The sequence below is a fragment of the Pseudomonas sp. PB103 genome (assembly GCF_009764635.1).
Classification (GTDB): domain Bacteria; phylum Pseudomonadota; class Gammaproteobacteria; order Pseudomonadales; family Pseudomonadaceae; genus Aquipseudomonas.
This window is the reverse complement of sequence record NZ_RWIL01000036.1, coordinates 1-115,343: the sequence shown is the minus strand read 5'-3', so window position 1 is coordinate 115,343 and position 115,343 is coordinate 1. Positions and strand designations below refer to the sequence as shown.

The following is a 115,343-nucleotide window of genomic DNA, read 5'->3' as shown; positions in this document are numbered from 1 at the left end:
GGCCCAACCACCGGCGGCGGGATCTCGCCCGCGACCAAACCGACCTTGTTGATCAGTTGTGCGGCGCTGATGTTCCAGTTCAGCAGCTCGTGCAGCATGACCCGGCCAACCGCGACGAAGTTGCCGACCAAGGCAAAACTCGCCGCCAGCAATCGCACCGGTACCCAATCAAAGGCATGGCGCAATTGCGCGGCGCGCTCAACCAGTGCCGGGTTCTTGCCGTGCTCCTCGGCCAGCGCCAGCAAGCGATAGGCCAATGCGGCCACCGGACCGAGCAGGAAATACCAGAAAATCACTGCGAAGAAGCTTTGATAGGCCTCCCACAACAAATGCCCCTGCACGCGATCAAGCAATTGCTCGCCGCTGTCGGCGCAAATATTCAGATCGCGCTTGGCCACATGGGCCGCCGCCTGCAGATCCTCTCGACGCCAGGCATCACGAAACGGGCCGAGGCCGCCGAGCAGATCGCCGCGCCCCAGACTGTAAATCACCACCAGCAAATGCACCGGCAACGCCAACAGGCCATAAGCTACCGGCTCCAGCACCACCAGCAACAGCGCCAACAATGCCACCGGCAACAGCACCAGAATCGTCAGCACCAGCCAGGGTTGTTTCGCCAACTGCTGACTGCTTTCGAGTTTGTTCAGTTCGCGGATCCATCCGCCATCGCGTTGAAGCCGATGGCGCAGGGCCGAGAACTTCTCGATCCAGACCGCCAGCAGTAACACCAGAAAACTCATTGTCCTTCCTCTTGTGCCAGGGCTGCGCGGTAACGCGCCCAGTCGAATGCCGGGCCAGGATCGGTCTTACGCCCGGGTGCTATGTCGCTGTGCCCACAAATGCGGGCGCCGGTGATGGCCGGAAATGCTGCTTGCAACTGCTGGGTCAGCGTCGTCAACGCCTGATACTGCGCGTCGGTGAACGGTAGATCATCGGTGCCTTCGAGCTCGATGCCCACGGAAAAATCGTTACAGGTTTCGCGGCCGTCGAAAATCGACACCCCCGCATGCCACGCCCGCTCAAGACAGGAGACAAACTGGGTGACCTTGCCGTCACGTTCGATCAGAAAGTGCGCGGAGACGCGCAAGTCGGCGATCCCGGCAAAGTAGGGATGTTCGGTGACATCCAGACGGTTCTGAAAAAATTCCTGCACCTTGCCCGTGGCGAACTGCGCCGGTGGCAGGCTGATGTTGTGGATGACCAACAGGGAGACTTCGCCCGCAGGGCGCTCATTGAAGTTGGGCGATGGGCAGACCTGCACCCCGTGACACCACCCGCTAGCGGGATCCAACTGCATACCGATTCCTTCAACGCCGACTGTGTTGGCGCCCAGTATGCCGTGATCGGCCCCCGGCGCGCGATCACTTGGCGCGATTGAGTCGCCGCAGATTACCCAGCACCGACTCCAGCGCCCGGTCGAACAGCAAGGTATCGTCCAGCGCGCGCACTGCGCCGCGACGAAATTCCAGGGCGAGCCCGGTGCGACTGCGCTCGCGCACTTTCATCCCGGTGCGATCGACAAAGACGTATTTGCCCGTGGCCTCGATGATGGCAGCCAGTTTGCAGCGCAAGCTGTGTTCATCGTCTTCCTGAAACGCCACCCAACTGCCAAGGCGCAACTGATCGACCTGGCGCAGACCCGCGTCGTCATGGGACAAACGGACCGAGGTCAGCTCCAGCGAGCCCTCGTCGGCGGCCTGCAAAACGATCTGCTGCGACACCTCGACCATCATCGCGGCCTGATCAGTCTCGGCAGAACGCTCCAGCACCCGCACATGCAGGGCTTCGAGTTCGCTGAAAAATTCGCTGGTCGCGAACGGATCGAACGCCGAACTGCTCAGGCCATCGCGCAGTGACTTGAGCAACCCCGGCACCAACGCCAGCAGGCGCAGGCTCGACTCGGCGTGGTCATGGCGCTGCACACTCCAGATCAGTTGTTCCATGGTCTGCACATCGGCCTGCCACTCGGCGGACTGATCGCCATGTTTGAGGCAGGTCAGCAGCAGCACCTTGCTCCAGGCATTCTGGACGAAGGTCACCACTGCTGGCGGCAGGACTTTACCCAGCAAGGCCTGATTCAACGCCTGCTCGACCCGGCGCCGGGCCAACTCGGTTTTTGCGCGTCCCTCTTCGGCATCGCGCAAACGCTGCTCAAGCAATTCACTGCGGCGGCGTTCATCGCTGGTGAAGGCGAGGAAGTCGGCGAGCAACTCGGAAAAAATCGCCGGATCATCGACAAAATCGGTCAACAGGCGCTGCACCACTTGTTCGATGCGCACATACAAACTGTCGCGCGCCTCACTGTCGCAATCGCCCCAGCCCATGGCCGCGTCGGCAATTTCGTTGAGCAGGCGCCGCGCCGGATGACTGCTGCGGCTGAAGAAGCTTTTGTCGAGCACCGCGACCTTGAGCATCGGAATCTGCAAACGGGCGATCAGCGCCTTCAGCGAATCCGGCACGTTGCGATCGTCGAGAATGCAATCGAAGACCATGGCGATCAGGTTGATCACGTCTTCGTCTGCCCCGCCGACAATCCGCGACTTGCCGCTTCTGACGCTGACCCGCGTCAGCAGTTGTTCCAGCTGATTGCGCAGATCGAAGTCATCCTGCGCGGCGAGTGCGGGCACGTATTGCTGCAAATGCGAAAGCAGACGCAGCAAATCGCGCGTGGTGATCGGTTGGGTGGCGCCGCTTGGCTCCAGCGTCGGAGCAACGCTGCCGCGCACGTGTAATAGCAACTCCTGCAGCGCAGCGAAGACCTCCTGCACGCTTTCATCAGCGGGCGTCGGCTCGTGACTTTCTTCGCTGTAGACGCTGGCAGCCGCACGATCAATGGCGCGCCGCGTCGGTGCTGGCTTCAACGCCGGAAGCACACCGGTGGCGAGCAGGAGCTGGTTGGCCTCCGCGTAAAGCTGTTCGGTGTCGGCGAGCACATAGCGCTCGAACAACTTGAGCAGGATCAGCTTGACCTTGATCTCCACGCCCAGATTGCGCCCGGCCTGCAAGAAGTACTCGCAGAGCATCGCCGGGCCGAGCGGGTTGTGCTGATCGTCGAGGGTATTGCCGAGCAAGGCGTTGAGCCGCGTGGTCAATTGATCGAGCGCGAAGCCGTCCCGCTTGAGCACACGACCGACCATGGTCTCGACCGCCACGCTGCGCTCCATGTCATCGGTGCGTGGCGCCGACTCTTCGAACATCAGCGTGCGCGGCAGCGCGTTGTGCGTGGAGTCGTATTGGGTGAGGCTGACGAAGGCCTCGAAAAACAGCTCGAGAAAGCCCCGCTCGATATTTTTGCGCTTGAGGCGCAGGTCGCGCATGGCCTCGAAAAAGATGTTCTGCTCAACATCGTTCCGCGCCCGATCAGCCATTTCAAACAGCGTGTCGTCGGCGTTATCGAACAGCTCCTGTAATCCATGGCGCAGCTGCTGCGCGGCCTTGTCGCGAACCTGAAGCAGAATCACAGGCAGGCGGGCGAGCGGCGAATGATTCGCCTGATCGGTAGCGGCCTTGTGCAAAGGCACTACTTTCCCGTCGTTGTGCATCCAAGCCTCCTGAAACGGTGATTCTTCTTGGCAGAAACATCGAGTGCGTTGCGGCAACACGATTCCCTGTGTAGGAGTGAGCCTGCTCGCGCTCGCGTCCTGTCTGTCAGCGCAGTAGCGGTGGAACGAGCTTTATTGCAATCAGCCTCGCGCCTCTCGGCGTCATTCGGCAGGTCCAGCCTTTACGTCAAAGCTATGACGTCAAATGCAAGGCGGATTATCTTGCAAAAGATGTCCCCGACGCTATAGCCGTCAGGGTTTCCCCTAGGCGCCGACACCTTGCACAGACCACGCTCACACGCTGTTTACTCAAAGAAATTCGACCGGATGCAGTCAAGCACGCGAGTTCTCGCCTTGGGTTGGCCGATGCCATGCCCCTATAATCGAACCACTTTGTTTGTGGAGCCCGTTATGCCGAATCTACGTCTCGCCGATTTGACCGCCGAAATCGAAGCCAACGTGCGCCGTGCGTTACTCGAAGACGTCGGCAGCGGCGACATCACCGCGCAACTGATCCCGGCCGAACGCCTGGCCAAAGCCACCATCATCACTCGTGACGAAGCCGTCATCTGCGGCACCGCGTGGGTCGATGCGGTGTTCCGTCAGCTCGATCCGCGCGTCGCGGTGCATTGGCAAGTGGTCGATGGCGAGCGGGTCAAACCCAATCAGCCGCTGTTTCATCTGGAAGGCCCGGCGCGCTCGCTGCTGACCGGTGAGCGCAGTGCGCTGAACTTCCTGCAACTGCTGTCAGGTGTGGCCACGCGCGCGCAGTACCTCGCAGACTTCGTCGGCGCTACTGACGTCAAGCTGCTCGATACCCGTAAAACCCTGCCGGGCCTGCGCCTTGCGCAGAAATACGCAGTAACCTGCGGCGGCTGCCACAACCACCGCATCGGTCTGTACGACGCCTTCCTGATCAAGGAAAACCACATCGCAGCCAGCGGCGGCATTCCGCAAGCCATTGCCGCCGCGCACAAGATCGCACCGGGCAAACCGGTGGAAATCGAAGTGGAAAGCCTGGAAGAACTGAAGGAAGCGCTGGCGGCCGGCGCCGACATCATCATGCTCGACGAACTGAGCCTGGATGACATGCGCGAAGCCGTGCGTCTGAACGGCGGCAAGGCGAAACTGGAAGCGAGCGGTGGCATCAACGAAAGCACGCTGCTGCCGATCGCCGAAACCGGGGTGGACTACATCTCGATCGGCGCAATGACCAAGGATGTCAAAGCGGTCGACCTGTCGATGCGTCTCAGCCTTTAAACAGCAGCGACAAGATGCGAGCTACAAGCTACAAGCCAAAGCGCTTTTGCTTTGACTTGTAGCTTGAAACTTGTAGCTCCTAGCTGCTCTTAGACGACAAGATTGTTCATTTCGCAGTACTCGTCCCACTCGACGCCCAGCACTTCGGCCGCCTCTTTGTGCAGCACGAGGCGCTGCGCCTCGAACTCCTCCGGCGTGCTCGTGTACTTGAGCGTCAGCTCCCACGGCTGCAGGCCCTGAGCTTCGGCTTCGTCTTCGAAGGCCCACTGGATCTGATCTTTTTGATCATCAGGACTCAGGTCCTTGATCTCGTCCTTCAGGTCCGGTACGTCCAGAATGTACTTTTCCAGCGCTTGTTCGTGACGTTGCTCTTGAGTTAGTTCGGTCATGGCGTTCTCGTTGATCGTAAGAATGGAGGATGGATCTGGATCATCAAGGATCTCTCTGACGCGGATTTTTCCGGCCTTCGGAACCATTCGGGATCATCTGAAAACTGCTAAGCGATGCTCATGCAGGCACCGAATATAGGACGTTTGCATGACGAATTACACGGCTCTTTACATCTCTCGCACAAAAATTTGACCTGCGGAACATAAATACACTTTTCCAGTCATAGCGATGTGCCAGTTCGGCACTCATCTTCGCTGTTCACAAGGAAAACCAGTGATGCGCAGCTTTTCAAAAATCTCTTCTGTTGTGTCCGCTACCACGCTGTTTGCCGTTTTGGCGCTTCCCGCCAGCGCGATGGCGGTTGAGCTGAGCTCCAGCAGCCCGTCCTACGGCGACAAGGTTTCGCTGATTCACAACGATTACGGCAAAGACGTGGTGATCAGAAGCGATATCAGCATCGATGAACTGAAAAAAATGCGCGACACGATCAGCGAGCAATCGCGCCAGATCGAAGACCTCAAACGCAGCGGCGGTTCGAGCTCAAGCTCCAGCAGCAGGGACATCGATGACCTGAAGAACAAGATCAAGGAACAGGATCGTGAGCTGGACACGCTCGGTCGTCAGGTCGAAGACCTCAAGCGCAATAGCGGTTCGAGCTCAAGCTCGAGCAGCAGCGAGATTTCCAATCTGAAACAGAAGGTCAACGATCAGGACCGGGCCATGGATCAGCTCAAACGTACCGTCGAGGACCTGAGCCGCAAGGTGAAGTAAGAGAAGTGGTGCCCGAGACAGGAATCGAACCTGCGACCTTCGCGTTACGAGTGCGCTGCTCTACCGGCTGAGCTACACGGGCGGTGGGCTAAACCTAGCACCGGTCGTGTGCTGCGGCAAATTTGTGGGTTGCCTGATGGTTATCTCTTGAAACTCCCATTTGTGGCGAGGGGATTTATCCCCGTTCGGCAGCGCAGCGGCCGTGAATCCAACACCTCGGTGTTTCAGGCAGTCCGCAGTGTCTGGTTTTACGACTGCTGCGCAGCCGAACGGGGATAAATCCCCTCGCCACAATTGCTTTATGCCAGACAAAAAAAATGCCCCGCCGTTTTCACGGCGGAGCATTTTCATTGCGCTAAAGCCTTGGGGTAATTAAACGCCCGAAGCCTTTGCAGCTGCCACGTCTTTGATGGACAGCTTGATACGGCCGCGGTTGTCCACGTCCAGTACCAGCACTTCCACTTCCTGGCCTTCTTTCAGGATGTCGGTCACTTTCTCTACGCGAGCGTCGCTCAGCATCGAGATGTGCACCAGACCGTCCTTGCCCGGCAGAATGTTGACGAATGCGCCGAAGTCGACGATGCGCTCAACCTTGCCCACGTAGATCTTGCCGATCTCGGCTTCAGCGGTGATACCCAGAACGCGCTGACGTGCAGCTTCAGCGGCTTCCTTGGTTTCGCCGAAGATCTTGATCGAACCGTCGTCTTCGATGTCGATCGAAGCCTTGGTTTCTTCGCAGATCGCACGGATGGTCGCGCCACCTTTACCGATAACGTCACGGATTTTGTCGGTGTCGATTTTCATCGCGATCATGGTCGGAGCGTTGGCCGACAGTTCGGTACGCGACTGGCCGATGATCTGGTTCATCTGACCGAGGATGTTCAGGCGCGCTTCCAGGGCTTGGCCCAGAGCGATCTCCATGATTTCTTCGGTGATGCCTTTGATCTTGATGTCCATCTGCAGCGCAGTAACGCCTTTAGCGGTACCGGCTACTTTGAAGTCCATGTCGCCCAGGTGGTCTTCGTCACCAAGGATGTCGGTCAGGACGGCGAATTTCTCGCCTTCTTTAACCAGACCCATGGCGATACCGGCAACCGGCGCCTTCATCGGCACGCCAGCGTCCATCAGGGCCAGGGAAGCGCCGCAAACGGAAGCCATCGAGCTCGAACCGTTGGATTCGGTGATTTCCGAAACCACACGGATGGTGTACGGGAACACGTCAGCGGCTGGCAGCATGGCCGAAACCGAACGACGGGCCAGACGGCCGTGACCGATTTCACGACGACCAGCGCCACCCATGCGACCACACTCGCCCACCGAGAACGGAGGGAAGTTGTAGTGCAGCATGAACGGGTCTTTTTTCTCGCCTTCCAGAGTGTCCAGCAGCTGTGCGTCACGGGCGGTGCCCAGAGTCGCGACTACCAGAGCCTGGGTTTCACCACGGGTGAACAGCGCCGAACCGTGAGTCTTCGGCAGAACGCCGACTTCGATGTTCAGCGGACGTACGGTTTTGGTGTCGCGACCGTCGATACGTGGCTTGCCGTTTACGATGTTTTCGCGAACGGTGCGGTATTCGATTTCGCCGAAAGCAGCTTTGACTTCGCTGGACGTAGGCTGGCCTTCTTCACCGGACAGCTTGGCAACCACCTGATCCTTCAGCTCACCCAGGCGAGCGTAACGGTCGGCCTTGATGGTGATGGTGTAAGCCTGGGAGATCGCGTCGCCGAACTCGGCACGGATAGCGCCCAGCAGTTCGGTGGCTTCTGGTGCAGGAGCCCAGTTCCAGGTTGGCTTGGCAGCTTCAGCGGCCAGTTCTTTGACGGCGTTGATCACCACCTGGAACTCGTCGTGAGCAAACAGTACCGCGCCCAGCATCTGGTCTTCGGTCAGCTCTTTAGCTTCCGATTCAACCATCAGGACGGCGTCGGAAGTACCGGCAACGACCATGTCCAGGCTCGAAGCAGCTTGCTGCTCGTAAGTCGGGTTCAGCAGGTAACCGGTGCTTTCGTGGAAAGCAACGCGAGCAGCGCCGATCGGGCCGTCAAACGGGATGCCCGAGATAGCCAGGGCAGCCGAGGTACCGATCATCGCAGCGATGTCCGGATCGGTCTTCTTGCTGGTGGAAACGACGGTGCAGACAACCTGCACTTCGTTCATGAAGCCTTCTGGGAACAGCGGACGGATCGGACGGTCGATCAGTCGGGAAGTCAGGGTTTCTTTTTCGGAAGGACGGCCTTCACGCTTGAAGAAACCGCCAGGGATCTTACCGGCAGCGTAAGTCTTTTCCTGGTAGTGAACCGACAGAGGGAAGAAGCCCTTGCCTGGATCGGCTTGTTTTGCACCGACTACAGTCACCAACACGCTGACGTCGTCGTCAACGGTGACCAATACTGCGCCGGAGGCCTGACGGGCGATACGGCCAGTCTCGAGGGTAACGGTCGATTGACCGAACTGGAATTTTTTGATTACCGGGTTCACGGTGTCCTACCTTCTTTGTGGCTCTTGGGGGAACTGGTTTCTTGCGAATTCTTGGGCAATGTCGGGAATCGGCCCAACGCCTGTCCAGGGTAAAACGTGTATCCAGATAAAACTTGAGGCTGGGAGCCTGCAAGCCGCCGGCGGTAAACCGCAGACGTCCGACAGACAACCAACCTCATAGCGCAATCGCTGATTAGCGACGCAGACCCAGGCGACCGATCAGAGTCTGATAACGACCCAGATCCTTGCCTTTCAGGTAGTCCAGCAGCTTGCGACGCTGGTTTACCATGCGGATCAGACCACGACGGGAGTGGTGATCTTTACCGTTGGCCTTGAAGTGACCTTGCAGCTTGTTGATGTTGTGGGTCAGCAGTGCAACTTGCACTTCTGGCGAACCAGTGTCACCAACAGCTTGCTGGTAGTCAGCAACGATTTGAGCTTTTTCTTGAACGTCGAGAGCCATGAGGCAATCCTTTTATCAGGAAACTGTTTCAGGGAAACAGCTTCAACAGGCCAGGGACAAATCCCTGTATCTATAAATGAGTCGTGACCGTGCCTGTTAACAGCCACACTCGCCGACCTGCTGTGACACAGGCCGGTTCCGGTCATTCTGACCGAATCAAACGACGTGGCGCGATGCGCCCGTCTTCGCTCACTTCACCGATACCGATGAAGCGACCATTGTGATCCTGTACCCGCACCATGCCGAACTTCGGAGCATCCGGGGCACGTACCGGCTGGCCGTTGAGCCAGTAGAACGCGCTCGCTTCGGAGAAGTGCAGCAACGGCCAATCCTGCAGGCCGCTGTCCGATGGCATCAGGAAGCGATCCACCGCTTCGTTGCCGCCTTCGGCATGTACCGCTTCAAGCTCTTCGAGGGTCACGGTCTGCGCCAGGGTGAAAGGCCCGGCCTGGGTACGGCGCAATTCAGCGACGTACGCACCACAACCGAGTTGCTCACCGATATCCTCCACCAGGGTGCGAATATAGGTGCCTTTGCTGCAATCCACCGCAAGGCGCGCAGTATCACCTTCGAAGGCCAGTAATTCCAAGCGCGCAATAGTAACAGAACGCGGTTCACGCTCCACTACTTCGCCTGCACGAGCCAACTTGTACAGCGGCTGGCCATCACGCTTGAGTGCCGAGTACATCGGCGGTATCTGACTGATTTGCCCACGAAATTTCGGCAATGCCGCTTCGACATCGGCGCGACCAACGGTCACCGGGCGCTCCTGCAAAACCTCACCTTCGGCATCCGCCGTGGTGGTGGTCTTGCCCAGTTGCGCGAGGGTTTCATAAGCCTTGTCGGAATCGAGCAGGTATTGCGAGAACTTGGTCGCCTCGCCAAAGCACAGCGGCAAGACGCCAGTGGCCAGCGGATCGAGGCTGCCGGTGTGACCGGCCTTCTCGGCGTTGAGCAACCAGCGAACCTTCTGCAACGCGGCGTTGGAGGTGAACCCCAGCGGCTTGTCGAGCAGGATGATGCCGCTGACGTTACGACGGATACGTTTGACCTGAGCCACCGAATTACTCCTTGGTGTCTTCAGGTTCAGCAGCGACCGGATGCTGATTGTCTTCAGCCACCGCACGCTCGATCAGCGCCGACAAATGCGCACCACGAACGACGGATTCGTCGTAGTGGAAGTGCAGTTGCGGCACGCTGCGCAGCTTCATTTCGCGGGCCAGTTGCATACGCAGGAAACCTGCGGCGGAATTGAGCACCTTGATGCTTTGCGCGATGTCTTCAGCGTTGTCCTGCCCCATCACGGTGATGAAAATCTTTGCGTGACCGACGTCACGGCTGACTTCCACAGCGGTAATGGTGACCAGACCCACACGTGGATCTTTGACTTCACGACGGATCAGTTGGGCCAGCTCGCGCTGCATCTGATCGCCGATACGTTGGGTACGGCTGTATTCTTTTGCCATGATTTTGTTACCTGTTACTGCCAGGCGGTGAAACCCGCCAGGTCTGAAAGCGGCAAACGCCCGGCCTGACAAAAGCCAGACCGGGCGTTGCGTTTAGAGTCCGGGTGATGCGCCACACCCTTGAGTGCGGCCGACCATCACGGCTCCTGAAGTGCGCGAGTTAGAGGCTGCGAGCAACCTGAACCTTCTCGAAGACTTCGATCTTGTCGCCGACTTTAACGTCGTTGTAGCTCTTCACGCCGATACCGCATTCCATGCCGGCACGTACTTCGGAAGCGTCATCCTTGAAGCGGCGCAGGGATTCCAGCTCGCCTTCGAAGATAACGATGTCTTCACGCAGTACACGGATCGGACGGTTACGGTGCACAACACCTTCGATCACCATGCAACCAGCGATCGCGCCAAACTTCGGCGAACGGAACACGTCACGCACTTCGGCGATACCCAGGATGTTCTCGCGAACATCGCTGCCGAGCATGCCGGTCAGGGCTTTCTTGACGTCTTCGATGATGTCGTAGATCACGTTGTAGTAACGCATGTCCAGACCTTCCTGCTCGACGATCTTGCGTGCGCCAGCATCGGCACGCACGTTGAAGCCGAACAGTACAGCGTTGGAAGCCAGTGCCAGGTTAGCGTCGGACTCGGTGATACCACCGACACCGCCGCCGACTACGCGCACTTGTACTTCGTCGTTGCCCAGGCCATTCAAGGCACCGTTCAACGCTTCCAGCGAACCACGGACGTCGGATTTGAGGACGATGTTGAGCGTCTTCTTCTCGGCCTGACCCATGTTTTCGAAGATGTTTTCCAGCTTGCCAGCGTGAGCGCGAGCCAGTTTGACTTCGCGGAACTTGCCTTGACGGAACAGAGCCACTTCACGGGCTTTCTTCTCGTCAGCAACTACGCTCATCTCGTCGCCAGCGTCCGGGGTACCGTCCAGGCCGAGGATCTCGACAGGGATGGATGGACCGGCTTCTTTGATTGGCTTGCCGTTCTCGTCGAGCATGGCGCGAACACGACCATAGTTCGAACCGACCAGGACCATGTCGCCTTGGCGCAGGGTACCGTCTTGAACCAGAACGGTTGCAACCGGGCCACGACCTTTGTCGAGACGCGATTCAACTACAACGCCACGGCCAGGAGCCGATGGAGTTGCTTTCAGTTCGAGAACTTCAGCTTGCAGCAGAACGGCTTCAAGCAGCTCGTCCACGCCAGTACCGACTTTCGCCGAAACCGGTACGAACGGCGTATCACCGCCCCACTCTTCAGACGTCACGCCGTGAACCGACAGTTCGCTACGGATGCGATCGAGATCGGCGCCCGGCTTGTCGATTTTGTTCACTGCAACAACCAATGGCACGCCAGCCGCTACCGCGTGCTGAACAGCTTCAATGGTCTGCGGCATCACGCCGTCGTCCGCTGCAACTACCAGGATCACGATGTCAGTCGCCTTGGCACCACGAGCACGCATTGCGGTAAACGCGGCGTGACCCGGGGTGTCGAGGAAGGTGACCATGCCGCGTTCGGTTTCAACGTGGTATGCACCGATGTGCTGGGTGATACCACCGGCTTCGCCAGCAGCAACTTTGGCACGACGGATGTAGTCGAGCAGGGACGTTTTACCGTGGTCAACGTGACCCATTACGGTCACGACTGGTGCACGGGAGAACGACTCGCCTTCAAACTTCAGGGACTCGGCCAGGGAATCTTCCAGGGCGGTGTCGCTGACCAGGGTCACTTTGTGGCCCAGTTCTTCGGCTACCAGTTGAGCAGTTTCCTGATCAAGCACCTGGTTGATGGTCGCTGGGGTACCCAGTTTGAACATGAACTTGATGATTTCAGCTGCCTTGACCGACATCTGATTGGCGAGATCGCCAACAGTGATGGTCTCGCCGATCTGCACATCACGCACGACAGGGCCGGTTGGGCTCTGGAAACCGTGGGCGTTGCGCTTCTTCAGCTTGGCCTTGCCGCGACCACCACGACGGAAGCCATCGCTTTCTTCGTCGGTAGTGCGTGGTGCCACACGTGGCGCCGGCGCTTTTTCTTTGACCGAGGCGCGATGCGGAGCGTTTTTGCGCTCGCCATCACCACCGCCGCTGCGACGATTGTTATCGTCGGCACGTGGCTTGTCCGGACGGCGCTGTTCGTTCTGCTTGTTGCGAACGTCAGCAGACGGAGCTGGAGCAGCGGCAGCGACCGGTGCGCTTTCGCGTACTGGTTCTGCAGCGGCAACCGGCGCCGCAACGGCAGCGCTGTTAGCGTTCTGCGCAGCAGCAGGCTGATTACGCGCTTCTACTTCGGCGCGTTGCTTGGCTTCTTCTTCAGCCTTCTGACGGGCAGCATTTTCTACTGCGCGACGCTCATCCAGTTCACGCTTGCGCTCGGCTTCGATTTCTTCCGGGCTGCGCTGTACGAAAACTTTCTTTTTGCGGACTTCAACGCTGATGCTCTTGCTGCCAGCAACACGCAGGGTGCTGGTGGTTTTACGCTGCAGCGTGATCTTGCGTGGTTCTTCCACTTTCGCCTTGTGGCTGCTTTTCAAGTGAGTCAGCAGGGACTGCTTCTCACTGTCAGTCACATTTTCTTCGGCGGCGGTGTGCGGCAGACCTGCCTCACGCATCTGCTGCAACAGGCGCTCTACCGGTGTTTTGACCTCATCGGCCAGTTGTTTCACCGTGACTTGCGTCATGCACTTCTCTCCTCAGGCCGCGCCTAATTACTCGAACCAGTGGGCTCGGGCGGCCATGATCAACTTGCCGGCACGATCATCGTCAATGCCGTCGATGTCGAGCAGGTCGTCAATAGACTGCTCGGCCAGGTCTTCGCGGGTAATTACGCCGCGCACCGCCAGTTCCATCGCCAAATCCTTGTCCATACCCTCAAGCGAGAGCAGGTCTTCGGCCGGATGGGCGTCTGCCAGCTTTTCCTCAGTAGCGATGGCTTTGGTCAACAAACGATCCTTGGCACGAGCGCGAAGCTCGTTGACGGTATCTTCGTCAAAGCCGTCGATGTTGAGCATTTCTTCCAACGGTACGTAGGCAATCTCTTCCAGGCTGGTGAAGCCTTCATCTACCAGCACCTGTGCCAGGTCTTCGTCGACTTCCAGCTCGTCGATGAAGTTGCGCAGGATGTCGCCGGTTTCTGCTTGCTGCTTAGCCTGGATGTCCGATTCGGTCATCACGTTCAGGGTCCAGCCAGTCAACTGGCTAGCCAGACGCACGTTCTGACCACCGCGACCGATGGCCTGAGCCAGATTGTCTGCGCCAACGGCGATGTCCATTGCATGGGCATCTTCGTCAACGATAATTGCCGCAACCTCGGCCGGGGACATGGCGTTGATTACGAACTGAGCCGGGTTGTCGTCCCAAAGAACGATATCAACACGCTCACCGCCCAACTCACCCGACACTGCCTGGACGCGCGAACCGCGCATACCGATGCAAGCACCTTGTGGGTCAATGCGTTTGTCCTTGGAGCGGACGGCGATCTTGGCGCGCGAACCCGGATCGCGGGACGCAGCCATGACTTCGATCAGGCCTTCAGCAATTTCCGGCACTTCGATGCGGAACAGCTCGATCAGCATTTCCGGCGCGGTACGCGACAGGATCAGCTGCGGGCCGCGGTTCTCGGTGCGGATTTCCTTGAGCAGCGCACGCAAACGCACGCCAACACGGAAAGTTTCGCGAGAAATGATGTCTTCACGGGCCAGCAACGCTTCAGCGTTGTTACCCAGATCGACGATCACGTTGTCGCGGGTGACCTTTTTCACGGTGCCGGAGATGATTTCTCCAAGGCGCTCGCGATAAGCGTCGACCACTTGTGCGCGCTCGGCTTCACGTACTTTTTGCACAATGACTTGCTTGGCAGTCTGTGCAGCAATGCGGCCGAACTCGATGGATTCGATCTTTTCTTCAACGACGTCGCCAACGTTGGCACCCGGATGCGTTTCGGCAACCTTGCTCGGCCAGGTTTCGATGGCCGGATCGTCGAGATCATTCTCTTCGACGACCGTCCAGCGACGGAAAGTTTCGTATGCCCCGGTGTGGCGGTTAATTTCCACACGCAGGTCAACTTCGTCTTCAAAACGCTTTTTGGTAGCAGTGGCCAAAGCCAGCTCCAGCGCTTCAAAAATTACGCTTGCCGGTACGCCCTTTTCATTGGATACCGACTCAACAACCAGCAGTACTTCTTTGCTCATCGTACGCCTCGCCTTTCGCAAGCCATTGGATCCGCGGGATCCGCGTCTCAGTCAAAACTGGGAATAATGTTGGCCTTGTCGATCATATCGATCGGCAACAGGAACTCATGGTCGTCTACCTGCACCACGACATCCTGTTCTTCTACACCGCGCAGAAGGCCCTGAAAGTTGCGTCGACCTTCGAAAGGCGAGCGCAGCTTGATCTTCACTTGTTCACCGACAAACTGGGCGAACTGCTCAATAGTGAACAGTGGGCGCTCCATGCCAGGCGAGGAAACTTCAAGGGTGTATTCAACGGTGATTGGATCTTCAACATCCAGGACACCACTGATCTGACGGCTGACAATGGCGCAATCGTCCACCAGCACGCCACCCTCTTTATCGATATAAACGCGCAACATCGAGTGACGACCCTGAGCCGAAAACTCGATACCCCAGCATTCATAGCCCAGGGCCACGACCACCGGGGCCAGCAAGGCCTGCAACTCTTCTAGCTTGCTCGACACCTGAACCCCCTAGTGCATGATATGTGCATGCTTTGCAAAATAAAAAAATGGGCGAAACGCCCATCCTTGAAACGCCGTCGAACAGCGGCGTTGAAAGTGTCCAGCTAACAAAAAGCCCCTTAAAAGGGGCTCCTTAAACTGGTTGCGGGGGCCGGATTTGAACCGACGACCTTCGGGTTATGAGCCCGACGAGCTACCAGACTGCTCCACCCCGCGACAAAGCTGGGGCGGAAGTATACGACCGATCCCTTATAGGGTCAATGTAACCTTCCACCTGCAAGAAAGCCCGCAACAGCGGGCTCTCCTGACTAATTGGTACCGAGAAGGGGACTCGAACCCCTACACCCTATGGGCACAACCACCTCAAGGTTGCGTGTCTACCAATTCCACCACCTCGGCAAAACTACGTCTGTAACCCTTCTTACTTCTGCTCTTGAGCTGGAGGTACGTCAGTCGCTGGAGTAGCCGACTTTTGCTCTTGAAGCACCGGGACATCATCAGAAGCCGGTTGTTGTTGCTTAGGTACTTCCAACACTGCTGGATTTGGGAGACCTGCTTGAGTCAGCTGGTGAGCCTTCTCTTTAGCAAAGTAACCTAACCCCAAGCTGGTTATGAAGAAACCGGCGGCAAGTATAGCAGTAAACTTACTAAGAAAGGTAGAGGAACCTTGGCTTCCGAACACAGTATTTGAAGCACCTGCTCCGAAAGACGCGCCAGCGTCCGCACCCTTACCCTGCTGCAGCAAAACCAGAGCAACTACGCCCAATGCACCCAGCAGATGAAAAACGACTACGACTGTTTCCAGCATTTTTTCAGTTTCCCGCGGCGCGACAGATCGCACCGAACTCATCTGCATTCAGGGAAGCTCCACCAATGAGCCCCCCATCGATATCCGGCATGCCGAACAGTTCGACCGCATTGGCCGCCTTCACGCTGCCGCCGTATAGAAGCCGCACACCTCGTGCGACTTCAGAATTCTCTGCCGCCAGCTGCTCGCGAATGGCTTTATGCACATCCTGAGCTTGCTGCGGCGTTGCAGTCAGTCCGGTACCAATAGCCCAGACCGGCTCGTAAGCGATGACTGCCTTGGCAAAAGCACCTACACCCAGCTCCTCGATGATGCTGCCCAGCTGACGCCCGACAACCTCAAGAGTTTTTCCAGCTTCGCGCTGTTCAAGGGTTTCCCCTACACACAACACCGGAATCAAGCCACATGCCTGTGCAGCTGCGAACTTGCGATTCAGCATCCCGTCTCGCTCACCCATAATCTGGCGGCGTTCGGAGTGCCCGACAAGCACAAGGGAACAACCTGCATCCACCAACTGACTCGGTGCAATCTCACCGGTCAATGCACCTTGCATGGATTCCACCGCAGAATTCTGCGCACCGACCGAAATCGATTTACCTTTCAAGCCATCAATCACTTGATTGATATGCAAGCAAGGCGGGAATACCGCGACATCAACACCGCTTGGCAAGGCCAGATGACGAAGGCCGTTGATCAGCTCAGCGACGCTGGCGCGGGTACCGTGCATCTTCCAGTTACCAGCTACCATAGGGCGACGCATGCTGTACCTCGTCGGTCAAAGTGGGCGCAGATGTTACCCAACACAATCATGCCTTGCAAGCCGTATCAGGCAGAAACTTCAGTTACCAGTTTTGCCAGTTCTTCGGCATAGCCGCGAACCTGCGCTTCGTCCTCGCCCTCGACCATTACACGCACCAGAGGCTCTGTGCCGGACTTGCGCAAAAGAACACGACCGCGACCGGCCATTGCCTGAGTGACTCGCGCACTGGCCTCCTTGACAGCCGGATGCTCCAGCGGGCTATTGCCACCAGCAAAACGTACGTTGATCAGCACCTGAGGGCACTTGCGCAGCGCCTGACGCGATTGCGCCAAACCTTCATTGCGAGTCTTCAGCGCCATCAACACCTGCAATGCAGCGATGATCGCATCACCGGTCGTAGTGTGATTGAAGCAAACGATGTGCCCCGAATTCTCACCGCCGACCAGCCAATTACGCTCAAGCAACTCCGCGATCACATAACGGTCGCCGACGTTGGCACGAATGAACGGAACCGAAAGATCCGCCAGCGCCAACTCCAGGCCGAGGTTACTCATCAGGGTGCCAACCACGCCGCCCTGCAGCTTACCGCGCTCATGCAGATCGCGAGCGATGATGAACAACAACTCGTCACCATCAACAATGGCGCCAGTGTGATCAACCATGAGAACCCGATCGCCATCGCCATCAAAGGCGATCCCCAGATCAGCGTGCTCAGCGAGCACAGCCGCCTGCAACTGTCCCATGTGGGTCGAGCCGCAGTTATCGTTGATATTCAGCCCATTGGGCTGGGCAGACAAGACGACAACTTCTGCGCCCAACTCCCGGAAGACGCTTGGCGCCACCTTGTAGGTTGCACCATGCGCGCAATCGATAACGATCTTGAGCCCGGAAAAGCTGGTGCCGGTTGGCACGCTGCTCTTGCAGAACTCGATGTAGCGACCCGATGCATCGTTGATGCGCGACACTTTGCCGATTTTGCTCGATTCAACCACCGTCATCGGCGCATCCAGCAACTCTTCGATCATCAGTTCCAGCTCATCCGGCAACTTGGTACCTTTGCCGGAGAAGAATTTGATGCCGTTATCGTCGTGCGGATTGTGCGAAGCACTGATAACGATCCCTGCTTCCGCCTGGAAAGTTCGCGACAGATAGGCAATGGCCGGCGTCGGCATCGGCCCCAGCAACATCACATCGGCACCCGCCGAGGTCAGCCCCGCCTCAAGTGCAGACTCGAACATGTAGCCGGAAATTCGTGTGTCCTTGCCGACAAGCACCTTGCAGGCGCCCATCTTGCGAAACGCCATGCCTGCGGCCCAACCGAGCTTGAGCATGAAGTCAGGAGTAATCGGGTATACACCGACGCGACCACGAATGCCGTCGGTACCAAAGTATTTTTTGCTCATAAGTGCTCCATCATTCTTATTCGGCTGATTCCACGGCCGCGATCATCCGCACCACGTCTACCGTCTCCGCCACATCATGGACGCGCAATATACGCGCGCCTTTGACAGATGCCAGCGCTGCCAGGGCCAGGCCACCGAAAAGGCGCTCGCCAACCGGGCGATTCAGGGCATGGCCGATCATACTTTTTCGCGAAACGCCGACCAACAAAGGTCGACCGAACGCATGCAGGGCTTCCATATGCTTGAACAAGCTTAGATTGTGCTGCAGGGTTTTGGCGAAGCCGAAACCGGGGTCGAGAATGATGCGCTCAGCAGGAATGCCCGCCAGCGCACACGCCGACATACGCTCAACGAGAAACTCGCCCACTTCCCGGGTGACATCCTCATACTGCGGGTTGTCCTGCATGTCGCCGGGCTCACCCAGCATATGCATCAGGCAAACCGGCAAACCTGTAGCCGCCGCCGCATCCAGCGCACCATCACGCTGCAACGACCGCACATCATTGATCAAACCAGCGCCCAGCCGCGCGGTTTCGCGCATCACGGCAGGCGTCGAAGTATCAACCGAGATAATGACGTCGAGCTCGCGATTGATCAGCTCGACGATGGGCGCAACGCGGTCCAGCTCTTCGAGCGGCGATACCGCCCGCGCGCCCGGCCGGGTCGACTCGCCACCCACATCAATCAGCGTGGCACCCGCAACAACCATGGCTTCGGCGTGGCGCAACGCCGCATCGAGCTGGCTGTATTTGCCGCCATCAGAGAAAGAATCCGGAGTGACATTGAGAATGCCCATGACATGCGTCTGGGCCAAATCAAGAACCCGGTTGCCGCAAGGCAACCGGGTCAGGGACTGAACAGAAGTCATTTCAAACCTTAAACGTCAGCAGCCGGACCGCCAATCGGTGTTTGCGGACGCTCGTCCTGAACCACTGGTGGCGGTGGCGTACCGGTGCCACCCGACCAATCGCGCGGTTCGCGAGGCGTACGACCGGCCATGATGTCGTCGATCTGCTCGGCATCGATCGTCTCGTACTTCATCAGGGCGTCAGCCATTGCATCGAGCTTGTCGCGGTTATCCGTAAGGATCTGCTTGGCGGTGCCATAGCACTGGTCAATGATGCTGCGCACTTCGGAGTCGATCAGCTTGGCTGTCTCACCCGAGAAGCTGGCGGCCTGACCACCGCCGCCACGACCGAGGAATACTTCACCCTCTTCTTCGGCGTACATCAATGGACCGAGTTTTTCCGACAGGCCCCACTTGGTCACCATGTTCCGTGCAATCTGACTGGCACGCATGATGTCGTTGGAAGCACCGGTGGTCACACCGTCGAAACCCAGAGTCATTTCTTCAGCGATACGGCCGCCGTACAGCGAGCAGATCTGACTGATCAGTGCGCGCTTGGACAAACTGTAGCGATCTTCTTCCGGCAGGAACATGGTGACACCCAATGCACGACCGCGCGGAATGATCGACACTTTGTACACCGGGTCATGCTCAGGCACGACGCGACCCACAATAGCGTGGCCAGCTTCGTGGTAAGCGGTGTTCCGCTTCTCTTTTTCGGACATGACCATCGATTTGCGCTCGGCGCCCATCATGATCTTGTCTTTCGCCAGTTCGAATTCTTTCATCTCAACGATGCGCTTGCCGCTGCGTGCAGCGAACAGCGATGCTTCGTTGACCAGGTTAGCCAGGTCAGCACCGGAGAAACCCGGAGTACCACGTGCGATTACGGCCGGAGCAACGTCGTCACCCATTGGCACTTTGCGCATGTGTACTTTGAGGATTTGCTCGCGACCACGGATATCCGGCAGCCCCACCACAACCTGACGGTCGAAACGGCCCGGACGCAACAGCGCAGGGTCGAGTACGTCAGGACGGTTGGTTGCAGCGATAACAATGATGCCGTCATTCATCTCGAAGCCGTCCATCTCAACCAGCAACTGGTTGAGGGTCTGCTCACGTTCGTCGTGACCGCCACCCATGCCGGCGCCACGGTGGCGACCGACGGCGTCGATTTCGTCGATGAAGATGATGCATGGCGCGTGCTTCTTCGCCTGCTCGAACATGTCACGTACACGGCTGGCACCGACACCGACGAACATCTCGACGAAGTCAGAACCGGAAATGGTGAAGAACGGCACTTTTGCTTCGCCAGCAATCGCCTTGGCGAGCAAGGTTTTACCGGTACCCGGAGGACCGACCATCAGTACGCCGCGTGGAATACGACCGCCCAGGCGCTGGAACTTGCCCGGATCACGGAGGAATTCAACCAGCTCGCCGACTTCTTCCTTGGCTTCGTCGCAACCGGCAACGTCAGCCAATGTGGTTTTCACCTGATCTTCGGAGAGCAGGCGCGCCTTGCTCTTGCCAAAGCTCATCGGCCCGCCCTTGCCGCCAGCACCACCCTGCATCTGGCGCATGAAGAACATGAACACCGCGATGATCACCAGGATCGGGAAGCTGGCCACCAGAAGCTGGGTCCAGATGCTTTGCTGTTCAGGCTGCTTGCCTTCGACCACAACGTGGTTGTCGACCAGATCGCCGATCAGGCCATTGTCCTGGATTGCCGGACGAATGGTCTTGAAGCTGTCGCCGTCGTTACGCTTACCGGTAATCACATAGCCATCAACGGCTACGCGCTCGACCTTGCCATCCTTGACCTGCTGGATGAAGTCGGAATAGTTGAGGGTCTGCGGCTCGTTAGGGCTGGAGAAGTTGTTCATCACCGTCACCAGGACAGCCGCGATGATCAACCACAGGATCAGATTCTTTGCCATATCGTTCAATTAACTACCCTCTGAAGCAAGCTCCGCTACTGGCGCGCGCTTCGCATGATATTCACCGGCCTAACTTACTACATTACCTACAGCTCTGGCAGGCGCCGTCTGTAACCCTTTGTGAAACACTTTCTACACAATATTCGTTAATGCTGGCCGGGCGAAATACTAAAAACCTATCACCCTGCCAAAAAAACTCGTTTTATTCACTACGACCGCGGTAGCCCCAAGCCAGCATGTATTGCTCGCGGGAGGAGCCACGAGAGGAGTCCGGCTTGATCATCTGGATCTTGTCGAACTTCTTGCGAGCGTCCTTCAGGTAAACATCAAACCCTTCACCCTGAAAAATCTTGATCACAAAATTACCACCCGGCTTGAGGATACGCTCCGCCAAATCAAGTGCCAGCTCGCAAAGGAACATGGCTTTCGGCATATCCACTTCAGGCGTACCACTCATATTGGGGGCCATATCGGAAATCACAAGGTCCACCTGCGAATTACCCACAGCCTCCAGGATCTGAGCGAGCACCGCGTCTTCAGTGAAGTCACCCTGGATAAAGGTCACGTCAGGGATGCTGTCCATCTCCAGAATATCCGAAGCGATCAAGCGCCCCTGACCGCCGATCAGACGACTGGTGACCTGCGACCAGCCGCCGGGCGCGGCGCCCAGATCGACAACGCTCATGCCCGGACGGATCAGCTTGTATTTCTCCTGGACTTCCAGAAGCTTGTAACTCGCACGCGAGCGGTAGCCATCCTTCTGCGCTTGCTTCACATAAGGATCGTTGACATGTCTTTTCAGCCAACCAAGGCTTGTCTTGGAACGCGCCATTGGGCACCTCGATGATTAGGGTCGTGATTAATTGGGCGGATCCACGAACCCTCGGGTAAAATGGCCGCCATTTTACAGAATCCAGACGAAAGGGTCAGATTATGCCGCTCACTCCAGAGCAGAAGAAACAGTACAAATCCATTGGTCACCACCTGAAACCAGTTTTGACGGTGGCTGACAACGGTTTGACTGAAGGTGTGCTAGCCGAACTTGAACGCGCTTTGGCGGATCACGAACTGATCAAAATCAAGCTCAACATCCTCGATCGCGAATCGCGCCTGGCGCACATCGCAGAGCTGTGCAAGGTCGGCAAAGCGGACCTGGTACAGGTCATCGGCAAGATGGCACTGGTTTACCGCAAGAACTTCAGCGTCAACAAGCAGCTGTCGAACGTTCATCGCTTCAAGTGATGAAAAGGGTCAAGGGTGTGCTTCGCGCACCCTGCCACTCCATCCCGGCACCGGCTGCATCACCAGCACCAGCCCGGAAAAGCCCAGCACCAGATAACTGAACACCTGCCAGCGCTGCGCATCCGGCCAGCCGACACGCACTGCGACAAACATCGCGCACGCATACAACGCCATCAGCAGCACCTGCCCGCGAAAATCTCGCCATAGACTGGCAAGGCCCTCGGCCTGTATCAGCACCAAAGCCTGAAAAATCACACAAGCGGCGGCGAATCCCACCACCAGCACTTCAAACATGCTTGAGATTTCATCGATCAACAGCGGCGCCAGTTCAATCTGAACCAGCACCGGCTGCAAACCGAGATGAACCAACCATAGACCGCCGACCCACAACATCTGGGTCAGCTGCCAAAGCATGGCGCCCGCATGCAGCGGGCGCCTTCTTTCAGATGTGACGGACTTCGACAATCTCGTACTCGATCACGCCGCTTGGCGTTTTCACGGCGACCACATCGCCCTCTTCCTTGCCGATCAAAGCACGGGCCAAAGGCGAGCCCACGGAAATCTTGCCGAGTTTGAAGTCAGCCTCATCCTCACCCACGATGTGGTAAGTGACACTTTCATCAGTCTCGACGTTGGCGATTTCGACGGTAGTGCCGAAAATCACCTTGCCAGTATGAGGAATGGTCGTGACGTCAATGATGACCTGATTCTGAATCCGGCCTTCGATATCACGAATCCGCGCCTCGACCATGCCTTGCTGTTCGCGCGCGGCATGGTATTCCGCGTTTTCTTTCAAGTCACCCAACTCGCGGGCCGTACCGATGTCCTGGCTGAGCTTCGGACGAACGACCTTGGTCAGGTGAGTGTGTTCTTCTTCCAGGGCTTTAGCGCCCTGGACAGTCATTGGGTATTTGATCATGCCTTCAATCCTGCGTGTAGATCCTGCAAGCGACGCACGGTCTTTTCCGGACCGAACTTCAGCGCTTCGCAGATAGCTTCGCCAGCAGCAATGGTGGTGGTGCAATAAATCTTGTGCTGCAAGGCATTACGACGAATGGAGTACGAATCAGCGATCGACTGACGACCTTCGGTGGTGTTGATGATCAGGGTGACTTCGTCATTCTTGATCATGTCGACCACGTGCGGACGACCCTCGGTCACCTTGTTCACACGGCGCACCTTCAGGCCTGCGGCTTCGATCAGCTTGGCAGTGCCGGCAGTGGCAACCACTTCGAAGCCCAAGTTGATCAGATCACGGGCCACGCCTGCAACCAGTGGCTTGTCGTCGTCACGTACGCTGATGAATGCAGTACCGCCGGTCGGCAGCACTTCGCTGGCACCCATCTGGGCTTTGGCGAATGCTTCACCGAAGGTGTCACCCACACCCATCACTTCACCGGTCGACTTCATCTCTGGGCCGAGGATCGGGTCGACGCCAGGGAATTTGGCGAACGGGAACACCGCCTCTTTCACGCTGTAGAAGTTCGGGATGATTTCTTTGGTGAAGCCGATTTCTTTCAGGGTTTTACCAGCCATCACGCGGGCAGCGATCATGGCCAGGGAAACACCGATGCACTTCGATACGAACGGTACGGTACGGGAAGCGCGCGGGTTGACTTCGATGACGTAGATGTCTTCGCCTTGCAGCGCCAACTGTACGTTCATCAGACCGACAACGCCCAGTTCCAGGGCCATTTTCTTGACCTGCTCGCGCATCTCGTCCTGGATATGTGCAGGCAGCGAGTACGGCGGCAACGAGCACGCGGAGTCACCGGAGTGAACACCCGCCTGTTCGATGTGCTGCATGATCGCGCCGATCACTACATCTTTGCCGTCGCAGACCGCGTCCACGTCCATCTCGATGGCGCAGTTGAGGAAGTGATCGAGCAGCACCGGGCTGTCGTTGGACACTTTCACCGCGTCACGCAGGTAGCGCTTGAGCTCTTCTTCTTCGTAAACGATTTCCATCGCGCGACCACCCAGAACATAGGATGGGCGCACCACCAGCGGGTAACCGATTTTGCTGGCGGCACGAATTGCTTCGTCTTCGCTGCGCACGGTGGCGTTAGGCGGCTGACGCAGATTCAGACGCTCAACCATTTGCTGGAAGCGCTCGCGGTCTTCAGCGCGGTCGATAGCGTCAGGGCTGGTACCGATGATCGGCACGCCAGCGGCTTCAAGAGCGCGAGCCAGTTTCAGCGGAGTCTGACCACCGTACTGGACGATCACGCCTTTCGGCTTCTCGACGCGGCAGATTTCCAGCACGTCTTCCAGGGTTACCGATTCGAAGTACAGACGATCGGAGGTGTCGTAGTCAGTGGAAACAGTTTCCGGGTTGCAGTTGACCATGATGGTTTCGTAGCCGTCTTCGCGCAGTGCGAGGGCAGCGTGAACGCAGCAGTAGTCGAACTCGATACCTTGACCGATACGGTTCGGGCCACCGCCCAGAATCATGATCTTGTCGCGACCCGACGGCGCGGCTTCGCACTCTTCTTCGTAAGTCGAATAAAGGTAAGCGGTGTCGGTGGCGAACTCGGCGGCGCAGGTGTCAACGCGCTTGTAGACCGGGAACACTTCCAGCTTGTGACGGTGCGTGCGCAGGTTCTTCTCGGTCACACCCAGCAGCTTGGCCAGACGCTGATCGGAGAAGCCTTTGCGCTTGAGCTTGTACATCACGTCACGGTCGATCGCGGACAGACCAAGGGTCTTGACCTTCTCTTCGTCCTTGATCAGATCTTCGATCTGTACCAGGAACCAAGGGTCGATCATGTTCATGGCGAAGATTTCTTCGACAGTCATGCCAGCGCGGAAAGCGTCTGCCACGTACCAGATGCGCTCGGCGCCCGGCACGGTCAGTTCACGCTTGAGTACGCTCATGCTTTCCGGATTGCTCAGGTCGAGCTTCTCGTCCAGACCGCAAACGCCTACTTCCAGACCGCGCAGAGCTTTCTGCAGGGATTCCTGGAAGGTACGGCCGATGGCCATGACTTCGCCAACCGACTTCATTTGAGTGGTCAGGCGTGCGTCAGCCTTGGCGAATTTCTCGAAGGCGAAGCGTGGCAGCTTGGTGACGACGTAGTCGATCGACGGCTCGAAAGACGCCGGGGTCTTGCCGCCGGTGATGTCGTTCGACAGCTCGTCGAGGGTGTAGCCCACAGCCAGTTTGGCCGCGACTTTGGCGATCGGGAAACCGGTGGCTTTCGAAGCCAGGGCCGAGGAACGCGATACACGCGGGTTCATTTCGATCACGACCATACGGCCAGTGTCCGGGCAGATACCGAATTGAACGTTGGAACCGCCAGTCTCGACGCCGATCTCGCGCAGTACCGCCAGAGAGGCGTTACGCAGGATCTGGTATTCCTTGTCGGTCAGGGTCTGTGCTGGAGCAACGGTGATCGAGTCACCGGTGTGCACGCCCATCGGGTCGAAGTTTTCGATCGAGCAGACGATGATGCAGTTGTCCTTTTTGTCGCGGACAACTTCCATTTCATATTCTTTCCAGCCGATCAGCGATTCGTCGATCAGCAGTTCTTTGGTCGGCGACAGGTCCAGACCGCGAGCGCAGATTTCTTCGAACTCTTCACGGTTGTACGCGATGCCACCGCCGGTGCCGCCCATAGTGAAGGACGGACGGATGATGCACGGGAAGCCGAGGGTTTCGAGAACCGCGTTGGCTTCTTCCATGCTGTGGGCGATACCGGAGCGCGGGCACGCCAGGCCGATGGATTTCATCGCCTTGTCGAAACGCGAACGGTCTTCAGCCTTGTCGATGGTGTCGGCGTTGGCGCCGATCATTTCTACGCCGAACTTCTCCAGAATGCCTTCGCGTTCCAGGTCCAGGGCGCAGTTCAGAGCGGTCTGGCCGCCCATGGTTGGCAGCACCGCATCCGGACGTTCTTTTTCGATGATCTTGGCCACGGTCTGCCACTTGATCGGCTCGATGTACGTGGCGTCAGCCATGTCCGGATCGGTCATGATGGTGGCCGGGTTGGAGTTCACCAGGATGACGCGGTAGCCCTCTTCGCGCAGGGCTTTACAGGCCTGGGCGCCGGAGTAGTCGAATTCGCAGGCCTGGCCGATAACGATCGGGCCAGCGCCGAGAATCAGGATGCTTTTAATGTCTGTACGTTTTGGCATGGGTTTGTCACTCAAATCCGCAGGTCAGTCGGCAAGCCGTCTTGATCGATTTCTGAAGTCCCGAGGGGGCCACCGCTGTCGGGGCCGCCCTCAAGGGGCTTCTCTCTACAGTCTCAAGGCGAACGCTTAGCGTCGCTTGGCCATCTCGTTGATGAAGCGGTCGAACAGTGGCGCGACATCGTTCGGGCCCGGGCTCGCTTCAGGGTGACCCTGGAAGCTGAACGCGCTCTTGTCGGTGCGCTCGATGCCTTGCAGGGTGCCGTCGAACAGCGATTTGTGAATCGCACGAACGTTGGCTGGCAGGGTTTCTTCGTCTACCGCGAAACCGTGGTTCTGGCTGGTGATCATCACAACGCCAGTGTCCAGATCCTGCACCGGGTGGTTGGCACCGTGGTGGCCATGGCCCATTTTCAGGGTCTTGGCGCCGGAGGCCAGAGCCAGCAGTTGGTGACCGAGGCAGATGCCGAACACCGGAATTTCGGTTTCCAGGACTTCCTTGATCGCCTTGATCGCGTAGTCGCATGGCTCCGGATCACCAGGGCCGTTGGACAGGAACACGCCGTCCGGCTTCAGTGCCAGTACGTCGGCAGCTGGAGTCTGAGCCGGCACCACAGTGACGCGGCAGCCGCGCTCGACCAACATGCGCAGGATGTTGACCTTGACGCCGTAGTCGTAGGCAACCACGTGGTAAGGCAGCTCGGAAGCGTCGATGGTCGCGTGGCTGTCGGTTTTCAGGTCCCAGACAGTCGAGCGCCATTCGTATTGAGTCTTGGTGCTGACGACTTTCGCCAGGTCCATGCCCTTCAGGCCCGGAAAGCCCTGCGCCGCGGCGATTGCCGCTTCTTCGGAGATGTTGTCGCCGGCCATGATGCAGCCGTTCTGAGCGCCTTTTTCACGCAGGATGCGGGTCAGGCGACGGGTGTCGATACCAGCGATGGCCACAACGTTGTTGGCTTTCAGGTAGTCGGACAGAGACATCGTGTTACGCCAGTTGCTCGCTACCAGCGGCAGGTCACGGATGACCAGGCCAGCGGACCATACGCGGTCGGACTCGGCATCTTCCGGCGTGGTGCCGGTGTTGCCGATGTGCGGGTAAGTCAGGGTAACGATCTGTTGGGCGTAGGAAGGATCGGTAAGGATTTCCTGATAGCCGGTCATTGCGGTGTTGAACACCACCTCACCAACGGTTTGACCGTCGGCACCAATGGCTTCGCCGCGAAAAATGCTGCCATCAGCAAGGGCAAGTATGGCTGGCTTAGTCAAGAAGACCTCCCGTAAATAACGCATGAAAGGGCGATCGCAGGTTGTAAAAAAGCGGAGTGACGTATGGACACGTCACCCCGCTTCTTCACTGAATTATTCTGCGCGCTTTTAGTGGACACACTAAAGCTGTAGCTTACAGAAAAAGGCTTTTTTGGTCCACCGCTAAAGAGCCTAAAAAGCCGGAGAATGCGACAGGACGTCGCCAAGCGGAGAAAAACCAGCGCAAACAGGGCGTTTGCGCCGGATTCAAACGATCAATCAACGCAGGTCGAGTACGTCCTGCATGTCGTACAAACCTGGCTCGCGACCATCCAGCCACAGCGCAGCGCGCACCGCCCCCTTGGCGAACGTCATGCGGCTCGACGCCTTGTGTGTGATCTCCAGACGCTCACCTTCGCAGGCGAACAGCACGGTGTGATCACCCACCACATCACCGCCGCGCACGGTGGCAAAACCGATGGTTTCGCGCTCACGGGCACCGGTGTGGCCTTCACGACCATAGACAGCGACCTTCTGCAGATCACGATCCAGCGCACTGGCAATTACCTCACCCATGCGCAACGCCGTACCCGACGGGGCATCGATCTTGTGACGGTGGTGAGCCTCGATGATTTCGATGTCGGCCTCATCACCCAACACCCGCGCCGCCATGTCGAGCAGCTTCAGCGACAGATTGACACCGACGCTGAAGTTGGCCGCGAAGACGATCGGAATATCCTTGCCCGCCTCGACCAGCAACTGCTTTTGCGCCGCATCCAGCCCAGTGGTGCCGATGACCATGGCTTTGCCTGCCTTGCGGCAGAACGCCAGATTTTTCAGCATCACTTCCGGCAGCGTGAAGTCGATCAATACATCGAACTCTTCAGCCACAGCCTCGATATGACCGGACAGCGGCACGCCGATACGACCCAGCGATGCCAGCTCACCGGCATCGACGCCGATCAGCGTGCTGCCGGGACGAACCACCGCAGCGGTCAACCCGGTCAGCGGCGCGCGCTGCTGCACGGCTTCGACCAGAATCTTGCCCATGCGCCCGGCGGCGCCCATCACAGCTATACGTCGCATGCCGATTCCTTACAGATCGCCGAAGAAGCGCTTCACACCGTCAAACCAACCGGTGGTTTTCGGCGAATGGCTGTTGTCGTCCGCCAGCGAGCCGCGGAACTCTTCCAGCAGTTCGCGTTGACGACGGTTCAGATTGACCGGTGTTTCCACTGCGACGCGGCACATCAAGTCGCCCGCACCGCCGCCACGCACTGGCGCAACGCCTTTGCCACGGACACGGAATTGCTTGCCGGTCTGCGTGCCCTCTGGGATTTTCAGTTTGACGCGACCGTCGAGAGTCGGGATTTCCAGCTCGCCACCCAGCGCTGCGTCGACGAAGCTGATCGGCACTTCGCAGAACAGATGCTTGCCGTCACGCTGGAAGATGTCGTGCTCGCGGACGTTGATGACCACGTACAGGTCGCCCGTCGGGCCGCCCTGCGTACCCGCCTCGCCTTCGCCAGACAGACGAATGCGGTCGCCGGTATCAACGCCGGCCGGTACTTTGACCGACAGGGTCTTGTACTCTTCAACGCGACCGTCACCGTGGCAGGAATCACACGGATCGGAAATGATCTTGCCCTGGCCATGGCAGCGCGGGCAGGTCTGCTGCACCGAGAAGAAGCCTTGCTGCATGCGCACCTGACCGATGCCGCCGCAAGTCGGGCACGTCGAAGGCGAGGAGCCTTTCTTGGCACCCGAACCGTCGCACGGCTGGCAATTGACCAGTGTCGGAACGCGGATATTCACCGACGTGCCGCGCACCGCTTCTTCCAGATTCAGCTCCAGGGTGTAGCGCAGATCGCTGCCACGCTGAGCGCCGCCACGGCCACCGCCGCGACCACCACCGAAGAAATCACTGAAGACATCGCCAAAGATGTCAGAGAAGTTCTGACCGCCGAAACCGGCACCGCCGCCACCCATACTTGGGTCAACGCCGGCATGACCGTACTGGTCGTAAGCCGCACGCTTGCTGGAATCGGACAGCACTTCATAGGCCTCGTTGGCCTCTTTGAACAGTTCTTCCGACGCTTTGTCATCGGGATTACGGTCCGGGTGGTGCTTCATCGCCAGACGGCGGTAGGCCTTCTTCAGGTCTGCATCGCTTGAGCCACGTTCAACACCCAACACTTCGTAATAGTCACGCTTAGCCATAAGTCTTCTGCACTCTTGAGGACGTCCGGCAAACCCCTCCTGAGGATCGCCAAACTCGTTGAGCCCCAATACAGGCCCGGACCCAACTCACGTCAATTCAACGATCCTGGTCTTTGATTCTGCGGTACTTGCGGCGCGAAAAGCAGGAGCATTCCCGGCCATACCGCCAGCATCCGCACGTTGTCGCATGCTGTAAAAATTCGCGTATTCCAGATACGCCAACGCGGGAGCTAGCTCCCGCGCGGCGACATCCTACCAGTCACTGCCTAAAGGCAGTCAACCGGCCGACCAACAACTTACTTGTGGTCTTTGACTTCTTCGAACTCTGCATCGACAACGTCGTCAGCCTTCTCAGCCGATTCGCCTTGCGGGGCTGCGCCATCAGCTGGCTGAGCCTGTTCGGCGTACATCTTCTGAGCAACCGGAGCGGAGACTTTCGACAGCTCTTCAACCTTCGCTTCGATAGCAGCTTTGTCGTCGCCTTTGACAGCGGCTTCCAGAGCAACCACAGCCGCTTCGATCGCAGTCTTCTCTTCGGCGGTGACTTTGTCGCCCGCGTCAGCAACCATTTTGCGAGTCGAGTGAACCAGTGCATCACCCTGGTTGCGGGCAGCGGCCAGTTCTTCGAACTTGCGGTCTTCTTCAGCGTTGACTTCAGCATCACGAATCATTTGCTGAATTTCGTCATCGGACAGACCGGAGTTGGCCTTGATCACGATCGACTGAGTCTTGCCGGTAGCCTTGTCTTTCGCGCCGACGTGCAGGATGCCGTTGGCGTCGATGTCGAAGGTTACTTCGATCTGTGGCACGCCACGTGGTGCAGGTGGAATGTCGGCCAGGTCGAACTTGCCCAAGGACTTGTTCTGAGTGGCTTGCTTACGCTCACCCTGCAGCACGTGAATGGTCACAGCGCCCTGGTTGTCGTCGGCAGTCGAGAACACTTGCGATTTCTTGGTAGGAATCGTGGTGTTTTTCTCGATCAGCGCGGTCATCACGCCGCCCATGGTTTCAATACCCAGGGTCAGCGGGCTGACGTCGAGCAGCAGAACGTCTTTCACGTCACCGGCCAGAACAGCGCCCTGAATCGCAGCACCCATGGCAACAGCTTCATCCGGGTTCACGTCTTTACGTGCTTCTTTACCGAAGAAATCGGTTACCAGCTTCTGTACCAGCGGCATACGGGTCTGACCACCGACCAGAATCACGTCGTTGATCGCGCCAACGTCCAGACCAGCGTCTTTCATGGCGATGCGGCAAGGTTCGATGGTGCGCTGAACCAGGTCTTCAACCAGTGCTTCGAGCTTGGCACGCGAGATTTTCACGTTCAGGTGCTTAGGACCGGTCGCATCTGCAGTGATGTACGGCAGGTTAACGTCGGTCGACTGGCTCGAGGACAGTTCGATCTTGGCTTTCTCAGCGGCTTCTTTCAGGCGCTGCATCGCCAGCGGGTCACCTTTGAGGTTCATGCCGCTTTCTTTCTTGAATTCGTCGACGAGGTAGTCGATCAGACGAATGTCAAAGTCTTCACCGCCCAGGAACGTGTCACCGTTGGTGGCCAACACTTCGAACTGGTGCTCGCCGTCAACTTCAGCGATTTCGATCACGGAGACGTCGAAAGTACCGCCACCCAGGTCATAAACGATCACGGTGTGATCGCCCTTGGCCTTGTCCATGCCGTAAGCCAGAGCGGCTGCGGTTGGTTCGTTGATGATACGTTTTACGTCCAGACCCGCGATGCGGCCGGCGTCTTTGGTCGCCTGACGCTGGCTGTCGTTGAAGTAGGCCGGAACGGTAATGACCGCTTCGGTCACTGGCTCGCCGAGGTAGTCTTCGGCGGTCTTCTTCATCTTTTTCAGAATTTCAGCCGAGATTTGTGGCGGCGCCATTTTCTGGCCGTTCACTTCAACCCAGGCGTCGCCGTTGTCAGCCTTGGCGATCTTGTACGGCACCATCTGAATGTCTTTCTGCACAACTTCTTCGTCGAAACGACGACCGATCAGACGCTTAACTGCGTACAGAGTGTTGTGCGGGTTGGTCACAGCCTGACGCTTGGCCGACTGACCTACCAGGATTTCGCCATCGTTGGCGTAAGCGATGATCGACGGCGTGGTACGCGCGCCTTCAGCGTTTTCAATAACTTTTGCTTTGCCGTTTTCCAGCACGGAGACGCAGGAGTTGGTGGTCCCCAGGTCGATACCGATAATTTTGCCCATGTTAACTCTCCCGAAACTTTGGATTTGGATGCCGCAGCAGTGGTGGCTGACTGCGGTAGCACTTAAACGCTTGACTTCTAAATGGGGGCCTTGCGGCTAATTTCAAGCCTTCTCGTCAATCGAAGGCGAAATTGGCGCAGGCGCCTTGCTGACCACAACCATGGCCGGGCGCAACAGGCGACCGTTGAGCTGGTAGCCCTTCTGAAACACCTTCAGAACGCTGTTCGGTTCTACGTCGGCGCTTTCTTGTGCAGCCATCGCCTGATGGTAAACAGCGTTGAACGGTTCGCCATGCGGATCGATCGCTTCAAGCTGATAACGCTTGAGGGTGTCGTGGAACATTTTCAGCGTCAGCTCGATGCCTTCGCGCATCGGACGAATATTTTCGTCGTCCGGGTTCGACAGCTCGAGACCACGCTCCAGGCTGTCGCAGATCGGCAGCAGGTCGGTGGCGAATTTCTCCAGGGCGAATTTGTGCGCCTTCTCGACGTCCAGTTCGGCACGGCGGCGGACGTTCTGCAGATCGGCAGCTACGCGCAGAGATTGATCTTGCGCTGCGGCCAACTGCTCTTCGAGCACTTGCACACGGGTCGCCAGGTCATCACTCGAACCTTCCGGCGCCTGAGGGGCATCTGGGTTTTGCGTATCTACTGTCTGTTCGTCAGCCATAGAATTCTCCTTTCAATTTCGTCCGCGAGCCTGACTCGCGCTTCTGTCCCGATATATGGGGCCGCAAAATCAGGCTTCAAGGGCCTTCAAGCATTAACCCTACAAAAAAGTGCCGCATTCTCATTCCCTGATGCGCTAAGAAGTTTTGCGGTTCAAGCAAATCGAGCTAAGCGAGGGCATTGTCAGGCCGAAACAAAACACTGTATAAATAACCAGACCTAAAGCCTGGGAGCGGCCTTTATGCTGGTGCACCTGTCCGTACATAACTACGCCATCGTTGAACATCTCGATCTCGAACTTGATCGCGGGATGAGCGTGATCACAGGGGAAACCGGCGCCGGCAAATCGATAATGCTCGACGCCCTCGGCCTGACCCTGGGCGATCGTGCCGACAGCGGCGTGGTTCGCCCGGGCGCCGACAAGGCCGACATCCTTGCGACTTTCGATCTGGTCGACATCCCTGAAGCCAGCGCCTGGCTGGCCGAGCGCGATCTGGACATCGAAGGCCCGTGCATCCTGCGCCGGGTCATCACCAGCGAAGGCCGTTCGCGCGGTTACATCAACGGCACGCCCTGCCCGCTTGGCGATCTCAAAGCGCTGGGCGAGTTGCTGATCGATATCCACAGCCAACACGAACACCAGTCGCTGTTGAAAACCGATACCCATCGCCGCCTGCTCGACGAATACGCCGGCGCGACCGATCTGGCCCGTCAGGTTCAACTGGCTGCGCAGCGCTGGCGCCAGACCCGTCAGGAGCTGGAGCGTCTTTCCAATTCCGGCGACGAACAACGCGCCCGCCATCAACTGCTCAGCTATCAGCTCGAAGAACTGGAAAACCTCGGTCTCGGCGATAACGAACTGGAGCAATTGGAGCAGGAACACAAAAACCTGACCAACGCCGAAACCTTGCTAGGCATTTGCCGGCAAGTGGTCGAGCAATGCAGCGAAAGTGATTCCGGCAATGTCCTGAACGCGCTGACCGCCAGTCTCAATCGTCTGTCGAGCGTGAATAATTCGGTCGGTGCACTGGGCGAAGCCAGCAGTTTGCTGACCAGCGCCCAGATTCAGGTTGAAGAGGCTGTCGGTGAACTCAATCGCTTCCTCGACAACTTCGATGCCGATCCGGCACGCCTGCAATATCTGGAAGAACGCCTCGACGCTATTTATACGTTGGCGCGTAAACACCGGATCCAGCCGACTGAAGTCGCGGAAATGCAGCAGAAACTGCTGGATGAAATCGAAACCCTGAACGCCAACGACGAATCCATCGACCGTCTGGGTGAGGAGCTGGCGTCCTACGCCCGCCATTATCAGGAGAAGGCTCGCGAGCTGAGCGATTTGCGCCATCAGGCCGCCGGCAGTCTTGCCAGTGCGGTGGAGCAAGAGATTCAGCGTCTGGGCATGCCCGGTGGTCGCTTCACCATTGAACTGCGCACCAACAGCAGTGACGAACTGCTGCCGAATGGGCTGGAACAGGTTGAATTGCTGGTCAGCGCCAACCCAGGTCAACCGCTTAAAGCACTGGCGAAAGTGGCATCGGGAGGTGAGCTGTCGCGGATCAGTCTGGCGATTCAGGTGATAACGGCGCAGACATCGCGCGTGCCGACGCTGGTCTTCGACGAAGTGGACGTGGGGATTGGTGGCCCGATCGCTGAAATTGTCGGTCAGCTGCTACGTCGCTTGGGTGATCGCGGCCAGGTTCTGACGGTGACGCACTTGCCGCAAGTGGCGGCGCAGGGACATCAGCATCTATTCGTGCACAAAGTCCGCGGCGAACAGGCAACCCACACGGCCGTATCCAAGCTCAGCAAGAACGACCGTATAGAAGAAGTGGCGCGCATGCTCGGCGGCATCGATCTGACCAAGGAATCTCTGGCTCACGCGAAAAAGATGGTCGTCACCGCGAAAGTTTAAGATTCAGAAACAATAAAAAGCACGAAGGCGACCCTTGGGTCGCCTTCGCTCGTTTCGCGAACCTGAAATTCGCGCGACATGCTTACTTTTTCTTGCGCACGTACAGCACCAGGTTGTGATCAACCATCTCAAAGCCATGCTTCTCGACGATCGACTTCTGAAGTTTTTCGATTTCTTCGTCGAAGAACTCGATCACTTCACCGGTTTCCACGTTGACCATATGGTCGTGGTGGCCACCGTCAGCCAGTTCGAATACCGCGTGGCCGCCGTCGAAGTTGTGACGGACCACGAGGCCAGCTGCTTCGAACTGGGTCAGAACACGGTAAACCGTGGCCAGACCGACGTCCTCGCCAGCTTCCATCAACGCCTTGTAGACGTCTTCGGCACTCATGTGACGCTGCTCGGTAGAGTCGAGCATTTGCAGGATCTTGACCCGTGGCAGGGTCACTTTGAGGCCGGCTTTGCGTAGTTCGCTATTTTCAACCATGGTCAGCTTTCTCGCGATGCTGCTTCGCAGCTTCTCTTAATGCGGGTATGATCGGCGTTTACGTTGTCCCAGCCAAGATAGTGGAAGTCGCCCACCGATGCAAAACACCAAGCTCTTGCTAACCAGTTTCACCTTTGTGGGACTGCTCGCACTCGCCGGTTGTTCATTCCCCGGGGTTTACAAAATCGACATCCAGCAGGGCAATGTCGTCACGCAGGACATGATAGACCAGTTACGCCCGGGAATGACCCGGCCGCAAGTACGGTTTATCATGGGTAACCCTCTGCTTGCCGACACGTTCCATGCCGATCGCTGGGATTATCTGTACAGCCTGCAACCGGGTGGCGGTGAACGCCAACAGGAACGCGTCAGCGTTATTTTCAACTCAAACGACCAGCTTGTCAGCCTGTCCGGTGACTTTATGCCGGGCGTCAGCCGTGACGAAGCCATTCTCGGCAAGGACAGTGGCACTTCTGTGACCGCTCCTGCTGAAAACGCCGAGAAGCCAGCACCGGAAAAACCGGTCAAGCCAGGTTCCTTGCTGGATCAGATCCAGAAGGATGTCGATGGTGTGGAAACCGTTCCGGTTCCAACACCAGAGCCGCTGGACACCTCGCCGCAGTAATTGGCGAGGCAATAAAAAACCCGGAAATTCCGGGTTTTTTATTGTCTGGCGTTTGGCGCTCCTAAAGATTCCGGGCTTTAGCCTCGGCCGCTTTGGCCGCGCGCAGGCGCCTAACCTCTTTCGGATCGGCGAGTAACGGGCGGTAAATCTCGATGCGATCCCCTGCTTGAACCAGCCGCGAATCAGCATCGGCAACCACTTTGCCGAAAATACCCAACGGGCATTGCGCCAGATCCAGCTCGGGAAACTCTACGCCAATCCCCGATGCAACGACTGCCGCCCTAACTGTCGCGCCCTCTGCCACGCTGACCGAGCGCAAAACCTGACGATCAACCGCGGCATACACCACTTCTATCTCGATCACCGGCTTAACCATGCATCTGCTTGGCACGCTGGCAGAACGCATCCACCAGCGTATTGGCGGCCTGATTGAACAGCGGCCCCAATGTGGCACGCACCAGCGGCCCAGCGTAATCGAACGACAAGTCCAGACTGATCTTGCAGGCTTTTTCGTTCAACGCCTTGAACACCCAGACGCCGTGCAGTTGATTGAAAGGCCCCTCTTCTAGGTTCATCTCGATCGACTGCCCTGGCACCAACGTATTGCGCGTGACGAAATGCTGGCTGAGCCCGCCCTTCGCCACCCCCACGCTGGCGCGCATGTGCTCGGGCGAGCTTTCCAGCACCTCGGCGGCCGAGCACCACGGCAGAAACTCCGGGTAACGCGCCACGTCGTTGACCAGGTCATAGAGGAATTGCGCCGGGTACGGCAGCAGTGCTGATCGTTGAATATGTGTCGTCATGTAAGCGTTACTTCCAGAGCTGAGCGGCAAACACTACAACAATGCCGATAGGCGCCACGTAGCGCATCAAGAACAAAGACAGGGCAAACAGTGCCGGGTTGCGGATCGACAATTCGTCACGCACCGCCTCACGCCCCATCACCCATCCGGCGAACAATACAAAACACAGGCCACCGAGCGGCAACATGATCCGCGAGGTGAAGAAATCGATCACGCCGAAGAAGTCCAGACCGCTCTGCGCACCCCATTGGTAGAGGTGGAACGCTCCGCCTTCGTTCACGAAAAATTTGGCTTCCTTCCAGATATTGAAGGAGAACACTGTACCCAGACCGACGAACCAGCAGATGAACGCCAACCAGAACGTCACCCAGGCGCGGCTGACTTTCGTGCGCTCAACCAGATAGGCGACCATCGGTTCCAGCAGGGAGATCGCCGAACTCCAGGCAGCAATCGCCACCAGCACAAAGAACACCACGCCCATTAACTGACCGAACGCCACATTACCAAACGCAAATGGCAGGCTGACGAACATCAGGCCAGGCCCCTCGCTAGGGTTCAGGCCCCCGGCAAACACAATCGGGAACAACGCCAGACCGGCGACCAGCGAAACAAAGGTATCGAGCAGCGCCACGCCGACAACGGTGCCGGACAGCGACGCGTTTTTTGGCATGTAAGCGCCGTAGATCATGATCGAACCGACACCGACGCTCAGCGAAAAGAACGCGTGCCCCATCGCCGGCAGCAAGCCGTCGAGGACTTTTTCCGGGTGGAAGTCGAACATAAAATGCACGCCCTCCATGAAATGCCCGGTGGTCATGCTATAGCCCAGCAGTACCAGCACCATCACGAACAACAGCGGCATCATGATGCGCAAGCTGCGCTCAAGCCCGGCAACCACGCCTTTGGCGATCACATACGCTGACAGCAGCATAAAAATCGTGTGCCAAAGTGTCAGGCGCCATGGATTGGAGATGACATTGCCGAAATAAGCGCCGACCTGCTCGGCCGTCGCGCCCTGGAAGTCACCGCGCCCCATATCGACGATGTAGTCCAGCGACCAGCCGCCGACCACGCTATAGAAAGACAGGATCAACAATGCCGTGATCATCCCGGCAAATGCGCCCCACGACCACTTGCCCGAGTGCCCGGCTTCCAGCGCCAGCACCTTCAAGGCGTTCGCCGGACTTTGCCGGGCGCGCCGGCCGATCAGGGTTTCAGCGAGCATGACGGGGATGCCGATCAGCGCGATGCACGCCAGAAACATCAGTACAAATGCACCGCCGCCGTAGACCCCGACCATGTACGGGAACTTCCAGATACTACCCAGTCCCACGGCCGAACCGGTCGCGGCGAGTATGAATACCCAGCGGCTAGCCCAACTGCCGTGGACAGAAACCTTGTCTGTCGACATCGTTTATCACGCCCAAGCGTTAGAAAAAGAGGCCGCATTGTCCGGGATTCACTCAACCTGCTCAAGCACGCAGCATCACCGTAGCCGACAGCCGTTTATCTCCATATAATGCCGCCCCTATGGCTAAACAGAAGAAACACCCAACAGGGACCATCGCGCAGAACAAAAAGGCGCGACACGATTACTTCATCGAACATAAGTTCGAGGCTGGTCTGGTCCTGGCCGGCTGGGAAGTAAAAAGTCTGCGGGCAAGCAAGCTACAGCTGGTCGACAGCTATGTCCTGCTCAAGGATGGCGAAGCGTGGCTGCTCGGCAGCCACATCACGCCTCTGATGACCGCAAGCACCCACGTCATCGCCGACCCGGTGCGCACGCGCAAATTGCTGCTCAACCGCCGCGAGCTGGAAAAGCTTGCAGCGATGGTGCAGCAAAAGGGTTACGCCTGCGTCTGCCTGTCCTGGTACTGGAGCAAGCACATGGTCAAGTGCGAGATCGCTCTGGGCAAGGGCAAGAAGGAATACGACAAGCGTGACACCGAGCGCGAGCGCGACGCCGGTCGTGAACTGCAGCGCGCTGTGCGCAACAAGGGCAAGGAAGACTAGTCCTGCCCTTTGAAAGCAAAGATCGCAGCCTGCGGCAGCTCCTACAGGGAAATACATATTCCTGTGTAGGAGCTGCCGCAGGCTGCGATCTTTTGCTTTAAAAAAATCACATCCCCTTGCGCCGCTCCGCCCGAGCCATGCGCTGAACCTCCTGCCGCACCTCTTCCAGCACTTCCTGCACATACAAAATGTGTCGGCTGGAGACTTCGCGCGCCTGCTCCGCACGTCCTTCAATAATCGCCAGATACAATTCCCGGTGCTGGGTGATCAGCATGTCGCGGGTTTCCGCGCGCTGCTTGTACATGCCGCCAATGTTGGTCACCACGTTGCGCTTGAGCAGATCAAACAGTCCACGAATGGTGTGCAGCAACACCGCGTTATGACTCGCTTCGGCAATTGCCAGGTGGAATTTCGCATCCGCCGCGCCCTCCTCCGCCCGACCGACCTCGTCGTGACGCGAATAGCAGTCCTGCAGTTCTTCAAAGGCTGCGGTCAACCGCTCACGATCGACATCCGTCGCGCGCAATGCGGCGTAATAGGCGCACGATGCCTCCAGAGTATGCCGAAACTCCAGTAGATCGCGCTGCGCCTCGGGGTTGCTTTCGAGCAGCTGCAGCAGCGGATCACTGAACGTCGAGCCCAGGCTTTCGACAACATAGTTGCCACCGCCCTGACGGCTGACCAGCAGACCTTTCGCTGCCAGCTTCTGAATCGCCTCACGCAACGACGGCCGTGATACGCCGAATTGTTCAGCCAGCGTGCGCTCCGCCGGAAGCCGCTCACCGGACTTCAGCGTGCCCTCAAGGATCATCCCCTCGAGTCGCTCGACAATATCGTCAGACAAACGGCGCTGACGTATCTGATCAAACCCCATAACTCATTTCTCCACGATCCCGACCGCTCGCCGGGCTCTCTATTCTGGCCTATTGGCGCCTCGCCGACACCTACCGGACGCCATTTGCCGAAACCGGATCAGATGCGATCTGCACCGCTGATTCGACAAAAGTTTTAGGGCGACAAATTGACACACCGACATCAAGGCTTTTACCCTAGCCATCAGCGATTGTAAATTGGTATTACCAATTATCCAAGAACGCTGACAGTGCCTGACCAACAACAATTAGGGGCCACCCCATATGCAAACCTGGCAACAGCTCTATAGCCCGCTCGGCAGTCTCGGCGTGTCCGCACTCGCGGCCGTCATTCCCATCGTGTTCTTTTTTCTCGCCCTGGCGGTGTTCCGCCTCAAAGGCCATGTGGCCGGCAGCATCACCCTCGCTCTGTCGATTGCCGTGGCGATCTTCGCGTTCCAGATGCCGGTCGACATGGCCTTCGCCGCCGCCGGTTATGGGTTCGCCTACGGTCTGTGGCCGATTGCCTGGATCATTGTCGCCGCAGTATTCCTCTACAAACTGACGGTCAAAAGTGGTCAGTTCGAGGTCATTCGCAGTTCGGTGTTATCGATTACTGACGACCAGCGCCTGCAAGTGCTGCTGATCGGTTTTTGCTTCGGCGCGTTCCTGGAAGGTGCTGCCGGTTTCGGCGCGCCAGTGGCAATTACCGCCGCACTTCTCGTCGGCCTGGGCTTCAACCCGCTGTACGCCGCCGGCCTGTGCCTGATCGCCAACACCGCACCGGTGGCGTTCGGCGCACTGGGGATTCCGATCATCGTCGCCGGCCAAGTCACCGGCATCGACGCCTTCAAGATCGGCGCCATGACCGGTCGCCAACTACCGCTGCTGTCGTTGTTCGTGCCGTTCTGGTTGATTTTCATGATGGATGGTCTGCGCGGCGTACGTGAAACCTGGCCGGCCGCACTGGTTGCCGGCTTGAGTTTCGCCGTCACTCAGTATTTCACGTCCAACTTCATCGGCCCGGAATTGCCGGACATCACCTCGGCGCTGGCCAGCCTGGTCTCGCTGACCCTGTTCCTGAAAATCTGGCAGCCAAAACGCACCGCCGGCGCGCAAATCGCTGGCGCCACGTCGAGCGCAGCGATTACCGCCAGCGTCGGCGGTTTCGGCCAGAAACGCACCACTGTGGCTTCGCCTTACAGCCTCGGGGAAATTTTCAAGGCCTGGTCGCCGTTCCTGATCCTCACCGTACTGGTAACCATCTGGACGCTGAAACCTTTCAAGGCGATGTTCGCCGCCGGCGGCTCGATGTACAGCTGGGTGTTCAACTTCGCGATTCCACACCTTGATCAACTGGTGATTAAAACTGCACCGATTGTCGCTGCTCCGACCGCCATCCCTGCGGTGTTCAAACTCGATCCGATTTCCGCGACCGGCACGGCGATTTTCTTCTCCGCACTGATCTCGATGCTGGTGCTGAAGATCAATTTCAAAATTGGTCTTACCACTTTGAAAGAAACCTTCTACGAACTGCGCTGGCCAATTCTGTCGATCGGCATGGTGTTGGCATTTGCCTTCGTCACCAACTATTCCGGCATGTCGTCGACCTTGGCACTGGTGCTGGCCGGTACGGGCGCGGCGTTTCCGTTCTTCTCGCCGTTCCTCGGCTGGCTGGGGGTGTTCCTCACCGGCTCGGATACTTCGTCCAACGCGCTGTTCAGTTCGCTGCAAGCGACCACGGCACACCAGATCGGCGTCAACGACACCCTGCTGGTCGCAGCGAATACCAGCGGCGGCGTGACCGGCAAGATGATATCGCCACAATCGATCGCCGTGGCCTGCGCCGCGACCGGCCTGGTGGGCAAAGAATCGGATCTGTTCCGCTTCACCCTCAAGCACAGCCTATTCTTTGCAACGATTGTCGGTCTGATCACTCTGGCTCAGGCCTACTGGTTGACCGGCATGCTGGTGCATTAAACCGATAAGAAATAGAGAAAAAACCGACGCCGGTTGGTGATGCCGGCGTCAGCAATTCACCACCCGGTCTGTAAGGCTGCTGAAAGCAACGTTCTCTATATTCAGCAGCCGCAACAGACGGATAACCGGGCCCACCCGGAGACACGCCTGATGAGCGAGCTTTTTTACAACGCTGTGCCGAACGCGACCCGCGTGGCACCGCCACTGCCCGAACCTCGGCAATACCCCAGCGAAAAACCATCGCGGGTGTACCTGTTCGGCACGTGCGTGGTCGACCTGTTCTACCCCGAGGCCGGGATGGACGCGATCCACTTGCTGGAGCGCGAAGGGATCCGGGTCGAGTACCCGCAAGGACAAAGCTGCTGCGGCCAACCGGCCTACACCTCGGGTTACACCGAGCAGGCGCGGACGGTAGCGCGCTCGCAACTGGCGCTGTTTGCCGGCGATTATCCGGTGGTGGTGCCGTCAGGTTCCTGCGCCGGCATGCTGCGCGAACATTACGCCGACTTGTTCAAGGATGAGCCGGACACGCTGAAACAGGTTCAGGCCCTCGCGGCCCGCACCTACGAACTGGCCGAGTTCCTGTTGTTTGTCTGCAAGGTGCAGCTCAAGGACAGCGGCGAACCGGTCAAAGTCGCCCTGCACACTTCGTGTTCGGCACGCCGCGAAATGAACACCCACCTGCACGGCCGCGAGTTGTTGGCGCAGTTGAGCAACGTGGAACGGGTCAACCACGACCACGAAAGCGAATGCTGTGGCTTCGGCGGAACATTCAGCGTCCGTATGCCAGACATTTCCGGCGCGATGGTGGCTGACAAGACCCGTTCGCTGAAGGAATCCGGCGCGCATCAGGTCTTGAGCGCCGATTGTGGCTGTTTGATGAACATCAACGGCGCATTGGAGAAACAAAAAGAAACGCTACGCGGGCAACATCTCGCCAGCTTTCTGTGGCAACGAACCGGAGGTGCGCAATGAGCACTTCCGCGATTATCCCTACGGTCGCCGTAGAAGAAGATTTCCGCACCCGGGCGCACAACGCCCTGGGTGATCAGCAGTTGCGGAACAACTTCCGTACTGCGATGGATTCATTGATGACCAAACGGGCAGCTGCTTTCAGCGATGCCCACGAAAGAGAACACTTGCGTGCTCTGGGCAACTCGATCAGAGCCCGCGCGCTCTCCAAGTTGCCCGAGCTGCTCGAGCAACTGGAAACAAACCTGACCCGCAACGGTGTGACAGTGCACTGGGCGGAAACGGTGGACGAGGCCAATGGCATCGTCTTATCGATCATCCGCGCTCACGAGGCGCGGCAAGTGATCAAGGGCAAATCGATGGTCAGCGAAGAGATGGAGATGAACCATTTCCTCGAGGCTCAAGGCATTGAATGCCTGGAGTCCGACATGGGGGAATACATCGTCCAGCTCGACCACGAGAAGCCTTCACACATCATTATGCCGGCGATCCACAAGAATGCCGGTCAGGTCGCGTCCTTGTTCCACGACAAACTTGGCGTGGAATACACCAAGGACGTTGACCAACTCATTCAAATCGGTCGCAAAGTCTTGCGGCAGAAATTCTTCGAAGCGGACATCGGCGTCTCCGGTGTCAACTTCGCCGTGGCCGAAACCGGCACCCTGCTGCTGGTGGAAAACGAAGGTAACGGCCGCATGACCACCACCGTGCCGCCGGTGCACATCGCCGTCACCGGCATCGAAAAAGTCGTGGAAAACCTGCGCGACGTGGTGCCGCTATTGTCCCTTTTGACCCGCTCGGCGCTCGGCCAACCAATCACGACCTACGTCAACATGATCTCCGGCCCGCGCAAGGAACATGAACTCGACGGCCCGCAGGAAGTGCATTTGGTACTGCTCGACAACGGTCGCAGCCAGGCTTTCGCCGACAGTGAATTGCGCCAGACCTTGAACTGCATCCGCTGCGGCGCCTGCATGAACCATTGCCCGGTGTACACCCGCGTCGGTGGTCACACTTATGGCGAGGTGTATCCGGGGCCGATTGGCAAAATCATCACGCCGCACATGGTCGGTCTGGCGAAAGTCCCGGATCACCCGAGCGCGTCATCGCTGTGCGGTGCCTGCGGCGAAGTGTGTCCGGTAAAAATTCCTATTCCGGCGATCCTGCGGCGCCTGCGCGAAGAAAACGTCAAAGCCCCCGACAGCCCGCACCAAGTGATGCGCGGTCAGGGCAGCAAATATTCGCGCAAGGAACGCTTTATCTGGAACGCCTGGGCCAGGCTCAACAGCTCGCCGACCTTGTATCGATTGTTCGGTTTCTTCGCCACGCGCCTGCGCGCATTGACCCCGAGCAACGTCGGCCCGTGGACACAAAACCACAGCGCGCCGAAACCCGCCGCACGTTCACTGCACGACATGGCCCGCGAGCATCTGGCCAAACAGGGAGACCGCTGATGAGCGCCAAGCAAAATATCCTCGGCAAACTGCGCAAAAGTCTGACGGGCGCCACGCCGATAGCCGACGACTTCGACGTCGATCTGGTGACGCAGCCTTACACCTACACTGCCGAACAACGCATCCCGCAACTGCGCAAATTGATGGAAGCGGTGCACACCGAAATCCACCTGACCTCCGGCGAAGAATGGCCGGCGTTGCTTGCGCAATTGCTGCGCGACCGTCAGTTGCCGAGCCTGTTGATCGCGCCGACTACTGGCCACGGGCAGAAAATCGCACAGCACTGGGCGAACAATCCTGATCTGCCGACGCTGAAATCCTACGATCGGCCGATGGAAGAGTGGAAAGCCGAGCTGTTCAACGACACCCCGGCCAGCCTCACCGGCACCCTCGGCGCCATCGCCGCCACCGGCAGCCTGATCATGTGGCCAACCCGCGAAGAACCACGGCTGATGAGTCTGGTGCCGCCGGTGCATTTCGCCCTGCTCAAGGCCAGCGAAATCCGCGACAACTTCTATCAGGTGCAACAGGAATTCGAGTGGGCGCAAGGCATGCCGACCAATGCGTTGCTGGTGTCCGGCCCTTCAAAAACCGCCGACATTGAACAAGTCCTGGCCTACGGCGCACACGGCCCGAAAGACCTCGTGGTGCTGATTCTGGAGGACCAATGACGCTGCCAGTGAATTTCCTGCGTGATGCGCAGCAACTGATTCCGGCCGAGCGCCGTTTTGATGATCCGTTATCGACGCTGGCCTTCGGCACTGATGCGAGTTTTTATCGGCTGATTCCGCAGTTGGTGATCCGCGTTGAATCTGAAGACGAAGTGGTTGCGCTGCTGAAACTGGCTCAACGTGACCACGTCCCGGTGACGTTCCGTGCGGCGGGTACCAGCCTGTCAGGTCAGGCAATCAGCGACTCGGTGCTGATTGTGCTTGGGGATAACTGGAACGCTCGCGAGATTCGTGGCCAAGGTACGCAAATCCGCCTGCAACCGGGCGTGATCGGTGCGCAAGCCAACACGTGGCTGGCGCCGTTCGGGCGCAAGATCGGCCCGGATCCGGCCTCGATTAATGCCTGCAAAATCGGCGGCATCGTCGCTAACAATGCCAGCGGTATGTGCTGCGGGACTGCGCAAAACACTTATCACACGCTGGCCGGGATTCGCCTGGTGCTGGCTGATGGTACGCGCCTGGATACCGAAGACGCGGCGAGTGTCGCGGCATTTCACGCCAGCCACGGCGAACTGCTCGAACGCTTGGCGACTTTCGGCCGAGAGACTCGCGCCAACGCCGAACTGGCTGCACGAATCCGCCACAAATACCGTCTGAAAAATACCACCGGTCTGTCACTCAACGCCCTGGTGGATTTCGATGAGCCTGTGGATATCTTGAGCCACCTGCTGGTCGGCTCCGAAGGCACGCTCGGCTTCATCAGCGCGGTAACTTACGACACGGTGATTGATCACCCGAACAAAGCCTCGGCGCTGATCGTCTTCCCGGATGTGGAAACCTGCTGCAACGCGGTCACTGTGCTGAAAAGCCAACCGGTATCCGCTGTGGAACTGCTGGATCGCCGCAGCCTGCGCTCGGTGCAGGACAAACCGGGCATGCCCGCTTTCGTACAACAGCTGTCGAACAATGCCTGCGCATTGCTCATCGAATCCCGCGCCGCGTCTTCCACTTTGTTACAGGAACAACTGGCGCAGATCATGGCGTCACTCAGTGGTTTCCCAGTGGAGAAGCAGGTCGACTTCAGCGAAGACCCTGCCGAGAACGCCAAGCTATGGGCGATCCGCAAGGACACCTTCCCCGCCGTCGGCGCTGTGCGTAAAACCGGCACCACGGTGATCATCGAAGACGTGACCTTCCCGGTCGAGCAATTGGCGATTGGCGTGAATCGCTTGATCGAACTGTTCGAAAAACATTCCTACGATGAAGCGATTCTTTTCGGACATGCGCTGGAAGGCAATCTGCACTTCGTCTTCACCCAAGGCTTCAACAACCCGGAACAAGTCGCACGCTATCAAGCGTTCATGGACGACGTCGCGCAACTGGTGGCGGTGGAATTCGGCGGCTCGCTGAAAGCCGAACACGGCACCGGGCGCAACATGGCGCCGTTCGTGGAACTGGAATGGGGCAGCGACGCTTACCAACTGATGTGGCAGCTCAAACGTCTGCTCGACCCGAATGGCATTCTCAACCCGGACGTGGTGCTCAGCGAAGATCCGCAGATCCATCTCAAACATCTGAAACCGCTGCCGGCGGCCGACGAGATTGTCGATAAGTGCATCGAGTGCGGCTTCTGCGAACCGGTCTGCCCGTCGAAAGGCCTGACCCTGAGCCCGCGCCAGCGCATCGTAATCTGGCGCGATATTCAGGCGAAAAAACGTGCCGGCGTCGACACCACCGAACTGGAAAAAGCCTACGAGTACCAAGGCATCGAAACCTGCGCCGCCACAGGTTTGTGCGCGCAACGTTGTCCTGTAGGCATCAACACCGGCGAGCTGGTGAAAAAGCTGCGTAGCCGACACGCCACGCATCAGAAAACCGCTGACTGGATTGAAGGAAATTTCGCCAAGACTCTGCAGGGCGCACGCTTCACTCTGCACGTGGCCAACGGTGCGCGGATGATGCTCGGCGCGCCGCGTCTGGCGAAACTTTCAGCAACACTGACACGCCTGTCCAAAGGCCAGGTGCCGCTGTGGACAAATGCGATGCCTCAGCCGGAGAAAGCCATTCGCTTCAGCCCGAGCATGTCGGACGAACGCCCGCGCGTGGTGTATCTGGCCGCGTGTGTCTCGCGGGTCATGGGGCCGGCGGCGGGCGATAAAGAGCAGATGTCGCTCTACGACAAAACCCGTGGCCTGCTGGAAAAGGCCGGTTACCAAGTGGTCTTCCCGGACAATCAGGACAACCTCTGCTGCGGTCAGCCGTTCGCCTCAAAAGGCTACGCCGAGCAAGCCGAACACAAGCGTCAGGAGTTGATCAGCGCTTTGCTCCACGCCAGTCGCGGCGGCCTCGATCCGATCTACTGCGACACCAGCCCGTGCACCTTACGGCTGGTGCAAGACGTAGGAGAAACCCGTCTGGATCTGTACGACCCGGTGCGCTTCATCCGTACGCACCTTCTCGATCGACTGGACTTCACCCCGCAAGACGCACCGATTGCCGTGCACGTGACCTGTAGCACTCAGCACTTGGGCGAAAGCCAGGCGCTGATCGACCTGGCGCGCAAGTGCAGCAAAACCGTGGTGATCCCGGAAGGTATTCATTGCTGCGGATTTGCCGGTGACAAGGGCTTCACCACGCCGGAGCTGAACAGCCATTCGCTGCGCACCTTGAAGGACGCGGTGCAGCATTGCAGCGAAGGTATTTCCACCAGCCGCACGTGCGAAATCGGCCTGACGCAACACGGCGGAATCGACTATCACGGCCTGGTTTATCTGGTTGATCGAGTCACTCAGGCGAAGGCCAACTGAAGAAAATCAGAACCCTTGCGCAAGACCGCAGTCCACAGAACAGGCCCCGAACACTCGGGGCCGTTCCTTCTTTCGGTGACCGGCGCTCAGGGTCAGCGAAGTCTGGATCCCTCAGCGTAAGGAGATACCCATGAAACGTTCTGTATTGCTTGGTCTGTTCGTGACTGCCTCGATGATGGCCTCCACTTCGTTTGCCGCCGACAAGCCCACCAGCCTCTGCGAAGCCAATCTGCAGACGATCAACAACGCGAAATCGCAATATCAGACCTCGCCTGATCTGAACGCGCGCGTCTCGGCCAGTGTGCAAAAGGCCCAGGATCTCAAGTCCCAAGGCAAGATCGACGATTGCCTGGCGGAAACCCAGCGCACCATTCTGGAAATCCAGAACGCCTCGGGCGACACCAAGAAGTGATCTCGGCGAGATGGCGTTTTCATACTAAATGTAAAAAAAACCGAATTCCTGCGTAGCGTGGCGGTCGATTGAACAGGCACTACACTAACGTGGCCTGTCATGACCTCGGCATCGCCGCCAGACCGTCCGGCAGCACCGAGCCCCCATCGTTCAAGGAGATACCCATGAAGCATTCTGCAATTGCTGGATTGTTCATCGCTGGTGCACTTCTGGCGTCGCCGGTGTTTGCGGCAGACAAAGACCTGTGTGCCGGGAATCTTCAAACCATTAAAGACTTTGTCACCAGCCAGCCTTCCATTCCGGAGACGTCGCTGAACAACGTCAAGACCGCGCAGGAAGATGCCATGAAGGCTCAAGCTGCCGGGGATGACAAGAAATGCGTTGAGATCAGCAACGGCATGATCACGAAAATGCAGATCCGCAATCCAACGCGTAACTGACACACCCGGAAGCCAACCTTCGGGTTGGCCTTCCCGGCCGATTGACGTACACTGCACAGGCTTGTTGCTCAAACAGATGTACTGAGCAATGAGTTCGGGGCCGTTTAGGATTCGACGCCGGTTGCGAAACTTTAGGTGCATGCCGACTTGGTAACAGAAGTCGTAAATCCACTGTTGCAACTACTTATAGTTGCCAATGACGAAAACTACGGCCAGGAATTCGCTCTCGCTGCGTAAGCAGCCTTAGCCCTGAGCTTCTGGTACCTTCGGGTCCAGCAATCACCAGGGGATGTCTGTAAACCCAAAGTGATTGTCATATAGAACAGAATCGCCGTGCAGTACGTTGTGGACGAAGCGGCTAAAACTTACACAACTCGCCCAAAGCACCCTGCCCTTCGGGTCGCTGAGGGTTAACTTAATAGAAACGGCTACGCATGTAGTACCGACAGCGGAGTACTGGCGGACGGGGGTTCAAATCCCCCCGGCTCCACCAACTCAACGAAAAAGCCCGCCAAGTGCGGGCTTTTTCGTATCTGGAGTTTGGATAACGCGCCTCAAAAGCCACCGACCGCATCCATCCTGCACAAACCTGCTACCGAGAAATTCTCCTCAGCCCCCCTTCAGGCCCATCAATCAATGCCGATGCCGATGATGCACATCCGGAAAATGCGCATGGCTATGACGGATCCGCGCGTGCGAATGCGCGTGGCTATGCGGCTCCAAACCGTCCCACTCAAATTCATGTTCATGCTGATGATGTTCATCATGCACATGGCGATGTTGGTGCTCGAGCGGTTCATGCTGGTGTTCGTGGGCATGGTGCTCCCTCAGGTGAATCCACACACCAAGGGCCATCAACGCTGCAGCGATCGAAAACATCACCGAGACCGACTCACCCAGTATCACAATCGAGATGACCGCCCCCAGAAATGGCGCCGTTGAAAAATACGCGCCAGTACGCGCGCTGCCGAGTCCGCGAAGCGCAAGTACGAACAGTACCAGGCTGACGCCGTAGCCGAGAAAGCCCACCAGCAGGATTGAGATCAGTGGGCCGGTGGTGGGCAGTTGCGAACCGATGGCCAAGGCCAGTGAGCAATTGACCATGCCGGCCGCCAAGCCTTTGCTGCCGGCGATAAACAGCGCATCCGAGGCCGAGACTTTGCGCGTCAGGTTGTTATCGATTGCCCAACACAGGCAGGCGAAAGCCACGGCCAGAGGGCCGATCCAGTCCTGAGTCGTAACCGCCTCTTGCGGCCAGGACAGAACAACGCCGCCCAAGACGATTGCGATCATGCCGATCACAATGCGTCGGTCTGCGTTCTCTTTGAAAACGATCCACGCCAGCAGCGCCGTCAGCACTGACTCAAGATTGAGCATCAGCGAGGCGGTTGCCCCCGCCGTTCGAGTCAGACCGAACATCAGCGCCACGGGCGCCAGCACACCGCCAAAGACGATCGCACCGATCAACCAAGGCCATTCGCCGGCGGCGAGTGCTGGCGCGCGCCAGCCTTTATCGCGAACAAACCGCACAATCGTCAGGCCCACACCGCTGCCGAGATAGAGCAGGCCGGCCAACAGAATGGGCGGAGCATTCATGCCCAAGAGCTTGGCCAATGGCGTGCTCGCGCCAAACAACGCCGCGGCGGCCAATGCGTAGAGCACATTCATGTTCATGATGAGATCGCCCTGTCAGACCCGAGGTGCATGCGTCGGATGGTAGCTTTGCTGGCGTAGGAATTATGTGAAGACCGCTTCTTCATCGGATCGCTGGAAAGGCTTGAGCATCGGGCTGAGGGAACAACACTTCAAGCACACGCTCAAATCCAGCAACATTTAATCCGCATCGAAGCCGGGCGAGCGTTCGCCACCGGCTCTATGCTGCAAACATCAAAGAGCAATGAGGCTGAACATGAAAACCTGGATCGCCGCCGTCATGGTGGCAATGATTTCGCTGTGCGCGCACGCAGCGGACACTCCCGCTCCACGCGTAGAACCCATCGCTCTCAAGGCTGGTGTCGGCAGTGTTGTGATCAAACAGTCGATCAAGGGCAATCAAACGGCGGAGTACACATTCAACGCCAAGGCCGGGCAGGTTCTGACGGTCGATTTCAAACCGTCGAAAACCTCCGCCTACTTCAACATCAATGCCAAAGGCGCGGATTCGGCATTGTTCAACGGTTCGATCATGGGGAATCACTTCCTTGGTCCATTGCCCGCCGACGGCGAATACACTGTGCAGGTCTATCTGATGCGCAATGCGGCGCGGCGTGCTGAAGTGGCCAATTACGCGCTGTCGGTAAGCCTTGCCCAAGGTGATGCGGCAGACGCAAAAACCAAGCGCTGAATTCATTCCGAGGCCGCGTCGCCGGGCAGTTGCGGCGGCAGAGCAGATGAATTTTTCTTCACAGCCCCTTCACAACCAAACCTGTAAAGTCCCCTCGCTCATTCAAGAAACTACGGTTCGCCCGCGCTCCTGCGGGCTTTTTTTTGCCTGGCGTTTGGTGTCGAGGCGATACACGTAGGTGTCCTGCACGCCATGGCGGGGTGAGTGGCGGGCTTGCGGGTGAACTCTGACCAGCGCAAAACCCGCGGCTTGGGCCAGTCGCTGGCTACGCGTGTTTGCCGACGAGGTGGTGAGGTAAAACGTTGAATCAGGCAAGCGATTCACCAATTGAGTGAGGGCGGCGCGCAGGTAACCCTTGCCCGAATACTCGGTGTTGGCCCAGTAACCGACAACAAAGCGCTGGCGCGGACGCGGTTTCAAGCCGATGCAGCCGAGAATGGATTGCCCGTCCGCACTGATGATGAACAACCGGCGCTCACCGGTTTCACTGCTGAAGTCATCACGGGCACGCGATAACGATTCCAGCGCCTGCGCCTCGGTGGTTTGTGGCCGGGCCCAGGCGAGGAATTCCGTGTGCTGTGGATAACTGACGTTCAGCGCCTGCTGGAACGCCTTGGTCATCGCCGGATCCGGCGATCGCAATGTCAGCGACTCAGTACCGACAGTAAACGCAAACTCCATGCCCCACTCCCTGAACATCACCCAAACCTCTTATGTAGGAGCTGCCGAAGGCTGCGATCTTTTGATTGTAAACAAGATCAACAGATCGCAGCCTTCGGCAGCTCCTACAGAGCATCGTCGTTATTTGTATGTGCGGCGGGTGGCCAGATTTTATAGAGCGGTTTGTATTTTCCGCCGCGTCGGTCAATTCTGTACTTTGATACCCCTGACCGGAGCGCCCGATGCCGCTGCTGACCCTGCCCTGCCAACGCCTGACGCTGGCGATTCTTGCCTCGGATCAGGCCGCGCTGGAAAGTGATTTCTACAAGCGCAACCTGCGCCACCTCGCGCCCTGGTCGCCGATCCGCACCACGGAGTATTTCTCCACCGAACAGATTCGTCGACGCCTGGACATCCAGGCCAGTGCTTTCGAGGCAGGACTGGCCATGCACTTCGCCCTGCTGACGCCGGACGGTGAGCAAATGATCGGCGCGTGCAATTTCAGCGGGATTATTCGCGGCGCGTTTCAGGCGTGTTATCTGGGTTATCACATCGACGAAGCCCATCAGGGCCAAGGCTTGATGCAGGAGGCGCTGGAGGCCGGCATCGGCTACATGTTCGACAGCCAGAATCTGCACCGGATCATGGCCAACTACATTCCCGGCAACGATCGCAGTGCGCGCTTGCTTGAGCGCCTGGGTTTCGAGCGTGAGGGTTTTGCCAAAGCGTATCTGAACATTGCCGGGCGCTGGCAGGATCACGTGCTGACGGCGTTGGTCAACCCGCTGTTCGAAACGCCGGAAAAGCGCTGGTCGCGACAACTGGCGTGAGTTTCACAATTTGTTAAGCATTGCCGACGTATGCTCAGGCCTTCCGCCCCTTCCGGTAGCCTGAAAGCCATGTCGCGTGCCGCCACTTCGCTGTTTCTGCTTGCCGCCCTGCTGTTCTTCTTTGCCTTGGGCAATCACCAGTTGCAAGGCTCTACCGAGGCCCGCGTCGCCGGGATCGCGATGGAGATGCACCTGGACAACGACTGGGTAACGCCGCGTCTGTTCGGCGAGCCTTTTCTGGAAAAACCCCCGCTGAGTCTGTGGCTCGACGCCGGCGCCATGCGCGTGTTCGGCGTTTCACCCTGGGCGGTACGACTGGCGTCGGCGGTGGCCGGACTGCTCAGCGTGATGCTGTTGTACGGCATGTTGCGGCGTTTCGGGCGGCCAAACATTGTTGCGTGGACAGCAGGGATTCTGTTGGCGACCATGGCCAGTTACTGGAGCAACGTGCGTGGGGTCGGCGAGGATGCGCTGCTCGCACTGGGTGTGACGGCGGCGTTGCTGGCGTTTTTTAAGGCACAACGCGCATCGAGCGTGGGTAACTCGTTGCTGTTTGTCGGCGGGATTGCCATCGCAACCTTGAGTAAAGGCGTGCTGGGCCTGGCAATGCCGGGGGTGGTGATTTTTGCTTATCTGCTGGCGGAGACCTTGATCGAGAAACGCCTGAAGGTCAGTGATTGGCTGCGGCCGGGATTGCTGACGCTGGTTGGGCTGATTCCGCTGCTGATCTGGCTTGTCGTGCTTTATCAGCACGGCGGCGCGCAATCGGTCAGAGAAGTGTTGCTGACCAACAGCGTCGGACGGTTCAGCGGATCGTTCGTCGAGGCCGGGCATTACGAGCCGTTCTACTACTACTTGGCGAAACTGCCGGAAGCGTTTTTACCGTGGAATATTCTGGTGTATCTGGGGCTGTGGCATTTCCGCAAAGAGTTGACGGCCAACCGGTATCTGCTGTTTTTCAGCCTGTGGATCGTCGCGCAATTCGTGATGCTGACGTTGGCGTCGAGTAAACGCACGGTGTACCTGATGTCGATGACCCCGGCGGCAGCGGTGATTGCGGCCGAGTTTGCGGGGGTGTTGTTCGACAAGCTGAAAGCGTACGAATCCGCCCAGGGTTTTGTCAGCAAAATCGCGAGGCATCGTCAGGCATTGGCCGCTGCTGTCATTACCGTAGTGATCGGCAGCTATCTTGCTGCCGCACAGTGGACGTTGCCGAACGCCGATAAACACCTGTCGTTCCTGCCGCTGACCGAACACATTCAAGCGTTGCAAGCGGACGGTCATCAGGTTGCGTTGTTTCAAGCCAATGAACGGGTGGGCGGTGCGAGTGTGTTCTATACGCAGAGCGTGCTTAAAGGTCTGGATACAGAGGCGCAGTTGCGGGACTTTCTCGCTGCGGCAGCCACCAATGTGGCGGTGATCTCGGCGGATACCGAGCCTGCCGCACCGCTGAAAGTGTTGAAGACCATGATGGTCGGGCGTCAGGCTTACTACTTCGTCAGCGACTGAATCAATCGTTCGCAGACCAGGACTTATTGGGTTGAGGAGGCTTATTGTGGCGAGGGGATTTATCCCCGATGGGGTGCGCAGCGCCCCCTCTTTTGATTCAAAAGAAAGGACTGCTGCGCAGTCCATCGGGGATAAATCCCCTCGCCACAGGGTTATTCGTTGCTCAAGGGAGTTGCCAAGTTGCTGGCGGGCACTCGCTGTTGATGCTTTTCCAACACCGGCCGCTCCAGCCGCCCACGCCCATAAAACGCCAACGCCGTCAGCAAACACGCCAGCCAGACGAAGATTCCCGCCCAGAACGTGTGGGACATGTAGTGCCAGCCTTGCAGAACCCGCGTCGTGCCATACACAAAACCAAGCAACAACGAACCCCACAGAATCGCGCTGGAAAACCGCCACTGATAGCGCCGCGCAACGAAGTACAGCGCCAGCATGGTGAAACCGCCCGACGCATGCCCGCCCGGCCAGCAGCGCCCCTCCCCTGCTTCATGGAACAGCTGGAAATTGTTGTACCACTCGATGTGGGCCATTTTCCCACCGTACAGCGTGGTTTCGATCGGGCAGTAAACGCTGGTGTGCGCCTTGAGGAAATGAATCACGCCGGTGCAAACGGCAAACGCCACGACGACGAAGAAAAAATCCCTGCGGTAATCGGCGGCAAATCGCAGCAGCGGAGCAACTTTACTTCGCTCAAGAAAAGCCCCGAGTCGCGGGCGTTTTTGCGGATTGACCAACGGCCAGACCACCGACAACATCGCGCCGATCAGGGCGATTTCCGCCGTCCAGTTCGGAATGATCCGCGCCCACTTGTGAGTCAGTTTTTCAAAGAAATGAATCTTGTCGAGCGGGAACGTCTGGGTCAGCGGATCGAACAACAGATTGCTGAAAGCGATGTCGATGTTGGTCATGTCGAACATCAGGAACACCAACGTCGCGCAGGCCAGCGGGATGCCGAAGTTGTAAGCGTAAAAACGAGTATTCATTCGGTAGTCACCGTGTGCCAGTCAGAGGCTTCAATGAAGCCGAGCATTTTCGGAGCCGCCGGACTGGCAGCAGAAACAAACAGTGACGAGCCATAGCCGGGATCGGACGCCGGCACTTTCAGGTCTTTTTCGATTTGCGCCATGCATTCGCTGTGGGTCACCAGAATCAGATTACGACCCGGTACTTTGTGCGCGAGCGCCTCTTGCAACATGCGGCCCTTGCAACTGATCAACCAGTCTTCGCCCACTGCGGCGCGGTTGAACATGTACCCAGCGGTCTGCACGGTGCGCACCATCGGGCTGTTATAGATGTCGGCATTGTTCAGCCCCAGTTGCTCGTACCGCGCACCGACCGCGACCGCGACACTGCGCGAGCGGTCGGTGATGCCATCATTGCCGCTCAGGCACGCCGCTTTGGAGTGATCGCAGCGCTCGACGTGGCGCACCAGCACGATCATCTCGCCCTTTTCCCAGCCAGTCACCAACGCCTGGGCCCCGGCCACATTGCTATGCGCCAGGTCGGGGATCGCCGCCGGGGCGAGCAACCACAAGGTCAGCGGGATCACCAGCACCAAAGCGGCCAATACCACCCAGGTGTTGCGAAAACGCGCCAGAGCGCTCAGATCGATCGAGCGTTTGACGCCAAACAGACTCAGTCTCAATTCCACAAAAAGCCGCCTCGCCAGCCTGCATCACTTGTCATTCGATGCGGCGAAGGTACAGAGCCGGGCGTCGGCAGCCGGTGAAACCCATGTGAAAAAAGTCTTGGGCTGGTCTGTTACAAATTCTGTCCGACAAAAACCTTTCAGCTCTCGCATTTGCGGCCGATAAAGACCTGCTAACACCCTTGCTGGCTCAAAAAAACAACAATCTTCCAGCCTAACTGACGACTAAGAAACCTTACGTTTCTGGAGGATTTGTGATGAATAGCTGGTTCGGCAACATCAGCGTGAACATGAAACTGGGCTTGGGCTTCGGCCTTGTGCTGGCCCTGACCTGCGTGCTGGCCCTGACAGGCTGGACCAGCCTCGGTGGCCTGATCGACCGCAGCAACTGGATGAGCGACATCACCCAGCTCAACGCCGGCCTGACCAAACTGCGAGTGGTGCGCCTGCAATACATGCTGGCCAATGGCGATGAAACCGCCGCGCAGAACGTGCAGACCACCCTTGAAGGTTTCGCCGCGCAACAGCAGAAGCTGATCAACAGCTTCAAGAGCCCGGAAAACGTCAAACTGCTCAAAGAGCAGGCAGCGACCATCGCTGAATACCAGACCTCGCTGAACAAAATGCGCAATTCGTATCGCACCGGCAACAGCGCGCGCGACACCATGAATACCAATGCTCAGACCGCCTACAACCTGATCGAATCGATCAGCAAAAGCGTGCAGCAAATGGACATGAGCGAACAGCGTTTCGCCCAGTTCCAGGCGATAACCACGGCCAAGGAAGCGTTCATCCTCGCGCGCTATGAAGTGCGCGGCTACACCGCGACCACCAATGCCGAAACCGAGCAGAAAGCAGTCGGCCAAGTCGACGTGGCAATCGCCAGCCTCAAGCAACTGAATGTGCATTTCGCTGACTCTCAGCAGGACGCTCTGCGCCAGTTAGAGACAGCGCTGGGCAACTACCGCAGCGCGTTGATGGCGTATAAAAACGCCAACTCCGAAGCCGTGCAGGCCCGCAAGGAAATGACTGATCAGGGCGCCACCATCGTGACCCTGAGCGAGCAGCTGTACCAGATCCAGCTCGACCGTCGTGACATCGAAAGCGCCCAGGCGCGCACCTTCCAGCTGATCAGCACCTTGCTGGCGTTGTTGGTTGGCGTGATCGCTGCGGTGATCATCACCCGTCAGATCACCCGTCCGCTGCAAGAAACCCTGGCCGTGGTCGAGCGCATCGCCAGCGGCGACCTGACCCAAAACGTCACCGTCACCCGCCGCGACGAACTCGGTGTGCTGCAACAAGGCATCGCGCGCATGGGCGTGACTTTGCGCGACTTGATCAGCGGCATCCGCGACGGCGTCACCCAGATCGCCAGCGCCGCCGAAGAGTTGTCCGCCGTCACCGAGCAGACCAGCGCCGGGGTGAACAGCCAGAAAATCGAGACCGATCAGGTCGCCACCGCCATGCACGAAATGACTGCCACCGTGCAGGAAGTCGCGCGCAACGCCGAAGAAGCCTCGCAGGCCGCCGCGGCCGCTGACGGTGAAGCCCGTGAAGGCGACAAAGTCGTAAACGAAGCCATCGCCCAGATCGAACGTCTGGCCAGCGAAGTGGTGCGTTCGACCGAAGCCATGAGCGTACTGCAACAGGAAAGCGACAAGATCGGCAGCGTCATGGACGTAATCAAGGCCGTTGCCGAACAGACCAACCTGCTCGCCCTCAACGCGGCGATTGAAGCAGCGCGCGCCGGTGAAGCCGGTCGTGGTTTCGCCGTGGTTGCCGACGAAGTTCGTGGCCTGGCTCAGCGTACGCAGAAATCCACCGAAGAAATCGAAGGCCTGGTCGCCGGTCTGCAGAACGGCACCCAGCAGGTTTCGGCGGTGATGAGCAACAGCCGCGCGCTGACTGACAGCAGCGTCGCCCTGACTCGCAAGGCCGGTGCATCGCTGGAAAACATCACTCGCACGGTGTCGAATATTCAGTCGATGAACCAGCAGATCGCCGCGGCGGCTGAACAGCAAAGTGCAGTGGCTGAAGAGATCAGCCGCAGCATCATCAACGTACGCGACGTGTCGGAACAGACCGCAGCGGCGAGTGATGAGACGGCGGCGTCGAGTGTTGAACTGGCACGTTTGGGTGGTCAGTTGCAGCAGATGGTCAGCCACTTCCGCGTTTGATCTTCGTACAGCGCTGAAGCAAAAAACCAATCGCGGGCAAGCCCGCTCCCACAGGTTTTTCAGTCGTTCACAGATGTTGTGTTCGACTCATAACCTGTGGGAGCGGGCTTGCCCGCGATTGCGTCAGGCCTGTCACCCCGATGCCCCGGAAAAAACTCCGCATCATGTAGGAGCTGCCGCAGGCTGCGATCTTTTGATCTTCGATTCGGAGCAGTCATAAAAAAGATCAAAAGATCGCAGCCTTCGGCAGCTCCTACAGTGCCATGTGGGTAGCGAACTTTTTCAGGGGCTATCTACTTCGCTTTTGTGATCCTCAAGCTGCCCACGGGTTAATCATCTCTACACCGCTAAACTCGAAATCCTTCACGTTACGGGTAGCTATGGGGAGGCCATGGGTTCGGCAGATCGCAGCAATTTGCGCATCGGCCATCGAAACCGCGCGGCCTTTTGATTCGCAATCCGCAACAAGCGTTGCGTACTCGACAGCGGCATGAGCGTCGAAAGACAAAATACGTCCGGCAAAGTCTTCTTCGAACATCGCCATGGCATGGGCCTCAAGTTTTTGTTTGCGCTTTCCGGAAGGCAGCCGAGCGATACTGTGAAGTATTTCCGCCACCGTCACGGCACTCACTGCCAGCTCCATCGCGGGTTGCGCATCAACCCAGGCAAGCACCCGAGACTCTGGCTCGACTCGCATAAACTCCGAAAGAACGTTGGTATCAAGCACTATCATTCAGAGAAATCCACCGTAGTGGCTTTTTCTGAACGCTCTGGCAGATAGAGATCAACGCCGCCGACAGCACTGAATCTATTGCGGATCCGGCTGCCGAGCCCTCCGGCACGATCAACTGTCGTAAGAGCCCTGCCTAAAATGAGTCGAGCCTCTTCTTCCATGGAATGCCCATTGTGAGCCGCAGTGATGCGCAGCTGTTCCTTGAGCTTTTCGTCGAGGTTTCGAATTGTAATGCTGGCCATGATGCCTCCTGCAATCAATGAAATCATTGATTGCAGGCTAGCACATCTTCAACTATCAAAACCCGGCGTCTTTCCGAACGGTATCCCGCTTAACGCGTCCCACGCTGCCGCAACGCCGACGGCATGAAATACGCATCCTCCGGCACCGGTTGTGCAAAATCGACAGTCTCCGCTTCTTCGTTATCAAGGTTCTGCACGTAGTAACGACGCGCCTGCAAGTCGTGGAACACGTCCAGCGCACTCCACGTGGTCGGCAGGTCGTAGAAGTTTTTCAGGTAGGCCATCGACACGCGCCACAACTCCCCTCGCCCATCGTATTGATCGACCAGTGCCGCGCCCCAGCTGTCTTCATCGAGAAACAGCACGCGTTTCGAGTAGATATGCCGCGAACCCGGTTTCAAGCTGCCTTCCACCACCCAGACCCGGTGCAGTTCGTAGCGGGTGTATTGCGGGTTTAGGTGGCCGGGGGTGAGCAGTTGCGCGTATTTCACGTCGGGGCTGCCGACTTTGTAGTTGTTGTAGGGAATGTAGATTTCCTGTTTGCCCTTGAGCTTCCACTCGTAGCGATCCGGCGAGCCGTTGAACAGGTCGGTGTCGTCGGCAGTGCGCAGGCCATCGGAGGATGCGATCGGCGTGTCGTAGGCGAGGTTCGGCGCACGGCGCACGCGGCGTTGGCCGGCGTCGTAGATCCAGGCCTGGCGTGCGTCTTTGAGCTGGTCGAGGGTTTCGTGCACGAGGGCAGCGCCACCGGCCAGTCGCGCCGGGCTTTTCACGAAGGCGAGGTAATAGAACAGGATGTTTTTCAGATCGGCGAACTGGCCGTTTGGGCGGTAGAAGTTGAACAGCGCTTCCTGCTGTGACGTCACCAGCGCGAAGCTGCCGTTGCGCTGCACAGGCGCTTCGGAAGCGCGGCGCACGACGTAGATGCCGCGATAGCGGGTGATGTGGTTCCACAGCACTTCGACGCCGTCTTTCGGCACCGGAAATGGCACACCGCCGTAGGCATCAGAGAAACCGCTGCCGCCTTCGAGCAACTTAGCCGAAGTGGCGTTTTTCAGGGTGTTGTCGTACAGCCATTGCGGTGCAGAACCGGAGCGACGGGACGGATAGATCGGCATCTGGAAGGTGTCGGGGTAGCTGTTGAACAGCGCGATCTGACCGGGGCTGAGGTGCGCTTTGTATTGGTCGAGATTGGCTTTGGTGATGGTGAACAGCGGCTTGTCGGCGGCGTACGGATCGGGGTGATGCTGGCCGGGTTTGTAGCCGGCGGGCGCCTGAGTGATGCCGCCCGTCCAGGCCGGGATGGTGCCAGCGGCGTTGCCGGCCCGCTCGGCGCCCATGGGGGTCAGGGTGGTTTTCAGTTGTTCGGCTTGTTGTGGGGTGATGGCGGCGAGAACGCTGCCGGCGGCCAGACCTAGAACAAGCCCGAGCGAAGCCTTGGTCAATCGTGAAGTGCGAACCATGATCTTCTCCAAAGTACAAAAACCTGTGGGAGCTGGCTTGCCAGCGATTGCGGTGGGTCAGCCACCATTGATGTCGAATGTGCTGCCGTCATCGCGGGCAAGCCCGCTCCCACAGGGGGACAGGGTGCCGCAAGTTTTGTTCTGGGCAATCAAAGAAAATACTTGAGGTTGAACCCGACGTTGTCGCGGTCGCGGATGCCGTTGTTCTGCCCGCCGCCGTAGAACTCGGTGTATTGCAGTTCGGCTTCGAGCTTGTTCTGGTAGTTGGCCTTGATCCCCAGCGTGTAGGCCTTGCGACCTTCGATGGTGTTGCCGGCCTGATAGCTGTTGCCCTTGAAGTCATCCTTGTAAACCACGTAAGGCGAGACGTTGACTCCGGCGTACACGTCGTTCCAGGTGCCGTTGAGCATCGCCGTGTAGCTGTAGGAATCACGGTTGACCTGATCGTCGCGATCACCGCCCGACACATAGGAATAGTTACCGGTACCCGCGTAATAACGCGTGCTGCCGTCATAAGCCGTGTATTGCAGGCTGCTGCCGCGCAGGTGTTCGGAGGCCAGTTCGAAGATGCCGAACAGCGAGTCGAACGAGGCCGTCGGGCCGAAGTTGTAGATGGTGCCCAGCGAGGTGTTGAACGCTTCGACGCGCTCGGCGTTGTTGATCTCGCTGTTGAGATTGACCATCTGCCCGCCGACGTTGATTGACCGGCCCGTCACCGCCACCGCCGCACCGTTGGCCAGGTCGCCGATCAAATCGTTGGTCGCCGCGACGCCGATCGGCAGATTCGGCCGATAAGCGATTTCACCGAACACCGAGGCCTCGCCCAGCGTGGTGTTGAAGCTGAAACCGTACATGCGAATGTCTTCGGCATAGCGACGATGCGCCTGAATGTTGCCCATCACATCAGCCGTGGCCAGACCGTTGGCGAGCGCTCCCGCCTGATCGCCCGCAACACCGGCCAACAGGTTGGTCAGGGCGTTCATGTCGATGCCTTTGTAGCCGCCCAGATCTGCCGCAATGGTCGGTTCCTTGGCGTGGTAATTGACCATGTACAAACCGAACTCGGTGCTGTTGAGCTGTTCGGCGATGTAACGAAAGGCAAAGCCGAACTGGCCGTCGTTGCGCGCGTTGTAGTCCTTGCCGACCGACGCCACCTTCAGCGTATTGCCGTAAGCCGGCGTCACGCCGTTGGCGTACAGGCCAGTGGTCTGCAAAACCGGACTGAGCAACGGGTTGTTGCCCAACGCGCTGTACAGACCAATCACGTTGCCGAATCCCGGCACCGGTGTATCGAGTGCAGTGCCGCTGAAGTTGTTGTAACCAGTGTTGCCGCCGTCAGCGAACAGGTCGGTTTGCGAGTAGAACGTGCCGACCGGATCGATGCGGGTTTCCTTCCAGTTGGTCTGGTAGAAACTCTCCATCGTCAGCGAATCGGTGAGGCCGACGTTGAAGCTCAGCGCCTCCACCGGCACCAGCACTTCCTTCACTTCCGCGCCGGGCAGTCGGTACTTGGCCGCGTCCACCGGGTTGGTGGTATTGATCCCGCCGCGATAGAAAATCCCCTCGCCCCAATTGAACACCTGACGACCGACACGCGCGGTCACCGGCATCTGTGCGACGTCCCAACTGCCATGCACGTAGGCGTCGAGCATCTCGATGCGGCTGCCGGCGATGTCACGGGTCTGGCCGGTGAAGTGGTCGTCCTGCGGGTAGCTTTGGCTCGGTTGCGAGGGGCTGTTGTTGTCGTAGTAATTGTTGCGTTTGTCCATCAGTTGCGTGTCGTAGAACGCAGTGCCGCGCATGAACACGCCGTAGTTCTGGTAGTTGGCCTCAAGCTCGGAGGTGATCTTGTACACCTCGGAAACCAGCCCGGTGTCGAAGTTGCGATTGCCGTCGTTGGTGTTGACGTCATCGTTGCTTTTATCGCGACCCTGCACCCGCCACAAACGACCGTAGGACAAGGTCGTGTCGAACGAGCCGGTGACCTGTTTGTCGAGCACGCTGAATTCCACCGCGTGCGCGCCATCGACTGCGCACAGTTGCAGCAGCCCGGCCAGGCCGACACCGGGGAGCGCGGCGCCCGTCAGGCGCAATCGAGTGTTGATCATGTGTTCCTCCTTCCCTGTTTTTTATTGTTTTTTGTCCTGTCGCGGTGGCTAGGGCGCCAATCCCGCGCTGACGTAGATCCGGCTGTGCGCGCCGAAATGTCCCAGCAGCTTGAACAGTTGCTGGTTGAGAGCCGGGTGATCGAAATTTTCCCGCTGCAGTTGGTTGCCGCTGCTGAAATCACTGGTCGCTGGTGCGGTCTCAAGCCACTGCCCGATGGCTTCATCAAACGCTGCGGAGTCATTGACGGACTCGGCGCTGACCACTTCGCGCAGGTAGTCGACCGAGTACGGCGGATAGCTTTTGTCTCGGGCGACATCGGCGTAAGCGTCGAGCATCGGATGCGGCTGGCCGGCGCGCAGCAAACGGCGCAGCCACGTCGACTGGTACTTCTCCACTTCCATGTGCCGCGTGGCGACGCGCTCGATGGAGGCCTGTTTATCCTCCGCGAATCCGGCGATGGCCTTACCTTCCAACAGCAGGAGATTGGCGAGGTCGACGCCCGGCAATGGCTTGGCGTGATAGGGCTGGGTCAGGTCCTGAATGTGGTGCAGGCCCCAGCCGAGAAAGCGATAGCCCCAGTACCGATGACCGCTGGCAAACGCCAGGCGCGCCAGACCCATGTATTGATACGCGCGCCAGTCCGGCCAACTGCGTTCGAGGAAACCGGCGGCCGCGTAGACCACCGCGCTTTCATGGAAGAAGCCCATGTGAAACGGCGCCTGCGAGCTGTACTGGAAACGCGCATCGCCGAACGGCTGCGGGCCGAAGCCATAGACCGCGCCGACTGCACCGGGGTTGTCGCTGAACAGGTTGATGTCGTGGCCGTAATCCGGCTCATCAGCGGCGCTGGCCAGCACCGCAAGCGGCGCGACTTTTTCGTGGTCGGCGACAACGATGAAGCGCTCGCGATTCCACGGTGAGAGGGTTTGTTCGACCATGACTTGATTGGCCTGCAAATGCTCGCGCTCGGCCAGGTCTTTGCCGGGCAATGGCTGGATGACCATCGCCAGGTAAATCTCGGGATTGATGCGCAATGCCGTGAGGAAGTCGTGGCGCAGATTGTCACTCGGCGTGGCGGGTAATTTCAGCGCGTCGGGGCGTGGTGGATATTGGACGAAGTGTTCGCGGGCGAAGGTTTCCTGTTCCTCCAGCAGCGCACTCACGGCCTGGTATTGCTGCGCAAGAAAGGCTTCCAGCGGCTCGACTTCGACCTGTGGCGCGTCGCGCAAGGCCGGCAGATCCTGCAACGCCAGATAGCTGCCCACCGTATGGTTCGACCAGCCCCAGGCGCTCGGGGCCGTTGCACAAAGCAGCAACAGGAGGAAGGTCAGCTTCATTGCTTGTGGTTCTTATTGGAGGTGCCGTGGGGGATGAGCCTAACAACCGACCTCGCCGCTGACACTGTCCGATCTCACCAGAAAAAGTCTCCGATGGCGCCAATTCAAATCTCAACACGGTTTATGTAGGAGCTGCCGCAGGCTGCGATCTTTTGATGTTGATCTTGAAAAACAAGATCAACAGATCGCAGCCTTCGGCAGCTCCTACAGGGGAATTGTGGTGTGTTTTTCAGGCGGGGTAGCCGGTGATTTTGCGGATGCTTTGGTAGTTCGGTTTGAGCTGGCGGTACGCCATTTCAGATCACGATACGATTTATGTAGGAGCTGCCGCAGGCTGCGATCTTTTGGTGTTGATCTTGAAAAACAAGATCAACAGATCGCAGCCTTCGGCAGCTCCTACAGGGGGATTTTTGAGGATTTTCAGGCGGGGTAGCCGGTGATTCTGCGGATGCTTTGGTACAGCGGTTTGAGTTGGCGGTACGCCATTTCAGATCACGATACGATTTATGTAGGAGCTGCCGAAGGCTGCGATCTTTTGATGTTGATCTTGAAAAACAAGATCAACAGATCGCAGCCTTCGGCAGCTCCTACAGGGGGAATTGAGGTGTGCTTTTCAGGCGGGGTAGCCGGTGATTTTGCGGATGCTTTGGTACAGCGGTTTGAGTTGGCGGTACATGCGCAGGTAGACGTCTTTGTACAATTGCTCGTAGATTTTTTGTGCCTCGGGTTGGGGGTGGAAGACCGCGCCTACTCGGGTCATTGCCGCGATGGCCGTGGGGAAATCTGCGTGCAATCCCAACCCCACCGCACAGCAGATCGCCGCACCCAGGCCAGATGCTTCGTAGACATGCGGTCGCTCCGCCGGCAGGCCGAAAATATTTGCCGTGAGCTGCATCGCCGCATCGCTCTGCGAACCGCCACCGGCCACGCGCAGGCGCTTCACCGTAACCTTTGAACGCCGCTCGATATTCTCCATGCCCTGGCGCAGGGCATACGCCAATCCTTCAAGAATCGCCCGGTAAATATGCGCGCGGGTGTGCACATCGCCGAAGCCGATCATCGCGCCTTTCGCTTCCACGCCCGGCTCGCGAATCCCCGGCGACCAGTACGGTTGCAGCATCAGGCCCATCGACCCCGGCGGCACCGCATCGACCAGCGCATCGAACAGCTGCTCCGGCTCGATGCCCTGCTCTTTGGCCTGCTGCATCTCGCGCAAGCCGAACTCGTTTTTGAACCAACTGACCATCCAGTAACCGCGATAAATCATCACCTCGCAGTTGTACTGATCAGGCACCGCTGACGGGTACGGCGGAATCAACGGGACGATTTCCAGATAGCGCGAACGGGTGCTGGTGATCGTCGCCGTGGTGCCGTAAGACAGGCACACCGTGCCCGCGTCGACCACGCCGGCACCAACCACTTCACAAGCCTTGTCGGCGCCCGCCGCAATCAGCGGCAAGCCCTCGGGAATGCCGGTGTGGCGAGCGGCTTCAGCGGTGATGTAGCCGAGGGTTTCACCGGGTTTGTGCAGGGTCGGCAATTGCTCCGGACGTACCGCCAGCGCCTGCCATTTCCAGTCACTCGGCGCGGCCCATTTCAGGCGTTTGAAGTCGAACGGCAGGTAGCCGACGCAGCAACCCACCGAGTCGACAAAACGCCCGCACAATCGATGGGTGAGAAACCCCGACAGCAGCAAAAACTTGTCGGTCGCCGCCCACACCTCTGGCTGATGCTGCGCAATCCAGTTCGCCTCAGCCTGGGCGCGGAAATAATCCACCGTGCCCTGCGCACCGACCAGTTTGAACAGCCAGCCCCACGGCCCTTTGATCCCGCCCTCGACTTCACTCTGTCGCTGATCAAGCCACAAAATTGCCGGGCGCAGCGGTTTGCCCTCCGCATCGACATTGATCACCGTACCGCGCTGAGTGGTCAGCGACACCCCGGCTATCTGCGAACGATCAATGCCGGTCTGAGCCCAGACTTGCTGACACGCCTCGCCGAGTTTCGCCCAGTAATACTCAGGATCCTGCTCGGCCCAACCCGGTTGCGTCGAGTAATACGCCTGCAATTCAACCTTGCCTTTGCCGAGCAAATTGCCCTGCAAATCGAAGAGCAACGCGCGCACGCTCTGGGTGCCGTTGTCGATGGCCAGCAGGTAACGCTTGTTCGGGTGGTTATCCATGGAGCTCTCTTCAAGGGGCATCAAGGCGTGGCATCCGGCAGACCGTGATGGCGTTGCCACAACGCCCGATAACGCTGAATTTCCTGCTGCCAGTGTTCGTCGCTCCAGCCGAGTCGTGGCTGGCAGAGCTGGCGGATGGCGGCGAAATAATCTTCGCCACCGAGTGGCAACAACAGGCCGAGACGCGTGCGGCGCAACAGCAGATCGTCGAGGTGCAGAACCATTTCCGCTTCGCAGGCGAAGGCCAGTTCCGCCCACAAGGTGTCCGTGGCGCCGACCGTTTCGTGGCCGATATCGTTGATCAGTTGCGCCAGCCTAGGCAGGCTTCGGCCATGCCGTCCGGCCAAGCGTCGCCATTGATTGCTGCTCAATTCAGGGATTGCCAGCGCAGGCACAGCCGCAAACACCGGCGCGGCATCGTCGACGAAGGGACGGTCGAGCATGTCCGCGCAGGCCTTGAGCACTTCAATGGCTTGCGGGCGAAACGTGGTCAGTTTGCCGCCGGCCAGTGTCACGCAACCCGGCTCCTGCCACAGCACATGTTCACGGGTTTCGTTCGACGGTTTGTCTAGATGCGCACCTGCGCTGCCTACCACCGGACGCACGCCGGACCAGGTCGACAACACATCATTCGCCGTCACTTCTGCGCCGGGAAATTGTTGTGTGCAGGCCGCCAGCAGGTAGTCGAGTTCTTCGCCAGTGATGCTCGCGCTCTGATCCAGTTCCTCGCGATGATCAAGATCCGTGGTGCCCACCACCGTCGCGCCTTCCCAAGGAAAAACGAACACCGGACGCCGGTCGCGTTCATGCAGAAACGTGAACGCCTGCGCCACTGGCAAACGCCAGCTCGGCAGCAACAAATGACTGCCGCGCAATGGCCGTAGTAGCCGTGGTGCTTCCGTCGGCCGCAAGCGTTCAGCCCATGCGCCGGTGGCCACAGCAAGCACGCCACAGCGCAGTTGCAGGGTCGCGCCGGCCTCACAATCTTCGATCTGAACGCCGTACACCCGTCCGTTTTTTCGCAGCAAATGTTCGACGCGAACGCCGTTAACCACGACAGCACCATCGGCCCGCGCCTCGCTCAACACACGCATCACCAGCCGCGCATCATCGGTCAGCGCATCGACAAAACTGGTGCCGCCAAGCAAGTCGTTCTCCTTCACGCCCGGCGCCAGATATCGAAGCTGTTGTGCATCATGAAAACGATGGCTGCGCCGCCCCGCCAAGGCGTCATAAACGCTCAGCAATCCACCCAACACCCGAGGCCCGGGAAAGCCGCCGCGATAGTGCGGCATCATGAAACTCATCGGCTCGACCAGCCCCGGCGCTTCGTCGAGCAAGCGCTGACGCTCGCGCACCGAATCACGGGTCAGGCGCCACTGCCCCTTGGCGATATAACGCAAACCGCCATGGACCATTTTAGATGATCGACTGGAGGTGCCCCAGGCGAAATCGCGCTGTTCCAGCAACAGGCAGCGCCAGCCACGACGCGCCGCTTCACGCAGGATGCCGGCGCCGCTGATGCCGCCGCCGATGACGATCAAATCCCAGGTTTCATCTGCCAGTGTTGGCAGAACCTGCTGGCGCCATTCAGCGTTCCAGTCCTGACTCATGGCCGTCACTCCGGCAACAGCGTGCCGGGGTTGAGGCGCCCGGCCGGATCGAAGTGTTTGCTCAGCGCCTGCAAGGTATCCATCGCCAGTGCGCCCTTCTCACGCAACAGGTACGGCGCGTGATCCTTGCCGACGCCGTGCTGGTGACTGATGGTGCCGTGGTTGTCGACGATGGTCTGGCTGGCCGCGTGTTTGAGCGCTTTCCAGCGTGCCAGCGTTGCCGGATAGTCAGCCGCCGGGCGAAACACGTAAGTGGTGTAGATGCTCGAACCTTCACCGTAGACGTGGGACAAGTGGGTGAAGACATGCACGCGTTCGCCTTCGGCGGCCAAGGCCTCGCGCAGGCTGTTTTCGATGAGGTTGAGCAGGTTGTCGACGTTGCTCCAGTCGGTGGCGGTTTCCAGGGTGTCGACGACGTAACCGGCGTTCCACAGGTTCTCGCGCAGGTAAGGGAAACGGAAGCGGTTCTGCGCCCACTTCTTGCCGAGCAAGGTGCCGGTGAATATGCCGCCGAAGGCCTTGAGATGTAGCCGCGCCTGCGCCAGCGACAATGCGTTTTGCCTACGATTACCGGTGACGCCGAAGGTCAGCAGGCATTTGCCCTCTGCTGCCCCCCTTAGCTTCAGATACTTTTCCAGCCAGGCGATTTGTTGCGGGTGACCGGCCAGTGCCAGTTGCGTTTCGGTTTCTACCGCATTGGACAGGCGCAGCATCGACAGCGGTACGCGTGCCTGGGCCAATTGGCGAATGGCTCTGAGAGCCTGCGGCCAATCGGGGAGAAACACACCGTAGAAACGCTCATCAGCAGGCAATGCACTGACCCGCACTTTGACCTCGGAAATGATCCCGAAACGGCCCTCGCAACCGAGCACCACTTCGCGCAAATCGGGTCCGGCAGCCGAAGCCGGGAAAGTTGGAATTTCCAAAGGTCCGGCAAAGGTTTCCAAGGTTCCGCCCGCAAACAATTGCTCGATCCGACCATAGCGCAACGACTGCTGACCGCTGGAACGACTGGCAACCCAACCGCCCAACGTCGACAACTCCCACGACTGCGGGAAATGCCCCAGCGTGTAGCCCCGCGCACGCAACTGACTTTCCACCTGCGGGCCACTCGCACCGGGGCCGAACGTTGCCAGCAGGCTTTGTTCGTCGAGATCGATCAGGCGATTCATCCGCGCCAGCGACACCGTCACCACTGGCCGCGCTGAATCCGGCGGATTGATGTGCCCGGCCACCGAGGTGCCGCCGCCATACGGGATCAGGCACAAGTCCTGTTCGTGGGCGAGCGCCAGCAATTGGCGAATATGTTCAGCGGTCTCGGGAAACGCCACCGCATCGGGATAATTGCCCAGCGCACCTTCGCGCAACGCCAGCCAGTCCGGCAGGCTCTGGCCCCGCGCATGCAACAAACGATCATGAGCATCAACGCTGTACAACGTGCGCGCCGACAACCGCGAGGCCGGCACACGCGCCAATGCCGCTTCAAGCGTGGCATCGGGCAGCGCGCGCCCCTCGCCCAGTCGTTCATGAAGAAACTCCGCGCCCTGGGCCGGCAGTTCGACCACCGTGGTTGCATCTCCCCAGCCGTTCCAGCGTCGCATGCGTGTGTCCTTTTTTGCCGTCAGATCAGTGATATTTCAGGCCCCCATACTAGCCAGCGGCCGCAAAGTGTCACGGTCGCATCCGGCCAGTTCGTGTAGCCAATTGAGTCAAACGTCGCGCAAGCGTCAGCCATTTACTTTAGTCGGGGTTTCAAATTACCTTTCAGGCTATTCGTTCGCCCTCGCCGCCGTTGATCAAAGGAATGGGATCATGCAATCGCTTGGCTTCACCTCGGTTCCGCCGCTGCTCAAATACCTGCGCCATGCCGAGCAACTGGGCATGGCCGTCGAACCGGCGTTGGCGGCGGCGGGTTTGCAGGCGCAGCAGTTGAGCGACAACACCCTGCGTTTGCCCGGTGAGGCGCATGAACGCTTGCTGGATTATTTCTGCGAGCATTCGGGGGATCCGTTGTTCGGGCTCAACGCGGCGAATTTCGTCCTGCCCAATTCGTGGAGCGTGCTCGGCTACATCACCATGAACTGCGCTACGTTGGGCGATGCGATGAGCCGGATCATGCCGTTCGAAAAACTCGTTGGCGACATGGGCGTGAGTCGCGCTGAAGTGCTGGATGGCCACGTGCATTTGATCTGGACATGCCGTTATCAGCGCCCACGGATTCGCCGGCATCTGGTGGAAAATGTGCTCGGTTCATGGCTGCAATATGCACGCTGGATCGCCGACACGCAGATGTCGCCGGCCGCTGTGTGGCTCGAACACTCGTGCCCGGCCGAGGCGACGCCTGCGCAGTACGAGGCGTTTTTCGATTGCCCGGTGGTGTTTGATCAGGCGTATTCGGCGCTGGTTGTGCCGCTGGCGTATTTGCAGTTGCCGCTGCGTCAGGCGGATGCGCAGTTACTGCGAACGCTGGAAGAACATGCGCTGGGATTGATGGCGACGCTGGAGGATGCGTCGCTGGAGCAGCAGGTGAAGAACATTCTGCGGCAGTTGCTTAAGGAAGGCTTGCCGCGCAAGGAACAGGTGGCCGAGCATCTGGCGGTGTCGGTGCGTACGTTGCAGCGGCAACTGCATCAGGCGGGGACGTCGTATCAGCAGATTCTCGATGATTTGCGCCAGGAGCTGGCGGAGCATTATTTGCTCAACAGTACGTTGCCGATTCAGGACATTGCGCAGTATCTGGGGTTTACCGAACCGAGGTCGTTTCACCGTACGTTCAAGAGCCGACGCGGGATGCCGCCGGGGGAGTTTCGGCAGTTGCATCGGGGGTGAATGAGCCGGCGTCATCGCTGGCAAGCCCGCTCCCACAGGTTCAGCGGTGATCACAAATTTTATGCACGACACAAAACACTGTGGGAGCTGGCTTGCCAGCGATGGCGTCAGTTGCAGCCCACAATTCCTACAAGCAAATCTTCGATACCTGAGCGCATTAAACATCCTGCAGCGCAGCTGTTTAAGGACACCCGGCGTTACGCGAAACAGCCCACAAATCCTTGCGCCATAACCTACGCCTACGCCAGAATCCGCCGGCTTGTGCGCCCTGAGCATGCTGCGTAACTTGATTGCGTCACTGATTTCCAGTGATCGGGTTTAGTAGCCCGGAATATTTGGGGCGTATAGCTCATCAAGCAATCGGGTCTTGCCTGAACGTTATGGTGGCTGTGCGTAGGGCGCCCTCGGGCGCGCCGGTTTCCCAGATCCCCGGTCTACTAACCTGCGCATAGCTGCCTCCACTTCTTTTAGTAGAGAAGCGGTGGCCAGCTTAATTTGAGGATCTGGTTAATGTTCAAAGTTACGCCAAACCCGCCGGCCACCGACCCGGCATCCCCCTACGAATCCCCCGACTCAAAGAAATTCCACGAAGCCGCCGAGCGCGCGCTCGACCACTACCTCGGTCCGACGAACGCCGACCTCATGGCCACGCCCTATTCGCCTAACACGCTGTACATGGCCAACCCCGCGGCGAACACCGAATCCCTGCTGACCGACGCCAGCGAAACCCTTGGCTCGGCCACCGTCATGCTCAACAACCATGCCGCGCAGGTTGAAGGCACCCATCGCAAAACTTTGCAGGGCATTGCGCAAGTGGTGATGGTGGCGGAAATGGCGGTCAATCGCGTGCTGGACCAGTTAGTGCCGACCGAGTAACGCAAGAGCCCGCCGGCCAACCCGAAGGGTTGGATGGCGGGCTTCTTTTTGCGGTGTGTCATGTTCCCCTCACCCCAGCCCTCTCCCTCCGGGAGAGGGCTAGGGTGAGGGGCTTTTCAGCTCAGAGACAAATCGCGTTGGTAAACACCAACCGATTACCAAACGGATCCGCAATGGTCATGTCCTGACTCCCCCACGGCATCGCCTGAATCTGCGGATGCGAGAACTTGTAGTCCTTGGCGATCAATTGCTGCTGAAACACCTCCAGCTCATCCGTCTCAATACGCAGCGCCGAACCCGGGCTCGCATCGCCGTGATGTTCGGACAAATGCAACACGCACTCACCGCGAGACACCTGCAGATACAACGGGAAATTCGCTTCGAAACGGTGCTGCCAGTCGATCTTGAAGCCGAGGAAGTCGACGTAGAATTCAACGGCTTTGGCTTCATCGAAGATCCGCAGGATCGGGGTGGTTTTGCCGAAGCTCATGGGGTGCTCCCTGACTGGTTGGCCCGACAGTGTAGTTGGGCTGGATGTCAGCACTTCGGCTTGGTGTCGACAATCTTTAATTGCACAGTGCCACTATGAGATATGGATCAAAAGATCGCAGCCTTCGGCAGCTCCTACAGGGGGGATTTCGCCTGATGAAATCCTTTGCGTAAATCACCTTCGCGCGCCAGAAACCGCCCTTCCCTGCGCCCATTTGCCTGCCCATCGTGGTAACTCAAAACGCCGTTAATCCAAACCCCGTCAATGCCCTGCGCCGCTCTTTGTGGATCGTTGAAATCGGCGACATCACGCACGGTCGCCGGGTCGAACAACACCAGATCCGCCCAATAGCCTTCACGAATCTCGCCGCGCTCCTTCAAACCAAACCGTGCCGCCGACAACCCGGTCATCTTGTGTACGGCGGTGTGCAGCGGAAACAGGCCGACATCGCGACTGAAATGGCCCAACACCCGTGGGAAAGCGCCCCACAGGCGTGGATGCGGGAACGGATCTTCCGGCAGTCCGTCAGAACCGACCATCGACAACGGATGCGCGAGGATTCTTCGTACATCCGCCTCGTCCATGCCGTAGTAAACAGCCCCCGCCGGTTGCAAGCGTTTCGCGGCATCAAGCAACGGCAGATTCCATTCCGCAGCGATGTCGATCAGGTCGCGACCGCTGACTTCCGGGTGCGGCGTCGACCAGGTGATGGTGATGCGATGGGCGTCGGTGACTTGCTTCAGATCCAGCGTCGAAGAACTCGCCGCATACGGGTAACAATCGCAGCCGACCGGGTGGGTTTTCGCGGCTTCTTCCAATGATGCGAGCAGCTCGGGACTGCGCCCCCAGTTACCCACGCCTGCACATTTGAGGTGGGAAATGATCACTGGCGATTTCGCATGTCGACCGATTTGAAAAGCTTCATCCATCGCTTCCAGAACCGGCGCGAACTCGCTGCGCAAATGGGTGGTGTACACCGCGCCGAATGCCGTGAGTTCTTCAGTCAGTTGCATGACTTCATCGGTGGACGCGTTGTAAGCGCTAGCGTAGGCCAGACCTGTGGATAAACCTAACGCACCGTCCTCAAGGCTTTCACGCAATTGCTCGCGCATCGCCGTGATTTCTTCCGGAGTCGCGGTGCGCAACAGGTCATCCAGATGATTGCTGCGCAGCGCCGTGTGGCCGATCAATGCGGCGACGTTCAGCGTGGTATTCGCCGCTTCAACCGCCGCGCGGTAATCGCTAAAACGTGGATAAACAAACTCCGCCGCCGTGCCAAGCAGGTTCATCGGGTCCGGCGGATTGCCTTTCAAACTCACGGGCGAGGCGCTGATCCCGCAGTTGCCGACAATCACCGTGGTCACGCCTTGGCTGAGTTTTGGCAGCATCTCTGGCTGACGAATCACCACCGTGTCGTCGTGGGTGTGCACGTCGATAAAACCCGGCGCCAGCACGCGGCCGGTGGCGTCGATTTCTTCGGTCGCCGTGGCGTCGTGCAAGTCACCGATACGCTCGATGCGGCCCTCGCGAATCGCCACATCGGCGCGGTAACCGGGCACGTTGCTGCCATCGATGATCAGGGCATTGCGAATCAGGGTGTCGTACAACATGTCAGTCTCCCAGCGGCAGGTGGTCGTCGCCGCCACGGTATTCGTCGAGGGCCAGTTTGATCCGCCGCAGACGTTCTTGATTGTCTTCAGGATTGGCCAGCGCCAGCTCGGTCGCGAGCACGTCGATGGCGAGCAGCATGCCGTAGCGCGCCGCCGTCGGTTTGTAGATGAACGAGGTTTCCGCACCTTGCAGCGGCAGGACGATGTCGGCCAGTTCGGCCAGCGGCGAGTCGGCGCGGGTGATGGCGAGAATGCGCGCGCCGTAGTTGCGCGCCAGTTCGACCGTTTCCAAAAGCTCCGGGGTGATGCCGGTCAGCGAGCAGACGATGACCACTTGCTCGGCGTTGAGGCTGGCGGCGGTGACGCGCATCATCACCGCGTCATGACACACCGCAATCGGATAGCCGAGGCGCACCAGCCGCACCTGCAATTCATCGCTGCACAGCGTCGAGCAACCGCCCATGCCGAAGGCGTGAATCATCCGCGCCTGGCCGAGCAATCTCACTGCATCGGCGAAGCGTGATTCGTCGAATCCGGCAAGATGCTGGCGCAGCGTGGTTTCGATGTCGCCGACGATCTGCCCGTAGAACGCCGACTGTTCAGGCGTGCCCGCCGGGTCTAGAAAGCGGCTGCCAACGCCGCTGGCCTGAGCCAGTTGCAGACGCAGATCACGCAGGTCGCGACAGCCGACGGTGCGGGCGAAACGCGACAGCGTGGCGGTGCTGACTTCGGCGCGTTGCGCGAGGTCTTCGAGGCTGGCGCTGGCGGCGAAACCGACATCGTCGAGCATCAGCCGGGCGATACGGCCTTCGCCGGCGCTGAAGGAATCCTGACGGGCGCGGATCTGGTAGAGGATGTCCATGGGCGGCGGGCTCCGGTTACAGCAGGTAAGAAAGGCCGACGGTCAGGCCGAAAGCGACCAGCGAGATCAGCGTCTCGAGCACGGTCCAGGTCTTGAAAGTCTGGGCGACCGTCATGTTGAAGTATTCCTTGATCAACCAGAAGCCGCCGTCGTTGACGTGGGAAAAGATAACCGAGCCGGCGCCGGTCGCCAGCACCAACAGCTCAGGGTGTGGATATCCCAGACCAATGGCCACCGGCGCGACCACGCCGGACGCGGTGGTCATGGCCACGGTCGCCGAGCCTGTAGCGATGCGCATCAGCGCTGCGAACAGCCAGCCCATGATCAGCGGCGACAGGTGGAATTCGTGAGCGAGGCCGACGATCTGATCGGTCACACCAGCGTCGACCAGAATGCGGTTCAAACCGCCGCCAGCGCCGACCAGCAAAGTGATACTGGCCGTTGGCGCCAGGCATTCGTTGGTGAATTTGAGAATCGATTCACGGCTGAAACCCTGGGCGATACCCAGAGTCCAGAAACTCAGCAACGTCGCCAGCAACAGCGCGATCACCGAGTTGCCGATGAACAGTAGGAACTGGTTGAAACCGCCGCCCGGCGTGGAAATCAGGTTGGCCCAACCGCCGATCAACATCAACACCACCGGCAACAGAATGGTCGCCATGGTGATGCCGAAACCCGGCAGCTTGTCGCGCGGTTCGCGGTCGAGGAATTGTTTTTCCAGCGGGTTATCCGCCGGCAAGTGAATGCGCGGCACGATGAATTTGGCGTACAGGGGGCCGGCGATAATCGCCGTCGGAATGCCGATGGCGATCGCATACAGCAAGGTTTGCCCGACCGACGCCTGATAAGCCTGCACAGCGAGCATCGCCGCCGGGTGCGGCGGCACCAGCGCATGCACCACCGACAGGCCGGCGACCATCGGCAAACCGACCATCAGAATCGACACACCCACGCGCCGCGCCACGGTGAACGCAATCGGCACCAGCAACACAAAACCGACCTCGAAGAACAGCGGCAAACCGACCAGAAACGCAATGCAGACCATCGCCCAGTGCGCATTCTTTTCACCGAATTTATCGATCAGCGTGCGCGCCAACTGCTCGGCGCCGCCGGACTCGGCCATCATCTTGCCAAGCATCGTCCCCAGCGCAACCACCAGCGCAATATGCCCCAGCGTCTTGCCCACCCCGGCCTCATACGCCCCTACCACACCCGACGGCGGCATCCCCGCGACCAGCGCCAGGCCGATGGAAATCAGGGTAATGACGATGAACGGATTGAGCCGGTAACGGGCGATCAACACGATCAGCGCGATGATGGCAACGGCGGCATACACCAGCAGCCAATAGCCGAAGTCAGGCGTCATGCGGTACTCCTCGAAAGGGTCACGTTCGAATGGGTTGTGAAACTCATAAATCATTTCGAGATCGAGATTTCAAACCGAATGAAAGTAATTTTCGTGGAGAGGTAAGGGATGTCGCAAATGGATATGTCTTGTCGTGATTAATGAAAATCCACCCAGCGAATTTTCATACCCACACAAGACCTGTAGGAGCCGAGCTTGCTCGCGAAGACGGTGCCACATTCGACATTTCTATCGACTGACACAGCGCTTTCGCGAGCAAGCTTTGCTCCTACAGTTTGATTGCATTGCGTCAGGTGCAACGCGGATAACCTGTGGGAGCTGGCTTGCCAGCGATGACGGCTGCACATTCAACTTGGATGCTGACTGGTGAACCGCTATCGCTGGCAAGCCAGCTCCCACAGGTTCGGTGGTGTTTACAAGGGTTGGTGTAGGACTCACACCATTTCGTTACGAATCCATTCAACCACTGACGTGCGTTTCGGCGCCCAGCCCAGCAGTTCGCGCGCATGTTTGCCGCGCACTCGGCTGTTGGAGCCGAGGCCGTAGTTGGCCATTTCGTAGCCCCATTCGGCTTCGGCGTCTTTCAATGGCCAGTCTTGCGGTTGGCCCAGGTTCAGCGCTTGGCCCATGGCGGTGGTCATGTCGATAAACGACGCTTCGCCGCTTTCGACGAAGTAGAACGTGCCCGGGACGTTTTTGGTCAGCGCCAGCAGGTAGAGGGCGACGACGTCTTCGGTGTGCACGTTGGACCAGATGTTCTGGCCTGTGCCGACGTGGCGCACCACGCCGCTTTTGCGCGCCTGTTTGAGCAGTCGCGGCAATTGCACGCTGTCGCGATTGACGCCCAGGCTGTGGCCGTAGATCAGCGTGTTGCAGATGACGGCGGAATACACGCCATCCTTTGCCGCGGCGAGGATCAGGTTGTCGATGGCCACGCGTGCGGCCTTGTCGACGGTCGGCTCCGGCAGGTTGTCTTCAAAGTAGATGACGTCGCTGGATTTACCGCCCGACGCGTCGCCGACGATGCTCGAACCGCTGGTGTGCAGAAAGACTTTGTTGGTACCGCGCAAGGCATCAAGCAAGGCTTCGACGGCACCGCGATGGTCGCTGCTGGCGGCGTTGATCACGGCGTCGGCAGCGCGGGCCTGTTCGGCGAGCAGTGCTTTGTCGTCGAGGGTGCCGATGACCGGGGTAATGCCGAGTGCTTTCAGCTCAGCAGCCTGTTCGGTGCTGCGCACCAGCCCGGTGACGTTATGCCCGGCCTGAACCAGACCGGTAGCGATCGAGCCGCCGATAAAACCGGCAGCGCCGGTGACGAATACGTTCATGGAGTAACTCCCTGCGTAAGTAAGTGATGGGACGAGTATCGGCCCGTGAGCCCGGGGGAAAAACCGGCCCTCGGCCAATTCACTCTTGCGCAGAGGTCACGAATCAGCCCTTGAAATCGGCGCTGGCGTAGGCGGCGAGTTTGCTCTGGATGAAGTCGAGGAAGCACTGAATGCGCAGCGCCAATTGCGAGTTACGGTAGTACACCGCATTGATCGGCTGGCGATAACCGCTGTTGAATTCGCCGAGCAGGACTTTCAAACGCCCGGCACGGATGTCGTCGATGGTCATGAAGTGCGACAGGCAAGCGATGCCCTGCCCTTCCAGCGCCAGATGACGCACGGTCTCGCCACTGGAGGCGCTGATCGCCGGGGTGATTGGCCAACGGTCGCCGTGCACGTAGCGCAGCGGCCATTGGTTGAGGCCTTCGTTCTGAGTGAAGCCGAGCAAGGTGTGTTCGCTCAGATCGGCGACTTGCTGCGGCGCGCCGTGCTTTTCCAGATACGCAGGGCTGGCGACGATCAGCAGCGGACTGCAACCGAGCGAACGCGCGTGCAACGTCGAATCGGCGAGGGTGCCGATGCGGATGGCGATGTCGGTGCTTTGTTCCAGCAGGTCAATGATCAGGTCATTGCTGTTGAGTTCGAGCTGGATGTCCGGATAGAGCCGGCGAAACTCGTCGATGTAGGGGACCACCGCGTGGAGCATGAACGGCGACGCGGCGTTGATGCGCAGACGTCCGGACGGGGTTTGCTGGCGCGAGGACAGACGTTCTTCGAGTTGATCCATCTGATCGAGAATCAGCTTGGCGTGTTCAAAGAAGTATTTGCCCTCTTCGGTCAGGTCCATGCGCCGCGTGGTGCGGTTGATCAGCGTGGTGTCGAGCTTGGCTTCCAGCTTCGACAGCGTGCGGCTGACGGCCGACGGCGTCTGGCCGACTTGCTCGGCGGCGGCGGAGATGGAACCGCATTCGATCACGCAGACGAAAATCTGCAACTCATCGGATCTGGCTTTCACGGGTGTCCCTTAGGATGGTCATCACCCCTGTATTGTGGTGAAAGAATGGCTTGGGCGGGTGGGGAATTTTCTGTCCACAGAGATCTACTTGTGGCGAGGGGATTTATCCCCGATGGACTGCGCAGCAGGCCCGCTCTGTTTCAGGATCAAGCGCGGGGCCGCTGCGCGACCCATCGGGGATAAATCCCCTCGCCACAATAAATCCCACCACCACAGGTACATCCCCTCAACAATAAATCTCTTCACCACAATAAAACCCATAACCCCAGATTAATCCCCTGGGCACAGGTGGCAGCCTCAAGCCTTAAGGCCAAAAACCTCGGTCAGATGCTGCTCGTAACGCGCCACATCACCCTCGATGTTCGGGCGTTTCATCACGTCCACGCACAAGAACGTCGGCAATGCGGTCATGCCCAAAAATTCGTTGGCCTTGTGGAACGGGAAGTACACCGCATCAACACCTTTGGCCTCGAAGAAATCAGTCGGGTCATCGAACGCTTGCTGCGGTGCGTTCCAGGTCAGCGACAGCATGTATTGCTTGCCCTGAATCAGACCGCCGCTGCCGTACTTCTGCGACGCATCGGAACGGGTGCGGCCATCGCTGGCGTAGAGGCTGCCGTGGCCTTCGGTGAAGACTTCGTCGAGGTATTTTTTCACCGTCCACGGTGCGCCCATCCACCAGCCCGGCATCTGATAAATGATCACGTCGGCCCAGAGGAATTTGGCCACTTCTTCCGCGACGTCGTAACCCTCGTCGATGAAAGTGGTTTTAACATCGAGCCCGCCACGATCAAGCACGCTCAGCGCAGCTTCGTGCAGGGTGGCGTTGTAGCGACCGTCTGAGTGAGCAAATTTTTTACCGCCATTGAGCAACAGCACTTTTTTCATGACAAAACCTCGGCGCAGCCATTGGGCTGGAGTGAGAAGGGAAACTGGAATGGCGGCAGATTAACGGTCCGCCTCGCGCGGAATAAGCCGTGATTACGCAAAATACATTTGACTGAAAAGCACGAATCGAATGCCGATTATTGCCATAGCATGCGCGGCCATCTGCATTTGAGGAGGTATTTGAGATGAGTGAACGCCAGGGTTTTATCCTGCACGCCAAGACCCGCCCGGAAAAATCCGAGGCTTTTGAGGAGCTGTTTCGCGCCTATGTCGAACCGAGCCGCGCCGAGCCTGGTTGCATCGAATACCACATGCTGCGCGACAAGGAAGATCCGTCGCTGTTTATCTTTTACGAGATCTGGGAGAGCCAGGCGCACCTGGATGTGCACTCGAACCTGCCGCACATGAAGGCATTTTTCGCCGAGCGCATGGACTATCTGGAGCGCGATTTCGATATCCGCCCGATCGACATGCTCAGCGCAGCCTCAGCTAAGCGCTGATCAAAAAATGGGCGCCGAGCGCGCCCAGACCGATGAAGAAAACCCGTTTGAACTGCACAGCGCTGATGCGTTGCCGCAGCCATTGGCCGAGCAACATGCCCAGCACCGCCGGAATCAGCGCCAGCAACGAGGCGCTCAATTCACCGCCGCCGAGTGCGCCACGCCAGAGCAGGCCGCCGGCCAGCGCCAGGGTCGAGACGGTGAACGACAGGCCAAGCGCCTGCACCAGTTCGTCACGGCTCAAACCCAGCGCCTGCAGATAGGGCACCGCCGGAATCACGAACACGCCGGTGGCGGAGGTGATGATGCCAGTGATCAAACCACAGACCGGACCAAGCCAGCCTTCATGGCGGGGTTTTACACTGAGCGTCGGCAGAAACAAGCCGCTCAGCGCATACAGCAACAACGCCGCGCCGAGTCCGCGCACCACCCAATGTCCGCCGGCCATGCCGATCCACAAGGTGCCGATGCCGGTGCCAAGGAAGATCATCAGCAACATCGGCCAAAGGCGTTTGATCAGCCCTTGCAGATGTCCGCCGAATGCCAGTTGCCAGAGGTTGGTCAGCGTCGACGGGATGATCAACAGCGCGGCTGCCTGCGAGGGTGCCATAGCCAGACCGAGCAGGCCCATGGCGACGGTGGGCAGGCCGAGGCCGATGATGCCTTTGATCAGGCCGGCGAGAAAGAAGGTGGCGATGACCAGCAAGGACAGGGTCAGGCCGAGATTCTGGTAGAAGTCTGCGAGTGTGTTCATGGCGTTACTGTGCGCCAGTCGGGACGGGGTGAAAATCTGCCATATACTGAGGCTGCCTCTGGAATTTCGAGAGGCTGAAGGCCTTATCGCTGGCAAGCCAGCTCCCACAGTGTTTTGTGTCGTGCACAAAACTTGTGATCAACGCTGAACCTGTGGGAGCTGGCTTGCCAGCGATGGGGCCTGCTTAAACCCCACAAAACCGGCTGCCGACATGCACTTCGACCTCACCGACCTGCGCCTCTACCTGCACATCCTCGACACCGGCAACATCACCGCCGGCGCCGCTCGCAGCCATCTTTCCCTCGCCGCCGCCAGCGCCAGAATCCGTGCGATGGAAGCCTCGCTGGGCGTTGATTTTCTCCAGCGTGGCCGTCGCGGTGTCACCCCCACACCCGCCGGCACCGCGCTGGCGCAACATGCTCGCGTGCTCCTGCAACAGGCCGAACGCATGCAGCAGGATCTGGCGGATTACGCGCAAGGTGTCAAAGGCCAGGTGCGCCTGCTGTGCAACACCACCGCGATCACTGAATACTTGCCGGAAGTGCTCGCCGAATTCCTGCAACACCATCGCAATCTCGACATCGATCTGCAGGAGCTGCCCAGCGCGCGCATTACCCACGCATTGCGCCAGGGCGCGGCGGACATCGGCATCGTTTCCGACGCGGTCGACACCACCGATTTGCAAACCCGAGCATTTCGCGACGATCCACTGGTGCTGATCCTGCCCTGCGATCATCCTTTGTCCGGCTTGAGCGAAGTCAGTTTCAGCGACACCTTGCGCCACGACTTCGTCGGGCTGCGCGCCGACAGCGCACTGGCGGTGTACCTGGAAGAGCAAGCGCTGCACGCCGGCGCACGGATGCAGATTCGCATCCGCGCCGACGGTTTTGATGGCGTGCTGCGCATGGTTGCGATGGGCGCAGGCATTGCCATCGTGCCCCTGGCAGCCATCGAGCGCGCGCCCTCGCAATCGTTGAAAAGCCTGGCGCTGAACGAGCCGTGGGCGCGACGAAAACTGCTGCTGTGCGCCCGCGAATTCGACACGTTGCCGGCGTATGCCAAGTCCCTGCTGCAGGCCTTGTCTGACACTTGAGAACAGAGCACTGGCGACCGATCAGGCTGGCATATTTTTCTGCAAAATAAGCACAAGGAATAGCTTGCAAGGTACGTATACATACGTACTATATCGCCAGAGCGAACGTGTTGCCCGATACCGTTTTCGCACAACGACAACGGACAAGGAAGAACGGATCGGCTCCCAATGACCTACATGGAATGAGGTGACGCTGTGGTTGATTCAACGGAGTTTCGTAATGCAATGGCGATGCTGGGGAGTGCCGTCACCATCGTCACAACCGATGGCCCTGCCGGGCGTTTCGGGTTTACCGCTTCGGCGGTGTGCAGCGTGACGGATTCGCCGCCAACGCTGCTGGTGTGTGTCAATCGCTCGTCGTCCAATCACGAGCATTTCAAAACCAACGGTGTGCTGTGTGTGAACGTCTTGACCGGTGGGCATCAGTCGACGTCCGGGGCGTTCGCCAACCGGCAACTGACCATGCAGGAGCGCTTTTCCAGCGTCAACTGCCAGACCCTGGTGACCGGTTCGCCGGTTATCGCCGAGGCGCTGGTCAGCCTTGACTGCCGCGTCGCGAAGATCGACGAGGTCGGCACTCACAGCATTTTTTACTGTGAAATCCTCGAACTGCAGCACAGCGAAGCCACGGAAGGCCTCGTCTATTTCAATCGCAATTACTACCGTCTGAACGACGAGTTGCGCCTGGCCCCGGATCAGTGATTATCCCTGGAGGCCGGCGTGCGGCAGTCTGCACGCCGGCCTCCAGGTCTAAACAGGGAAGTGACCATGCTATTCAATGAAGACAACTTCGCGGATATCGACCTGAACCTGATCATCATCTTTCTGGTGTTGTTTCGCGAACGCAGCGTATCGCGCACGGCCGAGCGGCTGAACGTCAAACAACCGGCCATCAGCGGGTCGCTCGCGCGGTTGCGCAAGCGCTTTGATGACCCGCTGTTTCTGCGCTCGTCGAGAACCATGCACCCCACCTGCAAAGCCCAGCAACTGGCGCAGGCATTGACGCCGGCGATCAGCCAGATCGAAGCGGTGATTCGGCTCTGAACTTGCGGGAGCTGGCTCCCGCAAGGCTTCAACTCATGAGGCGGATTTCAGGCCCGAGGCGTACTCGACCCGCGCCCAGAACGCGGGCAAAAAACATTCACTGACCAACAGCGGCGAGCCATTGCGGGTGAAACGCGAGCGCCGCGCCAGCAGGCGTTTGGCCTGCGGTGCGAAGCGATGGGAGAGTGCCGTCAGCGGCGCGCCGGGGGCTAACACGGCGCACTGAAACGGCTCGCGCAGGGTTTGCTCCGACGTGTAGAGAATCTCCGCCAATGGTCGTCCGCCGTAGTTGTTCAACTCCGACCAGTCGCTGTGCAACGCCGGCATGCTGGTCAGGCTGCGCGCGGTCACGCACGCCTCGCCATCGAGTTTCATCACCACTTCACGCACCCAGCCAGTGCTGGTCGCGGGGACGTTCAAGGCTTGCGCCTCATCCGGGTTGAGCGCGCCGAGGAACTGCTCGACGACTTCGATCGAATAGGCGCCCATGGCTTTCAGACGCGGCGTCAGCGCTCCCGGCAAAAACAGCCAGTGCTGTTCCGCACCGCTCAATTGCGCCAGTGGTCGTGACGACCAGTAATGACTCGTATCCATACCCGCACTCAACCTCCCTGTTGATCGTCATTGTATTGCTGGCGCTGAAGAACACGGCCTTCAGCGCAACGTCGTGGTCATTGCGTACTGCTGTCTTCGGTCACTTCGTGCTTGCTGATCACATCGACGGTCTGCTCGTCGAACTTGACCGCCGTGAGTAGCGAATCAAGCAAGCCGGGAAACCGCAGGTCCATGTCTTCGCGACGCAGCGACAGCAGGTTTTCCCGACCGTACGGCCGTTGCCAAATCAGACCGCTGTCACGCAGGACCCGCCAGTGGTGAGTCATGGTCGACTTCGAGGCGCCCTTGAGGATCCGGCCGCAAGGATGTTCCTGGCCATCGGCCAAGACTTTCAAGACAGTCAGACGCAACGGGCTGCCCAATGCGGACAGAACATTCTCCAAAAGGATCTGGTCCTGATTGGGGTGATTCGGGACGTTCATAGGTAGGTACCTTTGATGATATAGGCGGGAGAAAACTTGCTTGAATTCGTCTATACGAGAACAGTAAGACTATACACAACAAGCCCCTCCCGGCGACAGCCGTCCCGCTGGCTACGCCACGTCTGTCACTACAGCCCGGCGCTCTGCGCCGCCTGCAACGGTTGCTCCTGGAACCCACCGCCCAGCGCTGCCATCAACGAAATCGAGCTGTCGATGTGCTTGCTGTTGAGGAACGCCAGACGCATTTCGTCCTGAATCAATTGTTGCTCGATGTTTAGCGCATCAAGGAACGTGTCCTCCCCGGCCTTGTAGCGCGACTGCGACAGATCGTAAGACGACTGGGCAATCGTGCAGGCGTCACGCTGCACGACAATCTGTTGCTCGAAAGAGCGCAGTTGCGTCACCGAAATCGCCACTTCGTGCAGGGCCGAACTGAGCACGCGGTTGTACTGCGCGATCGAGCTGTCCAGTTGCGCATTGCCGGCCTTGAGGTCGGAGCGCAGGCGCCCGGCATCGAAGATCGGCAGCGTCACGGTCGGCGCAACGTTCCAGAACTTGCTGACGCCGGCAAACAGCGCATCCCCGGTCAGCGCGTGCGAGCCTGCGGCGGCGACCAGATTGATGTTGGGGTAGAACGTGGTCTTCACCGCTTCGATGTTTTTGTTCTCGGCTTCGACGCGCCAGCGCGCCGCGACGATGTCCGGGCGACGCCCGAGCAGTTGCGCCGGCAATTGCGCGGGCAACGCCACGACGCTGGCTTGCAGACTCGCCGGACGCTCGATGGTTTGCGCACGATCAACGCCTTTGCCGATCAGCGCCGACAACTGCAAGCGAGCGATTTCGATGTCCTCGTTGGCGCCGATCAGCGTCGACTCCGAACGCGCCTTGAGGCTCTGTACCTGCTTGAGTTGCGACAGGTTATCCAGCCCCGAGCCGTAGCGTGAATCGGTCAGCTCGACCAGTTTGCTCAGGCGCTCCAGATCGCGGCGATTGAGCTCCGACACCTGCCAGGCGTAAGCCAACTGGTTGTAGGCCTTGACCACGTTGACCGTCAGAATCAGGCGCGACGATTGCAGATCGACTTCGGCCGCCATCGCGCCGTTCAGCGCCGACTCCCAGGCGGCACGCTGGCCGCCCCAGAGGTCGAAGGTGTAGTTGAAATTGACTGCCAGATTGCGCGCGGTGAAGTACTGGTGCCCCTCGCCGCTGTAGTCCTCGAACTTCGACAGGCGACCACGAGTGACACCGGCCGCCGCGTCCATTTGCGGGTAGCGCTCGGCGTCGCGCAAGTCGAGAAATGCATTGGCCTTGGCCACCCGCGCCGTGACTTCCTGCAGGTCCGGGTTGCTGGCATAGGCCTCCTCGATCAGCGCGCCGAGGCGTGGATCGCCCAACGTCGCCCACCAATCGCTGCGCGGCCATGCGGCCGGCGGCAGGGTGTCCTTGAGGCTGTCGGAAGACGCCTCGCCAAGCGACAACAATTTGCCCTGGTGATTGATCCCGGCGTAGTTCACACAGCCCGCCGACAACAGGATGGAAACGGCCAGGGGCGCCAGCATGAAGCGTGTAATCCGATACATGAAAACGTCCTCACAAGGTGGGTTGTGGCGCACCGGCCATGGCGGCTTCAGTGACGCGGGCCGGCTGCTTGATCGAACTCAGCAGGGTGTAGACCGACGGCAGAATGAACAGGGTGAACAACGTACCGATGAGCATCCCCACCACAATCACCAGGCCCAGGCCGAAACGGCTGTTGGCGCCGGCACCACTGGCGAACAACAACGGCGCCAGACCGACCACCATCGCCGCGGTGGTCATCAGGATTGGCCGCAGGCGTACTTGCGCGGCATGCTGAATGGCTTGCACGCGGTCCATGCCCTGCTTGCGTTGCAGTTCGTTGGCAAACGCGACCATCAGAATCCCGTGCTTGCTGATCAAGCCGATCAGCGTGATCAAACCGATCTGCGTGTAGATGTTCATCGAAGTCATGCCCAGCGCCAGCGGCACCAATGCGCCACAGATCGACAGCGGCACGCTGATCAGGATGATGAACGGATCGCGGAAGCTCTCGTATTGCACGCTCAGCACCAGGTAGATGATCACCAGGGCCAGGCCGAAGGTGAACGCCAGGCTGTTGCCTTCCTGCACGTATTGGCGCGCGTCGGACTGCCAGTCGAAACTGAAACCGGCGGGGAAACTTTCCGATTGTTTTTGCAGGAACTCCACCGCAGCACCCAACGTGACGCCCGGTGCCGGAATGGCCTGGAACGTCGCAGAGTTCTGTTGGTTGAACTGGGTCAGGCGGTTCGGTTCGACCTTGACGCTGAGGGTGGCCAGCGTCGACAACGGCACCGGATTGCCCTTCTGATCCTTGACGTAGTAGAGCTTGAGGGTTTCCGGGGTCAGGCGGTCCGAAGAGATCGACTGTGGAATCACGTCATACGAACGCCCGTGGAAGGAGAACCGGTTGACGTACTTTTCGCCGATCAGACTGTTCAGCGTCTCGCCAATGTCCTGCATGCGAATGCCCAGGGCGTTCGCCTTGGCGCGATCGACCTGAATCTCCACCACGGGATTGTTGAAGTCCAGATCGCTGTCGACCACCGCGAACAGACCGCTGGCCTGCGCCGCTTGCTTGAGCTGATCCATCACGTTGAACAGCGCGAGGTATTCCTGATCGCTGCGAATCACCATCTGCACCGGCAAGCCACCGGTGGAGCCCGGCAGAGGCGGCATCTGGAAGACGAAAATGCTCGTGCCTTCGATCTGGTTCACCCGGGCCTGCAAGTCCGGCTGAATGGTATTGGCATCGCGGCCACGTTTTTCCCAATCGACCAGGTTGATCCCGCCGACGCTGTTGGACAGACCGTCAGTGCCGTTGGCCACCCAGTTGCTGTAACCCTCGGGAATTTCGTTGAAGGTCTCGTAGAGTTTGTGCGCGTACGCTTCGAGGTAATTGAGGTTGGCGTGCTGCGGTGCCTTGATCGCGGTCAGCAGAATGTTCTGGTCTTCCAGCGGTGCCAGTTCGGTCTGCGCCGAGCGATAGAGGAACGGCAGGCTGAAGAAGATCACCAGCGCCACGGTCAGACTGATCCAGCGCTTCGCCAGCGAACCGCCGAGCAACGCGCCGTAACGGCGAGCCAGATTCTGGAAGAAGCGATCGGCCTTGACCGCCATGAACCCTTCACTGGTTTTCGCATCCAGCAAACGCGTACTCATGATCGGCGACAAGGTCAGCGCGACGATGCCGGAAATCACCACGGCGCCGGCCAGGGTCAACGCGAACTCTTTGAACAGCGTGCCGGTGAGGCCGCCCATCAAGCCGATCGGGGCATACACCGCCGCCAGCGTGAAGGTCATCGCCACCACCGGCCCGGCCACTTCCCGCGCACCGATCAACGCCGCATCAAACGGTGTCTTGCCCTCCTCGATATGCCGGTGGACGTTTTCCACCACGACGATGGCGTCGTCCACCACCAGCCCGATGGCCAGGACCATGGCGAGCAAGGTCAGCAAATTGAGACTGAAGCCGAACATCTGCATGAGCATCGCCGCGCCGAGCATCGACAGCGGAATCGTCACCAACGGAATCAATACCGTACGGAACGTGCCCAGGCAGAGGTAAATCACCAGCACCACGATCACCAGCGCTTCGAGCAGGGTGTAAGACACCTCATCGATCGACGACTGAATGAAGTGCGCCACTTCGAAAGGAATCTGTACGGTCACGCCCGGTGGCAAGGTTTCCTGGATTTGTGGCAGCAATTCGCGCACACGCTTGACGATTACCAGCGGGTTGCCGGTCGGCGCCGCGTCGAGTCCGAGGAACAGCGCCGGCACATCGCTCATTGCGCCGCTGGTATCGGTCGATGCCGCATTCAGCTCGACCGTGCCGACATCGCGCACTCGAATGATGTGGCCGTTATCGTTGCGCAGCACCATGTCGCGGAAGTCTTCCACGCTGTTCAGGTCCGTGTTGACCCGCAGGTTGCTGACCACATACAAACCTTTGACCTGACCGGGTGCGGCCTGGAAGTTGTTGCCCTCGATGGCGGTCGAAACGTCCTGTCCGGTCATGCCGTAGCCAGCCAAGCGTTGCGGGTCGAGCCACAGGCGCATGGAGAGTTTCTGCTCGCCCATGATGTTGATCTTGGCCACCCCTTCGATGCCGGCGAACATCGGTTCGACGACGCGGGAAATGTAGTCCGACATTTCCGGGATGGTCAGGTTGGAACTGGCAAACGCCACGTAAGCCACGCTGGTGAAACCGCCCGAGGTGCGTTCCACCACCGGGTCGTAGGCATCCTTGGGCAAGCGATATTTGATCTGGTTGACCTTGGCCATGACCTCGGTCAGCGCCGCGATGGAATCACTGTTGAGCGCCATGCGGATCGTTACCTGGCTACGGCCTTGGGTCGACGCCGACGACAGATAATCGATCCCTTCGACCGAGGCCACCGCCTGACTGATCGGCTGCGTGACGAAGCCTTGCATCAGTTCGGACGAGGCGCCCGGGTACTGGGTGGTGACCGTGATGGTCGACGTTTCCAGCATCGGATACTGGCGAATCGGCAGGTTCATCAGCGCCCGGACACCGAACAACAGAATCAACGTGCTGACCACCACGGCCAGCACCGGCCGGCGAAGAAAGAGGTCGGTGAAATTCATTTTTCCAGCCCGCTGAGTTTGAGAGCAATGGTGTCCGGGATACCTTCCACGGCCACGCCGTCATGCAGTTTCAATTGACCCGAAGTCACCACCTGCGCACCGTCGTCCAGGCCCTTGTCGACCACGGCCCAACCGTCGCGGCGCTCGCCGACCTTGATGCTTTCACGCTTGACCTTCTGCACACCGGCTTCGTCGGTGTAGACCGAGAACACACTCTCGCCGTAGGCGTTGTAGGTGATGGCGGTTTCCGGGATGAGCAATTCGGCGGTCTGCGGCAACGTCACCGAGACCCGCGCATACATGCCTGGGCGCAGGAGTTTTTTGGTATCGGTGATGACCGCTTGCACATTGATGGTGTGGGATTGGTTGATCTGTGGGTCGACCGCAACGATCTTCCCGGCAAACGTCTGATCCGCCCAGGCATCGACCTTGGCCTGCACGGTCTGGCCCAGTTGCACCCGCGAGCCATCGCGCTCGGCGAGGGTGAAATTGACCCGCAGCACACCGGGATCCGTCAGCGTTGCCACCGCGCTACCAGCCTGCAGATATTGGCCGAGGTGCGCCTGGCGAATACCGAGGGTGCCGGCGAATGGTGCACGGATATGACGCTGGGCGATCTGCGCCTGCATGCGCTCCATGTCACCTTTGGCTGCGTCGTATTGCGCTCGGGCGCTGTCGAAGGCGCGGCGGCTTTCTGCACCGCTTTTGGCCAGTTCCTGAACCCGGGAAAATTGCGCCTTGGCCGATTCGAACTCGCCTTTGAGGCGCACCAGTTCACCCTGCTCCGGCGCGTCGTTGAGCTTGAGCAACACCTGCCCCGCCGCCACTTGATCGCCGGACTCGAAATCGATGTCGACCACTTTGCCGCTGACTTCGGCCGAGACCAGCACCTGACGCTGCGCTTCCAGTTTGCCGATCGCTTCAAGGTAGTAGGTGTACGGTTGTTTTTTGGCCACGGCCAGACCGACCCGCGTACTCGGGATGCGCTGGTCGGCAGCGGCTTGCGGTGGCGCCCAGAAGCGCCAGCCGAGCACGGCGGAAAAGATCAGTACGAGGAGAAGAAAAACCAGCGATTTAATGATATTTCGGGCAAGCATATGGCACTCCCTTGACTCTTATTGCGAGCACAAAAGTTCAGTTATTAAGAAAATAAAGGCTGTTGCACAAAACAGGCGCGCTATATATCCCTGTGGCAATTCACGTGTAACGCGCCTGTTTTGTTAGTTATCTGTCAAGCCGCTGCCAGCGCATTGGTTTTATCCAGATAATATTTACCGATACCGTGCAAGTTCAAAGGCGACAAGGTGAAGTGCTTCGAACCGGTATGAATATCGCGGAAGCAACGTTCCAGAAAGTGCGACTTGTAAACCGCTTTCGAACCGGCCATCGAGAAGATCTGATTGACCGCGTTCACCGAGTTTTCGGTGAGCACTGAAGCCGCCAGGCCGACGCGCGCACTGACCGGTTCACCGAAGGTTTCACCGCGATTGATCACTTGGTGAATCGCGTCTTCGAGCAGCAACTGGGCGGTGTGCACCGAAGAGATCGCCCGGCCGGTTTTTTCGAAAATCACCCCTTCAAGGCCTGGGTCGGCGTTGACGGCGCGGTCGTTGCGGAAGTGGTCGACCGCCGCGCGGGCAACGCCCAGCACGGTGGACATCGCTGCCAGCGTACCGAACTCGTAGTAACCGGTAGCGTAGGCACGCGAGCTGCGCGCTTCGGGCGATTGCTTGAGGCTTTCGGTGTTCAGGGAGAAGGCCTTGTTGACCAGCACCTGCGAACATTCGAAGTGATGGCTGCCGGTGCCGCGCATGCCGAGGGTGTCCCAGGTCGGCAGGATCTTGCACTGGCTGGCCGGCACAAAGAACATCCGCACTTCAGGCGCGGTGTTGTTTTCCGTGCCTTTGACGGTTGCAGTGCAGACCAGCCAGTCGGCATGCGCCGAACCGCTGGCGAACGCCCAACGGCCGCTGAGCAGGTAATCGTCGCCCATCGGCAGCGCTTCGCCACCGGAGTGAATGGCGCCGATCACAAAACCATCGCAGTGGTTGTAGATCGCTTCGGAGGTGCTTTCCGGCAAGTAATCGGAGAGTCGGCCCATGGCCACCTGCACGGCCAGTTGCCAGGACAGCGAAGCGTCATGCCGGGCAAATTCCAGCAACAGCGCCGAGGTGGTCTGAATGTCGACCTGGGATCCGCCGAATGCCCTGGACACTGACGTGCGGCCAAAACCGTCCTTGAAAAATTGAGACATCACGTCCTTGTGCGTCGCGTTCGTCTGCTCGCTGTAATCTCGGTGCTGAACGATCAGCGGGTTCAGTGCACGCACCTTCTCGAGCCATTCATTGGATTCGGAGGGAAGGCTGTTCCATTGCATTAGATTCTTCATAACGGCTCCTAGCTATTATTTATTGAGGGTCAGCAGATGAAAAAACAGACAGAACTTTTATTGTTGTTAAACCCCGGCAAAAATGTACGTCTACAGTCGTACATTGACAAGCGTTATTATCAGACTTCTTGCATATTTTCAGTAAAAGACAACTAACGCTCAAACTAAAACTCAAGGCGCAAAGTGCCCACCGAACTTGCACTGAAGTCACGGCTTGCCCTACCCCATGATTACTTTGAGCCAGCGCGTCGGTCACTGACCTGCGAAAGTGACGCCCAGTCCTGATCGGCCTGACCGTGGGCCATGCCATCGAGCAAGTTGTCCTTCAACACACTGGCAAACGGCAGCGGCACGTGCGCAGCTTCGCCGGCCTCCAGCGCCAGGCGGACATCCTTGAGCCCCAGCGACAGCTTGAACCCGGCGGGCTCGAATTGTTTGTCGACCATCAGTTTTCCGTAGCCCTGATACACCGGCACGGCGAACAGGGTCGAGGTGATCATCTCGATGAAATCCGCGCGACTGATGCCGTAGCCGTTGGCCAGGGTCGACGCCTCGGCGGTTGATTCAATGGCTGCGGCAATCATCAGATTGGCCGAGAGTTTGGCTACGCAGGCGCGTTCTGCGTCTTCGCCGAATGGCCAGGTCTTGCGCCCCAGCACATCGAACAGTGGCTGCACACGCGCCAGCGCCTCGGCATCGCCTGAGGCGAGGATATTCAGATTGCCGGCGGCCGCGACATCCACACGCCCCAGCACCGGCGCCGACACATAAGCCACACCGTGCGCCTTGTGCAGGGCCGCCATTTCCCGGGCGAGGGCGACAGACACCGTGGACATGTTGACGTGAACGCTGCCGGGCGCCAGACCGTCGATGGCGTGGGCATCCAGAAACACCGCACGAATCGCCGCATCGTCGCCCAGCATCGAAATCAGCACCTCGGCGCGAGCCGCGAGCGCCGGGCTGTCGACGGCTTCGGCACCGGCATTGACCAGCGCCTGCAACGGCGCCGCCGAGCGGTTCCACACACGCACCTGATGCCCAGCCTTCAGCAGGTTCAGCACCATCGGTACGCCCATCGTGCCCAAGCCGATAAATCCCAGTTCCATGTCGCGCTCCCGTCTAGATGAGGTGGTCGAAATCCGTTCGAACGATGATGCACAATTGCGATTGTACGTGTACAGGCGTACATTTCAAGTACCGCGACGATTTAACCTTCGCGGCAGGGTTTCAAACATACCCTTTACCCAAGGCAAGGAGGCTTTATGCAATTCGGGATCTACACCGTTGGCGACGTCACACAAGACCCTACCAACGCCCGTACCCCCAGCGAATCGGAACGCATCCAGGCCACCCTGCAAATTGCGCAGAAAGCCGAAGACATCGGGCTGGATGTGTTCGCTACCGGCGAGCATCACAATCCACCGTTCATCACCTCCTCTCCCACCACGCTGCTGGCCTACATCGCCGCGAAAACCCAACGCATCATTCTGTCGACGTCCACCACGCTCATCAGCACCAACGACCCGGTGCGCCTGGCTGAAGAATATTCGCTGCTGCAAAACCTCTGCGGCGGGCGCATGGACTTGATGCTCGGGCGCGGCAACACCGCACCGGTCTATCCGTGGTTCGGCAAAAGCATCACCGACGGGCTGCCGCTGGCGATGGAAAACTATCGCCTGCTGCATCGGCTCTGGCGCGAAGAAGACATCAACTGGAGCGGTCGTTTTCGTACCCCGTTGAACAACTTCACCTCCATTCCCCGGCCGCTGGACGACCTGCCGCCCTTCGTCTGGCATGGCTCGATCCGCACCCCGGAAATCGCTGAACAAGCGGCGTATTACGGTGACGGCTTTTTCGCCAGCCACATCCTCTGGCCGCGCGAGCATTTCATGGCCCTGGTCGAGTTCTATCGGGCGCGTTTTGCCCATTACGGCCATGGCACGCCGGAGCAAGCCATCGTCGGCCTTGGCGGGCATATTTTCATGCGCCGCAATTCCCAGGATGCCCGCCGCGAGTTCCGTCCCTACTTCGACAATGCGCCGGTGTATGGCCACGGTCCATCCCTGGAAGAGTTCATGGAGATGACCCCGCTGGCCGTTGGCAGCCCGCAGGAAATCATCGACAAGACGCTGACCTTCCGCGAGTACTTCGGCGACTATCAGCGCCAGCTCTTCCTGTTTGACCATGGCGGCATTCCGTTGAAAACCGTGCTGGAACAGCTCGACATGTTCGGCAAGGAAGTGCTGCCGGTGCTGCGTGAAGAAACCCGCAAACGCCGCTCGCCGCTGGCCGCCGAAGCACCGACCCACGCCAATCGCCTGGCACATCTGCAATCGCTGCAGATGCCGCCAGCCGACTCACACCCGAACGCTAAAACGCCACAAGCGGACAGCGTAACCGGCCACTAAAACCGCAGAGAGCGAGCTTGCTCGCCAGTGCGCTCGTGCGGGGTGTTGACCCTGCCGAGCGCTTGGCGCGCGCACTCACTACTACTGAAACACGTGAACAATCAGGCCGCGCCCTTCAGCGAACGCTGGGCATCCAGCACCGTCAGCACGTCATCGTTGATCAGTCGTGCCAGATACTGACCGTAACCGGTCTTGCTCATGCTCCCCGCCAGCACCAGCAACTGCGCGTCATCGATCCAGCCCTTGTTGTAGGCAATCTCTTCGAGGCAGGCGATTTTAAGGCCCTGACGTTTCTCGATGGCCTGGACGAAATTGCCGGCCTCCATCAACGCGTCGTGAGTCCCCGTGTCCAGCCAGGCCATGCCGCGGCCCATCACCGACACGTTCAATTGCCCACGTTGCAGATAGACATTGTTGACGTCGGTAATTTCCAGTTCGCCGCGCGGCGACGGCTTGATCTCGGCGGCAATGCGCAGCACTTCGTTGTCGTAGAAATACAGGCCGGTAACGGCGAAGTTGGACTTCGGCTCACTCGGTTTTTCACAGATGCTCAGGGCCTTGCCGCTGGCGTCGAACTCCACCACGCCGAAGCGTTCCGGGTCCGCCACGTAGTAGCCGAACACGGTCGCGCCCTCTTCGCGGGTCGCAGCCTGCAACAGCGTTTCACCGAAGCCGGCGCCGTAGAAAATATTGTCGCCGAGCACCAGGCAGACGTTGTCGTCGCCGACAAATTCGCGACCGATGATGAACGCCTGGGCCAGGCCGTCCGGGCTCGGTTGCACGGCGTAACTCAGGCTCAGGCCCAACTGGCTGCCGTCACCGAGCATGCGCTGGAAGCCCGGCAGATCTTCGGGAGTGGAGATGATCAGGATCTCGCGAATTTCCGCCAGCATCAGCACCGACAGCGGGTAGTAGATCATCGGTTTGTCATACACCGGCAGCGACTGCTTGGAGACGCCCAAAGTGATTGGATGCAACCGCGAGCCAGCGCCGCCCGCCAACAGAATTCCCTTGTACTTGGCCATGCCTGTTTCCTTTTCAGCAATAGATGACTGACGCCAACCGGCGTCATTGAACGGGGGGTGATGTCAAGCCACGTGGGCTTCTTGCAACTGGTCGCCGAGACGTTCGAGGGCGTAGGCGCCGGAGATCACACGAATCCACCAGGCGCGATTGTCGAGGTACCAGTCGACGGTTTTTTTCATGCCGCTGTCGAAGGTTTCCTGCGGCGTCCAGCCCAACTGCGCGTGGATCTTGCCGGCATCGACGGCATACCGTTTGTCGTGGCCCGGGCGATCCTTGACGAAGGTGATCAGGTCGCGGAAATGCGCGACCCCGGCCGGTTTCTGCGCACCCCGCGCCTCAAGCAGATCGCACACGGTGTGCACCACTTCAAGGTTGGTTTTTTCGTTGTGGCCACCGATGTTGTAGGTCTGCCCCACTTCACCGTTGCTGACCACGGCATAAAGCGCACGGGCGTGATCTTCGACAAACAGCCAGTCGCGAATCTGCGCACCATCGCCGTACACCGGCAGCGGCTTGCCTTGCAGTGCATTGAGAATGACGTGCGGAATGAGTTTTTCCGGGAAGTGGTACGGCCCGTAATTGTTCGAGCAATTGCTCATCACCACCGGCAGCCCGAACGTGCGGTGCCAGGCGCGTACCAGATGATCCGAACCGGCCTTGGTCGCCGAGTAAGGTGAGCTGGGCGCATAGGCGGTGGTTTCGGTAAACGCCGGATCTTCAGGCTCCAGATCGCCGTACACCTCGTCGGTGGAAATATGGTGGAAGCGGAACGCCTGCTGACGCGCAGCGTCCAGACGGTTCCAATAACCGCGTGCGGCTTCGAGCAGGGTGTAAGTGCCGACGATGTTGGTTTCGATGAAGGCTTGAGGGCCATCAATCGAACGATCCACATGGGATTCGGCCGCCAGATGCATCACCGCGTCCGGTTGCAGGCGCGCGAAGAGTTCGTCCAGCGCCGGCTTGTCGCAGATGTCCACCTGGCAGAAACGGTAACGCGGCGAGTCCGCGATTTCAGCCAGCGACTCCAGATTGCCGGCGTAGGTCAGTTTGTCGACATTGATCACTTCGCACTCGGTTTCATTGAGCAGAAACCGCACCACTGCCGAGCCGATAAAGCCCGCGCCCCCTGTCACTAAAATTTTCATCAGCGCCTCCCCTGGCAAAATGATGATTCACAGTCCTTCGATGCTGCCCGCCTTCAGGGGCGGGTCAGTTCAGCAATGCCACCCAGTATTGCGACAGGCCTTGCTCAAGAATCAGCAGCGTCTGGATGCAGACGAAGCTTTCGTCGGTGGTCGCCGAGGTCGAGTTGAGCGGGCCGAAACCACCGTCCTGTTTCTGGTGCGAGGCGATCCAGTCCTTCGACGCCTGTAAATGCGTCGGCTGCGCATCGAGCAGGTACATCGCCGCAATCGCCATATACGTGCCGACCAGACTGACCGCTTTGCCCGGCCGATAGTGGAACGAGCCATTGGCCAATTGCAGGCTCTGCAGCCACTCCACGGTCTGCCGCGCATCGACGAGGCGGCGGTCGAGAATGAACAGCGTGGACACCACGCGGTACACCGAAAACGCATCCGCTGGATAACCCGGCTTGTTGCCGAATCCGCCGTCGGCCGAACGGCAACGCAAGGCGAACGCCATTACCGCTTGCTCATCCACGGCCTTGGCGCCCAGCGCGTGCAGCGACAGCACCGCAAGGTTGGTGTGCCAGATATCGGAGCCGAAACCCGCGACGTCGCCGAACCCGCCATCGCTGTTCTGGCACGCTTGCAGGTAGCGCACACAACCCTCGATATCGCCCGGCAAGGCACCCAGCACACGCAACGACAACACCGCGCAGTACGTGGCAAAGACATCACTCAAGTGCCCCGGCTGTTCGGCAAAACCGCCGTCGATATTTTGCGAGGCCTGGATGCAATCGATCAGGCTCGCCTTGTTTTCGATTGGCAGACCCAGTGCGTGCAGGTCGCAGATCACATGCAGGCCGGAAAACACCTGCCAGGTCTTGTCGGCGCGAAAGCCCAGCGGCGTGGTTTCGGCAGTCAGGCCGTAAGGGGTCTGAGTCGACGCCCGGGCCTTGGCCAGCCACGCGAGATAACGCTGCAGATCGACATTGATCGACGGTACGCCGCGCGGATGAATGTCCTGCACGTCGCCCTGCCCATCAATGACCTCCAGCTCGCGGCTCACCCGCTCGGCGTCGTCGTGTGCCGGCGTAATCGTTACCGGCGCGATGGACTGCAAGGCATGCGCCGCGGCCAGTTGGGTTTTCAGGCTCTTCAAGTGCAACGGCAAGTACGTCAGGTTGCCGATGCTGAAAATCCCTGGCTGACGCGGCGGCGCCCAGAACTGACGAATGAACGGCACGGTCGGGTCATCGGGCGTCGACCAGAAATAGCCTTTGCCCATGAACAGCCCACCGTTGCGGGTGTCGTGAAACTCCAGCAACGCAGCCGTCACCGAGGCCCGGTCACTCTCGCTCGCACCGCCCGGCAACGCCTGGATCGCCTGCATCAGCAACGCCACGTCGTACGCTGTCTTGATCGGAAATGGCGACTCATGACGTTTGTACGACGTGTGCCAATCGCAGCGGACCTTGCCGTTGATGCCGACCCGGTCCCAGTAGCCGCCGTAAGCCGGATCGCGGAACAGTGCCAACGTTTGCAGCACAAACGAGCGCGCCAGGTTCGACAACGCGTTGTCGTCACGCACGTTGGCCAGACGCGCCAGCACCAGGCTGACGTGTGCTCGCACCGCGCAACGGCTCAACGCAATATCAACGCAAGACTCGCTGTCGCTGCCGGCCACCCGGGCGATCAGGTTTTCGGCGTGCACCTGCAAATGCCCGAGCAAACCGAGGCCCAAAGGCTCGTTACCGATGTGCGCCAGCAGTGCCGTGGCGCTGATGTCGAGGTCGATCGAGGTCGCCAGGTCCAGCGGCGTCGACCAGTCGCTGCTGTACACGCCAGCGACGGTAGACCGGGCATAAAGCGCTTCGACCTGCTCCAGCAGACCGGCAATCGCCGCGCGGTTGGTGACGTCTTCCGGCACCCGCCGTTGGTAGGCGATCAATGCCGCCAGCGCATCCAGTTGCAGCGCCAGGGTTCTGCAGCGACCGGAGCCGTGCGGCGTCCAGTAGCGATCGGCAAGTTCGTGAAAACCTGCATTCAGAGCATCGTGCAGACGCATCAGCCCGGCATGGGCAAAACGCAGTTGTGCGTCATCGCCGTGTTCGGCCTGATACAGCGTTGCGTCGATCTGATCCTGCAACTGCTTGTCGCTGGAAATCGCGACCTGCCCACTGGCATCGGTGACGGCAAAAAAACCACCGAACTCGATGTCCTTGAGACCTTGATCAAATAGAAACTGCGGATGCAGCGCCATGGTGAATCCCTCTTCCTTGAGGTTAAGCCGCTTTGCTTTCGGTCAATGGCACAACAGCGCCGTTGCACAATTCGATGATGCGCGTTGCAGCACGGGCCGCGCCTTCGCCGTCCGGTGCAGCGACCTGTTGATGGGGCGCGTAGTACGCCGCCGACTGGGTGTCTTTCTCCAGCTCGCTTTGCACCAGTTCGACGAGGCGGTCGCGATCGTGTCCCAGGTGTGTCGGAAAACCGAGCAGCTCCAGACGACGCAGGGCTTCAAGCTCGTGGTACTCGGACTTGGACGGCAGCACGAACAAGGTCGGAATGTGCAGGGCGGCAATTTCGGTGACGGTGATCCATCCCGGCGCCGAAATCAGCAGGCTGGCTTCGCGCAACAGGCCCATCCAGTCGGGGTAGTAAGGCACGCACACCACACCGTCCTGGGCGGCGATATCCTGACGGCCGAGCAACACCAGTTTCAGATCCGGATTGCGTTCGCGCAGGACCTTGAAGCTGTCCAGATACGCGGCGAGCAACGCATCCTTGTTTTGCGCAAACATGGTGGTGCCGCTGATCGACGCGACAATGAACGGCGAATCGCCAAGGTTCAGTTGCTCGCGCACGTTCAGGCCGCTCTGCACATTGATGTCGCGAATCATCGGCCCGACAAAGTGCGCCTTGCCGCTGAGCAGCGCTTCGGCGACCGGCGTGCCCTGATCCAGAGAAGCCACGTACGGCTTGTCGGTCAGCACCAAGTGGCTCTGGTTGATCATCCAGTTGAACTGGCTGTGCAGTGCGGTGCGAGCCCGGGCCATTTCCAGCGCATTGACCTCGAAGCCGCCGTCGGCCAGGTCATGGTCTTCCAGCTGACACAGGGTGAAGTCATAGCGTTCGGTGACGAACACCAGCGGCGTACCGCTGAAAATCGCCGCCAGACAGGCCGCCATGTTGTAGTCCGAGACCAGTACAGTCGGTTTGTATTCGGCGATCAGCGCCAGATAAGAGAGAATTCGCTCACCCGACAAGAAGGTATTGGCGATATAACCGCCGATGTAATTGGCCCAGTCGAGTTCTTTCGACAAGTTGCTCTTTTTCGAGTAATCGACCAAACGACCGGCAATATCCACCACCTCGACACCAGACTTTTCAAACAACGGTGTAAACGTCGGCTGCAACGAAGCCAGCGCCACGGTCAGGGGCATGGCCGGACACTGCTTTTTAATCGCCTGAGCGATCGACAGCGCACGCATGTTATGACCGGAACCGGTTGGATTGGGGGCAAATAAAATCATTCTTGAATCTCCATTAGTTGAACAACGCCATGAACCACAGTGTTTTCCAATACATCCCTTATAACCACTGAGTGGGGATTTATAACTGCACCATCACCGACATTCAGTGGACCTACCAAGAGCGCGCCTTCACCAATCACGCAACGACTTCCAATCCGCACCGGGGCTTCTTCCCAAGGCAGCGAGCGGAATGAATGGTCGTGAGTTGAAGCCACAATCGTGACGTTGTCCGCCACTTCGCTGAACACGCCGATCGACACGCCGCCAGCGGCTTCGATGACCACACCTTCGCCGAGCCGGACACCCGTACCGAGTTCGATGCCGCCCAGTTGCGACATCCCGCCCTGACGGCTGCTGCGCCCGATCAGAATGCAATCGCGGGCGATTTCCACCGACGCACCACCGCGTAATTCCGCGTCAATCAAAGCCTCGTCGCTGATTTCCCAGGTCGCTGTGTCGGGGTTCAGCGATTTGAGCCGGGAGACCGACTGCGTTGAGCGATCAAGCATCGAAGGCAAGCCGGAACGGGCTCTTTCCCGCACTTTCGCCAACACCTGCTGGGGGCTCGGGCGACCGTCCTCGACCACCGAACGGAAGCCGATAAAGCGTGCCGGACGCCCAACCATGATGGCGTCGGCCGGCACATCTGCCGTCACCAGGGCACCGGCGGCGATCACTGCGCCAGCACCAATACTGACACCTGCGTTGACGGCGACCTTGGCGCCGAGCCAGACATTTTCGGCGATGCGGATCGGTGCCTGCGCGGTGCCGCTGCATTGCACACCCGTGGCCAACATGCTGGATTGACCGATCGCGGCAAACTGCACATCGCAGCGAAAACCGATAAAACAGTCATCCGCCACCTGAACATTTTGCAACCGAGTGCCTGCTCGCACCCACACATGCCGGCCGAGCACACTGCAACTGTCAACGGAGGTTGAAACTTCAATTACATTTACGTCGTCCACAATCTAGCCTCATTCCATGATGCCGAGCACAAGTGATTTTATGCGCGCAGAAATACCGCGCACGCCGTCAATCAATGCAGATCAATCATTAACGATTTATTTAAATGCTTATCTCAAAGCACGCATGACATTGCGCCTGCGCACTTATTAACTGACTGTTCCATTCAATTATCGTTATTCATTAACGACAGGTGAAAGTTCACACTTGGGCCAATCGCCAAGTCTGTTGTCGGTCCGAGAAAAAGCGAGTTCAAGTCTGTCCGTGACTCAGGTGTAACTCCATCAGGGTGGGAATGTCCTTTAGTACGAATGTTATAGTACAGACGATTTTCTTTTGCAATAGGTGTCCGAATGGTTATCTCGTTTTAGTCTAAAAATTTATTGAACTTTTATGGGGCAAGACTGTATTAAATTCGTCATATATGCACAGCATTGGTGCAAATCCCCGGCTTTACGAGAAATTTCCGCTCAGCGCTCCTAAGCATCCCGAGGTCGACCCCAGACATCTGGGCTGCTTCACCAGACGTTAGGGTGATGATTCAACTCGTCCTTTGTCTGGAGCTACCATGTCCGCCCCTATCACCGTTCTGCGCGACACCCACCCGCTGCCGGTACTCGACGCCTGCAAATGGGAAAAACTCGAAGGCGACCCGCACACCGTTAACCTCAACGCCTATACCAGCGAAGACGGCAGCAAGATCATGGGCACCTGGATCTGCACACCGGGCAAGTGGCGCGTCGAATACGTGAAGTGGGAGTACTGCCATTTCCAGGAAGGCTACTGCGTGATCACCCCGGACGGCATGGCGCCGATCCACCTGCGCGCTGGCGACATCTTTGTGATTGAGCCGGGGATGACGGGGACGTGGGAAGTGGTCGAAACCGTGCGCAAGTATTTCGTGTTTGCCTGATAAAGCAAAAGATCGCAGCCTGCGGCAGCGCCTACATGGGAATGTGTTTCTGTAGGAGCTGCGGCAGGCTGCGATCTTTTTTTGGCACAAAAAAGCCGGGAGATCACCCGACGTGATGTCCCGGCAACACCTACTGCAAATTTCTTGACCCCACCCCAATGATCCCTGTGGAAACAGGAACCCTGTGGCGAGGGGATTCAGCGAAACGTCGCACCGCCCCGCTCGGCTGCGCAGCAGTCGCAAAACCTGAGCACTCGGTTTACCTGACCCACTGTAGGGGGCTGCTACGCACCCCAACGGGGATAAATCCCCTCGCCACAAAAAGCCCTTTCACCTCAGGTTTTTGAAGAGTTACTGCGGTTTGCGGTAGCTGTTGATAATCGCCGAGAAGTCTTTCCCGCCTTCCCCTCGCTGACTCATCGCCTGATACAACTGCTGCGCCACCGCGCCGAGCACCACTGGCTGGTGCGCCTGACGCGCCGCTTCCGTTGCCAGGCCTAGATCCTTGAGCATCAGCTCCGCACCAAAACCACCGGTATAGCCACGCGAGGCGGGCGCCGTTTCGACGATGCCGGGCCACGGGTTGTACATTTCCGAACTCCAGCAACGCCCGGTCGAACTGTTGATGATCCCGGCCAGCACCGAGGTATCAATCCCCAGCGCATCGCCCAGCGCCATCGCCTCACTGACACCGACCATCGAAATCCCCAGCAGCAGGTTGTTGCAGATCTTGGCGATCTGCCCGGTGCCGACGTCACCGCAATGCACGATGTTGCGGCCCATCTGCGCCAACACCGGTTGCAGGGTGGCAAACAGTTCCGGGGTGGCGCCGACCATGAAGGTCAACGTCCCGGCGGTCGCGCCACCGGTGCCACCGGACACCGGCGCATCGGCCACGGTCACGCCGTGCTTGGCGGCAGCGGCGGCGACATCGCGCGCCGTCTGCGGATCAATCGTGCTGCAATCCACCGCCGGCACGCCTTTGCCGATGCCGGCCAGCACGCCATCTTCACCCAGCCAGACACTGCGCACATGCACAGCCGCCGGCAGCATGGTGATCACCAGCTCTGCATCCTCGGCGGCCTCACGCGCCGAAGCGCGAATGGTGCCACCCAGTTGTTCCAGTTCCGCCAGCACGGTTTTGTTCAGGTCGACCAGGTTCAGCGAATGGCCAGCCTTGATCAGGTTGCGCGCCATCGGCGCGCCCATGTTGCCCAGCCCGATAAATGCGATTTTCATGGCCATTCCTCAGCGCAGGTTGATGGTGGTGTTCACGCCGTCGTTGACGCTGTCGTCATCGAACCAGCGCGCCGTGACCGTTTTGGTCTGCGTGTAGAACTGCACCACTTGCTTGCCGTACGGGCCGAGGTCGCCGAGCTTCGAACCGCGCGAACCGGTGAAGCTGAAGAACGGCACCGGCACTGGAATCGGGATGTTGATGCCGACCTGGCCGACGTCGATTTCCGTCTGGAATTTGCGCGCCGCCGCACCGCTCTGGGTGAACAGGCCGGTGCCGTTGCCGAACGGGTTGGCGTTGACCAGCGCGATGGCCTGATCGAGGGTGTCGACTTCCAGCACCACCAGCACCGGGCCGAAGATTTCCTGGGTGTAAATCTGCATGTCGGTGGTCACGCCTGAGAACAGGGTCGGGCCGACAAAGTTGCCTTGCTCGTAACCCGGTACCTTAATGTCGCGACCGTCCAGTTCCAGCTTGGCGCCTTCCTTGATGCCGCTTTCGATCAGGTCGAGAATTCGCGCCTTGGCTTTCTTCGAGATGACCGGGCCTACATCGGTGCCCGGCTCGCTGCCGGCGTTGACGGTGAGTTTCTGCGCCAGCGCTTTCAGATCCGGCAGCCATTGTTTCGCCGCGCCGACCAGCACAACGACGGAGGTGGCCATGCAACGTTGCCCGGCCGCACCAAAACCGGCGCCGACCAAAGCATTCAGCGCTTGTTCGCGATTGGCATCGGCCAGCACCACAGCATGGTTTTTCGCGCCCATCATCGATTGCACGCGTTTACCGTGTTTACCGGCCAAATCGTAAACGTGAGTCCCAACAGCTGTCGAACCGACGAAGGACACCGCTTTGATGTCCTTATGCGTGCACAAGCCATCGACCACGTCTTTACCGCCATGCACCACGTTCAACACGCCCGCCGGAACGCCAGCCTCGACCGCCAGCTCCACCAGCAGCATGGTCGACAGCGGATCCTGTTCCGAAGGCTTCAAGACGAAGGTGTTGCCGCAGGCGATGGCCATCGGAAACATCCACAGCGGAATCATCGCCGGGAAGTTGAACGGCGTGATGCCGGCGCACACGCCGATCGGCTGGCGCAGGGTGTAAGTATCAACGCCGCCGGCGACGTTCTCGGCGAACTCGCCCATTTGCAGAGTGCCGATCGAGCAGGCGTGCTCAACCACTTCCAGGCCACGGAAAATATCGCCCTCGGCGTCGGCAATGGTTTTGCCCTGCTCGGCGCTGAGCACCACGGCGATGCGTTTGGAGTGTTCGCGGATCAGCGCTTGCAACTTGAGCATGATGCGCATGCGCGCGCCGATCGGGGTCAGTTTCCAGGTCTGGAAGGCACGCTGTGCGGCGCTGACGGCGGCATCGACTTCAGCGGCGGTGGCGAACGGGACTTTGGCCAGCACTTGCTGGGTCGCCGGGTTGACGATGTCGTGCCACTCGGTGGTCTGCGATTCGACCCACTCACCATTGATCAGCAGCTTGACCTTTTGCAGCGTGGTGTCGTTGGGCGTAAGCGATGCGTTCATGCTGGTCTCCGAAACTTGTTTTTATCGTAGGAGCCAAGGCGAAGGGTTCGCCTTGAGATGAGGCGTGTGTCACGAATTGGTTGTCGGACTGTTTTTGGAGTATAGATGTGCAAACTTCTAATAAGAACGCACATATAAGCCCGTCCATCATGCAAAAAAACATCACATCTCTAGGTTCGCTGAACTGGGACGACCTCAAGTTTTTCCTCGAAGTCGCCCGCACCCGCAAGGCCAGCACCGCCGCCAAACGGCTGGCTGTCGACTACACCACGGTGTCGCGACGGATCAGTTCGCTGGAAGCGGCGCTCGGCACGTTGTTGTTTGAAAAGTCGCGCACCAGCGGTTTCGTGCTGACCGCCGAAGGTCAGCGTTTGCTCGGTTATGCCGAGTCGATTGAAAGCACATTGCACATGGCCTGCGAGCAGGTTTCAGGCTCTGGCGTGGCGCTGTCCGGGCATGTGCGCATGGGCTGCACCGAAGGTTTCGGCAGTTTTTTCATCACCCCGCAACTGAGCCATTTCGTCGACGCCTACCCGGCGATCTCGGTGGACATCCTGCCACTGCCGCACTTCATCAGCCTGTCCAAGCGCGAGGCCGACATCGTCATCGCCCTCGAACGCCCGGAACACGGGCCGTACGTCTGCTGCAAACTCTGCGACTACCGCTTGCAGCTCTACGCAACCCAGGACTATCTGGACCAACACCCACCGATCCGCCGCCCGGCCGACTTGAGCAAGCATCAATTCATCAGTTATGTGGATGATCTGGCGTTCAGCTCGGAGCTGCTGTACCTGGCCAACGTGCTGCCCGGTGCCCACGCGAATTTGCGCAGTACCAGCGTGATCGCGCAATTCGTGGCTGCACAGCAGGGGCGTTCACTGGCGATTCTGCCGTGCTTCCTCGCCGCGCAGGATCCGCGTTTGCTGCCCGTGTTGCCGGAGGAAATCAACATCACCCGGCAGTTCTGGATGTACTGCCGGGAGGATCTGAGGAAGTTGAAGCGGATCACCTTGTTGTGGGATTACATCCGTGAGGTGACCGAGCGTAATCAGCCGCTGTTGATGGGTGAAAGCCGTGAGATGCAGTTCGCCGATTAATCGGCGCTGACCACAATCGCCACCCGACGGTTTTCCGTGCGGCCCGCCGCCGTGGCGTTGGAGGCCACTGGCTCGCTGCTGCCCAAGCCTTGCAACTGAATGTTCTCCTGCTTCATGCCGACTGTGCCGAGTACGTTGGCGACACTTTTGGCGCGGCGCAGTGACAACTGCTGGTTGTACGTTTCTTTGCCCGACGCGTCGGTGTGTCCATCGACCCGCACGCGCTCGATGCCGACACCCAGCAGGGCCTTGCCAATGCGCTCGACGATTTCGGTGCTTTGCGCATTCAGGCTTTCAACGTCGCTGCCAAACAGCACTTTGCCGGACAGGCCAAACTCCCAGCCCTCGTCGGTCAGCTCGAAGCCCTGTTGTTGGAGCACGGCGACTTGCGCCGGGGTCAGGCCTTTTTGTGGGGCAGTCTGGCAACCGGTCAGGGTCAGTGCGGCCATCAGCAGCAACGCAGAAAAAAAACGTATCGGTAATGTGAACACGGGCATCAGCTCCTGGTTTGAACGGGATCGACTGGGCGCTCCGACCCAGCTGTGAATTGAGCGCCACGCGACAGGCGCTTGGCCTGATACATCGCGGCGTCGGCGGCATTGAGCAAGGCACCGGGGGTGGCGCCATGATCGGGGAAAACCGCGATGCCGATACTGAGCGACGTCACGACACTGCTATCCCCCGGCAGCACGATGGGCATGTCCATGCTGGCGAGGATTTTGTCGGCAATGCGCTCGGCATCTTCGATCCTGTGCAAAGGCGTCAGCAGCACGGCAAACTCGTCACCGCCCAGGCGGGCCACCAGATCTTCCTCACGCAATTGCGCGCGAATGCGATTGGCGATGGCCACCAACACGGCATCGCCGGCGGCGTGGCCGAAATTGTCGTTGATGCCTTTGAAGCGGTCACTGTCGAGAAACAGCACGGCCACTCGCTCGTTGAGTTTGCCGCCACTGCGCAAGGCGCGGATCAGCCGACCCTCAAAAAACGCTCGGTTCGGCAGACCGGTGAGGCTGTCGTGACTGGCCTGGTGGGCGAGGGTTTCGTTTTCGCTTTGCAGGTGGCTCTGCCAGGACTCGAGTTCGTCGAGCAAGGCATTGAAGTCGTTGCCGAGGTTGTCCAGCTCAGCGATTTGCGCCGGCGGCACGCGCCGGTCCAGCGCCCGTTCGCTGCGAGCCGCGTGGGCCACGGTGGCGAGGCTGCGCAGCGGGCCGATGATTTCGCGCAGTTGCCGCCGCGCCAGATAAATCGCCACGCACGCGCTGATGGCGGTGCAGAGCAGGATCCCGGCCAGACCGCTCAACAGAAAGCGCATCAGGCTGCCGCCGTGTCCGATGAGCAGCACGCGACCGATTTCACGGTCCTGATGGACAATCGGCAGGCTGATCGGTCGCTCCAGCAAAGCGCGGGTGATGAGCATTTCCAGCTCGGAGAACAGGCCGTTCTCTGGTCGCTGCCAACGTGCCAGCAACCGCCCCTGTGCATCGAGCACCTGCGCATCGGCCACTTCTTCAGTGGCCGCGATCAACTCCAGCGCTTCCGTGGCAGCCGTCTTGTCGTTGAACACCACTGCAGCTTCAACGGTGTAGCTGATCGAGCGAGCAATCAGGTGCAGGTTGTGATCGGCATAGACGCGCAACGCCAGAACGCCGAGCAGGGTCAGCGAAACACTGGCCATCGCCACCGCCATCAGCGCGACGGTCAAATGTCCACGGCCTAGCACCGAGCCCAGGGTTGGGCGGGTATTCGATCGAAAGAGTCTCATGGTGCCGCCGGTTTGCGACGCGACAACTGCAACACGCTTGGATGAATGCGTACGCCGCTGCGGGCAACGGAGTCGAGATTGACCTCGAAGGACACTTGATCGTCGCCCACGCGCAAGCAGAACAGACTGCCGACCGTGCACTGATCGTCGCCTTCGCTGATGCTCAGCACCGGGTGGCCGATCAGCGAGGCAAACAGGCGACTGCGTTCATCCGAGGTGAGTTTGCCGATGTACACCGCATCGCATTCACTGACGATGGCCGGGTTATCGGCCAACAGCCGACGCACAATGACCGGGCGACCGGTCGCCTGCGTGGTGCCTTTGACCAGGTCATCGGTATATTCGGTGGGGCCGACGATGCACAGACGCAACTGCGCAGGTTCGACCGGCCAGCGCGCATAGCTGAGGATGCCAAGAACCACCTGCGTGACAGATTTGGCCCGTTGTTCGGCCATGCCTGTCGGCGCTTGTGATTGCGCGACGGCTAAGCCCGTCAACAACCAGAGCAGAGCGCCAAGCAACGCGTGTTGGCAGCCAACTACGCGCCCTGTCGCCCAGACAGACACCTTCATGCAGGGATTCTCTTGGATCTATCGAAATGATGCCGCAACGATAGCACAGCGGCTAAACGCCAGCGAGGCGCCGACCACTGACCGGTTGGTCAATAATCGTCGCCGGCCCCGCGCGTTTTCACTGCTGAGGCTCGACGCCTTCCTCCAGTTCCAGCATCAGGCCGCTCAGGCGTTTGACCTTGCGTAACACCGCTTCCTCAAACACCCCGGCGCGAGGCTCGATCAAGGTGAACCAATGCTTGGCGCGCGTGATGCCGGTGTAGATCAGCTCTTTGGTCAGCACCGGATTCAAGGCGTCCGGCAAGATCAGCGCGGTGTGGGCGAACTCGGAGCCCTGGGATTTGTGCACGGTCATGGCGTAGACGGTTTCGACATCGTTGAGCCGGCTCGGCAATACGAAGCGCACCCCGCCCTGCCCGTCGTTACGCGGGAACGCCACGCGCAACACCGCTTTGCCAGCGTCAGGCCCTTCGCGCTCGGGCAACTTGAGGGCGATGCCGATATCGCCGTTCATCAAGCCCAGGCCGTAGTCGTTGCGGGTCATCAGCACCGGGCGGCCCTCGTACCATTGCTGGTCGTTTTCGATCAGTCGCGCCTTGAGCAATGCGGCGGTAACGCGCTGATTCAAACCTTCAACGCCCCACGGCCCTTTGCGCACGGCACACAGCAACTGGAAGGTATCGAATGCCTGCAAGACCTCACGCGCCCAGTTGATCCAGTCCGGGTGTTCCAGCGGTCTGCCCAGCGGCGGACGCTGATCGCGCAGCACGCTCAGATAATGCCGATAGCCTTGCGGGCCGTCGCCATGGCCCTCAAGCAGCAAGCGCTCCAAGTGATGATCGTGTTCACCCTTGAGCGCGAGGGAAAACACATCGGCGTAGTGCCCGGCCGCGAGGAGCTGACGCGCCTCGTCCGGCAACTGCTGATTGACCCGCCGCGCCAGCTGACCGATGCCGCTGCCTTCGCCGAAGCGCCGCGAGTGACGCAGCATCACTACTTGTTGAGCCAGCGGATGCGCACCATCGAGGTCTTCGTGCAAACCACTGTCCTGCAAGGATTCGCCGCTGACCGACTCCAGCCACTGGCGTGTTTGCGGGCTGTACCAGCCACTCTCGGCATCACGGCACAAATCGCCGAGCACTGCGCCGGCCTCAACCGAGGCCAGTTGATCCTTGTCGCCCAGCAACACCAGCCGCGCATGGGGCGGCAAGGCGTCAAGCAAGTTAGCCATCATCTCCAGGTCGATCATCGAAGCTTCGTCGACGACCAGAACATCCAGCGGCAAACGGTTGCCCGCATGGTGACGGAAGTGCCGGGTGCCAGGACGACTGCCCAGCAAACGGTGCACCGTGGTCACATCGCAGGGGATTTTCGCCCGCACCTCTTCACTGACTTTCAGCGACTGCACCTGTTGGCTGATGGACTCGGTCAACCGCGCAGCGGCCTTGCCTGTCGGTGCCGCCAGACGAATGCGCAGTGGCTGACCGGCCTCGACGGCCGGCGCCTGCAATAACGCGAGCAAACGCACCACGGTGGTGGTTTTACCAGTGCCCGGACCGCCCGTCACAATGCTGAAAGCGCCGCGCGTGGCAAGGGCGCAGGCGAGTTTCTGCCAGTCGATGACCTCACCCGCCGTGGCTGAGCCAAACAACTCATTCAGCCGTTGCGACAGATCAGCCGGCGTCGCTTCGGCCTGGGTGAGACGTTGGCGCAACGCCGTGTCGATGCGCCGCTCGTAGGCCCAGTAGCGCCGCAGATACAGGCGTTTTCCACAGAGCACCAGCGGACGCTGCTGCGCCGCTGGCCTGGTATCGGCCGCCAGCGCGACCAGATCGCTGCTCGCCAGGGCCTGGCACCAATGCACGCCATCAAGCGCTTCAAGCAATTGCGAGGGCAGTAACAACACGCCACCTTGCACATCGCCTTCGGGTGGCAGTGACAGCGCGAAATCCGGGGCTTTGAGGGTTTCGAACAGATCCAGGCAGACGTGGCCATGACCAAGTTGGTGGCTGGTCAGGGCTGCGGCGAGCAGTACCAGCGGATCAGTGCCTGGCTCAAGTTCGTGAAGAAACGCGACGAAGGCCTTGTCCAGTGCCCGCAGCCAGCCACGCTCGACCCAACGCGTGAGCAACAACAGCAAATCATCGGCTTTGCTCAGTGGTGATAGCGTCGACAGGCTATCGGCAGTCAAAGGCGTTGGCAGCAGATCGGCAAAGGTACGGCTCATAGCAGGACTCCCTGTTCCCATGCGGGTTCGGCTTTGGGTTCAGGTTTGCCCTGGAACATCCGGTCCAGGCGTTCGATCAACGTGCGTGGCGGCCGAGCGAAATACACGCCGCGACTATCGGCTCGCGTGCCACGCAGGAACAGGTACAGCGCGCCACCGACATGCCGGTCGTAATCGTAGTCGGGCAGTCGCGCCTTCAACTGACGATGCAACGCCAACAGGTACAACACGTATTGCAGGTCGTAGCGGTTATCGAGGATCGACTTTTCCATGGCTTGCTCGGTGTAGGCCAGATCGTCCACGCCGAGCCAGTTGGATTTGTAGTCGGCCACGTAATAACGACCATCGTGTTCAAACGTCAGGTCGATAAAACCTTTGAACATGCCGTTCAGTTGCACCGGTTCCGCCGCCACACGGGCCACGCCATTGTGCGTGTGCTGGCGCACGAGTTCGTCGAGTTTGAGCACGTCGACCTTGTGGCTGGCGAACCAGAATTCCATCTCGACGCGATATTGCTTGAGTTGCTCAAGCACCACCGGTGCTTGCCCGCTGCCTACCGGCAACGGCGATTTGAGCAGATGCTGCAACCAGTCACTGAGGGTCGTGATCCAGCCCTCCCAGCCACGCAGGTTGCAGCGACGGGCAATTGCGTCGACCAGCGCTTCGCGGGAAACCGCGAAACCGTCATCCCCAGCCCACTCAAGTAAACCGTGGAGAAACGTTCCCGGGTTGGGGCCGCGAGGAAAGCGATGGATGTCCGCACCGCCAGCAATGATTTCTCGCGGTGCATCCGGGTCGAGGCGTTCGTCATCGAACAGCTTTTGCGCTTGCGGGCTGTCCGGGGCTTCATCGCTGCCGACACTCAACACGTCACTGATGCGCAATGCACTGTAGGACGCAATCCACCAGTTTTCGCTGGCCCTGCGCTTGGGCAGCAGCGTGGCACTGAGGATGGCCTCATTGCGCGGAGCCAGGTAGTGCTCGTCGGCAGGCGTGGGCATCTCGCCGATGCTGATGGCCGGGCAGTCCTGTTGCAGGTCTTGCAACCAACGCTGCAATCCGCTGGATTCACCCAGCGATGCGCCGCCGCCCAGCAAATAGCCCAGCGCAGAAAGGTGCAGCACCGAGCTGTTGTTATTGCCTCGCTTGACATCCGTCACGCCCAACCAGCAGGCATGCTGCGCGCGTGTCAGGGCGACGTACAAAAGGCGCAGGTCTTCGGCCAGGCGCTCGTCGTCGGCTTGGGCAATCAGCTCGGTAGTCGGCTTGAGGCTGACTTGCGCCTTGCCCGCTGCGTCGTGGTAATGCATCGGCAAACGACTGCCATCCACCGGCTTCGCCGAGCAGATGAAGGGCAGGAAGACCAACGGGTACTCAAGGCCTTTCGATTTGTGAATGGTCACGACCTTGACCAGTTGCTCGTCACTTTCCAGGCGCAGGATCTGCTCTTCACCGGCTTGACCGGACAACGCCAGCAGCTCGGCCAGATGACGAATCAACGCCTGCTCACCATCAAGCTCCGCAGCGGCCTGCTGCATCAGCTCCGACAGGTGCAAAAGGTTGGTCAGCACCCGTTCGCCGTCGGTGCGCGCGATCAATCTCTGCGGCAAATGGAAGTCATGCAGCAGACGCCGCAGCATCGGCAACACGCCTTGTTTGCGCCACAGTTCGCGATAGCCACGGAACTGCATGACCCGGGTTTCCCAGACCCGCTCATCCTGGTTCAGCCGCTCCAGTTCAACTAGCGGCAGGTTGAGGGTGATGCACGCCAGTGCGGCTTTCAGCGAGCGCTCGACATCCGGTTCGGCACAGGCCTTGAGCCAGGCCAGCAGGTCGTGGGCCTCTTGCGCGGCGAATACCGAATCCTTGTCGGAGAGATAGACACTGCGTACACCGCGCGCGGCGAGTTCACCGCGCACGGCCTGGGCCTCTTTGCCATCACGGACGAGGATCGCGATGTCGGATGGCCGCAGCCCTCTGAAGTCCTTACCGTCCTGAGTGAATCCGGCGCTGGCGGTTTGTCCACCGTTGAGCAGCGCGGTGATTTCACTGGCACAGGCTGCGGCCAATTGTTGACGATAGACAGCGCCGGAAAGAGGCTGATCAGAGGACAGGTGCCAGACGTTCAGCGCCGCAACGTCTTGCCCGGCAATTTGCAGTTTTTCCTTGCGGCCCTGCGAGTCGACCGGCTGAAACGGCACGGGATTCTCACCGTTTTTTTCCCGGAACAAAAACGCACCGCGCCCCTGTTCTCGGGACTCGGCGCGTTCGAAAACATGATTGACCGCTTTGACCATGCCGTGGCTGGAGCGGAAGTTGGTGCCCAGCGTATGCAGCCGGCCGGTGGTGGCCTGACGCGCGCGCAGGTAGGTGTAGATGTCCGCACCGCGAAACGCGTAGATCGCCTGCTTGGGATCGCCGATCAGGAACAGGCCGGTGTCTGGGCTGTTGTCTTCGATGCGGTAGATGCTCTCGAAAATCCGGTACTGCACCGGGTCGGTGTCCTGGAATTCGTCGATCAGCGCGACCGGGAACTGCTCGCGGATCAACGTCGCCAGACGCTCGCCGCCCTCCGATTGCAGCGCCGCATCCAGGCGCAGCAACATATCGTCAAAACCCATTTCAGCGCGACGGCGCTTCTCTTCCTCGAAGCGCGCACCGACCCATTTGGCGGCGTGTTGCAAAACAGCTGCGTCGGGCGTCGGCAAGGCATCGAGACTCGACTTGAGCCCGGGCATGGCATCCAGGCCCGGATGGCTCGGGGCCTGGCCCTTCCAGGCTTCCGCCATGCCGTCGGGGGTCAGCCGACTGAAGCCAGTGCCGATGTCGAGTTGTTCGAGGGTCTCGTCTTCAGCCCAGGCCTTGAGCTTCTCGAACCACGGTTCGAAATAACGCGCCTGCATCTTGCGACCGTCGACGGTTTTGCTGGCAACGCCCTGATGACAGATGGCGAGCAACTCGTCCGCCCACTGACGCCAAGGCATTTTCAACTCGACCAACGCCGCGCGACGCTCCAGCAGACATTCTTCGATCAGCTCGGCCGGAGACTTGGTTTCATCACTGTCACGTTCGCTGGCAAACAGCCCGCGTACCCGAGGCAACAACGCCGCCGGCCCGCCCCAGTTGCTGCGCACCCAATTCAGCGCATCGCCGTGCATCGGATAGCAGAACAGCCGCCAATAATCGCGCAACACCTCGCCCAGCAAATCGCTGTGATCGGTTTCCAGGGATTGGGTAAACAGACTGCCACTGTCGAACGCATGCTCACGCAGCATGCGCTGACACCAACTGTGAATGGTCGAGACGGCGGCCTCATCCATCCACTGCGCGGCGATATCCAGTCGGTTGGCGCATCCCGGCCATTGCTGAGGCTCGAATTGATCGCGCAGTTCAGCGATCAAACCGTCGGGCGCGGGAATTTCGTCACGCATGTAGCGAGCGGCTTCGGCCAAGCGTGTACGAATCCGCTCACGCAGCTCCTTGGTCGCCGCATCGGTGAACGTCACCACGAGAATCTGCGGCGGCAACAATTCACGGGCGAACCCGCTCGATTCGCCGCCATGCCCCAGGATCAGCCGCAGATAGAGCGCAGAAATGGTGAAGGTTTTACCGGTGCCGGCGCTGGCTTCGATCAACTGGCTGCCACGCAGCGGGAAGGCCAGGGCGAGCGGGGTTTTACTGCTCATGCGCGCGCCCCTTCACTGGACAAAGAGCGCCATGGCGCTTCAAACAAAGACCGATACAAAGCGTCGCACCAGCCGGTGAACGTTTCGTCTTCGAGCAGGGCATCAAAGTTGGCATATTGTCGCGACAACGCCGGGCTTTCGCGGCGCTCGCCTTCGCTGGTCTGACCGTCACCCTCGTAGGCTTTACGGGCAGCGGTTTCGGCCTTGAGCGGGTCGGTCTGCGACAGCCAGGCAAATGCGGTCTTCACTGCGATTGGCAATGGTTGACGCATGCCCGCCTGCCAGGCGAGAAGCAGATCGCCGAGCAAACTCACGGATCGGTCTCGCGCCATGGGCTCCAGCAGCAGCGTATCGTCACTGGCCACCAGCGCGGTGCTCAATGAAAGCCCGCTGGCGCAAGCAACCAGATGGTTGACCCAGGACTTGGTCAGTCGATGCCATTTGCGGCTTTTGATCGAGCCGATACTGTTGGGAATGGTCGTGACCGACAACACACCGCCATCGGCGCGCTGATGCAGGCCTGAGAGCCAGCCTTCAAGACGTACGCCCTGCAACTCGAGACTGATCGGGATGGCGCTGGTCAGCGGGGTCGGCCACAACGTCAAAAGCTGTTGATAGCGCTGCAGCAAGTCCGGCAGTGGTTCTATCAATTCGCGTTGCAGGCATTCACCAAAGCCTGCCATCGGCAGCAAGCCGCTGTTTTGCAGACGCCTGGCCTGAGCTTCGAGGGCCTGATCGACGTTATCCGGTTGCCGCAGCGCTGCTTCGAGCAGGCTGTCGCTGAGCGTATAGCGCTGCAACGCGTCCAGCACGAAAGGTTCTTCGTCGGCCAGCGGCGCTTCGGCCGCCTCGAAATAGACTTTGAGTCGCTGAGTGAAAAAATGCCGTACCGGGTTACGCAGGAAGTCCTGCAACAGAGCAAGGCTCAGCGGTTCCTCCTGAACATAAGGTGTCAGCAACTGCCCGCTGGTTTGTGACACCGGCTGTTGATGCAAGACCTGCCATTCACTGGCGTAGCTGAACAGCTGATCACCTTCATGGAAATAGCGTGCGCTGAACGGTTGCAGCGGATGCTCTTCAGTCATTGCGCTCAACAGGTCCTGGCTTTCATCGTGCAGTCGCCAACCGCTGGCGAGGTGATCGCGCAACTGGCCGATCAACACCGAAGCAGGTCGCTCGCTGTTGTCGCGAATGCTGCGGCCTACCCAACTGATGTAAAGCTGATGGCGCGCCGACAGGAGCGCCTCGAGCAAGAGATAACGGTCATCTTCACGTCGGGAGCGGTCGCCCGGACGGTAGTCGCTGCCCATCAGATCGAAGTCCAGCGGCGGCTGCGCGCGAGGGTAATCGCCATCGTTCATCCCCAGCAGACAGACCAGTTTGAACGGAATGGCGCGCATGGGCATCAGCGTACAAAAGTTCACCGCACCGGCCAGAAAGCGTTGAGACAACCGGCCCTGATCCAGTCCGGCCAGCCACGCTTCACGCACGACGGTCAGCGGCAGCGCATCGACCAGACCAACCGCTTCACAGGTCTGTAGCCAGGTTTCGCGAAGCTCTTCCAGTTGGGTCAGCAAATAATCGTCGTGCTCATTGCTGGCTTTGAAAAACAACTGCATCAGCGCTTGCAGGCGCTGGCCCCACTCCTTGGGTTGAGTCGGTTGTGTGAGCTGCTGATGAGCGAGTTCCAGCGCATCCAGCAAGGCCACCAGCGGGCCGATCAATGCCGCGTCAAGCCCGCCGATTTCGTCATAGGGCTCAATACCCGCGCAGGCATCGGCGCTGCCAACCGCGTACCCCAGCAGCATACGGCGCATGCCGAAATGCCAACTGTTCTGTTCCAGTTCTTCTGGTAATCCGAGGCCCGCGCGTTGCTCGGCGTTCATGCCCCAGCGCACGCCCGCGCCTTCGATCCAGCGGTGCAACGTCGGCAGATCGCGCTCTTCCACACCGAAACGGGCACGCAGTGCAGGCACATCAAGCAGGTCGAGGATCTCACTGACCGGGAAGCGGCTGTCTGGCAATTTGAGCAAGTGTTCGACGGCGATCAACAGGGGATCACGACCACGCTGGCCCTGATCCGCCAGTGTGAAGGGAATGAAACGCGGGTCATGCCGATCAAGCTGACCAAAAACGGCGCGAATGTGCGGGGCATAACTGTCGACGTCCGGAACCATTACGATGACATCGCGCGGGCGCAGATCCGGGTTGGCGCTGAAGCGTGCCAGGAGCTGGTCGTGGAGGATTTCAACTTCACGTTGAGCGCTGTGGGCAATGTGGAAGCGGATCGAATCGTCCTGTTCCAGATCAACCGCCGGCCAGTGCTCGCGAGTCTCGTCGAGGGGACGCAACTCAAGGATGTCATTCTGCAGTTGATTGAGCAGATTGTCTGGCTGCGTGTCACTGAACAGGTCGATGCGCCCATCGCGAAAAGCCGCGCGATAGCTGTTGGGATCATCATAACTGTCGAGCAGGTTGATGTAGTCGCGACCTTGTTTGCCCCAGGCAGCCAACAGCGGATGGGCGTGTTGATGCATTGTGTCCGGGTCGAGTACAACGGGCATGCCACTCTTGCGCGATTGCCGTTTGTACTGGTGACGCAGCAAATCCTTGTCGGCGACGATATCGGCCCAGTGGTGACGGCAAGGGTTGTGCACGCACAGCAGAACCTGACTGAAACGCGCAAGCCCGGCCAGCGCTTCGAGTACCTGGGCTGGTAGTGAAGAGATTCCGAAAACGATGACTCGCGAGGGCAGGCCCACCGGCGCCTCGGTGAGGTTGTTGATGCGCTCAATGAATCGCTGATGTACGCCGGCACGGCTCTGCGCCATGCCTTGTTCACCGACGTCCCCCAGCAATGCTCGCCATAGCTCGGCTTGCCAGCAACTGGTCGGAGGCAGTGGCTTTATTTCACCTCTGACATTGCGCAACTGGTGTCGGCCTTCCGCCCAATCTTCAAGCCAGTCCGCCCGGTACACCTGGTATTGATCGAAGAGATCCGCCAGACGTTCGGACAGCTGATAGCGCTTGCGCAAATCAGTGTCGTGGGTAAGAAAGCGCTGCAACGGTTCAAAGTGAGGGCGATCAATAACCTGGGGGAGCAGGCGCATCAGACGCCAGGTCAGCGGGGCCTTATCGAGCAGGGACTTTGCAGGAATCTCTTCACGACCCAGAACCATCCGGTAGAGCTGCCACATGAAACTGCCGGGCAACTGCACATCAATTGCTGCAGCGATACCGCAGCCACCGAGGTCGTCGTCCTCCGGGTCCTCGGCCAGTGCCAATTTCAGCCATTGGGCAATGCCGTTGCTTTGCACGAGGGCTATTTCGTTTTCCAGGGGCGCCAGTGGATAACGCCGCATTATGCTGATCACAAGGCTGCGCAGTTCGTCCAGGCTATTGCTCTGGACCACCATGAATGCAGCGTTGAGGGACTGGGCGCCCGGCATAAAGGATTCCTTGGAAAGTACGAAAGCCAGGGCAGAACCTTAGCATTGTCGGCAGGTTGTAGCAGCCGGACGGCGTCCGTGCATGCTGTAAGAACTTTCCTGCGGGCAAAACAAAACCCCAACTGCTTTCGCAATTGGGGTTTCGGAATTTAATCTTGACGATGACCTACTCTCACATGGGGAAACCCCACACTACCATCGGCGATGCATCGTTTCACT

The 115,343-nt window shown here is 59.2% G+C and carries 96 protein-coding genes, 3 tRNA genes, 1 other RNA gene and 1 pseudogene (1 of these 101 running past the window's edge); 28 read left to right on the top strand and 73 right to left on the bottom strand.

Features of this window, described 5'->3' with window-relative positions; all coding sequences use genetic code 11:
- The 3 genes from ampE to EJA70_RS06625 all read right to left on the bottom strand — a co-directional run.
- On the bottom strand, nucleotides 1-740 hold the 5' portion of the coding sequence (gene ampE / locus EJA70_RS06635) for a regulatory signaling modulator protein AmpE (RefSeq protein ID WP_158830211.1). Its footprint begins 100 nt before the window's first position; 740 of the gene's 840 nt are visible here — the first part of the coding sequence; its start codon is at nucleotides 738-740; its stop codon lies off the left edge, out of view.
- On the bottom strand, nucleotides 737-1,297 hold the full coding sequence (gene ampD, locus EJA70_RS06630) for a 1,6-anhydro-N-acetylmuramyl-L-alanine amidase AmpD (protein ID WP_008088360.1): 561 nt from the start codon (nucleotides 1,295-1,297) through the stop codon (nucleotides 737-739). Before ampD ends, ampE begins: the two co-directional genes overlap by 4 nt.
- Before the next feature lie 64 nt (nucleotides 1,298-1,361).
- Complete coding sequence (locus tag EJA70_RS06625) at nucleotides 1,362-3,542, bottom strand: DUF1631 domain-containing protein (protein WP_158830210.1); 2,181 nt, start codon at nucleotides 3,540-3,542, stop codon at nucleotides 1,362-1,364.
- A gap of 411 nt (nucleotides 3,543-3,953) precedes the next feature.
- Between EJA70_RS06625 and nadC the strand changes: the two genes are divergently transcribed.
- Nucleotides 3,954-4,802 (top strand): carboxylating nicotinate-nucleotide diphosphorylase, encoded by an 849-nt coding sequence (gene nadC / locus EJA70_RS06620; RefSeq protein WP_008088355.1) that lies wholly within the window; start codon nucleotides 3,954-3,956, stop codon nucleotides 4,800-4,802.
- Between the two features lie 89 nt (nucleotides 4,803-4,891).
- On the opposite strand, the gene EJA70_RS06615 is transcribed toward nadC, so the two are convergent.
- A complete protein-coding gene (locus EJA70_RS06615; RefSeq protein ID WP_008088353.1) occupies nucleotides 4,892-5,191 on the bottom strand; it encodes a DUF6388 family protein in 300 nt (99 codons plus the stop codon).
- Between the two features lie 277 nt (nucleotides 5,192-5,468).
- Here EJA70_RS06615 and EJA70_RS06610 point away from each other — a divergent pair, with 277 nt between their 5' ends.
- Nucleotides 5,469-5,963 carry a hypothetical protein gene (locus tag EJA70_RS06610; protein WP_158830209.1) on the top strand — a complete coding sequence of 165 codons (495 nt, stop codon included), beginning with the start codon at nucleotides 5,469-5,471 and terminating at the stop codon, nucleotides 5,961-5,963.
- A gap of 6 nt (nucleotides 5,964-5,969) precedes the next feature.
- Here the strand turns inward: EJA70_RS06610 and EJA70_RS06605 are convergent.
- The 16 genes from EJA70_RS06605 to rlmE form a co-directional block, all read right to left on the bottom strand.
- Nucleotides 5,970-6,045 (bottom strand) — tRNA-Thr (locus EJA70_RS06605).
- 290 nt (nucleotides 6,046-6,335) lie between these two features.
- Entirely contained in the window at nucleotides 6,336-8,441 is a 2,106-nt protein-coding gene (gene pnp / locus EJA70_RS06600) for a polyribonucleotide nucleotidyltransferase (protein WP_158830208.1), read from the bottom strand.
- Between the two features lie 193 nt (nucleotides 8,442-8,634).
- Nucleotides 8,635-8,904, bottom strand: coding sequence for a 30S ribosomal protein S15 (rpsO, locus tag EJA70_RS06595; RefSeq protein ID WP_003177875.1), 270 nt, complete (start codon nucleotides 8,902-8,904; stop codon nucleotides 8,635-8,637).
- Between the two features lie 142 nt (nucleotides 8,905-9,046).
- Nucleotides 9,047-9,964, bottom strand: coding sequence for a tRNA pseudouridine(55) synthase TruB (gene truB, locus EJA70_RS06590; RefSeq protein ID WP_008088346.1), 918 nt, complete (start codon nucleotides 9,962-9,964; stop codon nucleotides 9,047-9,049).
- A 4-nt stretch (nucleotides 9,965-9,968) separates the two neighbouring features.
- Nucleotides 9,969-10,370 (bottom strand): 30S ribosome-binding factor RbfA, encoded by a 402-nt coding sequence (gene rbfA, locus EJA70_RS06585; RefSeq protein WP_008088344.1) that lies wholly within the window; start codon nucleotides 10,368-10,370, stop codon nucleotides 9,969-9,971.
- A gap of 160 nt (nucleotides 10,371-10,530) precedes the next feature.
- A complete protein-coding gene (infB, locus tag EJA70_RS06580) occupies nucleotides 10,531-13,062 on the bottom strand; it encodes a translation initiation factor IF-2 (protein ID WP_158830207.1) in 2,532 nt (843 codons plus the stop codon).
- 27 nt (nucleotides 13,063-13,089) lie between these two features.
- Nucleotides 13,090-14,571, bottom strand: a complete 1,482-nt coding sequence (gene nusA, locus EJA70_RS06575) for a transcription termination factor NusA (RefSeq protein ID WP_008088341.1) — start codon at nucleotides 14,569-14,571, stop codon at nucleotides 13,090-13,092.
- A gap of 47 nt (nucleotides 14,572-14,618) precedes the next feature.
- On the bottom strand, nucleotides 14,619-15,077 hold the full coding sequence (gene rimP / locus EJA70_RS06570) for a ribosome maturation factor RimP (protein ID WP_008088338.1): 459 nt from the start codon (nucleotides 15,075-15,077) through the stop codon (nucleotides 14,619-14,621).
- 139 nt (nucleotides 15,078-15,216) lie between these two features.
- A tRNA-Met gene (locus tag EJA70_RS06565) sits at nucleotides 15,217-15,293 on the bottom strand.
- 97 nt (nucleotides 15,294-15,390) lie between these two features.
- Nucleotides 15,391-15,476: transfer RNA gene (locus tag EJA70_RS06560), tRNA-Leu, on the bottom strand.
- Between the two features lie 22 nt (nucleotides 15,477-15,498).
- Nucleotides 15,499-15,885 (bottom strand): preprotein translocase subunit SecG, encoded by a 387-nt coding sequence (gene secG, locus EJA70_RS06555; protein ID WP_016986497.1) that lies wholly within the window; start codon nucleotides 15,883-15,885, stop codon nucleotides 15,499-15,501.
- Between the two features lie 4 nt (nucleotides 15,886-15,889).
- A complete protein-coding gene (gene tpiA, locus EJA70_RS06550) occupies nucleotides 15,890-16,645 on the bottom strand; it encodes a triose-phosphate isomerase (RefSeq protein WP_008088336.1) in 756 nt (251 codons plus the stop codon).
- Nucleotides 16,646-16,710: 65 nt separating this feature from the next.
- Entirely contained in the window at nucleotides 16,711-18,048 is a 1,338-nt protein-coding gene (gene glmM, locus EJA70_RS06545) for a phosphoglucosamine mutase (protein ID WP_158830206.1), read from the bottom strand.
- Between the two features lie 16 nt (nucleotides 18,049-18,064).
- The gene (folP, locus tag EJA70_RS06540; protein ID WP_158830205.1) at nucleotides 18,065-18,916 is read right to left on the bottom strand and encodes a dihydropteroate synthase; all 852 of its coding nucleotides are present in this window, start codon (nucleotides 18,914-18,916) and stop codon (nucleotides 18,065-18,067) included.
- An 8-nt stretch (nucleotides 18,917-18,924) separates the two neighbouring features.
- Nucleotides 18,925-20,832 carry an ATP-dependent zinc metalloprotease FtsH gene (gene ftsH / locus EJA70_RS06535; protein WP_158830204.1) on the bottom strand — a complete coding sequence of 636 codons (1,908 nt, stop codon included), beginning with the start codon at nucleotides 20,830-20,832 and terminating at the stop codon, nucleotides 18,925-18,927.
- Nucleotides 20,833-21,034: 202 nt separating this feature from the next.
- The gene (gene rlmE / locus EJA70_RS06530) at nucleotides 21,035-21,664 is read right to left on the bottom strand and encodes a 23S rRNA (uridine(2552)-2'-O)-methyltransferase RlmE (RefSeq protein ID WP_008088328.1); all 630 of its coding nucleotides are present in this window, start codon (nucleotides 21,662-21,664) and stop codon (nucleotides 21,035-21,037) included.
- Nucleotides 21,665-21,765: 101 nt separating this feature from the next.
- On the opposite strand from rlmE, the gene EJA70_RS06525 reads away from it, so the two are divergent.
- Nucleotides 21,766-22,074 (top strand): YhbY family RNA-binding protein, encoded by a 309-nt coding sequence (locus tag EJA70_RS06525; RefSeq protein WP_003221534.1) that lies wholly within the window; start codon nucleotides 21,766-21,768, stop codon nucleotides 22,072-22,074.
- Between the two features lie 9 nt (nucleotides 22,075-22,083).
- Here the strand turns inward: EJA70_RS06525 and EJA70_RS06520 are convergent, their stop codons facing one another.
- The 8 genes from EJA70_RS06520 to grpE form a co-directional block, all read right to left on the bottom strand.
- The gene (locus EJA70_RS06520) at nucleotides 22,084-22,488 is read right to left on the bottom strand and encodes an MFS transporter (RefSeq protein ID WP_158830203.1); all 405 of its coding nucleotides are present in this window, start codon (nucleotides 22,486-22,488) and stop codon (nucleotides 22,084-22,086) included.
- A gap of 28 nt (nucleotides 22,489-22,516) precedes the next feature.
- Complete coding sequence (greA, locus tag EJA70_RS06515) at nucleotides 22,517-22,993, bottom strand: transcription elongation factor GreA (protein WP_008088322.1); 477 nt, start codon at nucleotides 22,991-22,993, stop codon at nucleotides 22,517-22,519.
- A complete protein-coding gene (carB, locus tag EJA70_RS06510; protein WP_053117025.1) occupies nucleotides 22,990-26,211 on the bottom strand; it encodes a carbamoyl-phosphate synthase large subunit in 3,222 nt (1,073 codons plus the stop codon). Before carB ends, greA begins: the two co-directional genes overlap by 4 nt.
- A 126-nt stretch (nucleotides 26,212-26,337) precedes the next feature.
- Entirely contained in the window at nucleotides 26,338-27,474 is a 1,137-nt protein-coding gene (carA, locus tag EJA70_RS06505; protein WP_007915228.1) for a glutamine-hydrolyzing carbamoyl-phosphate synthase small subunit, read from the bottom strand.
- A gap of 258 nt (nucleotides 27,475-27,732) precedes the next feature.
- The gene (gene dapB / locus EJA70_RS06500; protein WP_008088318.1) at nucleotides 27,733-28,539 is read right to left on the bottom strand and encodes a 4-hydroxy-tetrahydrodipicolinate reductase; all 807 of its coding nucleotides are present in this window, start codon (nucleotides 28,537-28,539) and stop codon (nucleotides 27,733-27,735) included.
- A gap of 9 nt (nucleotides 28,540-28,548) precedes the next feature.
- On the bottom strand, nucleotides 28,549-29,673 hold the full coding sequence (gene dnaJ, locus EJA70_RS06495; protein WP_008088315.1) for a molecular chaperone DnaJ: 1,125 nt from the start codon (nucleotides 29,671-29,673) through the stop codon (nucleotides 28,549-28,551).
- Between the two features lie 296 nt (nucleotides 29,674-29,969).
- The gene (gene dnaK / locus EJA70_RS06490) at nucleotides 29,970-31,886 is read right to left on the bottom strand and encodes a molecular chaperone DnaK (protein ID WP_158830202.1); all 1,917 of its coding nucleotides are present in this window, start codon (nucleotides 31,884-31,886) and stop codon (nucleotides 29,970-29,972) included.
- Nucleotides 31,887-31,988: 102 nt separating this feature from the next.
- Nucleotides 31,989-32,555, bottom strand: coding sequence for a nucleotide exchange factor GrpE (grpE, locus tag EJA70_RS06485; RefSeq protein ID WP_158830201.1), 567 nt, complete (start codon nucleotides 32,553-32,555; stop codon nucleotides 31,989-31,991).
- A 240-nt stretch (nucleotides 32,556-32,795) separates the two neighbouring features.
- Here grpE and recN point away from each other — a divergent pair, with 240 nt between their 5' ends.
- Entirely contained in the window at nucleotides 32,796-34,469 is a 1,674-nt protein-coding gene (gene recN / locus EJA70_RS06480; RefSeq protein WP_158830200.1) for a DNA repair protein RecN, read from the top strand.
- Between the two features lie 82 nt (nucleotides 34,470-34,551).
- On the opposite strand, the gene fur is transcribed toward recN, so the two are convergent.
- Nucleotides 34,552-34,956: a ferric iron uptake transcriptional regulator gene (gene fur / locus EJA70_RS06475; RefSeq protein ID WP_008088309.1), complete on the bottom strand. Its 405-nt coding sequence runs from the start codon at nucleotides 34,954-34,956 to the stop codon at nucleotides 34,552-34,554.
- Nucleotides 34,957-35,053: 97 nt separating this feature from the next.
- Here fur and EJA70_RS06470 point away from each other — a divergent pair, with 97 nt between their 5' ends.
- Nucleotides 35,054-35,581, top strand: a complete 528-nt coding sequence (locus EJA70_RS06470; protein ID WP_008088307.1) for an outer membrane protein assembly factor BamE — start codon at nucleotides 35,054-35,056, stop codon at nucleotides 35,579-35,581.
- A 61-nt stretch (nucleotides 35,582-35,642) separates the two neighbouring features.
- Here the strand turns inward: EJA70_RS06470 and EJA70_RS06465 are convergent, their stop codons facing one another.
- From EJA70_RS06465 to EJA70_RS06455, 3 genes are read right to left on the bottom strand one after another with little or no spacing between them, the layout of a single operon-like run.
- Nucleotides 35,643-35,957: an RnfH family protein gene (locus EJA70_RS06465; protein ID WP_158830199.1), complete on the bottom strand. Its 315-nt coding sequence runs from the start codon at nucleotides 35,955-35,957 to the stop codon at nucleotides 35,643-35,645.
- Nucleotides 35,950-36,384: a type II toxin-antitoxin system RatA family toxin gene (locus tag EJA70_RS06460; RefSeq protein ID WP_007915213.1), complete on the bottom strand. Its 435-nt coding sequence runs from the start codon at nucleotides 36,382-36,384 to the stop codon at nucleotides 35,950-35,952. The genes EJA70_RS06465 and EJA70_RS06460 overlap by 8 nt, the downstream gene beginning before the upstream one ends.
- Before the next feature lie 7 nt (nucleotides 36,385-36,391).
- Nucleotides 36,392-37,795 (bottom strand): sodium-dependent transporter, encoded by a 1,404-nt coding sequence (locus tag EJA70_RS06455; RefSeq protein WP_158830198.1) that lies wholly within the window; start codon nucleotides 37,793-37,795, stop codon nucleotides 36,392-36,394.
- Between the two features lie 119 nt (nucleotides 37,796-37,914).
- Between EJA70_RS06455 and smpB the strand changes: the two genes are divergently transcribed.
- Nucleotides 37,915-38,397 carry an SsrA-binding protein SmpB gene (gene smpB, locus EJA70_RS06450; RefSeq protein ID WP_008088297.1) on the top strand — a complete coding sequence of 161 codons (483 nt, stop codon included), beginning with the start codon at nucleotides 37,915-37,917 and terminating at the stop codon, nucleotides 38,395-38,397.
- 106 nt (nucleotides 38,398-38,503) lie between these two features.
- On the opposite strand, the gene EJA70_RS06445 is transcribed toward smpB, so the two are convergent.
- Nucleotides 38,504-39,271, bottom strand: a complete 768-nt coding sequence (locus EJA70_RS06445; protein WP_008088295.1) for an FCD domain-containing protein — start codon at nucleotides 39,269-39,271, stop codon at nucleotides 38,504-38,506.
- Nucleotides 39,272-39,533: 262 nt separating this feature from the next.
- Between EJA70_RS06445 and EJA70_RS06440 the strand changes: the two genes are divergently transcribed.
- From EJA70_RS06440 to ssrA, 8 genes are all read left to right on the top strand, one after another.
- Nucleotides 39,534-41,228, top strand: a complete 1,695-nt coding sequence (locus EJA70_RS06440) for a lactate permease LctP family transporter (protein ID WP_158830197.1) — start codon at nucleotides 39,534-39,536, stop codon at nucleotides 41,226-41,228.
- Between the two features lie 150 nt (nucleotides 41,229-41,378).
- Nucleotides 41,379-42,203 carry a (Fe-S)-binding protein gene (locus EJA70_RS06435; RefSeq protein WP_158830196.1) on the top strand — a complete coding sequence of 275 codons (825 nt, stop codon included), beginning with the start codon at nucleotides 41,379-41,381 and terminating at the stop codon, nucleotides 42,201-42,203.
- Nucleotides 42,200-43,654, top strand: coding sequence for a LutB/LldF family L-lactate oxidation iron-sulfur protein (locus tag EJA70_RS06430; RefSeq protein ID WP_158830195.1), 1,455 nt, complete (start codon nucleotides 42,200-42,202; stop codon nucleotides 43,652-43,654). The genes EJA70_RS06435 and EJA70_RS06430 overlap by 4 nt, the downstream gene beginning before the upstream one ends.
- Entirely contained in the window at nucleotides 43,654-44,325 is a 672-nt protein-coding gene (locus tag EJA70_RS06425) for a lactate utilization protein (RefSeq protein WP_158830194.1), read from the top strand. Before EJA70_RS06430 ends, EJA70_RS06425 begins: the two co-directional genes overlap by 1 nt.
- The gene (locus EJA70_RS06420; RefSeq protein ID WP_158830193.1) at nucleotides 44,322-47,132 is read left to right on the top strand and encodes an FAD-binding and (Fe-S)-binding domain-containing protein; all 2,811 of its coding nucleotides are present in this window, start codon (nucleotides 44,322-44,324) and stop codon (nucleotides 47,130-47,132) included. The genes EJA70_RS06425 and EJA70_RS06420 overlap by 4 nt, the downstream gene beginning before the upstream one ends.
- Nucleotides 47,133-47,262: 130 nt before the next feature.
- The gene (locus EJA70_RS06415) at nucleotides 47,263-47,544 is read left to right on the top strand and encodes a hypothetical protein (protein ID WP_008088284.1); all 282 of its coding nucleotides are present in this window, start codon (nucleotides 47,263-47,265) and stop codon (nucleotides 47,542-47,544) included.
- A gap of 164 nt (nucleotides 47,545-47,708) precedes the next feature.
- Nucleotides 47,709-47,984, top strand: coding sequence for a hypothetical protein (locus EJA70_RS06410; RefSeq protein ID WP_158830192.1), 276 nt, complete (start codon nucleotides 47,709-47,711; stop codon nucleotides 47,982-47,984).
- A gap of 96 nt (nucleotides 47,985-48,080) precedes the next feature.
- Nucleotides 48,081-48,477: a transfer-messenger RNA gene (gene ssrA / locus EJA70_RS06405) on the top strand.
- A 140-nt stretch (nucleotides 48,478-48,617) separates the two neighbouring features.
- Here ssrA and EJA70_RS06400 read toward each other — a convergent pair.
- Nucleotides 48,618-49,658: a DMT family transporter gene (locus tag EJA70_RS06400; RefSeq protein WP_158830191.1), complete on the bottom strand. Its 1,041-nt coding sequence runs from the start codon at nucleotides 49,656-49,658 to the stop codon at nucleotides 48,618-48,620.
- A 235-nt stretch (nucleotides 49,659-49,893) separates the two neighbouring features.
- Between EJA70_RS06400 and EJA70_RS06395 the strand changes: the two genes are divergently transcribed.
- Nucleotides 49,894-50,328 (top strand): hypothetical protein, encoded by a 435-nt coding sequence (locus EJA70_RS06395; RefSeq protein WP_158830190.1) that lies wholly within the window; start codon nucleotides 49,894-49,896, stop codon nucleotides 50,326-50,328.
- Between the two features lie 102 nt (nucleotides 50,329-50,430).
- Here EJA70_RS06395 and EJA70_RS06390 read toward each other — a convergent pair whose 3' ends face one another.
- Nucleotides 50,431-51,009 (bottom strand): GNAT family N-acetyltransferase, encoded by a 579-nt coding sequence (locus EJA70_RS06390; RefSeq protein WP_158830189.1) that lies wholly within the window; start codon nucleotides 51,007-51,009, stop codon nucleotides 50,431-50,433.
- Nucleotides 51,010-51,230: 221 nt separating this feature from the next.
- Here EJA70_RS06390 and rimJ point away from each other — a divergent pair, with 221 nt between their 5' ends.
- Nucleotides 51,231-51,818: a ribosomal protein S5-alanine N-acetyltransferase gene (gene rimJ, locus EJA70_RS06385; RefSeq protein ID WP_158830188.1), complete on the top strand. Its 588-nt coding sequence runs from the start codon at nucleotides 51,231-51,233 to the stop codon at nucleotides 51,816-51,818.
- 30 nt (nucleotides 51,819-51,848) lie between these two features.
- The gene (locus EJA70_RS06380; protein ID WP_158830187.1) at nucleotides 51,849-53,327 is read left to right on the top strand and encodes a glycosyltransferase family 39 protein; all 1,479 of its coding nucleotides are present in this window, start codon (nucleotides 51,849-51,851) and stop codon (nucleotides 53,325-53,327) included.
- Nucleotides 53,328-53,479: 152 nt separating this feature from the next.
- Here EJA70_RS06380 and EJA70_RS06375 read toward each other — a convergent pair whose 3' ends face one another.
- Both EJA70_RS06375 and EJA70_RS06370 read right to left on the bottom strand, forming a co-directional pair.
- The gene (locus EJA70_RS06375; protein ID WP_158830186.1) at nucleotides 53,480-54,310 is read right to left on the bottom strand and encodes a phosphatase PAP2 family protein; all 831 of its coding nucleotides are present in this window, start codon (nucleotides 54,308-54,310) and stop codon (nucleotides 53,480-53,482) included.
- Complete coding sequence (locus EJA70_RS06370) at nucleotides 54,307-54,978, bottom strand: histidine phosphatase family protein (RefSeq protein WP_158830185.1); 672 nt, start codon at nucleotides 54,976-54,978, stop codon at nucleotides 54,307-54,309. Before EJA70_RS06370 ends, EJA70_RS06375 begins: the two co-directional genes overlap by 4 nt.
- 254 nt (nucleotides 54,979-55,232) lie before the next feature.
- Here EJA70_RS06370 and EJA70_RS31345 point away from each other — a divergent pair.
- Both EJA70_RS31345 and EJA70_RS31340 read left to right on the top strand, forming a co-directional pair.
- Nucleotides 55,233-56,294: pseudogene (locus tag EJA70_RS31345) on the top strand (methyl-accepting chemotaxis protein); the annotation flags it as partial.
- Nucleotides 56,289-57,152: a methyl-accepting chemotaxis protein gene (locus EJA70_RS31340; protein WP_371924523.1), complete on the top strand. Its 864-nt coding sequence runs from the start codon at nucleotides 56,289-56,291 to the stop codon at nucleotides 57,150-57,152. The pseudogene EJA70_RS31345 and the gene EJA70_RS31340, both read left to right, overlap by 6 nt.
- Nucleotides 57,153-57,465: 313 nt before the next feature.
- Here the strand turns inward: EJA70_RS31340 and EJA70_RS06360 are convergent, their stop codons facing one another.
- The 8 genes from EJA70_RS06360 to EJA70_RS06325 all read right to left on the bottom strand — a co-directional run bounded on the left by EJA70_RS06360 (nucleotide 57,466) and on the right by EJA70_RS06325 (nucleotide 68,432).
- Nucleotides 57,466-57,885, bottom strand: coding sequence for a type II toxin-antitoxin system VapC family toxin (locus tag EJA70_RS06360; RefSeq protein WP_158830183.1), 420 nt, complete (start codon nucleotides 57,883-57,885; stop codon nucleotides 57,466-57,468).
- Complete coding sequence (locus EJA70_RS06355) at nucleotides 57,882-58,127, bottom strand: plasmid stabilization protein (protein ID WP_158830182.1); 246 nt, start codon at nucleotides 58,125-58,127, stop codon at nucleotides 57,882-57,884. The genes EJA70_RS06360 and EJA70_RS06355 overlap by 4 nt, the downstream gene beginning before the upstream one ends.
- An 89-nt stretch (nucleotides 58,128-58,216) precedes the next feature.
- Nucleotides 58,217-59,590 (bottom strand): DUF1329 domain-containing protein, encoded by a 1,374-nt coding sequence (locus EJA70_RS06350; RefSeq protein WP_158830181.1) that lies wholly within the window; start codon nucleotides 59,588-59,590, stop codon nucleotides 58,217-58,219.
- A gap of 149 nt (nucleotides 59,591-59,739) precedes the next feature.
- Entirely contained in the window at nucleotides 59,740-61,698 is a 1,959-nt protein-coding gene (locus EJA70_RS06345; RefSeq protein WP_158830180.1) for a DUF1302 domain-containing protein, read from the bottom strand.
- A gap of 48 nt (nucleotides 61,699-61,746) precedes the next feature.
- Nucleotides 61,747-63,036, bottom strand: a complete 1,290-nt coding sequence (locus tag EJA70_RS06340) for a phospholipase (RefSeq protein ID WP_158830179.1) — start codon at nucleotides 63,034-63,036, stop codon at nucleotides 61,747-61,749.
- Nucleotides 63,037-63,649: 613 nt separating this feature from the next.
- Nucleotides 63,650-65,218 (bottom strand): FGGY-family carbohydrate kinase, encoded by a 1,569-nt coding sequence (locus EJA70_RS06335; protein WP_158830178.1) that lies wholly within the window; start codon nucleotides 65,216-65,218, stop codon nucleotides 63,650-63,652.
- Between the two features lie 20 nt (nucleotides 65,219-65,238).
- The gene (locus EJA70_RS06330) at nucleotides 65,239-66,831 is read right to left on the bottom strand and encodes a glycerol-3-phosphate dehydrogenase/oxidase (RefSeq protein WP_158830177.1); all 1,593 of its coding nucleotides are present in this window, start codon (nucleotides 66,829-66,831) and stop codon (nucleotides 65,239-65,241) included.
- A gap of 5 nt (nucleotides 66,832-66,836) precedes the next feature.
- Nucleotides 66,837-68,432 (bottom strand): FAD-binding oxidoreductase, encoded by a 1,596-nt coding sequence (locus tag EJA70_RS06325; protein ID WP_158830176.1) that lies wholly within the window; start codon nucleotides 68,430-68,432, stop codon nucleotides 66,837-66,839.
- Between the two features lie 211 nt (nucleotides 68,433-68,643).
- Between EJA70_RS06325 and EJA70_RS06320 the strand changes: the two genes are divergently transcribed.
- Both EJA70_RS06320 and EJA70_RS06315 read left to right on the top strand, forming a co-directional pair.
- Complete coding sequence (locus EJA70_RS06320; RefSeq protein WP_158830175.1) at nucleotides 68,644-69,660, top strand: AraC family transcriptional regulator; 1,017 nt, start codon at nucleotides 68,644-68,646, stop codon at nucleotides 69,658-69,660.
- A gap of 510 nt (nucleotides 69,661-70,170) precedes the next feature.
- The gene (locus EJA70_RS06315) at nucleotides 70,171-70,536 is read left to right on the top strand and encodes a DUF6124 family protein (RefSeq protein WP_158830174.1); all 366 of its coding nucleotides are present in this window, start codon (nucleotides 70,171-70,173) and stop codon (nucleotides 70,534-70,536) included.
- A gap of 121 nt (nucleotides 70,537-70,657) precedes the next feature.
- Here EJA70_RS06315 and EJA70_RS06310 read toward each other — a convergent pair whose 3' ends face one another.
- The 7 genes from EJA70_RS06310 to EJA70_RS06280 form a co-directional block, all read right to left on the bottom strand.
- Nucleotides 70,658-71,026, bottom strand: a complete 369-nt coding sequence (locus tag EJA70_RS06310; protein WP_150646848.1) for a glyoxalase superfamily protein — start codon at nucleotides 71,024-71,026, stop codon at nucleotides 70,658-70,660.
- A 134-nt stretch (nucleotides 71,027-71,160) separates the two neighbouring features.
- Entirely contained in the window at nucleotides 71,161-72,636 is a 1,476-nt protein-coding gene (locus EJA70_RS06305) for an amidohydrolase family protein (protein WP_158830173.1), read from the bottom strand.
- 1 nt (nucleotide 72,637) lies between these two features.
- Entirely contained in the window at nucleotides 72,638-73,498 is an 861-nt protein-coding gene (locus tag EJA70_RS06300; RefSeq protein WP_158830172.1) for a MurR/RpiR family transcriptional regulator, read from the bottom strand.
- Between the two features lie 16 nt (nucleotides 73,499-73,514).
- Nucleotides 73,515-74,864, bottom strand: a complete 1,350-nt coding sequence (locus EJA70_RS06295; RefSeq protein ID WP_158830171.1) for a GntP family permease — start codon at nucleotides 74,862-74,864, stop codon at nucleotides 73,515-73,517.
- Nucleotides 74,865-75,298: 434 nt separating this feature from the next.
- Nucleotides 75,299-76,192, bottom strand: coding sequence for an NAD-dependent epimerase/dehydratase family protein (locus tag EJA70_RS06290; RefSeq protein ID WP_158830170.1), 894 nt, complete (start codon nucleotides 76,190-76,192; stop codon nucleotides 75,299-75,301).
- 103 nt (nucleotides 76,193-76,295) lie between these two features.
- Nucleotides 76,296-77,207 (bottom strand): LysR family transcriptional regulator, encoded by a 912-nt coding sequence (locus EJA70_RS06285; RefSeq protein WP_053116979.1) that lies wholly within the window; start codon nucleotides 77,205-77,207, stop codon nucleotides 76,296-76,298.
- Nucleotides 77,208-77,504: 297 nt separating this feature from the next.
- Nucleotides 77,505-78,095, bottom strand: a complete 591-nt coding sequence (locus EJA70_RS06280; RefSeq protein WP_008083391.1) for an NAD(P)H-dependent oxidoreductase — start codon at nucleotides 78,093-78,095, stop codon at nucleotides 77,505-77,507.
- Nucleotides 78,096-78,280: 185 nt separating this feature from the next.
- On the opposite strand from EJA70_RS06280, the gene EJA70_RS06275 reads away from it, so the two are divergent.
- A complete protein-coding gene (locus EJA70_RS06275; RefSeq protein ID WP_158830169.1) occupies nucleotides 78,281-78,595 on the top strand; it encodes a putative quinol monooxygenase in 315 nt (104 codons plus the stop codon).
- Here EJA70_RS06275 and EJA70_RS06270 read toward each other — a convergent pair.
- On the bottom strand, nucleotides 78,585-79,349 hold the full coding sequence (locus tag EJA70_RS06270) for a sulfite exporter TauE/SafE family protein (protein WP_158830168.1): 765 nt from the start codon (nucleotides 79,347-79,349) through the stop codon (nucleotides 78,585-78,587). The genes EJA70_RS06275 and EJA70_RS06270 overlap by 11 nt on opposite strands.
- 211 nt (nucleotides 79,350-79,560) lie before the next feature.
- On the opposite strand from EJA70_RS06270, the gene EJA70_RS06265 reads away from it, so the two are divergent.
- From EJA70_RS06265 to EJA70_RS06255, 3 genes are all read left to right on the top strand, one after another.
- A complete protein-coding gene (locus tag EJA70_RS06265; RefSeq protein ID WP_158830167.1) occupies nucleotides 79,561-80,442 on the top strand; it encodes a LysR substrate-binding domain-containing protein in 882 nt (293 codons plus the stop codon).
- 195 nt (nucleotides 80,443-80,637) lie between these two features.
- Nucleotides 80,638-81,144: a flavin reductase gene (locus tag EJA70_RS06260; RefSeq protein WP_045123182.1), complete on the top strand. Its 507-nt coding sequence runs from the start codon at nucleotides 80,638-80,640 to the stop codon at nucleotides 81,142-81,144.
- Between the two features lie 66 nt (nucleotides 81,145-81,210).
- Nucleotides 81,211-81,486, top strand: coding sequence for a LysR family transcriptional regulator (locus tag EJA70_RS06255; RefSeq protein ID WP_008083384.1), 276 nt, complete (start codon nucleotides 81,211-81,213; stop codon nucleotides 81,484-81,486).
- 33 nt (nucleotides 81,487-81,519) lie between these two features.
- On the opposite strand, the gene EJA70_RS06250 is transcribed toward EJA70_RS06255, so the two are convergent.
- The 7 genes from EJA70_RS06250 to EJA70_RS06220 all read right to left on the bottom strand — a co-directional run bounded on the left by EJA70_RS06250 (nucleotide 81,520) and on the right by EJA70_RS06220 (nucleotide 90,686).
- Nucleotides 81,520-82,080 (bottom strand): chorismate lyase, encoded by a 561-nt coding sequence (locus EJA70_RS06250; protein WP_158830166.1) that lies wholly within the window; start codon nucleotides 82,078-82,080, stop codon nucleotides 81,520-81,522.
- 77 nt (nucleotides 82,081-82,157) lie between these two features.
- Entirely contained in the window at nucleotides 82,158-82,523 is a 366-nt protein-coding gene (locus tag EJA70_RS06245; protein ID WP_008083365.1) for a helix-turn-helix transcriptional regulator, read from the bottom strand.
- A gap of 128 nt (nucleotides 82,524-82,651) precedes the next feature.
- A complete protein-coding gene (locus tag EJA70_RS06240; RefSeq protein ID WP_158830165.1) occupies nucleotides 82,652-84,103 on the bottom strand; it encodes an efflux transporter outer membrane subunit in 1,452 nt (483 codons plus the stop codon).
- A gap of 10 nt (nucleotides 84,104-84,113) precedes the next feature.
- Nucleotides 84,114-87,191 (bottom strand): MexW/MexI family multidrug efflux RND transporter permease subunit, encoded by a 3,078-nt coding sequence (locus tag EJA70_RS06235; protein WP_008083358.1) that lies wholly within the window; start codon nucleotides 87,189-87,191, stop codon nucleotides 84,114-84,116.
- Complete coding sequence (locus EJA70_RS06230) at nucleotides 87,188-88,288, bottom strand: efflux RND transporter periplasmic adaptor subunit (RefSeq protein ID WP_158830164.1); 1,101 nt, start codon at nucleotides 88,286-88,288, stop codon at nucleotides 87,188-87,190. Before EJA70_RS06230 ends, EJA70_RS06235 begins: the two co-directional genes overlap by 4 nt.
- A gap of 134 nt (nucleotides 88,289-88,422) precedes the next feature.
- Entirely contained in the window at nucleotides 88,423-89,580 is a 1,158-nt protein-coding gene (locus EJA70_RS06225; protein WP_158830163.1) for an oxidoreductase, read from the bottom strand.
- A 230-nt stretch (nucleotides 89,581-89,810) separates the two neighbouring features.
- The gene (locus tag EJA70_RS06220) at nucleotides 89,811-90,686 is read right to left on the bottom strand and encodes an NAD(P)-dependent oxidoreductase (protein ID WP_158830162.1); all 876 of its coding nucleotides are present in this window, start codon (nucleotides 90,684-90,686) and stop codon (nucleotides 89,811-89,813) included.
- Between the two features lie 156 nt (nucleotides 90,687-90,842).
- Between EJA70_RS06220 and EJA70_RS06215 the strand changes: the two genes are divergently transcribed.
- Nucleotides 90,843-91,988, top strand: a complete 1,146-nt coding sequence (locus EJA70_RS06215) for an LLM class flavin-dependent oxidoreductase (protein ID WP_158830161.1) — start codon at nucleotides 90,843-90,845, stop codon at nucleotides 91,986-91,988.
- Nucleotides 91,989-92,089: 101 nt separating this feature from the next.
- Here EJA70_RS06215 and rfbA read toward each other — a convergent pair whose 3' ends face one another.
- The 5 genes from rfbA to EJA70_RS06190 form a co-directional block, all read right to left on the bottom strand.
- Nucleotides 92,090-93,013: a glucose-1-phosphate thymidylyltransferase RfbA gene (gene rfbA, locus EJA70_RS06210; RefSeq protein WP_158830160.1), complete on the bottom strand. Its 924-nt coding sequence runs from the start codon at nucleotides 93,011-93,013 to the stop codon at nucleotides 92,090-92,092.
- A 63-nt stretch (nucleotides 93,014-93,076) separates the two neighbouring features.
- Complete coding sequence (gene rfbB, locus EJA70_RS06205) at nucleotides 93,077-94,159, bottom strand: dTDP-glucose 4,6-dehydratase (RefSeq protein ID WP_158830159.1); 1,083 nt, start codon at nucleotides 94,157-94,159, stop codon at nucleotides 93,077-93,079.
- A gap of 64 nt (nucleotides 94,160-94,223) precedes the next feature.
- On the bottom strand, nucleotides 94,224-96,401 hold the full coding sequence (locus EJA70_RS06200) for a prenyltransferase/squalene oxidase repeat-containing protein (RefSeq protein WP_158830158.1): 2,178 nt from the start codon (nucleotides 96,399-96,401) through the stop codon (nucleotides 94,224-94,226).
- Nucleotides 96,402-96,423: 22 nt separating this feature from the next.
- Nucleotides 96,424-97,674, bottom strand: a complete 1,251-nt coding sequence (locus EJA70_RS06195; RefSeq protein ID WP_158830157.1) for a hypothetical protein — start codon at nucleotides 97,672-97,674, stop codon at nucleotides 96,424-96,426.
- The gene (locus EJA70_RS06190) at nucleotides 97,671-98,552 is read right to left on the bottom strand and encodes a DapH/DapD/GlmU-related protein (RefSeq protein ID WP_256677630.1); all 882 of its coding nucleotides are present in this window, start codon (nucleotides 98,550-98,552) and stop codon (nucleotides 97,671-97,673) included. The genes EJA70_RS06195 and EJA70_RS06190 overlap by 4 nt, the downstream gene beginning before the upstream one ends.
- Nucleotides 98,553-99,208: 656 nt before the next feature.
- On the opposite strand from EJA70_RS06190, the gene EJA70_RS06185 reads away from it, so the two are divergent.
- The gene (locus EJA70_RS06185) at nucleotides 99,209-99,553 is read left to right on the top strand and encodes a cupin domain-containing protein (RefSeq protein WP_158830155.1); all 345 of its coding nucleotides are present in this window, start codon (nucleotides 99,209-99,211) and stop codon (nucleotides 99,551-99,553) included.
- Nucleotides 99,554-99,904: 351 nt separating this feature from the next.
- Here the strand turns inward: EJA70_RS06185 and mmsB are convergent, their stop codons facing one another.
- Both mmsB and EJA70_RS06175 read right to left on the bottom strand, forming a co-directional pair.
- Entirely contained in the window at nucleotides 99,905-100,792 is an 888-nt protein-coding gene (gene mmsB / locus EJA70_RS06180) for a 3-hydroxyisobutyrate dehydrogenase (protein WP_158830154.1), read from the bottom strand.
- A gap of 9 nt (nucleotides 100,793-100,801) precedes the next feature.
- Nucleotides 100,802-102,328 (bottom strand): CoA-acylating methylmalonate-semialdehyde dehydrogenase, encoded by a 1,527-nt coding sequence (locus tag EJA70_RS06175; protein WP_158830153.1) that lies wholly within the window; start codon nucleotides 102,326-102,328, stop codon nucleotides 100,802-100,804.
- Between the two features lie 149 nt (nucleotides 102,329-102,477).
- Here EJA70_RS06175 and EJA70_RS06170 point away from each other — a divergent pair, with 149 nt between their 5' ends.
- Nucleotides 102,478-103,425 (top strand): LysR family transcriptional regulator, encoded by a 948-nt coding sequence (locus EJA70_RS06170; RefSeq protein WP_158830152.1) that lies wholly within the window; start codon nucleotides 102,478-102,480, stop codon nucleotides 103,423-103,425.
- Here the strand turns inward: EJA70_RS06170 and EJA70_RS06165 are convergent.
- The 6 genes from EJA70_RS06165 to recC form a co-directional block, all read right to left on the bottom strand.
- On the bottom strand, nucleotides 103,422-103,922 hold the full coding sequence (locus tag EJA70_RS06165; protein ID WP_178116836.1) for an OmpA family protein: 501 nt from the start codon (nucleotides 103,920-103,922) through the stop codon (nucleotides 103,422-103,424). The genes EJA70_RS06170 and EJA70_RS06165 overlap by 4 nt on opposite strands.
- Nucleotides 103,922-105,190, bottom strand: coding sequence for a diguanylate cyclase domain-containing protein (locus tag EJA70_RS06160; RefSeq protein ID WP_158830150.1), 1,269 nt, complete (start codon nucleotides 105,188-105,190; stop codon nucleotides 103,922-103,924). The genes EJA70_RS06165 and EJA70_RS06160 overlap by 1 nt, the downstream gene beginning before the upstream one ends.
- The gene (locus tag EJA70_RS06155) at nucleotides 105,187-105,762 is read right to left on the bottom strand and encodes a YfiR family protein (RefSeq protein WP_008083321.1); all 576 of its coding nucleotides are present in this window, start codon (nucleotides 105,760-105,762) and stop codon (nucleotides 105,187-105,189) included. Before EJA70_RS06155 ends, EJA70_RS06160 begins: the two co-directional genes overlap by 4 nt.
- A gap of 118 nt (nucleotides 105,763-105,880) precedes the next feature.
- Nucleotides 105,881-107,989 carry an exodeoxyribonuclease V subunit alpha gene (gene recD / locus EJA70_RS06150; RefSeq protein WP_158830149.1) on the bottom strand — a complete coding sequence of 703 codons (2,109 nt, stop codon included), beginning with the start codon at nucleotides 107,987-107,989 and terminating at the stop codon, nucleotides 105,881-105,883.
- Nucleotides 107,986-111,675: an exodeoxyribonuclease V subunit beta gene (gene recB / locus EJA70_RS06145; protein ID WP_158830148.1), complete on the bottom strand. Its 3,690-nt coding sequence runs from the start codon at nucleotides 111,673-111,675 to the stop codon at nucleotides 107,986-107,988. Before recB ends, recD begins: the two co-directional genes overlap by 4 nt.
- Nucleotides 111,672-115,124 (bottom strand): exodeoxyribonuclease V subunit gamma, encoded by a 3,453-nt coding sequence (gene recC, locus EJA70_RS06140; RefSeq protein WP_158830147.1) that lies wholly within the window; start codon nucleotides 115,122-115,124, stop codon nucleotides 111,672-111,674. The genes recB and recC overlap by 4 nt, the downstream gene beginning before the upstream one ends.
- Between the last annotated feature and the right edge of the window lie 219 nt (nucleotides 115,125-115,343).

Bases quoted from the DNA above. Each gene is read 5' to 3' on its own strand.
- ampD (WP_008088360.1), bottom strand. From the start codon at position 1,297: ATGCAGTTGGATCCCGCTAGCGGGTGGTGTCACGGGGTGCAGGTCTGC.
- EJA70_RS06625 (WP_158830210.1), bottom strand. From the start codon at position 3,542: ATGCACAACGACGGGAAAGTAGTGCCTTTGCACAAGGCCGCTACCGAT.
- nadC (WP_008088355.1), top strand. From the start codon at position 3,954: ATGCCGAATCTACGTCTCGCCGATTTGACCGCCGAAATCGAAGCCAAC.
- EJA70_RS06615 (WP_008088353.1), bottom strand. From the start codon at position 5,191: ATGACCGAACTAACTCAAGAGCAACGTCACGAACAAGCGCTGGAAAAG.
- EJA70_RS06610 (WP_158830209.1), top strand. From the start codon at position 5,469: ATGCGCAGCTTTTCAAAAATCTCTTCTGTTGTGTCCGCTACCACGCTG.
- rpsO (WP_003177875.1), bottom strand. From the start codon at position 8,904: ATGGCTCTCGACGTTCAAGAAAAAGCTCAAATCGTTGCTGACTACCAG.
- rbfA (WP_008088344.1), bottom strand. From the start codon at position 10,370: ATGGCAAAAGAATACAGCCGTACCCAACGTATCGGCGATCAGATGCAG.
- infB (WP_158830207.1), bottom strand. From the start codon at position 13,062: ATGACGCAAGTCACGGTGAAACAACTGGCCGATGAGGTCAAAACACCG.
- nusA (WP_008088341.1), bottom strand. From the start codon at position 14,571: ATGAGCAAAGAAGTACTGCTGGTTGTTGAGTCGGTATCCAATGAAAAG.
- secG (WP_016986497.1), bottom strand. From the start codon at position 15,885: ATGCTGGAAACAGTCGTAGTCGTTTTTCATCTGCTGGGTGCATTGGGC.
- tpiA (WP_008088336.1), bottom strand. From the start codon at position 16,645: ATGCGTCGCCCTATGGTAGCTGGTAACTGGAAGATGCACGGTACCCGC.
- glmM (WP_158830206.1), bottom strand. From the start codon at position 18,048: ATGAGCAAAAAATACTTTGGTACCGACGGCATTCGTGGTCGCGTCGGT.
- folP (WP_158830205.1), bottom strand. From the start codon at position 18,916: ATGACTTCTGTTCAGTCCCTGACCCGGTTGCCTTGCGGCAACCGGGTT.
- ftsH (WP_158830204.1), bottom strand. From the start codon at position 20,832: ATGGCAAAGAATCTGATCCTGTGGTTGATCATCGCGGCTGTCCTGGTG.
- rlmE (WP_008088328.1), bottom strand. From the start codon at position 21,664: ATGGCGCGTTCCAAGACAAGCCTTGGTTGGCTGAAAAGACATGTCAAC.
- EJA70_RS06525 (WP_003221534.1), top strand. From the start codon at position 21,766: ATGCCGCTCACTCCAGAGCAGAAGAAACAGTACAAATCCATTGGTCAC.
- EJA70_RS06520 (WP_158830203.1), bottom strand. From the start codon at position 22,488: ATGCTTTGGCAGCTGACCCAGATGTTGTGGGTCGGCGGTCTATGGTTG.
- greA (WP_008088322.1), bottom strand. From the start codon at position 22,993: ATGATCAAATACCCAATGACTGTCCAGGGCGCTAAAGCCCTGGAAGAA.
- carB (WP_053117025.1), bottom strand. From the start codon at position 26,211: ATGCCAAAACGTACAGACATTAAAAGCATCCTGATTCTCGGCGCTGGC.
- dapB (WP_008088318.1), bottom strand. From the start codon at position 28,539: ATGCGACGTATAGCTGTGATGGGCGCCGCCGGGCGCATGGGCAAGATT.
- dnaJ (WP_008088315.1), bottom strand. From the start codon at position 29,673: ATGGCTAAGCGTGACTATTACGAAGTGTTGGGTGTTGAACGTGGCTCA.
- dnaK (WP_158830202.1), bottom strand. From the start codon at position 31,886: ATGGGCAAAATTATCGGTATCGACCTGGGGACCACCAACTCCTGCGTC.
- grpE (WP_158830201.1), bottom strand. From the start codon at position 32,555: ATGGCTGACGAACAGACAGTAGATACGCAAAACCCAGATGCCCCTCAG.
- recN (WP_158830200.1), top strand. From the start codon at position 32,796: ATGCTGGTGCACCTGTCCGTACATAACTACGCCATCGTTGAACATCTC.
- fur (WP_008088309.1), bottom strand. From the start codon at position 34,956: ATGGTTGAAAATAGCGAACTACGCAAAGCCGGCCTCAAAGTGACCCTG.
- EJA70_RS06470 (WP_008088307.1), top strand. From the start codon at position 35,054: ATGCAAAACACCAAGCTCTTGCTAACCAGTTTCACCTTTGTGGGACTG.
- EJA70_RS06465 (WP_158830199.1), bottom strand. From the start codon at position 35,957: ATGGTTAAGCCGGTGATCGAGATAGAAGTGGTGTATGCCGCGGTTGAT.
- EJA70_RS06460 (WP_007915213.1), bottom strand. From the start codon at position 36,384: ATGACGACACATATTCAACGATCAGCACTGCTGCCGTACCCGGCGCAA.
- EJA70_RS06455 (WP_158830198.1), bottom strand. From the start codon at position 37,795: ATGTCGACAGACAAGGTTTCTGTCCACGGCAGTTGGGCTAGCCGCTGG.
- smpB (WP_008088297.1), top strand. From the start codon at position 37,915: ATGGCTAAACAGAAGAAACACCCAACAGGGACCATCGCGCAGAACAAA.
- EJA70_RS06445 (WP_008088295.1), bottom strand. From the start codon at position 39,271: ATGGGGTTTGATCAGATACGTCAGCGCCGTTTGTCTGACGATATTGTC.
- EJA70_RS06440 (WP_158830197.1), top strand. From the start codon at position 39,534: ATGCAAACCTGGCAACAGCTCTATAGCCCGCTCGGCAGTCTCGGCGTG.
- EJA70_RS06435 (WP_158830196.1), top strand. From the start codon at position 41,379: ATGAGCGAGCTTTTTTACAACGCTGTGCCGAACGCGACCCGCGTGGCA.
- EJA70_RS06430 (WP_158830195.1), top strand. From the start codon at position 42,200: ATGAGCACTTCCGCGATTATCCCTACGGTCGCCGTAGAAGAAGATTTC.
- EJA70_RS06425 (WP_158830194.1), top strand. From the start codon at position 43,654: ATGAGCGCCAAGCAAAATATCCTCGGCAAACTGCGCAAAAGTCTGACG.
- EJA70_RS06420 (WP_158830193.1), top strand. From the start codon at position 44,322: ATGACGCTGCCAGTGAATTTCCTGCGTGATGCGCAGCAACTGATTCCG.
- EJA70_RS06415 (WP_008088284.1), top strand. From the start codon at position 47,263: ATGAAACGTTCTGTATTGCTTGGTCTGTTCGTGACTGCCTCGATGATG.
- EJA70_RS06410 (WP_158830192.1), top strand. From the start codon at position 47,709: ATGAAGCATTCTGCAATTGCTGGATTGTTCATCGCTGGTGCACTTCTG.
- EJA70_RS06400 (WP_158830191.1), bottom strand. From the start codon at position 49,658: ATGAACATGAATGTGCTCTACGCATTGGCCGCCGCGGCGTTGTTTGGC.
- EJA70_RS06395 (WP_158830190.1), top strand. From the start codon at position 49,894: ATGAAAACCTGGATCGCCGCCGTCATGGTGGCAATGATTTCGCTGTGC.
- EJA70_RS06390 (WP_158830189.1), bottom strand. From the start codon at position 51,009: ATGGAGTTTGCGTTTACTGTCGGTACTGAGTCGCTGACATTGCGATCG.
- rimJ (WP_158830188.1), top strand. From the start codon at position 51,231: ATGCCGCTGCTGACCCTGCCCTGCCAACGCCTGACGCTGGCGATTCTT.
- EJA70_RS06380 (WP_158830187.1), top strand. From the start codon at position 51,849: ATGCTCAGGCCTTCCGCCCCTTCCGGTAGCCTGAAAGCCATGTCGCGT.
- EJA70_RS06375 (WP_158830186.1), bottom strand. From the start codon at position 54,310: ATGAATACTCGTTTTTACGCTTACAACTTCGGCATCCCGCTGGCCTGC.
- EJA70_RS31340 (WP_371924523.1), top strand. From the start codon at position 56,289: ATGGGCGTGACTTTGCGCGACTTGATCAGCGGCATCCGCGACGGCGTC.
- EJA70_RS06360 (WP_158830183.1), bottom strand. From the start codon at position 57,885: ATGATAGTGCTTGATACCAACGTTCTTTCGGAGTTTATGCGAGTCGAG.
- EJA70_RS06355 (WP_158830182.1), bottom strand. From the start codon at position 58,127: ATGGCCAGCATTACAATTCGAAACCTCGACGAAAAGCTCAAGGAACAG.
- EJA70_RS06350 (WP_158830181.1), bottom strand. From the start codon at position 59,590: ATGGTTCGCACTTCACGATTGACCAAGGCTTCGCTCGGGCTTGTTCTA.
- EJA70_RS06345 (WP_158830180.1), bottom strand. From the start codon at position 61,698: ATGATCAACACTCGATTGCGCCTGACGGGCGCCGCGCTCCCCGGTGTC.
- EJA70_RS06340 (WP_158830179.1), bottom strand. From the start codon at position 63,036: ATGAAGCTGACCTTCCTCCTGTTGCTGCTTTGTGCAACGGCCCCGAGC.
- EJA70_RS06335 (WP_158830178.1), bottom strand. From the start codon at position 65,218: ATGGATAACCACCCGAACAAGCGTTACCTGCTGGCCATCGACAACGGC.
- EJA70_RS06330 (WP_158830177.1), bottom strand. From the start codon at position 66,831: ATGAGTCAGGACTGGAACGCTGAATGGCGCCAGCAGGTTCTGCCAACA.
- EJA70_RS06325 (WP_158830176.1), bottom strand. From the start codon at position 68,432: ATGCGACGCTGGAACGGCTGGGGAGATGCAACCACGGTGGTCGAACTG.
- EJA70_RS06320 (WP_158830175.1), top strand. From the start codon at position 68,644: ATGCAATCGCTTGGCTTCACCTCGGTTCCGCCGCTGCTCAAATACCTG.
- EJA70_RS06315 (WP_158830174.1), top strand. From the start codon at position 70,171: ATGTTCAAAGTTACGCCAAACCCGCCGGCCACCGACCCGGCATCCCCC.
- EJA70_RS06310 (WP_150646848.1), bottom strand. From the start codon at position 71,026: ATGAGCTTCGGCAAAACCACCCCGATCCTGCGGATCTTCGATGAAGCC.
- EJA70_RS06305 (WP_158830173.1), bottom strand. From the start codon at position 72,636: ATGTTGTACGACACCCTGATTCGCAATGCCCTGATCATCGATGGCAGC.
- EJA70_RS06300 (WP_158830172.1), bottom strand. From the start codon at position 73,498: ATGGACATCCTCTACCAGATCCGCGCCCGTCAGGATTCCTTCAGCGCC.
- EJA70_RS06295 (WP_158830171.1), bottom strand. From the start codon at position 74,864: ATGACGCCTGACTTCGGCTATTGGCTGCTGGTGTATGCCGCCGTTGCC.
- EJA70_RS06290 (WP_158830170.1), bottom strand. From the start codon at position 76,192: ATGAACGTATTCGTCACCGGCGCTGCCGGTTTTATCGGCGGCTCGATC.
- EJA70_RS06280 (WP_008083391.1), bottom strand. From the start codon at position 78,095: ATGAAAAAAGTGCTGTTGCTCAATGGCGGTAAAAAATTTGCTCACTCA.
- EJA70_RS06275 (WP_158830169.1), top strand. From the start codon at position 78,281: ATGAGTGAACGCCAGGGTTTTATCCTGCACGCCAAGACCCGCCCGGAA.
- EJA70_RS06270 (WP_158830168.1), bottom strand. From the start codon at position 79,349: ATGAACACACTCGCAGACTTCTACCAGAATCTCGGCCTGACCCTGTCC.
- EJA70_RS06265 (WP_158830167.1), top strand. From the start codon at position 79,561: ATGCACTTCGACCTCACCGACCTGCGCCTCTACCTGCACATCCTCGAC.
- EJA70_RS06255 (WP_008083384.1), top strand. From the start codon at position 81,211: ATGCTATTCAATGAAGACAACTTCGCGGATATCGACCTGAACCTGATC.
- EJA70_RS06250 (WP_158830166.1), bottom strand. From the start codon at position 82,080: ATGGATACGAGTCATTACTGGTCGTCACGACCACTGGCGCAATTGAGC.
- EJA70_RS06245 (WP_008083365.1), bottom strand. From the start codon at position 82,523: ATGAACGTCCCGAATCACCCCAATCAGGACCAGATCCTTTTGGAGAAT.
- EJA70_RS06240 (WP_158830165.1), bottom strand. From the start codon at position 84,103: ATGTATCGGATTACACGCTTCATGCTGGCGCCCCTGGCCGTTTCCATC.
- EJA70_RS06235 (WP_008083358.1), bottom strand. From the start codon at position 87,191: ATGAATTTCACCGACCTCTTTCTTCGCCGGCCGGTGCTGGCCGTGGTG.
- EJA70_RS06230 (WP_158830164.1), bottom strand. From the start codon at position 88,288: ATGCTTGCCCGAAATATCATTAAATCGCTGGTTTTTCTTCTCCTCGTA.
- EJA70_RS06225 (WP_158830163.1), bottom strand. From the start codon at position 89,580: ATGAAGAATCTAATGCAATGGAACAGCCTTCCCTCCGAATCCAATGAA.
- EJA70_RS06220 (WP_158830162.1), bottom strand. From the start codon at position 90,686: ATGGAACTGGGATTTATCGGCTTGGGCACGATGGGCGTACCGATGGTG.
- EJA70_RS06215 (WP_158830161.1), top strand. From the start codon at position 90,843: ATGCAATTCGGGATCTACACCGTTGGCGACGTCACACAAGACCCTACC.
- rfbA (WP_158830160.1), bottom strand. From the start codon at position 93,013: ATGGCCAAGTACAAGGGAATTCTGTTGGCGGGCGGCGCTGGCTCGCGG.
- rfbB (WP_158830159.1), bottom strand. From the start codon at position 94,159: ATGAAAATTTTAGTGACAGGGGGCGCGGGCTTTATCGGCTCGGCAGTG.
- EJA70_RS06200 (WP_158830158.1), bottom strand. From the start codon at position 96,401: ATGGCGCTGCATCCGCAGTTTCTATTTGATCAAGGTCTCAAGGACATC.
- EJA70_RS06195 (WP_158830157.1), bottom strand. From the start codon at position 97,674: ATGATTTTATTTGCCCCCAATCCAACCGGTTCCGGTCATAACATGCGT.
- EJA70_RS06185 (WP_158830155.1), top strand. From the start codon at position 99,209: ATGTCCGCCCCTATCACCGTTCTGCGCGACACCCACCCGCTGCCGGTA.
- mmsB (WP_158830154.1), bottom strand. From the start codon at position 100,792: ATGAAAATCGCATTTATCGGGCTGGGCAACATGGGCGCGCCGATGGCG.
- EJA70_RS06175 (WP_158830153.1), bottom strand. From the start codon at position 102,328: ATGAACGCATCGCTTACGCCCAACGACACCACGCTGCAAAAGGTCAAG.
- EJA70_RS06170 (WP_158830152.1), top strand. From the start codon at position 102,478: ATGCAAAAAAACATCACATCTCTAGGTTCGCTGAACTGGGACGACCTC.
- EJA70_RS06165 (WP_178116836.1), bottom strand. From the start codon at position 103,922: ATGCCCGTGTTCACATTACCGATACGTTTTTTTTCTGCGTTGCTGCTG.
- EJA70_RS06160 (WP_158830150.1), bottom strand. From the start codon at position 105,190: ATGAGACTCTTTCGATCGAATACCCGCCCAACCCTGGGCTCGGTGCTA.
- EJA70_RS06155 (WP_008083321.1), bottom strand. From the start codon at position 105,762: ATGAAGGTGTCTGTCTGGGCGACAGGGCGCGTAGTTGGCTGCCAACAC.
- recD (WP_158830149.1), bottom strand. From the start codon at position 107,989: ATGAGCCGTACCTTTGCCGATCTGCTGCCAACGCCTTTGACTGCCGAT.
- recB (WP_158830148.1), bottom strand. From the start codon at position 111,675: ATGAGCAGTAAAACCCCGCTCGCCCTGGCCTTCCCGCTGCGTGGCAGC.
- recC (WP_158830147.1), bottom strand. From the start codon at position 115,124: ATGCCGGGCGCCCAGTCCCTCAACGCTGCATTCATGGTGGTCCAGAGC.